This is a genomic window from Streptomyces sp. NPDC045022 (assembly GCF_056432605.1).
The window spans coordinates 373,532-485,215 of sequence record NZ_JBWKIR010000004.1; the positions used below are offsets into that span (position 1 = coordinate 373,532).

At 70.8% G+C, this 111,684-nt stretch carries 104 protein-coding genes, 2 tRNA genes and 4 pseudogenes (1 of these 110 running past the window's edge); 52 read left to right on the plus strand and 58 right to left on the minus strand.

Annotated elements, in window-relative coordinates; all coding sequences use genetic code 11:
- Positions 1-385: the 5' portion of a hypothetical protein gene (locus tag AC07C1_RS10580; protein WP_478938284.1), read on the minus strand. 332 nt of this gene lie to the left of the window's left edge; the window shows 385 of its 717 coding nt (coding positions 1-385); it begins with the start codon at positions 383-385; its stop codon lies beyond the left edge, outside the window.
- A 174-nt stretch (positions 386-559) separates the two neighbouring features.
- Between AC07C1_RS10580 and AC07C1_RS10585 the strand changes: the two genes are divergently transcribed.
- Complete coding sequence (locus AC07C1_RS10585; RefSeq protein ID WP_478938285.1) at positions 560-1,102, plus strand: bacterial proteasome activator family protein; 543 nt, start codon at positions 560-562, stop codon at positions 1,100-1,102.
- A gap of 154 nt (positions 1,103-1,256) precedes the next feature.
- Here the strand turns inward: AC07C1_RS10585 and AC07C1_RS10590 are convergent, their stop codons facing one another.
- Positions 1,257-2,915, minus strand: a complete 1,659-nt coding sequence (locus AC07C1_RS10590) for a protein kinase domain-containing protein (protein ID WP_478938286.1) — start codon at positions 2,913-2,915, stop codon at positions 1,257-1,259.
- A gap of 343 nt (positions 2,916-3,258) precedes the next feature.
- Between AC07C1_RS10590 and AC07C1_RS10595 the strand changes: the two genes are divergently transcribed.
- Positions 3,259-4,890 carry a protein kinase domain-containing protein gene (locus AC07C1_RS10595; RefSeq protein WP_478938288.1) on the plus strand — a complete coding sequence of 544 codons (1,632 nt, stop codon included), beginning with the start codon at positions 3,259-3,261 and terminating at the stop codon, positions 4,888-4,890.
- 63 nt (positions 4,891-4,953) lie between these two features.
- Here AC07C1_RS10595 and AC07C1_RS10600 read toward each other — a convergent pair whose 3' ends face one another.
- Positions 4,954-5,997, minus strand: a complete 1,044-nt coding sequence (locus AC07C1_RS10600) for a phosphotransferase (RefSeq protein WP_478938290.1) — start codon at positions 5,995-5,997, stop codon at positions 4,954-4,956.
- Positions 5,998-6,501: 504 nt separating this feature from the next.
- Here AC07C1_RS10600 and pdhA point away from each other — a divergent pair.
- The 3 genes from pdhA to AC07C1_RS10615 are packed head-to-tail and all read left to right on the plus strand — an operon-like array spanning position 6,502 to position 10,127.
- Positions 6,502-7,743, plus strand: coding sequence for a pyruvate dehydrogenase (acetyl-transferring) E1 component subunit alpha (gene pdhA / locus AC07C1_RS10605; protein ID WP_478938292.1), 1,242 nt, complete (start codon positions 6,502-6,504; stop codon positions 7,741-7,743).
- Position 7,744: 1 nt separating this feature from the next.
- Positions 7,745-8,722 carry an alpha-ketoacid dehydrogenase subunit beta gene (locus AC07C1_RS10610; RefSeq protein WP_478938294.1) on the plus strand — a complete coding sequence of 326 codons (978 nt, stop codon included), beginning with the start codon at positions 7,745-7,747 and terminating at the stop codon, positions 8,720-8,722.
- A gap of 10 nt (positions 8,723-8,732) precedes the next feature.
- Positions 8,733-10,127 carry a dihydrolipoamide acetyltransferase family protein gene (locus AC07C1_RS10615; RefSeq protein ID WP_478938296.1) on the plus strand — a complete coding sequence of 465 codons (1,395 nt, stop codon included), beginning with the start codon at positions 8,733-8,735 and terminating at the stop codon, positions 10,125-10,127.
- A gap of 37 nt (positions 10,128-10,164) precedes the next feature.
- On the opposite strand, the gene AC07C1_RS10620 is transcribed toward AC07C1_RS10615, so the two are convergent.
- From AC07C1_RS10620 to AC07C1_RS10630, 3 genes are all read right to left on the minus strand, one after another.
- Positions 10,165-10,674 (minus strand): hypothetical protein, encoded by a 510-nt coding sequence (locus tag AC07C1_RS10620; RefSeq protein ID WP_478938297.1) that lies wholly within the window; start codon positions 10,672-10,674, stop codon positions 10,165-10,167.
- Positions 10,675-10,697: 23 nt separating this feature from the next.
- Complete coding sequence (locus tag AC07C1_RS10625; protein WP_478938298.1) at positions 10,698-13,025, minus strand: hypothetical protein; 2,328 nt, start codon at positions 13,023-13,025, stop codon at positions 10,698-10,700.
- Between the two features lie 2 nt (positions 13,026-13,027).
- Positions 13,028-13,099 (minus strand) — tRNA-Gln (locus AC07C1_RS10630).
- 343 nt (positions 13,100-13,442) lie between these two features.
- Here AC07C1_RS10630 and AC07C1_RS10635 point away from each other — a divergent pair.
- Positions 13,443-14,195 (plus strand): hypothetical protein, encoded by a 753-nt coding sequence (locus AC07C1_RS10635; RefSeq protein WP_478938300.1) that lies wholly within the window; start codon positions 13,443-13,445, stop codon positions 14,193-14,195.
- A 74-nt stretch (positions 14,196-14,269) separates the two neighbouring features.
- On the opposite strand, the gene AC07C1_RS10640 is transcribed toward AC07C1_RS10635, so the two are convergent.
- On the minus strand, positions 14,270-15,172 hold the full coding sequence (locus AC07C1_RS10640; protein ID WP_478938302.1) for a D-alanyl-D-alanine carboxypeptidase family protein: 903 nt from the start codon (positions 15,170-15,172) through the stop codon (positions 14,270-14,272).
- A 189-nt stretch (positions 15,173-15,361) separates the two neighbouring features.
- Here AC07C1_RS10640 and AC07C1_RS10645 point away from each other — a divergent pair, with 189 nt between their 5' ends.
- Together AC07C1_RS10645 and AC07C1_RS10650 are read left to right on the plus strand one after the other, a co-directional pair.
- Positions 15,362-16,036 carry a GntR family transcriptional regulator gene (locus tag AC07C1_RS10645; RefSeq protein WP_478938303.1) on the plus strand — a complete coding sequence of 225 codons (675 nt, stop codon included), beginning with the start codon at positions 15,362-15,364 and terminating at the stop codon, positions 16,034-16,036.
- On the plus strand, positions 16,033-17,331 hold the full coding sequence (locus tag AC07C1_RS10650; RefSeq protein ID WP_478938305.1) for an MFS transporter: 1,299 nt from the start codon (positions 16,033-16,035) through the stop codon (positions 17,329-17,331). Before AC07C1_RS10645 ends, AC07C1_RS10650 begins: the two co-directional genes overlap by 4 nt.
- Before the next feature lie 178 nt (positions 17,332-17,509).
- On the opposite strand, the gene AC07C1_RS10655 is transcribed toward AC07C1_RS10650, so the two are convergent.
- Both AC07C1_RS10655 and AC07C1_RS10660 read right to left on the minus strand, forming a co-directional pair.
- Positions 17,510-18,262, minus strand: coding sequence for an SAM-dependent methyltransferase (locus AC07C1_RS10655; protein WP_478938306.1), 753 nt, complete (start codon positions 18,260-18,262; stop codon positions 17,510-17,512).
- An 84-nt stretch (positions 18,263-18,346) separates the two neighbouring features.
- Complete coding sequence (locus tag AC07C1_RS10660) at positions 18,347-19,171, minus strand: maleylpyruvate isomerase family mycothiol-dependent enzyme (RefSeq protein ID WP_478938308.1); 825 nt, start codon at positions 19,169-19,171, stop codon at positions 18,347-18,349.
- Positions 19,172-19,394: 223 nt separating this feature from the next.
- Here AC07C1_RS10660 and AC07C1_RS10665 point away from each other — a divergent pair, with 223 nt between their 5' ends.
- Positions 19,395-20,195, plus strand: a complete 801-nt coding sequence (locus AC07C1_RS10665) for a carbon-nitrogen family hydrolase (RefSeq protein WP_478938309.1) — start codon at positions 19,395-19,397, stop codon at positions 20,193-20,195.
- 26 nt (positions 20,196-20,221) lie between these two features.
- Here the strand turns inward: AC07C1_RS10665 and AC07C1_RS10670 are convergent, their stop codons facing one another.
- The gene (locus AC07C1_RS10670; protein WP_478938311.1) at positions 20,222-20,716 is read right to left on the minus strand and encodes an LURP-one-related/scramblase family protein; all 495 of its coding nucleotides are present in this window, start codon (positions 20,714-20,716) and stop codon (positions 20,222-20,224) included.
- Between the two features lie 100 nt (positions 20,717-20,816).
- Positions 20,817-21,827, minus strand: coding sequence for a GlxA family transcriptional regulator (locus tag AC07C1_RS10675; protein ID WP_478938312.1), 1,011 nt, complete (start codon positions 21,825-21,827; stop codon positions 20,817-20,819).
- Positions 21,828-21,878: 51 nt separating this feature from the next.
- Between AC07C1_RS10675 and AC07C1_RS10680 the strand changes: the two genes are divergently transcribed.
- Positions 21,879-22,265, plus strand: coding sequence for a cupin domain-containing protein (locus AC07C1_RS10680; protein ID WP_478938313.1), 387 nt, complete (start codon positions 21,879-21,881; stop codon positions 22,263-22,265).
- Between the two features lie 200 nt (positions 22,266-22,465).
- On the opposite strand, the gene AC07C1_RS10685 is transcribed toward AC07C1_RS10680, so the two are convergent.
- From AC07C1_RS10685 to AC07C1_RS10695, 3 genes are all read right to left on the minus strand, one after another.
- Positions 22,466-22,720 (minus strand): DUF6458 family protein, encoded by a 255-nt coding sequence (locus tag AC07C1_RS10685; protein ID WP_478938314.1) that lies wholly within the window; start codon positions 22,718-22,720, stop codon positions 22,466-22,468.
- A 66-nt stretch (positions 22,721-22,786) separates the two neighbouring features.
- Positions 22,787-24,085, minus strand: a complete 1,299-nt coding sequence (locus tag AC07C1_RS10690) for a M18 family aminopeptidase (RefSeq protein ID WP_478938315.1) — start codon at positions 24,083-24,085, stop codon at positions 22,787-22,789.
- 97 nt (positions 24,086-24,182) lie between these two features.
- On the minus strand, positions 24,183-26,009 hold the full coding sequence (locus tag AC07C1_RS10695; RefSeq protein ID WP_478938317.1) for an acyl-CoA dehydrogenase: 1,827 nt from the start codon (positions 26,007-26,009) through the stop codon (positions 24,183-24,185).
- 174 nt (positions 26,010-26,183) lie between these two features.
- Here AC07C1_RS10695 and AC07C1_RS10700 point away from each other — a divergent pair, with 174 nt between their 5' ends.
- Both AC07C1_RS10700 and AC07C1_RS10705 read left to right on the plus strand, forming a co-directional pair.
- Positions 26,184-26,672 (plus strand): SseB family protein, encoded by a 489-nt coding sequence (locus AC07C1_RS10700; protein WP_478938318.1) that lies wholly within the window; start codon positions 26,184-26,186, stop codon positions 26,670-26,672.
- Between the two features lie 114 nt (positions 26,673-26,786).
- Entirely contained in the window at positions 26,787-27,764 is a 978-nt protein-coding gene (locus tag AC07C1_RS10705) for a pirin family protein (RefSeq protein ID WP_478938320.1), read from the plus strand.
- A gap of 190 nt (positions 27,765-27,954) precedes the next feature.
- Here AC07C1_RS10705 and AC07C1_RS10710 read toward each other — a convergent pair whose 3' ends face one another.
- Entirely contained in the window at positions 27,955-28,542 is a 588-nt protein-coding gene (locus tag AC07C1_RS10710) for a hypothetical protein (RefSeq protein WP_478938321.1), read from the minus strand.
- A gap of 852 nt (positions 28,543-29,394) precedes the next feature.
- Between AC07C1_RS10710 and AC07C1_RS10715 the strand changes: the two genes are divergently transcribed.
- The 3 genes from AC07C1_RS10715 to AC07C1_RS10725 all read left to right on the plus strand — a co-directional run bounded on the left by AC07C1_RS10715 (position 29,395) and on the right by AC07C1_RS10725 (position 32,953).
- A complete protein-coding gene (locus AC07C1_RS10715; protein WP_478938323.1) occupies positions 29,395-30,915 on the plus strand; it encodes an ice-binding family protein in 1,521 nt (506 codons plus the stop codon).
- A 348-nt stretch (positions 30,916-31,263) separates the two neighbouring features.
- Positions 31,264-31,815: a DUF5819 family protein gene (locus tag AC07C1_RS10720; protein ID WP_478938324.1), complete on the plus strand. Its 552-nt coding sequence runs from the start codon at positions 31,264-31,266 to the stop codon at positions 31,813-31,815.
- Entirely contained in the window at positions 31,802-32,953 is a 1,152-nt protein-coding gene (locus AC07C1_RS10725; RefSeq protein ID WP_478938325.1) for an HTTM domain-containing protein, read from the plus strand. Before AC07C1_RS10720 ends, AC07C1_RS10725 begins: the two co-directional genes overlap by 14 nt.
- A gap of 66 nt (positions 32,954-33,019) precedes the next feature.
- On the opposite strand, the pseudogene AC07C1_RS10730 reads toward AC07C1_RS10725, so the two are convergent.
- A pseudogene (locus AC07C1_RS10730) lies at positions 33,020-33,288 on the minus strand (relaxase/mobilization nuclease domain-containing protein); the annotation flags it as partial.
- Between the two features lie 135 nt (positions 33,289-33,423).
- Here AC07C1_RS10730 and AC07C1_RS10735 point away from each other — a divergent pair.
- Positions 33,424-34,548, plus strand: a complete 1,125-nt coding sequence (locus AC07C1_RS10735) for an AI-2E family transporter (RefSeq protein WP_478938326.1) — start codon at positions 33,424-33,426, stop codon at positions 34,546-34,548.
- Here the strand turns inward: AC07C1_RS10735 and AC07C1_RS10740 are convergent.
- The gene (locus tag AC07C1_RS10740; protein WP_478938327.1) at positions 34,440-36,653 is read right to left on the minus strand and encodes a SpoIIE family protein phosphatase; all 2,214 of its coding nucleotides are present in this window, start codon (positions 36,651-36,653) and stop codon (positions 34,440-34,442) included. The genes AC07C1_RS10735 and AC07C1_RS10740 overlap by 109 nt on opposite strands.
- Positions 36,654-36,827: 174 nt before the next feature.
- On the opposite strand from AC07C1_RS10740, the gene aspS reads away from it, so the two are divergent.
- A complete protein-coding gene (gene aspS, locus AC07C1_RS10745; protein ID WP_478938329.1) occupies positions 36,828-38,591 on the plus strand; it encodes an aspartate--tRNA ligase in 1,764 nt (587 codons plus the stop codon).
- A 139-nt stretch (positions 38,592-38,730) separates the two neighbouring features.
- On the opposite strand, the gene AC07C1_RS10750 is transcribed toward aspS, so the two are convergent.
- Positions 38,731-39,426 carry a nucleotidyl transferase AbiEii/AbiGii toxin family protein gene (locus AC07C1_RS10750; protein WP_478938330.1) on the minus strand — a complete coding sequence of 232 codons (696 nt, stop codon included), beginning with the start codon at positions 39,424-39,426 and terminating at the stop codon, positions 38,731-38,733.
- A gap of 110 nt (positions 39,427-39,536) precedes the next feature.
- On the opposite strand from AC07C1_RS10750, the gene AC07C1_RS10755 reads away from it, so the two are divergent.
- Complete coding sequence (locus AC07C1_RS10755; RefSeq protein ID WP_478938332.1) at positions 39,537-39,884, plus strand: DoxX family protein; 348 nt, start codon at positions 39,537-39,539, stop codon at positions 39,882-39,884.
- Positions 39,885-40,055: 171 nt separating this feature from the next.
- Here the strand turns inward: AC07C1_RS10755 and AC07C1_RS10760 are convergent, their stop codons facing one another.
- The 7 genes from AC07C1_RS10760 to AC07C1_RS10790 all read right to left on the minus strand — a co-directional run bounded on the left by AC07C1_RS10760 (position 40,056) and on the right by AC07C1_RS10790 (position 48,615).
- Complete coding sequence (locus tag AC07C1_RS10760; protein ID WP_478938334.1) at positions 40,056-40,178, minus strand: hypothetical protein; 123 nt, start codon at positions 40,176-40,178, stop codon at positions 40,056-40,058.
- 14 nt (positions 40,179-40,192) lie between these two features.
- A complete protein-coding gene (locus tag AC07C1_RS10765; protein WP_478938336.1) occupies positions 40,193-41,110 on the minus strand; it encodes a hypothetical protein in 918 nt (305 codons plus the stop codon).
- Between the two features lie 161 nt (positions 41,111-41,271).
- Positions 41,272-42,888: a methionine--tRNA ligase gene (metG, locus tag AC07C1_RS10770; RefSeq protein WP_478938338.1), complete on the minus strand. Its 1,617-nt coding sequence runs from the start codon at positions 42,886-42,888 to the stop codon at positions 41,272-41,274.
- A gap of 95 nt (positions 42,889-42,983) precedes the next feature.
- Entirely contained in the window at positions 42,984-44,378 is a 1,395-nt protein-coding gene (locus AC07C1_RS10775; RefSeq protein ID WP_478938340.1) for a VWA domain-containing protein, read from the minus strand.
- A 478-nt stretch (positions 44,379-44,856) separates the two neighbouring features.
- The gene (locus tag AC07C1_RS10780; RefSeq protein WP_478938341.1) at positions 44,857-46,800 is read right to left on the minus strand and encodes an FUSC family protein; all 1,944 of its coding nucleotides are present in this window, start codon (positions 46,798-46,800) and stop codon (positions 44,857-44,859) included.
- A 59-nt stretch (positions 46,801-46,859) separates the two neighbouring features.
- The gene (locus AC07C1_RS10785) at positions 46,860-47,816 is read right to left on the minus strand and encodes an endonuclease/exonuclease/phosphatase family protein (RefSeq protein ID WP_478938343.1); all 957 of its coding nucleotides are present in this window, start codon (positions 47,814-47,816) and stop codon (positions 46,860-46,862) included.
- Positions 47,817-47,832: 16 nt separating this feature from the next.
- The gene (locus tag AC07C1_RS10790; RefSeq protein ID WP_478938345.1) at positions 47,833-48,615 is read right to left on the minus strand and encodes an alpha/beta fold hydrolase; all 783 of its coding nucleotides are present in this window, start codon (positions 48,613-48,615) and stop codon (positions 47,833-47,835) included.
- Positions 48,616-48,704: 89 nt separating this feature from the next.
- Here AC07C1_RS10790 and AC07C1_RS10795 point away from each other — a divergent pair, with 89 nt between their 5' ends.
- On the plus strand, positions 48,705-50,051 hold the full coding sequence (locus AC07C1_RS10795) for an aminotransferase-like domain-containing protein (RefSeq protein WP_478938347.1): 1,347 nt from the start codon (positions 48,705-48,707) through the stop codon (positions 50,049-50,051).
- Here AC07C1_RS10795 and AC07C1_RS10800 read toward each other — a convergent pair.
- Entirely contained in the window at positions 49,951-50,874 is a 924-nt protein-coding gene (locus AC07C1_RS10800; protein WP_478938348.1) for a hypothetical protein, read from the minus strand. The two genes, AC07C1_RS10795 and AC07C1_RS10800, sit on opposite strands and share 101 nt — an antisense overlap.
- Before the next feature lie 245 nt (positions 50,875-51,119).
- Positions 51,120-51,608, minus strand: a complete 489-nt coding sequence (locus AC07C1_RS10805; protein WP_478938350.1) for a hypothetical protein — start codon at positions 51,606-51,608, stop codon at positions 51,120-51,122.
- A 160-nt stretch (positions 51,609-51,768) separates the two neighbouring features.
- Between AC07C1_RS10805 and AC07C1_RS10810 the strand changes: the two genes are divergently transcribed.
- The gene (locus tag AC07C1_RS10810; RefSeq protein ID WP_478938419.1) at positions 51,769-52,920 is read left to right on the plus strand and encodes a PP2C family protein-serine/threonine phosphatase; all 1,152 of its coding nucleotides are present in this window, start codon (positions 51,769-51,771) and stop codon (positions 52,918-52,920) included.
- Positions 52,921-53,061: 141 nt separating this feature from the next.
- Positions 53,062-54,138: a hypothetical protein gene (locus tag AC07C1_RS10815; protein ID WP_478938352.1), complete on the plus strand. Its 1,077-nt coding sequence runs from the start codon at positions 53,062-53,064 to the stop codon at positions 54,136-54,138.
- 389 nt (positions 54,139-54,527) lie between these two features.
- Here the strand turns inward: AC07C1_RS10815 and AC07C1_RS10820 are convergent.
- Both AC07C1_RS10820 and AC07C1_RS10825 read right to left on the minus strand, forming a co-directional pair.
- A pseudogene (locus tag AC07C1_RS10820) lies at positions 54,528-54,788 on the minus strand (amidohydrolase); the annotation flags it as partial.
- Between the two features lie 41 nt (positions 54,789-54,829).
- Positions 54,830-55,039 carry a hypothetical protein gene (locus AC07C1_RS10825; protein ID WP_478938353.1) on the minus strand — a complete coding sequence of 70 codons (210 nt, stop codon included), beginning with the start codon at positions 55,037-55,039 and terminating at the stop codon, positions 54,830-54,832.
- 110 nt (positions 55,040-55,149) lie between these two features.
- On the opposite strand from AC07C1_RS10825, the gene AC07C1_RS10830 reads away from it, so the two are divergent.
- Positions 55,150-56,493 carry a helix-turn-helix domain-containing protein gene (locus AC07C1_RS10830; RefSeq protein WP_478938354.1) on the plus strand — a complete coding sequence of 448 codons (1,344 nt, stop codon included), beginning with the start codon at positions 55,150-55,152 and terminating at the stop codon, positions 56,491-56,493.
- A gap of 84 nt (positions 56,494-56,577) precedes the next feature.
- Here the strand turns inward: AC07C1_RS10830 and AC07C1_RS10835 are convergent, their stop codons facing one another.
- On the minus strand, positions 56,578-57,360 hold the full coding sequence (locus AC07C1_RS10835) for a hypothetical protein (RefSeq protein ID WP_478938355.1): 783 nt from the start codon (positions 57,358-57,360) through the stop codon (positions 56,578-56,580).
- A 366-nt stretch (positions 57,361-57,726) separates the two neighbouring features.
- Here AC07C1_RS10835 and thrS point away from each other — a divergent pair, with 366 nt between their 5' ends.
- Entirely contained in the window at positions 57,727-58,962 is a 1,236-nt protein-coding gene (thrS, locus tag AC07C1_RS10840; protein WP_478938356.1) for a threonine--tRNA ligase, read from the plus strand.
- 79 nt (positions 58,963-59,041) lie between these two features.
- A complete protein-coding gene (locus AC07C1_RS10845; RefSeq protein ID WP_478938357.1) occupies positions 59,042-60,010 on the plus strand; it encodes a nucleoside hydrolase in 969 nt (322 codons plus the stop codon).
- A 35-nt stretch (positions 60,011-60,045) separates the two neighbouring features.
- On the opposite strand, the gene AC07C1_RS10850 is transcribed toward AC07C1_RS10845, so the two are convergent.
- Entirely contained in the window at positions 60,046-60,432 is a 387-nt protein-coding gene (locus AC07C1_RS10850) for an LAETG motif-containing sortase-dependent surface protein (RefSeq protein ID WP_478938420.1), read from the minus strand.
- Positions 60,433-60,677: 245 nt separating this feature from the next.
- Here AC07C1_RS10850 and AC07C1_RS10855 point away from each other — a divergent pair, with 245 nt between their 5' ends.
- Complete coding sequence (locus tag AC07C1_RS10855) at positions 60,678-62,324, plus strand: glycoside hydrolase family 13 protein (RefSeq protein ID WP_478938358.1); 1,647 nt, start codon at positions 60,678-60,680, stop codon at positions 62,322-62,324.
- On the opposite strand, the gene AC07C1_RS10860 is transcribed toward AC07C1_RS10855, so the two are convergent.
- Complete coding sequence (locus AC07C1_RS10860) at positions 62,321-63,073, minus strand: DUF4142 domain-containing protein (protein WP_478938421.1); 753 nt, start codon at positions 63,071-63,073, stop codon at positions 62,321-62,323. The genes AC07C1_RS10855 and AC07C1_RS10860 overlap by 4 nt on opposite strands.
- A gap of 264 nt (positions 63,074-63,337) precedes the next feature.
- Between AC07C1_RS10860 and AC07C1_RS10865 the strand changes: the two genes are divergently transcribed.
- The 4 genes from AC07C1_RS10865 (at position 63,338) to AC07C1_RS10880 (ending at position 66,587) form a co-directional block, all read left to right on the plus strand.
- Complete coding sequence (locus tag AC07C1_RS10865) at positions 63,338-64,024, plus strand: DUF6445 family protein (protein ID WP_478938360.1); 687 nt, start codon at positions 63,338-63,340, stop codon at positions 64,022-64,024.
- 27 nt (positions 64,025-64,051) lie between these two features.
- Positions 64,052-64,771, plus strand: coding sequence for a DUF4328 domain-containing protein (locus tag AC07C1_RS10870; protein ID WP_478938361.1), 720 nt, complete (start codon positions 64,052-64,054; stop codon positions 64,769-64,771).
- A gap of 110 nt (positions 64,772-64,881) precedes the next feature.
- Positions 64,882-65,547, plus strand: a complete 666-nt coding sequence (locus AC07C1_RS10875) for an SDR family NAD(P)-dependent oxidoreductase (protein ID WP_478938362.1) — start codon at positions 64,882-64,884, stop codon at positions 65,545-65,547.
- 83 nt (positions 65,548-65,630) lie between these two features.
- Positions 65,631-66,587 (plus strand): MIP/aquaporin family protein, encoded by a 957-nt coding sequence (locus tag AC07C1_RS10880; protein WP_478938363.1) that lies wholly within the window; start codon positions 65,631-65,633, stop codon positions 66,585-66,587.
- A gap of 190 nt (positions 66,588-66,777) precedes the next feature.
- Here AC07C1_RS10880 and AC07C1_RS10885 read toward each other — a convergent pair whose 3' ends face one another.
- Positions 66,778-67,698 (minus strand): SCO2400 family protein, encoded by a 921-nt coding sequence (locus tag AC07C1_RS10885; protein ID WP_478938364.1) that lies wholly within the window; start codon positions 67,696-67,698, stop codon positions 66,778-66,780.
- 295 nt (positions 67,699-67,993) lie between these two features.
- Between AC07C1_RS10885 and AC07C1_RS10890 the strand changes: the two genes are divergently transcribed.
- Positions 67,994-68,770 carry a VOC family protein gene (locus tag AC07C1_RS10890; RefSeq protein WP_478938365.1) on the plus strand — a complete coding sequence of 259 codons (777 nt, stop codon included), beginning with the start codon at positions 67,994-67,996 and terminating at the stop codon, positions 68,768-68,770.
- 65 nt (positions 68,771-68,835) lie between these two features.
- Here AC07C1_RS10890 and AC07C1_RS10895 read toward each other — a convergent pair whose 3' ends face one another.
- From AC07C1_RS10895 to AC07C1_RS10920, 6 genes are all read right to left on the minus strand, one after another.
- Positions 68,836-69,303 carry a DUF5994 family protein gene (locus AC07C1_RS10895; protein ID WP_478938366.1) on the minus strand — a complete coding sequence of 156 codons (468 nt, stop codon included), beginning with the start codon at positions 69,301-69,303 and terminating at the stop codon, positions 68,836-68,838.
- 168 nt (positions 69,304-69,471) lie between these two features.
- Entirely contained in the window at positions 69,472-69,771 is a 300-nt protein-coding gene (locus AC07C1_RS10900; protein WP_478938367.1) for an SCO5918 family protein, read from the minus strand.
- A gap of 20 nt (positions 69,772-69,791) precedes the next feature.
- Complete coding sequence (locus tag AC07C1_RS10905) at positions 69,792-70,127, minus strand: CBS domain-containing protein (RefSeq protein WP_478938422.1); 336 nt, start codon at positions 70,125-70,127, stop codon at positions 69,792-69,794.
- A gap of 178 nt (positions 70,128-70,305) precedes the next feature.
- Complete coding sequence (locus AC07C1_RS10910) at positions 70,306-71,727, minus strand: DEAD/DEAH box helicase (RefSeq protein ID WP_478938368.1); 1,422 nt, start codon at positions 71,725-71,727, stop codon at positions 70,306-70,308.
- Positions 71,728-71,914: 187 nt separating this feature from the next.
- Positions 71,915-72,118 carry a cold-shock protein gene (locus tag AC07C1_RS10915; protein WP_007383480.1) on the minus strand — a complete coding sequence of 68 codons (204 nt, stop codon included), beginning with the start codon at positions 72,116-72,118 and terminating at the stop codon, positions 71,915-71,917.
- A gap of 284 nt (positions 72,119-72,402) precedes the next feature.
- On the minus strand, positions 72,403-72,741 hold the full coding sequence (locus AC07C1_RS10920) for a MerR family transcriptional regulator (protein WP_478938369.1): 339 nt from the start codon (positions 72,739-72,741) through the stop codon (positions 72,403-72,405).
- Between the two features lie 417 nt (positions 72,742-73,158).
- Between AC07C1_RS10920 and AC07C1_RS10925 the strand changes: the two genes are divergently transcribed.
- Positions 73,159-73,641, plus strand: a complete 483-nt coding sequence (locus AC07C1_RS10925) for a DUF5994 family protein (RefSeq protein WP_478938370.1) — start codon at positions 73,159-73,161, stop codon at positions 73,639-73,641.
- Between the two features lie 156 nt (positions 73,642-73,797).
- On the opposite strand, the gene AC07C1_RS10930 is transcribed toward AC07C1_RS10925, so the two are convergent.
- From AC07C1_RS10930 to AC07C1_RS10945, 4 genes are all read right to left on the minus strand, one after another.
- Positions 73,798-74,769, minus strand: a complete 972-nt coding sequence (locus AC07C1_RS10930) for an STAS domain-containing protein (protein WP_478938423.1) — start codon at positions 74,767-74,769, stop codon at positions 73,798-73,800.
- 669 nt (positions 74,770-75,438) lie between these two features.
- A complete protein-coding gene (locus tag AC07C1_RS10935; protein WP_478938371.1) occupies positions 75,439-75,777 on the minus strand; it encodes a MerR family transcriptional regulator in 339 nt (112 codons plus the stop codon).
- A gap of 748 nt (positions 75,778-76,525) precedes the next feature.
- Positions 76,526-78,001: a DEAD/DEAH box helicase gene (locus AC07C1_RS10940; RefSeq protein ID WP_478938372.1), complete on the minus strand. Its 1,476-nt coding sequence runs from the start codon at positions 77,999-78,001 to the stop codon at positions 76,526-76,528.
- A 176-nt stretch (positions 78,002-78,177) separates the two neighbouring features.
- Positions 78,178-78,381, minus strand: a complete 204-nt coding sequence (locus AC07C1_RS10945) for a cold-shock protein (protein WP_030342329.1) — start codon at positions 78,379-78,381, stop codon at positions 78,178-78,180.
- Positions 78,382-78,946: 565 nt separating this feature from the next.
- On the opposite strand from AC07C1_RS10945, the gene AC07C1_RS10950 reads away from it, so the two are divergent.
- The 7 genes from AC07C1_RS10950 to AC07C1_RS10980 all read left to right on the plus strand — a co-directional run bounded on the left by AC07C1_RS10950 (position 78,947) and on the right by AC07C1_RS10980 (position 84,782).
- A complete protein-coding gene (locus AC07C1_RS10950) occupies positions 78,947-79,885 on the plus strand; it encodes an ABC transporter ATP-binding protein (RefSeq protein WP_478938373.1) in 939 nt (312 codons plus the stop codon).
- Positions 79,882-80,733 carry an ABC transporter permease gene (locus tag AC07C1_RS10955; RefSeq protein WP_478938374.1) on the plus strand — a complete coding sequence of 284 codons (852 nt, stop codon included), beginning with the start codon at positions 79,882-79,884 and terminating at the stop codon, positions 80,731-80,733. Before AC07C1_RS10950 ends, AC07C1_RS10955 begins: the two co-directional genes overlap by 4 nt.
- Before the next feature lie 35 nt (positions 80,734-80,768).
- Positions 80,769-82,052 (plus strand): sensor histidine kinase, encoded by a 1,284-nt coding sequence (locus AC07C1_RS10960; protein WP_478938424.1) that lies wholly within the window; start codon positions 80,769-80,771, stop codon positions 82,050-82,052.
- Positions 82,049-82,717 (plus strand): response regulator, encoded by a 669-nt coding sequence (locus tag AC07C1_RS10965; protein WP_478938375.1) that lies wholly within the window; start codon positions 82,049-82,051, stop codon positions 82,715-82,717. Before AC07C1_RS10960 ends, AC07C1_RS10965 begins: the two co-directional genes overlap by 4 nt.
- 81 nt (positions 82,718-82,798) lie before the next feature.
- Entirely contained in the window at positions 82,799-83,626 is an 828-nt protein-coding gene (locus AC07C1_RS10970) for a COG4705 family protein (RefSeq protein WP_478938376.1), read from the plus strand.
- Positions 83,627-83,686: 60 nt separating this feature from the next.
- Positions 83,687-84,247: a hypothetical protein gene (locus tag AC07C1_RS10975; protein ID WP_478938377.1), complete on the plus strand. Its 561-nt coding sequence runs from the start codon at positions 83,687-83,689 to the stop codon at positions 84,245-84,247.
- 31 nt (positions 84,248-84,278) lie between these two features.
- A complete protein-coding gene (locus AC07C1_RS10980) occupies positions 84,279-84,782 on the plus strand; it encodes a hypothetical protein (protein WP_478938378.1) in 504 nt (167 codons plus the stop codon).
- A 515-nt stretch (positions 84,783-85,297) separates the two neighbouring features.
- On the opposite strand, the gene AC07C1_RS10985 is transcribed toward AC07C1_RS10980, so the two are convergent.
- Positions 85,298-85,720, minus strand: coding sequence for a PIN domain-containing protein (locus AC07C1_RS10985; RefSeq protein WP_478938379.1), 423 nt, complete (start codon positions 85,718-85,720; stop codon positions 85,298-85,300).
- A complete protein-coding gene (locus AC07C1_RS10990; RefSeq protein WP_478938380.1) occupies positions 85,717-85,932 on the minus strand; it encodes a type II toxin-antitoxin system VapB family antitoxin in 216 nt (71 codons plus the stop codon). Before AC07C1_RS10990 ends, AC07C1_RS10985 begins: the two co-directional genes overlap by 4 nt.
- A gap of 644 nt (positions 85,933-86,576) precedes the next feature.
- On the opposite strand from AC07C1_RS10990, the gene AC07C1_RS10995 reads away from it, so the two are divergent.
- Entirely contained in the window at positions 86,577-87,284 is a 708-nt protein-coding gene (locus AC07C1_RS10995) for a hypothetical protein (protein ID WP_478938381.1), read from the plus strand.
- A gap of 79 nt (positions 87,285-87,363) precedes the next feature.
- Positions 87,364-90,135, plus strand: coding sequence for a hypothetical protein (locus tag AC07C1_RS11000; protein ID WP_478938382.1), 2,772 nt, complete (start codon positions 87,364-87,366; stop codon positions 90,133-90,135).
- Positions 90,136-90,333: 198 nt separating this feature from the next.
- On the opposite strand, the gene AC07C1_RS11005 is transcribed toward AC07C1_RS11000, so the two are convergent.
- Together AC07C1_RS11005 and AC07C1_RS11010 are read right to left on the minus strand one after the other, a co-directional pair.
- Positions 90,334-90,753 carry a catalase family protein gene (locus AC07C1_RS11005; RefSeq protein WP_478938383.1) on the minus strand — a complete coding sequence of 140 codons (420 nt, stop codon included), beginning with the start codon at positions 90,751-90,753 and terminating at the stop codon, positions 90,334-90,336.
- A complete protein-coding gene (locus tag AC07C1_RS11010) occupies positions 90,750-90,965 on the minus strand; it encodes a TerD family protein (protein WP_478938425.1) in 216 nt (71 codons plus the stop codon). Before AC07C1_RS11010 ends, AC07C1_RS11005 begins: the two co-directional genes overlap by 4 nt.
- A 33-nt stretch (positions 90,966-90,998) precedes the next feature.
- Here AC07C1_RS11010 and AC07C1_RS11015 point away from each other — a divergent pair, with 33 nt between their 5' ends.
- The 3 genes from AC07C1_RS11015 to AC07C1_RS11025 all read left to right on the plus strand — a co-directional run bounded on the left by AC07C1_RS11015 (position 90,999) and on the right by AC07C1_RS11025 (position 92,539).
- On the plus strand, positions 90,999-91,265 hold the full coding sequence (locus tag AC07C1_RS11015) for a ribbon-helix-helix domain-containing protein (protein WP_478938384.1): 267 nt from the start codon (positions 90,999-91,001) through the stop codon (positions 91,263-91,265).
- Positions 91,262-91,705 (plus strand): PIN domain-containing protein, encoded by a 444-nt coding sequence (locus AC07C1_RS11020; RefSeq protein ID WP_478938385.1) that lies wholly within the window; start codon positions 91,262-91,264, stop codon positions 91,703-91,705. The genes AC07C1_RS11015 and AC07C1_RS11020 overlap by 4 nt, the downstream gene beginning before the upstream one ends.
- 339 nt (positions 91,706-92,044) lie before the next feature.
- Entirely contained in the window at positions 92,045-92,539 is a 495-nt protein-coding gene (locus tag AC07C1_RS11025) for a hypothetical protein (protein WP_478938428.1), read from the plus strand.
- 366 nt (positions 92,540-92,905) lie between these two features.
- Here AC07C1_RS11025 and AC07C1_RS11030 read toward each other — a convergent pair.
- From AC07C1_RS11030 to AC07C1_RS11055, 6 genes and pseudogenes are all read right to left on the minus strand, one after another.
- A pseudogene (locus AC07C1_RS11030) lies at positions 92,906-93,400 on the minus strand (hypothetical protein); the annotation flags it as partial.
- 458 nt (positions 93,401-93,858) lie between these two features.
- Positions 93,859-95,049, minus strand: coding sequence for a PIN domain-containing protein (locus AC07C1_RS11035; RefSeq protein ID WP_478938386.1), 1,191 nt, complete (start codon positions 95,047-95,049; stop codon positions 93,859-93,861).
- A 473-nt stretch (positions 95,050-95,522) separates the two neighbouring features.
- Positions 95,523-95,909: a hypothetical protein gene (locus AC07C1_RS11040; RefSeq protein WP_478938387.1), complete on the minus strand. Its 387-nt coding sequence runs from the start codon at positions 95,907-95,909 to the stop codon at positions 95,523-95,525.
- A gap of 251 nt (positions 95,910-96,160) precedes the next feature.
- The gene (locus AC07C1_RS11045) at positions 96,161-96,349 is read right to left on the minus strand and encodes a hypothetical protein (RefSeq protein ID WP_478938388.1); all 189 of its coding nucleotides are present in this window, start codon (positions 96,347-96,349) and stop codon (positions 96,161-96,163) included.
- 376 nt (positions 96,350-96,725) lie between these two features.
- On the minus strand, positions 96,726-98,927 hold the full coding sequence (locus tag AC07C1_RS11050) for an AAA family ATPase (RefSeq protein WP_478938389.1): 2,202 nt from the start codon (positions 98,925-98,927) through the stop codon (positions 96,726-96,728).
- Positions 98,928-99,465: 538 nt separating this feature from the next.
- Positions 99,466-100,563 (minus strand): DUF1152 domain-containing protein, encoded by a 1,098-nt coding sequence (locus AC07C1_RS11055; protein ID WP_478938390.1) that lies wholly within the window; start codon positions 100,561-100,563, stop codon positions 99,466-99,468.
- Between the two features lie 83 nt (positions 100,564-100,646).
- Here AC07C1_RS11055 and AC07C1_RS11060 point away from each other — a divergent pair, with 83 nt between their 5' ends.
- From AC07C1_RS11060 to AC07C1_RS11085, 6 genes and pseudogenes are all read left to right on the plus strand, one after another.
- Positions 100,647-101,387: a GntR family transcriptional regulator gene (locus AC07C1_RS11060; RefSeq protein ID WP_478938391.1), complete on the plus strand. Its 741-nt coding sequence runs from the start codon at positions 100,647-100,649 to the stop codon at positions 101,385-101,387.
- A gap of 100 nt (positions 101,388-101,487) precedes the next feature.
- The gene (locus AC07C1_RS11065) at positions 101,488-101,658 is read left to right on the plus strand and encodes a hypothetical protein (protein WP_478938392.1); all 171 of its coding nucleotides are present in this window, start codon (positions 101,488-101,490) and stop codon (positions 101,656-101,658) included.
- Between the two features lie 5 nt (positions 101,659-101,663).
- On the plus strand, positions 101,664-102,101 hold the full coding sequence (locus AC07C1_RS11070; protein WP_478938393.1) for an ATP-binding protein: 438 nt from the start codon (positions 101,664-101,666) through the stop codon (positions 102,099-102,101).
- 92 nt (positions 102,102-102,193) lie between these two features.
- The gene (locus AC07C1_RS11075) at positions 102,194-102,925 is read left to right on the plus strand and encodes a GntR family transcriptional regulator (protein ID WP_478938394.1); all 732 of its coding nucleotides are present in this window, start codon (positions 102,194-102,196) and stop codon (positions 102,923-102,925) included.
- Between the two features lie 125 nt (positions 102,926-103,050).
- Complete coding sequence (locus AC07C1_RS11080; RefSeq protein WP_393902894.1) at positions 103,051-103,401, plus strand: SCO3933 family regulatory protein; 351 nt, start codon at positions 103,051-103,053, stop codon at positions 103,399-103,401.
- A 5-nt stretch (positions 103,402-103,406) separates the two neighbouring features.
- A pseudogene (locus AC07C1_RS11085) lies at positions 103,407-103,556 on the plus strand (FtsK/SpoIIIE domain-containing protein); the annotation flags it as partial.
- Between the two features lie 61 nt (positions 103,557-103,617).
- Here AC07C1_RS11085 and AC07C1_RS11090 read toward each other — a convergent pair.
- Positions 103,618-103,691: transfer RNA gene (locus AC07C1_RS11090), tRNA-Gly, on the minus strand.
- Positions 103,692-104,245: 554 nt separating this feature from the next.
- On the opposite strand from AC07C1_RS11090, the gene dcd reads away from it, so the two are divergent.
- Entirely contained in the window at positions 104,246-104,821 is a 576-nt protein-coding gene (dcd, locus tag AC07C1_RS11095; protein ID WP_478938395.1) for a dCTP deaminase, read from the plus strand.
- 13 nt (positions 104,822-104,834) lie between these two features.
- The gene (locus AC07C1_RS11100) at positions 104,835-105,332 is read left to right on the plus strand and encodes a phosphoribosyltransferase (RefSeq protein ID WP_478938396.1); all 498 of its coding nucleotides are present in this window, start codon (positions 104,835-104,837) and stop codon (positions 105,330-105,332) included.
- Positions 105,333-105,533: 201 nt separating this feature from the next.
- Here AC07C1_RS11100 and AC07C1_RS11105 read toward each other — a convergent pair whose 3' ends face one another.
- From AC07C1_RS11105 to AC07C1_RS11120, 4 genes are all read right to left on the minus strand, one after another.
- The gene (locus AC07C1_RS11105) at positions 105,534-106,559 is read right to left on the minus strand and encodes a Yip1 family protein (protein ID WP_478938397.1); all 1,026 of its coding nucleotides are present in this window, start codon (positions 106,557-106,559) and stop codon (positions 105,534-105,536) included.
- Positions 106,560-106,590: 31 nt separating this feature from the next.
- Entirely contained in the window at positions 106,591-108,018 is a 1,428-nt protein-coding gene (locus tag AC07C1_RS11110) for a hypothetical protein (protein ID WP_478938398.1), read from the minus strand.
- Between the two features lie 35 nt (positions 108,019-108,053).
- Positions 108,054-109,466 (minus strand): FG-GAP-like repeat-containing protein, encoded by a 1,413-nt coding sequence (locus AC07C1_RS11115; RefSeq protein ID WP_478938399.1) that lies wholly within the window; start codon positions 109,464-109,466, stop codon positions 108,054-108,056.
- 74 nt (positions 109,467-109,540) lie between these two features.
- Complete coding sequence (locus tag AC07C1_RS11120; protein WP_478938400.1) at positions 109,541-111,022, minus strand: FG-GAP and VCBS repeat-containing protein; 1,482 nt, start codon at positions 111,020-111,022, stop codon at positions 109,541-109,543.
- 237 nt (positions 111,023-111,259) lie between these two features.
- Here AC07C1_RS11120 and AC07C1_RS11125 point away from each other — a divergent pair, with 237 nt between their 5' ends.
- Positions 111,260-111,586, plus strand: a complete 327-nt coding sequence (locus AC07C1_RS11125; protein WP_478938401.1) for an antibiotic biosynthesis monooxygenase family protein — start codon at positions 111,260-111,262, stop codon at positions 111,584-111,586.
- The last annotated feature ends 98 nt before the right edge of the window (positions 111,587-111,684 follow it).

The following is a 111,684-nucleotide window of genomic DNA, read 5'->3' on the forward strand; positions in this document are numbered from 1 at the left end:
CACCGGCCCGGCTCCCCGCCCGCGACGGCTCGGAGACGGGGTGGGAGAGGCGGGAGGGGCGGGCCGAGGCGGAGACGGAGTCGGACGGTGTGGGCACGGTCCAGCCACCGGCGGGGGAGCCCTGGTGAGGCCGCCCCTGGTCCGGCCGGACCGCGTGCTCGTGCCCGGGGTGATCCGGTCGCACGTGGTCCGGATGGGCTGAGCCGTCCGGTTGGGCCGGGCCGTCCGGTTGGGCCGGGCCTGCGGACGGTGGCGTCGCGTCGGGCTCGGCGGCGTACGCGAGCGCGGTGCCGTAAGCGGTGGCGGCGCCGTAGACCGGCAGAGTCGCCGTGAGTAGGAGCAGCAGCCGTACACAGCGGAGTGTGAGTCGCAGCCATGAAGTCACTTCGGTGACCTCCCGGAGCCCAGGTGCCGTGACCGATGGATTACGGACGGGAATAAGCCTCACATTCCATGGTGAACAGGGCATATCGGGTTGGGCCGACAGGGCTAAAGGGTGGATCACCCCCACGAGGGGGCACGACGGTGATGAGGTGTAGGCGTGCGAGAGAATGGCGGCATGGAGATGCCGAGGAACGAACGGTCGCCGGAGAAATCCCAGATCCTGGTCGTGGGCCAGGACGGCATGGCTATTGGTGGCGGCGGAGACGAGGACTCCCGCGAGATTCCGGTGACGGAGCAGGTCGAGCAGCCGGCCAAGGTGATGCGGATCGGCAGCATGATCAAGCAGCTCCTGGAGGAGGTGCGCGTCGCTCCCCTGGACGAGGCGAGCCGGGCCCGGCTCAAGGAGATCCACCGCAGCTCGGTGAAGGAGCTGGAGGACGGCCTGGCCCCGGAGCTGGTCGAGGAACTGGAGCGGCTTTCCCTGCCGTTCACCGACGAGGTGACCCCGAGCGACGCGGAACTGCGCATCGCACAGGCGCAGTTGGTGGGCTGGCTGGAGGGGCTCTTCCACGGAATCCAGACGACGCTGTTCGCCCAGCAGATGGCCGCGCGGGCCCAGTTGGAGCAGATGCGCCGCGCGCTCCCGCCGGGCATGACCGGTCAGGAGGGCGGCGACGACCCCCGCGCCGGCGGCCGCTCGGGCGGACCGTACCTGTAAGCGGCCGCGCCCCTGTGAGCGGCCGGCCCCTGTGAGGGGACCGTTCTTGTAAGCCGTCCACCCGACCCTGTAAGCCGTCCACTCGACTTGACCACTGCACGCTTGAGGGCCCGGCGGACGACCGCCGGGCCCTCTCGCATGCGGACGACAGGGGTTACTGGGGCTCGCCCGTCGAGACGCTCAGCTCGATCTTGCCGATGTCCTTGGGGTCGACATCCGTGCCCTCGGAGGGGAACTGGTCGATGACGGTGCCCTCGCCCCAGGTGTTCTCGTTCTCCTTCTTGATGCTCGCGACCCAGCCCGCGGCCTGGAGGCACTCCTTCACGGAGTTGATGTCCTTGTAGCGGAAGTCGGGCAGCTGGATCTTGTCCGGATCGTCGTACGACTCGTCCGGGTCCGTGCACTTGTCCTTGTCGATCCGCCGGGAGGTGTCCGGACCGCGGTAGCCGGTCTTGTGGGAGGCGGACGCCGAGGCGCTCGCGCCGCCGCGGCCGCCCTGGTCGCCACCGCCGTTGTCGCGGAGGGTCAGCGCGACGATCAGGCCGCCGACCACGACGAGCGCCACGGCGACCGAGCCGATGATCACCGGCTTGTTGCTCTTGCCGCCACCGGAGGGCCGCCCGCCCGGCTGGGGCGAGATCGTGTACGGCGGCGGGGTCACGGCGGCCTGCGGTCCGTAGCCCACCGGAGGCGTCTGGTAGCCGCCCTGCTGCGGGTAGCCGTAGGCCGGGGCGGGGGCGGGCGTCGGCGGGCCGTACGGGCTCGGGGTGGGCGCCGGCTGGTACGGCGTCTGCACCGGGCCGCTGGGCGGCGGGGTCGTCTGGCCGACCGGCGGGAACACCGCGGAGCCGACGCCCGAGCCGCTCTGCACCGGTCCGGCGCCCGGCACGATGCTGGGCGCGGCCGGCTGGAGGGAGGCGGCGACGCGCAGGCACTCGGCGCGCATGGACTCGGCGGTCGGGAAACGCTCGTTCGGGTTCTTCTTCAGTGCGCGGGCGACCAGTGCGTCCAGCGCCGGCGGCAGCGCGCGGTTGATCGAGGAGGGAGTCACCGGCTCCTCCTGCACATGCGCGTACGCGATCGCCAGCGGGGAGTCGGCGTTGAACGGCAGCCGCCCGGTGACCAGCTGGAACAGCATGATGCCGACCGAGTACAGGTCGGAGCGGGCGTCCACGCCGCGGCCGAGGGCCTGCTCGGGCGAGAGGTACTGCGGGGTGCCGACGACCATGCCGGTCTGGGTCATCGACGTGACGCCGGACTGCATGGCGCGGGCGATGCCGAAGTCCATGACCTTCACGACTCCGCGCTTGGTCATCATCACGTTGCCCGGCTTGATGTCGCGGTGGACCAGCCCCATCTCGTGGCTGATCTCCAGCGCCGCCAGCACGTCCGCGGTGATCTTCAGCGCCTTGTCGGCGGGCATCGCGCCGTACTGGCGGATGTCCTCCTCCAGGACCGAGCCCAGCGGGCGGCCCTCGATGTACTCCATGACGATGTACGGCGTCGGCATGCCGGTGCCCGCGGCGGAGCCGCTGTCGGCCAGCGCGTCCTCACCGGTGTCGAAGACGGAGACGATGTTGGTGTGCGTGAGCTTGGCCACGGCCTGGGCCTCGCGCCGGAAGCGCTCGCGGAAGGCCTGCTCCCGGCCCAGCTCGGTGTGGAGCGTCTTGATCGCGACCTGGCGGTCCAGCACGGCGTCGTACGCCAGGTGCACCGAGGCCATGCCGCCCTCGCCGAGCAAGTCGCGCAGCTGGTAGCGGCCGCCGGCCAGCGCCTGCCCCGCGTACCGGCCGTGTGCGCCGTCCTGGCTCATCTCTCCGCGTCCCCCACTGGCCGTCCGGCGCCGTCGCCCAGCGAACAGGCCTTGATCGAATGTGTCATTCCCGGCCAAGTCTGCCCGAGGGCACCGACACGTCAAGCTCGGTGCCCGTTCCGTGACCGTCTGCGAAAGAAGCGTCGCGGAAGCGTTACGCCGGACGTACGACCAGCACACAGAATTTGCACGAGAGCGCGTGCTAGAGGTTTCATGGCCGGTCCGTCTCAGGCCGGCCCCGGTACCGGATCCGGACCGGAGGCCACCGTGAAGGCTGTAGCGTGGCCGACGGAGACCGTAACAACACCGCGCGCACCGCGGGCAGAAACGACGGCGAGGACCGATGGCACAGACGCACAGCGCCCAGGGCCCGTCCGACCCCGAGGCGACTGGCGGCGGCATGTCAGAGACGCCGGAGATGTGGGGTAACGGCGGGCTCGTCGGCGACGGCCGGTACCGGCTCACCCACCGGCTCGGCCGGGGCGGCATGGCCGAGGTGTTCGCGGCCGAGGACGTGCGCCTGGGCCGTACGGTCGCGGTCAAGCTGCTCCGCGCCGACCTGGCCGAGGACCCGGTCTCCAAGGCCCGCTTCACCCGCGAGGCCCAGTCGGTCGCCGGCCTCAACCACCACGCGATCGTCGCCGTGTACGACTCCGGCGAGGACTACGTGGGCGGCCAGTCCGTGCCGTACATCGTGATGGAGCTGGTCGAGGGCCGCACCATCCGCGACCTGCTGATGAACGCCGAGGCGCCGGGCCCCGAGCAGGCCCTGATCATCGTCTCCGGGGTACTGGAGGCGCTCGCCTACTCGCACCAGCACGGCATCGTGCACCGCGACATCAAGCCGGCCAACGTCATCATCACGCACAACGGTGCCGTGAAGGTGATGGACTTCGGCATCGCCCGCGCCCTGCACGGCGCGTCGACAACGATGACGCAGACCGGCATGGTCATGGGCACCCCGCAGTACCTCTCCCCGGAGCAGGCGCTCGGCAAGGCCGTCGACCACCGCTCCGACCTGTACGCGACCGGCTGCCTGCTGTACGAACTGCTCGCCCTCAGGCCCCCGTTCACCGGTGAGACCCCCCTGTCGGTGGTCTACCAGCACGTCCAGGACATCCCGACCCCGCCCTCGGAGGTCTCCGACGCCGTACCGCCGGAGCTGGACGGCCTGGTCATGCGCTCCCTCGCCAAGGACCCCGACGACCGGTTCCAGACGGCCGAGGAGATGCGCGGCCTGATCCAGTACGGCCTGCAGATGCTGTACGACCAGGGCGGCCACACCGGCACCTGGAACACGGGCCCGGTGGGGACGCACGACGGCCGGCACACCCCGGTGGGCGGTTTCGCCGGGACGACCGCCATGCAGCACCCCGGCGACTTCGGCGCGGGCACCGCGCAGATCCCGCAGCCGATCCTGCCCACCGGGTACGGGGGCGGCGACGACGGCGGCTTCGAGGGGCACGGCAACAAGGGCGGCGGACGCGGCAAGGTGGTGATCCTCGCCGTCCTCGCGGTCATCGCGATCGCGGCGGGCGTCGCGCTGGCGCTCAAGGGCACCGGCGCCGGCGGCGGCAGCGGCACCGACACCAAGCCGACGACGACGCACTCCAAGAGCACGAAGGGCCACTCGGCCTCCCCGAGCCCGTCCGAGGAGAGGACGGACCAGCCCACCGATCCCTCCACCGACACCGGCTCGGGCTCGGGCACGGGCTCCAACTGGCCGCCGCCGTACACGCCGTCGTACACGCCGTCCCGGTCGGCCAGCTCGGAACCGAGCGACGAGCCGTCCGACCCGCAGACCTCGCAGTCGCAGCCCACGGACCCCGCGGACGGTGGCACGGACACGGGGACGACGGTCGGCGGTACGGACACGGGCACCACGGTCGGCGGTACGGACACGGGGACCACGGACGGTGGCAACACCACCGATGGGACCACCACGGACGGCGGCACGGGCGACACCGCCGGTTGAAGGACACCCACGGCGCCCGGGCCGACGTCCCGCTGACCCGCTGACCCGACCCGGCCGCCCGGATCAGCGCACGAACGCGTCGCACACCGCGTCGTACTCGCGCGTCCACCACACCGCGAGGGCGGAGGCGGCCGGGAACTGGCAGTCCGCGCGCGTGTCGCCGCGCTCGTAGTGCCAGCGCAGCATCCAGAAGTCGTTCAGCCGCTCCCACCACACCCGGTGCACGGCCGCCGCCAGCTCCGAGGGCGGGGCGCCGGCCGCCCGCCGGTACGCGCGCGCGTAGGCCCGCACTTTCGGCAGGTCCAGCGCCCCGGCGGGCCGTACGAAGAAGATCGCGGCGGCGCGTACGGCCTCCTCGGCGCGGGGCTGCACGCCGAGCCGGTCCCAGTCGACGATGGCCGCCGGCGCGTCGTCCTTGTAGAGCAGGTTGAACGGGTGGAAGTCGCCGTGCACCCAGCCCACCGAGGCACCGCGCGGCGGGCGCCGGCCCGCGTGCTGCTCCAGCAGGGCGCGGCGCTCCAGGAGGCGGTGCCGGGCCAGCTCGTCGAAGGCGTCGGCGGGGCGGTGCCGGCGGACGTGGGCGAGCAGGTCGTCGATGAGGGCGAAGGTGTCGGCCGGATCGGCGCTCTCCACGGGATGGGGGCTCGTGGCCGGGCGGGTGCGCCCCTTGGGCGGCATCACACGCTCCAGACAGGCGTGCACGGCGCCCAGGAGCGCCCCCAGGCGCGCGCTCTCCCCGCGCGTGAGCTGGCCGCCGTGGCGGTGCCTGCCGTCGATCCAGGGGTGCAGGGCGTAGGCGTGGCCGCCGACGACGGCGACTGTGCGGCCCTCGCGGTGCGCGAGCGGCACGGCGACCGGGACACCGAGGTCGGCCAGGCGCTGGGTGGCCCGGTGCCGGCGTTCGATGGCGGCCGGGTCGGCGGTGTCGGGGTCGAAGTGGTGCTTGAGGAAGTAGCGGCCGCGGGTGGTGCGGAGCCGGTAGCCGCGGTTGAGCAGGCCCTGGTCGACCGGTTCACAGGTGAGGGCGGTACCGGCGGCGTACAGGCGCAGCAGGGCGCCCAAAGGGGGCGCGTGGGGTACGAGGGGTGGTACACAAGAGCGCGGCACGCGCCAGATGCTAGGGCACGAAAAGCCGCTGTGAGCTGGGGCTTGTCACAGCCAGTCGCCCACGGTCGCTTTCGGTCACACGGCGCATCGTGACGAACTCCGGAGCGACGATCAGGGGCCCGGACACGGAGGGCTCGGCGTCGTCGTGAAGAAATACCCTGACTTTTCCGTCTTCGCGCCGCTGGTCAGTCTCGACACGCAAACTCTTCCCGTGACCTGGGTGAGCGGGATAACGTGCGGTAGCTCCGGCCTCCAGCAAGGCTGTGACCAGCACGCTTACGTGCCGCCTCGATTTACTTGGAAATCCAAGCAAAATCGCAGGTCAGGTGGGGTTTCCCAGAAATGTGGAGCACTGGGTAACGTGATGGTTGCAGGGCGCTCGCCGGGGCACCTGTCACGCCTGTTCCCGGCCGAGTGGCACCCACCCTGTGCCGGTGGTCGAGAACAGGTGAGCCGCACTGGCCTACCGGCAACCCCGGGGGCCGGAACGACGGAGGAGCACACGTGACCGTGGACAGCAGTGCCGCGCGCAAGCCGCGACGCAGCGCCGCAGGCAAAGCCGGCACCACCGGCAGCAAGACCGGCACCACCGGCGACACGACCGGAGCCACCGGCACCAAGCGCACCACCCGCACCACGCGCAGCACCGCGAAGAAGAGCGCGGAGACCGAGCTGGTGCAGCTTCTGACCCCCGAGGGCAAGCGGGTCAAGAACGCCGAGTACGACGCCTACGTCGCCGGCATCACCCCGGAGGAGCTGCGCGGCCTGTACCGCGACATGGTGCTCACCCGCCGCTTCGACGCCGAGGCCACCGCTCTGCAGCGCCAGGGCGAGCTGGGCCTGTGGGCCTCGCTGCTGGGCCAGGAGGCCGCCCAGATCGGCTCCGGCCGGGCCACCCGCGAGGACGACTACGTCTTCCCGACCTACCGCGAGCACGGCGTCGCCTGGTGCCGCGGGGTCGACCCGACCAACCTGCTCGGCATGTTCCGAGGCGTCAACAACGGCGGCTGGGACCCGAACGGCAACAACTTCCACCTCTACACGATCGTCATCGGCTCCCAGACGCTGCACGCCACCGGCTACGCGATGGGCATCGCCAAGGACGGCGCGGACTCGGCGGTCATCGCCTACTTCGGTGACGGCGCCTCCAGCCAGGGTGACGTGGCCGAATCGTTCACCTTCTCGGCGGTCTACAACGCGCCGGTGGTCTTCTTCTGCCAGAACAACCAGTGGGCGATCTCCGAGCCCACCGAGAAGCAGAGCCGCGTACCGCTGTACCAGCGCGCCCAGGGCTTCGGCTTCCCGGGCGTACGGGTGGACGGCAACGACGTGCTGGCCTGTCTGGCGGTCACCAAGTGGGCGCTGGAGCGCGCCCGCAACGGCGAGGGCCCCACCCTGGTCGAGGCGTACACCTACCGCATGGGCGCCCACACCACCTCCGACGACCCCTCCCGCTACCGGGGCGACGAGGAGCGGGCCGCCTGGGAGGCGAAGGACCCGATCCTGCGGCTTCGCCGGTACCTGGAGGCTTCAAACCACACGGACGAGGCATTCTTCGCGGAACTGGAGACCGAGTCCGAGGCGTTGGGCAAACGAGTGCGCGAAGCGGTCCGCGCCATGCCCGACCCGGACCGCTTCGCCATCTTCGAGAACGCGTACGCGGACGGGCACGCGCTCGTCGACGAGGAGCGAGCCCAGTTCGCCGCCTACCAGGCGTCGTTCGCAGATGCTGAAGGGGGTCACTGACATGGCCGAGAAGATGGCGATGGCCAAGGCCATCAACGAGTCGCTGCGCCGTGCCCTGGACGCCGACCCCAAGGTCCTCGTCATGGGCGAGGACGTCGGCAAGCTCGGCGGTGTCTTCCGCGTGACGGACGGCCTGCAGAAGGACTTCGGCGAGGAGCGGGTCATCGACACCCCGCTGGCCGAGTCCGGCATCGTCGGCACCGCGATCGGCCTCGCCCTGCGCGGCTACCGCCCGGTGGTGGAGATCCAGTTCGACGGCTTCGTCTTCCCGGCCTACGACCAGATCGTCACCCAGCTCGCCAAGATGCACGCCCGCTCGCTGGGCAAGGTGAAGATGCCGGTCGTCGTCCGTATCCCCTACGGCGGTGGCATCGGCGCGGTCGAGCACCACTCCGAGTCCCCCGAGGCGCTGTTCGCGCACGTGGCCGGCCTGAAGATCGTCAGCCCGTCCAACGCTTCCGACGCGTACTGGATGATGCAGCAGGCCATCCAGAGCGACGACCCGGTGATCTACTTCGAGCCCAAGCGCCGGTACTGGGACAAGGCCGAGGTCGACCCCGAGGCCATCCCCGCCCCGCTCCACAAGGCCCAGGTCGCCCGCGAGGGCACCGACCTCACCCTGGCCGCCTACGGCCCTATGGTGAAGCTCTGCCAGGAGGTCGCCGCCGCCGCGGCCGAGGAGGGCAAGTCCATCGAGGTCCTGGACCTGCGCACGGTGTCGCCGCTGGACTTCGACGCGATCCAGGCGTCGGTGGAGAAGACCCGCCGGCTGGTCGTGGTGCACGAGGCGCCGGTGTTCTTCGGTTCGGGCGCGGAGATCGCCGCGCGGATCACCGAGCGTTGCTTCTACCACCTGGAGGCTCCGGTGCTCCGGGTCGGCGGCTACCACGCCCCGTATCCACCGGCGCGCCTGGAGGAGGAGTACCTGCCGGACCTGGACCGCGTGCTCGACGCCGTCGACCGCTCGCTGGCGTACTGAGGAGAGGGTCGTGACGACGATGACGGAAGCGTCCGTACGCGAGTTCAAGATGCCGGACGTCGGTGAGGGACTCACCGAGGCCGAGATCCTCAAGTGGTACGTCCAGCCCGGTGACACGGTCACCGACGGCCAGGTGGTGTGCGAGGTCGAGACCGCCAAGGCGGCCGTCGAACTCCCCATCCCCTACGACGGTGTGGTCCGTGAACTGCGCTTCCCGGAAGGCACCACGGTGGACGTGGGCACGGCCATCATCACGGTGGACGTGGCGGGCGGCGCGGCACAGGCACCCGCCGAGCAGCCGACGGCGGAGCCCGAGGAGCCCGCCCAGCCGGCCGAGGAGCCGAAGAAGGAGGCCCGCCAGCCGGTCCTCGTCGGCTACGGCGTGTCCACTTCCTCCACCAAGCGCCGCCCCCGCAAGGGCCCGGAGGTCACCGTCCCGGCACCGGCCCAGGCGATCCAGACGGAGCTGAACGGCCACGCCCCGGTCGCGCAGAAGTCCCGCCCGCTGGCCAAGCCGCCGGTGCGCAAGCTGGCCAAGGACCTCGGCGTCGACCTCGCCAGGATCACCCCGTCCGGCCCGGACGGCGTCATCACCCGCGAGGACGTCCACGCGGCGGCCACGCCCACGGCAGTTTCCGAGCCGGTGGCCCAGACCCCCGCCGCGGCCCGTCCGGCCCCCGCGCCCGCCGTGACCTACGACGGTGCGCGTGAGACGCGTATCCCGGTCAAGGGTGTGCGCAAGGCGACGGCGGCGGCGATGGTCGGTTCGGCGTTCACGGCGCCGCATGTCACGGAGTTCGTGACGGTGGACGTGACCCGCACCCTGAAGCTGGTCGAGGAGCTGAAGCAGGACAAGGAGATGCAGGGCCTGCGGGTGAACCCGCTGCTGCTCATCGCCAAGGCCCTGCTGGTCGCCATCAAGCGCAACCCGGACGTCAACGCGTCCTGGGACGAGGCGAACCAGGAGATCGTGCTCAAGCACTACGTCAACCTGGGCATCGCGGCGGCGACTCCGCGCGGTCTGATCGTGCCGAACATCAAGGACGCCCACGCCAAGACGCTGCCGCAGCTGGCGGAGTCGCTGGGCGAACTGGTGTCGACGGCCCGCGAGGGCAAGACCTCGCCGGCCGCGATGCAGGGCGGCACGGTGACCATCACCAACGTGGGCGTCTTCGGTGTCGACACCGGCACGCCGATCCTCAACCCCGGGGAGTCCGCGATCCTCGCGGTCGGCGCGATCAAGCTCCAGCCGTGGGTCCACAAGGGCAAGGTCAAGCCGCGCCAGGTCACCACGCTCGCGTTGAGCTTCGATCACCGTCTGGTGGACGGAGAGCTGGGCTCGAAGGTGCTGGCGGACGTGGCGGCGATCCTGGAGCAGCCCAAGCGCCTGATCACCTGGGCATGAGCCGAGGGGGCCGCGCACCCGACGCCGGGTGCGCGGCTCAGTCCTCGCCGACCTGGATCAGCACGGCGAAGCGGTGGCCGTCGGTGCCGGCGACGAGGGTGTCGAAGGTGCAGGCTGAGACGCCGGTCCAGGCGCCGTCGAGTTCCGGGTCGCGGTTGGACCACCATCGGGCGCCCGGCCCGAGGAGTTCCACCACGCGCTGGGCGACGGCATCGGCGTCGGCGCGTTCCATGAAGGTGGCACCGGGCCATACGAGGCACTCGGATGCCAGACGGCCCATGAGTTCCGCGGCCCTCCCGGCGGAGCAGGGCTCCAGCGCCGCCTCCACCTGCTGAGCGGAAGCGGGGCCCGCCGGATCGCTCGCGTGCTGCTGCCAGTCCCTTCGGTGCAACCACTGGACGAGCAGGTGCACCTCGGATGCCACGGCGGCCGGAACATCGCTCGCCCCGCCGGTGGCCGGCCGAAGCCGTCCCGAGTGGACGTACACCCGCTGCCGGTGGGTGAGTTCCTTCATCAGCTGGGACAACTCGTCATCGGCCCGCGTCACTTCGCCTCCTCTCCTACGGTTCCTCAGCGCGGCCCTGCCGGTTCCGGGTCTGGGTCCGCGCGGAGCCAGTGGCGGCCGGTGCTCCAGCCGAGCAGGCGGCGGCCGGTGCCCGCGTCGGCCGGGTCGCCGGACATGACCTGGCGAAGCCCGGTGAGGGCGGGGGCGAGCCGTCCGGCCACGTGCCAGGGCTGCCGTGCCATGTCCTCGGTCAGCCGGTCCACGGTGCGCCGCTGCTCGTCCGGCGTGCACAGCGCCAGGTGGAACACCATCTGCCGCCAGGCGTAGGCGGCATCCTTGATGGTGCCGAGCGGTCGCGGGTTGTGGTGGACGCGTGCGGTCAGCCGGCACACCGTGTCGAAGCAGCGCAGGGCCAGCTCGTCCCAGCCGGCGCCGGGGTCGATGCCGATCCGGTGGACCAGGGTGGCCAGATTGTGCGTGGTGAGGATCTGCGCCTGCTCGATCACCGTGCCGTTCGCGGCGACCCAGGAGCCGGACGTCCCCGTCCCCGGTGCCAACTCCGCGGCCCGCCGCCGGCACAGCGCGGCGAACCCGGGCGACGTACGGGCCCCGCCCGGCCGGCGCGACGCCTCTCCCGCCTCGCCGACAGCCAGGTTGCGTACGGCCCGGTAGTCGATGGCGTAATACCGCTCGTACAAGGACCCCCCGCCGAGGAGTTCGGCCGCGACACGCGCGGCGGCGAGGAACTTGGGGGTGAACGCGTCCATGAAGATGTCGGCGGCGAGTTCCTCCACGAGGGGTGCGCCCAGTTCGGCCTGGCGGACGAGCACGGACAGCTCGCGGATCAGCGGGTTGGGCAGGATCGTGCCCGGGAAGGCCCGCACGGCCAGCCCGCCCAGCTGTCGCAGCGCGGCGGCCGCCACCTCGCCCGCCCCGTCGTCGGCCGGGTGGCCGGCGACCGCCCGCACCCACGGCAGCTCCTCCACCCGGACCTGCCGCTGGAGGTTGAGCAGCAGCAGGGAGCGGCGATTGCGGAACGCGCGGTAGTTGGCGGCGGCCAGCGTGCGCAGGGCCGGATCGCGGTGCTGCTCGGCGGTGGTGGCGGCGACGAGCTGGGGGACCAGTTCCGCCAGCACCTCAGCGGAGGGGACGACCCCACGCTCCACGAGCGTGCCGACGGGTGCGCTGAGCGCGGCCTCGACGGGCCGGCGCATGGCGGGCGGGATGCCCGCGCCGACCGGGACACCGGCCCCGCGGGCCTCCTCCTCACTCACCGGCGCGACCACCGGCTCGACCTCGCTCACCCCGCCGTCCTGCGGCAGACCGGACAGGCGCCCCAGCACGACGCGGGCGAGCGCGTGGTGCGAGGGCAACGCGGCCTGGGCGGCCTGCTTCCGCCGCAGTTCCGTGTGCCGCTCGGAGCCGGGCCGCCCGCGCCGCCGGACCATGGAACCGACGGCGTGCCGCAGCATCCCGAGCCGCCGCGGCTCCAGCTCCCGCCCGGCGGCGATCTCCTCCAGCGCGGCGCGCAGGATGCCCAGGTTCTCCTTGGGCTTGCGGTGCTTGGTGCAGTGGGTGTGACGCCGGGCCAGGTCGCGGTAGCGACGCAACAGCCCGGCGGAGCGCTCGTGCCAGGAGTCGTTGGTTCCGGGGATCCGTATGCACCCCTCCTCGTCCGTGACCTCCAGCCAGTGCAGGAGCAGTTCGTCGCCGAAGGGCTGCCAGACGGCGAGGGCCTCGCGCTGGGTCTCGACCCTCGTGCTGGGGCGTCGGCGCGCGAGGGCCGCGGAGGCACCGGCGACGGTGGAGCGGTGCACGGCGTCGGGCCGGGCCGCGGGCCGGCCGGACGGCCGCGGGCTGAACCGCAGCCGGTCCGCGAACGGCGCCAGCTCCTCCACCAGGTCCAGGGCGGCGTCCGTCTCCCCGGCCCGCACCAGCCAGGCCACGGTGAGCAGGGCGGCCTCCTCGGGGACGGTCACCTCGTAGCATCCGCTGTCGAGAAGCCCGTACAGGTGCGCGAGTCCGTCTTCCGACAGGAAGTACCCGAACAGCTCCTGCCGCTCCGTGGATACACCGGCCCGGCGCGCGGTGGCGGTCTCGAAGTCGAGCAGGGGGCCGCCCGCGCTCGGCTCGCCGGTGGCGAAACCGCCCCGGACGATCTCGGGTGTGACCCACGAGGGCAGTCCGGCGACGGGCGTGCGGGAGCCGATCGTCAGCAGACCGTTCGCCATCCCGTCCAGCACGGCACGCCAGCTGCGTCCGCGCTCCTGCGCGCGCCGGCGGGTCTCCGGATCCTGGTGCGTGGCGGCCGTACGGAACGCGGCGGCCAGCCGACCGGCCGCGTATCCCGGGTTCACTTGGGCGAGGTGCTGCTGCTCAGCGTCGTCATTCATAGCCGACGTGGCGGGTTCCGCCCCCGCGCCCTCCGGGACCAGAGCCCGGTGCTCTACTGCTGAGCTACACGTCGATGGGCCGACGCTAGACAGTCAGGGGACGTTCGTACAAACGGGTTTTCGCGCGGCGCGCCGACCACATGTGATTTCCGCCCACACCGTCTTGCCGACGGTCAGCAGCTCCACGGCCCACCTGTCCGCCAGTGCCCCGACGAGGAACAGACCACGCCCGAACTGCAACTGTGGACGGTCCGGCACGAAGGGGCACTTCAGCCCCGCGCTTGGGCCCGGTTCACCGGGCATCTCGCAGACAGGCCCACCGCACCCGCACCCTGACGGGACATCAGGGGAGTGTAGGGGCAGGACCAGGGGGATCACCGATAGTGACCGTCCTGGTGCTCGCGGCACTCTTGGTACATGCCGAAAGCCACTGCTCACCGCCCCGGTTCCCCGCTCCTCCGACGTGCCGCGGTCACCGCTGCCGGCGCCGCTGTCCTCGCGGCCGCCACAGTGGTGAGCGCACAGGGCACGGCGTACTCCGCTCCTGCCGCCGCCACCTCGTCGGCGACCGACTTCAGTGACTGCCCCTCGCTTCCGGACGGCGTCGACCCGGCCCGCTGGAGATGCGAAGTACACACGGCTGCGCCCCGCTTGACGATCGGCAAGGTCACGGTGACGCTCGCGCCGATCACCATGACGCACGCCGAGGGGCCCCTGCCGGACGGCGGCAACGGGCAGGTGTGGGGGGCGATGCACAGTGCGCCGACCGCCGTTCCGGGCGGGCTGACCGGCACGCCCGCCGGTGAGCGCTCGCCGGTCCTGGGGCTGGCGATACAGCCGGAGTACGGCGGCCGGTCCGACTTCTACACCGGGGGGTTCAGCCTGCGCTTCCGGCTCGTCGGCCCGCTGTTGCCGCGCGGCTGCACCGTCGGGGCGAGCGCACCCGTCGACTTCCGGCTGAAGCGCTCGGGCCCGTCCAAGTGGGTCTCCCAGGACCCGCCGGTGATCGAGTTCTCGGCGTACGACGACACCTTCGCCGCCCCGGCCGCCGAACACTGCGGACCGCTCACCAGAGCCCTCGACCGGCGGCTCGGACTGCCGGCCGCCGACGGAAACCTGATGTCCTACGACGCCTCGTACACCTTCAAGACCTACGACCGGCTTCGCTAGGAGCGGCACACCCCTCCCGGACAGCGGTACGGGCCCGCCGCTGTCCGCGACGGGCCCGTGGGTGCCGGCCGGCGTCAGCCGAGCTTGGCGAAGCCGTAGGTGAGGAGCTTCTTCGCGTCCGTCTCGCGCTGGGCGATCGAGGTGGAGGCGAGGACGGTACCAATGACCGTCTTGCCGTTCCGGGTCGCGGCGAAGACCAGGCAGTACTTGGCCTCGGGGCCGGAGCCGGTCTTCACGCCGATGGTGCCGCTGTAGCTGCTGAGGAGCCCGTTGGTGTTCGTCCACGGGTTCATCGTGCGAGTGCTGCCGGTCTTGGTGATCGTCTTCGCGGTGTACGACTTCGTCTTGACGATCGTGCGGAACGTGGAACTCTTCATCGCGCTGCTGGCGATCTTCGTCAGGTCGCGCGGCGTCGAGTAGTTGGAGCCCTGGCCGATGCCGTCGAAGGAGTCGAAGTGCGTGTTCTTCAGACCCAGGTTCTTGGCGGCGGTGTTCATCTTGCCGATGAAGTTGCTCACGCGCGTGGCACGGGTGGATCCGGTGCCGTACTTGTCGGCGAGTGCGTAGGCGGCGTCGCAGCCGGACGGCAGCATCAGGCCGTACAGCAGCTGGCGGACGGTGACCTTGTCGCCGACGATCAGGTGAGCCTGGGAGGCGTTGTTCTTGACGACGTAGTCGCTGTACGCCTTCTGGATCGTCACCTTGGCGTCCAGGTTGAGGTTCGACTGCGCGAGCACGACCTTGGCGGTCATGATCTTGGTGGTGGAACCGGTGGACCGCTTGGTGTCGGCGGCCTTGGTGTACAGCGAGGAACCGTTCGCGTCGTTCATCACGTAGCCGCCCTGGGCCACGATCGAAGGCGCGGTGACGGCCTGCGCGGGCGCCGCGGTGATGGCACCGGTGGCGAGCAGCGCGCCGGAGGTGACGGCGACGGCAGCGGCTCGGCGGATGCGGTTGCCCTTAATGCCGGTAATCAAAGTGAGATACCCCGATTGTCGTGAATGCCCCTGAAGTGCGGCCGAGTTGAGGTGGCGCGAATGTGGGGCCGCAGGTGTGTGACACGTAAGTAGCACACAAGGTTGTGCGGGCGCCGCGTGGGATTTTCGTCACGCCCGCATGGTGGACACCGCTCCCGTATGCGTCCGTGTTGTATCTATCGTGTCGGCATGAACACGGCCGTTCAGCAGACCACGCACCAGACCCTCAAGCAGCCACCCGCCGCCGACCGCGTCTATGCCCACGTCAAGCAGGGCGTTCTCGACCGCCGCTACGAGGGCGGAACCCTCCTCACCGAGGGTGAGCTGGCCGAGGCCGTCGGGGTCTCGCGCACGCCGGTCCGGGAGGCGCTGCTGCGGCTTGAGGCCGAGGGCCTGATCCGGCTCTATCCGAAGAAGGGCGCCCTGGTGCTGCCCGTCTCCGCGCAGGAGATCGCCGACGTGGTGGAGACCCGGCTGCTGGTGGAGGAGCACGCCGCCCGTAAGGCCGTACCCGCCCCGGCGGTCCTGCTGGAGCGGCTGACGGAGCTGCTGGAGCGGCAGAAGGCGCAGGCCGCCGCCGGCGACCTGGCCGGGGCCGCGGTCACCGACCGCTGCTTCCACGCCGAGATCGTGCGCAGCGGCGGCAACGAGATCCTCTCCCGGCTGTACGACCAGCTGCGCGACCGCCAGCTGCGGATGGGCGTCGCCGTGATGCACTCGCACCCGGACCGGATCGCCAAGACGCTCGCCGAGCACGAGGAGATCCTCGAGGCGCTGCGCGCCTCAGACGCGGAGGCGGCCGTCGGGGTCGTCCACCGGCACGTGAGCTGGTTCTCGCACCTCGCGCGGGGTGAGGTCCGGTGACCAACGCCACCCTTCCAGGTGACCCTCCGGGCGGCCGACGCGCGATCGCCGTCTGGTCCATAGGCGTCGCCGTCTACTTCGTCGCGGTCATCTTCCGCACCTCGCTGGGCGTCGCGGGGCTCGACGCGGCCGACCGCTTCCATGTGAACGCCTCCGCGCTGTCGACCTTCTCGATCCTCCAGCTGCTGGTCTACGCCGGCATGCAGATACCCGTCGGCCTGCTGGTCGACCGGCTCGGCACCAAGAAGGTGCTGAGCATCGGCGCCGTGCTGTTCACGGCCGGGCAGCTGGGCTTCGCCTTCTCCCCCTCCTACGGCACCGCGCTCGCCTCCCGCGCCCTGCTGGGCTGCGGCGACGCGATGACCTTCATCAGCGTGCTGCGGCTCGGCACGCGCTGGTTCCCGGCCCGGCGCGGCCCCATGGTCGCGCAGCTCGCGGGCCTGGTCGGCATGGCGGGCAACCTGGTCTCCACCCTGGTGCTCGCCCGGCTGCTGCACGGCATCGGCTGGACGCCGGCGTTCGCGGGCAGCGCGCTCGCGGGCGTGGTCGTCCTGGCCTTGACGCTGCTCTTCCTCAAGGACCACCCCGAAGGGCACGAGCCCCAGCCGTCCCCGCACCGGGGCGCGGTCTATGTGCGCCGGCAGATCGCCGCGGCCTGGCGCGAGCCGGGCACCCGTCTCGGCCTGTGGGTGCACTTCACGACCCAGTTCCCGGCGATGGTGTTCCTGCTGCTGTGGGGCCTGCCGTTCCTGGTCCAGGCGCAGGGACTCAGCCGGGCCACGGCCGGTGAGCTGCTCACCCTGGTCGTCCTGTCGAACATGGTGATCGGGCTCGTCTACGGCCAGATCGTCGCCCGGCACCACGCGGCCCGGCTGCCCCTGGCGCTCGGCACGGTGGGGGCGACGGCGCTGCTGTGGGCGGTGACGCTGACCTACCCCGGCGAACACGCGCCGATGTGGCTGCTGGTGGTGCTGTGCGCGGTGCTCGGCGCGTGCGGACCGGCCTCGATGCTCGGCTTCGACTTCGCCCGGCCGGCCAACCCGCCCGAGCGACAGGGCACCGCGTCCGGCATCACCAACATGGGTGGTTTCGTCGCCTCCATGACGACGTTGTTCGCGATCGGCGTGCTGCTGGACGCCACCGGCGACGACTACACCGTGGCCTTCTCCGCGGTCTTCGTCCTGCAGGCGCTGGGCGTCAGCCAGATCCTCCGGCTGCGGGCCCGGGCTGCCCGCCGCGAGCGGGAGCGGTTGGTGGCGAGCCGCGTGGAGACGGTGCACGTGCCCGCTGCCTGAGCGGGATCCACCGCCCCACGCGCGACTCGCCGTCGGGCGAGGTCCACCGCCCCACCCGCGACTCGCCGTCGGGCGGGGTCCACCGCCCCACGCGCGACTCGCCGTCGGCGGCTCCCCGCCGCCGGCGCGCGGGCCGGGGCGGCCGGCTGCCGGCGCGGCCGGGCGGCCCGGCAGAGTGTCAGCGCGCCACCGGTACCAGGGTGAGGTAGGCGAGCCCCAACACGCCCCGGTAGCTCATCCACTGCGCCCGATGCCGGTCCAGGCGTGCCCGGGTCTCGGCGGCCAGCGGATGCTCCGGGTGCCCGGCGAGCCAGACCTCCGCGTCCGCCTGGTACGCCGACTCGAACTCCTCCCACTCCTCGAGGCCGGCCGTCTCCGTCCACTCCGGCCGGAAGCCGGCCTCGACGGCCAGGTCGAGGAGGGTCGCGAGGTCGTAGTGGTCGGCCGCGGTGGCGCCCGGCCACATGCCGGACAGCTCGGCCTCGGTGGGCGTCCGCTGCCAGAAGCCCTCGCCGAGCAGCACGCGCCCGCCGTCGGTCACCAGCCGGCGCAGCTCGCGCAGGGCCTCGGTGGTGGACGGCTCGGCGGTGCTCAACGCCTGGCTCGCGCCGAGGCACAGCACCACATCGGCGGGCCCGCGCCGCGTCTCCAGGGCGGACTCCTCGACGAACTCGACCCGGTCCGCGAGCCCGCGCGCCTCGGCGGTGCGCCGTGCCCTGGCCAGATCCTCGCCGTTGACGTCGATACCGGTGCCCTTGGCGCCCGGTACGGCGTCCAGGAGGCGGAGCAGCAGCTCGGCCCAGCCGCAGCCGATGTCCAGCACGGTGTGGGGGCGGGTCGCCGCGAGCCGTTGGACCATCCTGTCGGCGCGGGGCTCGGCGAGGGGGCCGTGGAAGGTGAGGCGGCTGAGGCGGGGTGGGGTGTCGGTCATAGCGGGGACGCTAGGCGGTTCTCCCACCCGCCCACCACTGGTTTCCGGTCCGCCCGGAGGCCGGACGGCCTTTCGCCCCGCTCCCTACGGTGTCACCGTGAAGTTGCGCAGGATCGCCGTGGCCAGGTCCTGGTCGCCCTCGGTCTTCACCCGGTCCGCGACCGACTCCGGGGTGACCCGGCCGCAGGCGAGGCGGACGTAGGTCTCCCAGTCGAGGGTGAGGGCGGCGGCGGGGCCGAGGGCCGGGACGGTCTCCAGGGTGCCACGCCCCTGGATGTCGACGCGGATCGTCCGCAGGAACTCGACCGGCCCGTGCACGTCGAACACGATCGCCGAACTGCGGGGCGCGGCCGCGTCCTTCGCGACGACCCTGGGCAGCGCTTCCAGCAGGACGTCCCGGGCGACGTAGGCGCCCGGCGAGTCGAGGTTGCCGGGGCGGCCGAGGGCGGTGCGGAGGTCCTGTTCGTGCACCCATACGTCGAAGGCCCGGATCCGGTAGGCATGTTCGAGGGTGATGTCCTTGCCCAGCGGGCCACGCACCGTGGTGCCGGGGTCGCGGGACTCGTTGCGCAGCTGGCGGTTGCGGCGGATGACCGTGTACTCCAGCTCGGCCGTCATCTCCGGCGCCGTGTGGTGGCGGCGGACGTCGACCTGCATCTCCATGTAGCGCTGGTGCTCGGTGGCGACGTGGAAGAGATCACTGGGCAGGGAGTGGATGGGACGCGGGTCACCGAGCATCTCGCAGTCCATGCCGATCACATGGGACACGATGTCCCGCACCGACCAGCCGGGGCACGGGGTCCGCCGGTTCCACTCGCCGTCGACGAGCGACTGCACCATCTCGGATATCGCTTCGATGGAGTGCGTCCAGGCGTCGGCGTAGGGCTGGAGGGTGGGATGCAGACTCACGGAAACGGGACCCCTCGGCGGTCGGTACACGGGCAGGTTGTGTGGCGGCGTTGCCAGCGGGCGGTGGCTGCACTCGGCGGGTGTCTTGGGTCTCCTCCCGGTTCTCGGCTGCGCTCGAACAGGGAGGACCCCCAAGCTACGCTGCTGTGAGGCACCCCGGCAGTGCTTTCGTGTGACGATCGTAGGCCCGTGTGGACGACTCGAATGCCAGGACGGTGGTAGTGTGCGCGCCTCGCTGATCCAGATCGCCGTGGACGAGGACGAATCGGTCGACTCCCGGCGGCAGCGCGTGGCCGCGCTGGTGCGGGAGCAGGCCGGTGCCGATCTCGTGGTTCTGCCCGAACTGTGGACCACCGGCGCCTTCGCCTACGAGGACTTCGGCCGGGAGGCCGAACCGCTCGAAGGACCGACGTACGAGGCGCTGGCCAAGGCGGCGAGCGACGCGGGCGTGTGGCTGCACGCCGGGTCCATCCCCGAGCGAGACCCGGACGGCCCCCTGTACAACACCTCACTCGTCTTCTCCCCCTCCGGAGACCTGGCCGCGGCCTACCGCAAGATCCACCGCTTCGGCTTCGACAAGGGCGAGGCCGTGCTGATGGGCGCCGGGCGGGACCTGGTCACGGTCCGGCTGCCCGGGACCACCCTCGGCGTGGCCACCTGCTACGACCTCCGTTTCCCCGAACTCTTCCGCGGGCTGGTGGACGCCGGCGCCGAGGTGCTGGTGCTCCCGGCGGGCTGGCCCGAGCGGCGACGCGCGCACTGGACGCTGCTGGCCCAGGCGCGGGCGGTGGAGAACCAGGCGTTCGTGCTCGCCTGTGGAACGGCCGGGACGCACGCGGGAGTTCCGCAGGCGGGTCACTCGATCGTGGTCGATCCGTGGGGCGAGGTGCTCGCGGAGGCCGGTCCCGGCGAGGAGATCCTCACGGTCGATTTCGACCCGGCGAAGGTGGCGGCCACCCGCGAGCAGTTCCCGGCCCTGAAGGACCGGGTGCTCGGCCTGGAGCCACCCCGGCAGCGGGGTTAGGGCCTCTCGTTCGGACCATGCCGGGCTCAGTCCTCCTCCCCCTCCTTCTCCGCCAGGTGGATCACGCACACCGCGACCGCGATGAGCAGCGCCGGATCGGCGTCGTCCCGTACGACGTCGACACCGTAGGTGTCCCGGACGTGCAGCCGGCGCCGGGAGATCACGGCGAGGAGTTCCCCGTCGTACTCGACGGCGAACTCCCGGTCCAGGATCTTGCCGCTGACGTCCAGTTCGGTGCCGTCGACCAGGGAGACCCGGTAGTGGTTGCGCAGCAGGGACAGCCGTTTGCGCTTGATCCTGGCCAGGCCCTCGCCGTCCCGTTCGATCACCATCGTGTCGCGCAGCGCGAACATCTTCTGGTGGATGTCGATCAGGACCCGCCCCTGGGTGTCCTTGAGCTCGAAGGTGTCCCGCAGCCGCATCGCCTTGCCGTCGACGAGGAACACCTTCCGGCCGTGCTCGTCCTCGATCCACCAGTCGTCACCGATGCCGAGGATGCGGTCGCGTACGAGGAATCTCATGCGGATACCGTTCCCCGGCACGGGGCGATCGTCACGGAGCCGGACGGAGGGAGCGGACGAGGTGGCGCTTCCTGACCGGCCCGGCACTCCTGCTCCCGGCTCACCGGCCCACACCTCCCCCTGATTCCAGGACCCCCGTCGGTCCGAAGCGCCGTCGGTAGTCCGATGGGCTCAGCCCCGTCTCCCGCCGCAGCCGCGCCCGCAGATTGGCCGCCGTCCCCAGGCCGCTGCGGGCCGCCACGGTGTCCAGCCGCTCCTCGCCCCGCTCGATCAGCCGGCACGCCAGCGCCACCCGCTCACCGGTGAGCCAGGCCAGCGGAGTCGTACCGAGCTGGGCGCGGAAGCGGCGGTGGAGGGTGGCGGGGGACACCGCCGCGCGGGCCGCCAGGTCCGCGACCGTCAGCGGCTCGCCCAGCCGCTCCTGCGCCCAGGCCAGCAGCGGGCCGAGCGACTCGTCGGGCAGGTCCGGCACCGGCCGTTCCACGAACTGCCGCTGCCCGCCGTCGCGGTGGGCGGCGAACACCAGGCGCCGGGAGACGGCGCTGGCCAGTTCGGCCCCGTGGTCCCGGCGCCAGAGGTGCAGTCCGAGGTCGAGCGCGGCCGCACTGCCCGCGGCGGTGAGGACATCGCCCTCGTCGACGAACAGCACGTCCGGTTCCAGCAGCACCTTCGGATGCAGCTCCCGGAACGCGTCCGCCCACATCCAATGGGTGGTGGCGCGGCGGCCGTCCAGCAATCCGGCCTCGGCGAGCGCGAAGCTGCCGGTGCAGAAGCTGACGACGCGGGCACCACGCGCGTGCGTGCGGCGGATCGCGGCCAGGACGTCGGGCCCGCGCGGCACGACGTTGTCCGGGCGGCCGGGCACGATCAGGGTGTCGGCCCCGTCCACCGCCTCCAGACCGGGCAGAGCGCTCATGGTGAAGAACCCGTGGTTCATCCGCACCTCGGGGGTGGGCGCGCACAGCGTCACGTCGTAGAGGGGCGCGGTCAGGCCCAGTTCCGGCCGGGGCAGCCCGAACAGCTCGGTGGCGACACCGACCTCGAACGGGTTGGTTCCGGCGTCGACGATCACCGCGACCCGGTGCGGGCCTTGAGAGGATCGTTGCGGCATACGCGATTTCTAGCACTCGCACGACGGCGCGCGACACCGCACGATGAGCCCATGGAACCGATCTCCCTGGACAAGGCCCTCGCCTCCTTCACCGAGCGGTGGAGCCCCCGCATCGTCACCACCGTCAACGACTACGACGTCCGCGTGGCCAAGGTGCAGGGCGAGCACCTGTGGCACGCCCACGAGCACACCGACGAGTTCTTCCTGGTGCTCGACGGCGAACTGCACATCGGTCTGCGCGAACCGGCCGGCGAGCGCACGGTCGTCCTTCCCAAGGGCGCGGTGTTCACCGTCCCACGCGGCACCGAGCACAAGCCGTACGCGCCCGTGCCCACCGAGATCCTGGTCTTCGAGCCCACCGGGACCCTCAGCGTCGGCGACCGGCACGACGAGGTGCCCGGCCATGTGGACGCGACCACGGGTCACGCCCTCTCCTGACTCCTCGACCCCGCCCGAGCCGCTGCTCAAGGGCGAGGGAGCGGACACGGGCCTCTCCCGGGAGCCGGAGCCGAACCCGGCCGTGACGCCCGCGCCCACCAGCAGGACGGGGGCGTTCCGGTTCGCCTCACCGAGGGTGCGGCGAACCGACTGCCACTCGTCCTGGCGAGGATGGACCGGCAGTAGGCCGGAGCGTCACGTCAGACGCCGTAGCCGTCCGTGTAGCCCTCGCCGTGGTGGTGATGGTGCGGGGTCTCCTCGACGACCGGTGCCGTCGGCGGGACCACGACCCGCCGGCGTCGCGCGATTCCGCTGAACGTCGCGACGCCGATCAGGCCGACGGCCATCAGGATCAGGCCGACGACCGTGAGGTTGACGCCCTGCATGTCCCAGTCCGTTGCGAACGTGAGGATGGCCCCCACGGCTATGAGGATGATGCATCCACCGAGCCCCATGAGGCTTCGCCTCCCCTTCCGGTTCCGGAATCTCCGGTGCCGTCCGGGTACCCGGCGGGGCCCGGACTAGCCCTCCAGGAATGCCGTCAGCGCGTTCGCCAGCAGGAACGGGTCGTCGGCGCCGCAGAGTTCGCGGACGCTGTGCATCGAGAGGATCGCGACGCCGATGTCGACCGTGCGGATGCCGTGCCGGGCCGCGGTGATCGGTCCGATGGTGGTGCCGCACGGCATGGAGTTGTTGGAGACGAAGGTCTGGAAGGGGACGTCGGCCCGCTCGCAGGCGGCGGCGAACACCGCGCGGCCCGAACCGTCCGTGGCGTAGCGGTTGTTGACGTTGACCTTGAGGATCGGGCCGCCGTTGACCCGCGGGTGGTGCGTCGGGTCGTGCCGCTCGGCGTAGTTGGGGTGGACGGCGTGGCCGGTGTCGGAGGACAGACAGACCGAGCCGGCGAGGGCCCGGGCCCGGGCCTCGAACGAGCCTCCGCGCGCGAACACCGAGCGCTCCAGCACCGTGCCCAGCAGCGGCCCGTCGGCGCCGGTGTCCGACTGCGAGCCGTTCTCCTCGTGGTCGAAGGCGGCCAGCACGGGGATGCGGGTGAGAGCGGCGCCGGAGGCCGCGGCGGCGGCCAGCGCGGCCACGCCCGCATGCACCGAAAGCAGGTTGTCCATGCGCGGACCGGCGACCAGCTCGCGGTCCCGGCCCAGGTACGACGGCGGCTCCACCGGGTGCGCCATCAGGTCCCAGCCGGTCACGGAGCCCGCCTGGAGCCCCGCCTCCTGCTCCAGGAAGGCGATCAGGTCGCCCTCCAGCACGTCGTCGCCGAGGCCCCACACCGGCTGCATGTGCCGCTGCTTGTCGAGCTTGAGCCCCTCGGTGGCGACCGAACGGTCCAGGTGGATGGCGAGCTGGGGCACCCGCAGCAGCGGCCGGTCCACGTTCACGAGCACCGTGGAGCCGTCGCGCAGGGTGAGCCGGCCGGCCAGCCCCAGATCCCGGTCCAGCCAGGAGTTCAGCAGGGGGCCGCCGTAGATCTCCACGGTGACCTGGCGCCAGCCGTGCGCCCCGGTGTCCGGGCGTGGCTTGACCCGCAGGCTCGGGGAGTCGGTGTGCGCGCCGACGATGTGGAACGGTGTGTGCGGTTCGGCGCCCTCGGGGACGTACCAGGCCACGATCGCGCCGCCGCGCAGCACGTACTTTCCGCCGCTCGTGCCGTCCCAGGCGTCCGTCTCGGCGACCTGCCTGAAGCCTGCCTTCTCCAGCCGTTCGGCGGTGTTCGCCACGGCGTGGTACGGCGACGGGCTCGCCGCCAGGAAGGTCATCAGGTCGTCGGTGTGGCCGCGGTCGAAGCGGGCTGCTGCGCTCATGGGGTTCACCTTAACGACGTGCACGGGCCCGCTCCCGGGAAAGGGAAGCGGGCCCGTGCGGGGAATCGGCGGGGGACGTCCGGAACGTCTGGAACGTCTAGAACGCAGCCTCGTCCAGCTCCATCAGGTCCAGCTCGACGGTCCCGGCGACCTTGCGGGCCAGCGTGACGCCGGGCAGGACGTTCGCCGCGAAGAACTTCGCCGCGGCGATCTTGCCGGTGTAGAACGCCTTGTCCTTCGCCGAGGCCGTGGCCAGCTTCTCGGCGGCGATCGCGGCGCCCTTCAGCAGCAGGTAGCCGACGACGACGTCACCGGATGCCATCAGCAGCCGGGTGGTGTTCAGGCCCACCTTGTAGATGTTCTTGGTGTCCTGCTCGGTGGCCGCGAGGTCGGTCAGCATCAGGCCGACGATGGCCTCCAGCTCCACGGCCGCCTTGGCCAGCTGCTCGCGGGCGCCGGCCAGCTCATCGCCACCGGTGCCGAGCGCCAGGAACTTCTTGATGTCCTCGGCGAGCGAGTTCAGCGCGGCACCCTGGTTGCGGACGATCTTCCGGAAGAAGAAGTCCTGGCCCTGGATCGCCGTGGTGCCCTCGTACAGGGTGTCGATCTTGGAGTCCCGGATGTACTGCTCGATCGGGTACTCCTGCAGGAAGCCGGAGCCGCCGAAGGTCTGCAGCGACTGGGCGAGCTGCTCGTAGCCCTTCTCGGAGCCGTAGCCCTTGACGATGGGCAGGAGCAGGTCGTTCAGGGCCTCCAGGGCGGCGGTGTCCTCGCCGGCGGCCTCCTTGACCTGGATCTCGTCCTGGATCGCGGCGGTGTGCAGCACCAGGGCGCGCATGCCCTCCGCGTACGCCTTCTGCGTCATCAGCGAGCGGCGCACGTCGGGGTGGTGGGTGATGGTGACCTTCGGCGCCGCCTTGTCCATGAAGTTCGCCAGGTCCGGGCCCTGGACCCGCTCCTTGGCGTACTCCAGCGCGTTCAGGTAGCCCGTGGACAGCGTGGAGATCGCCTTCGTGCCGACCATCATGCGGGCGAACTCGATGATGCGGAACATCTGGCGGATGCCGTCGTGCTTGTCGCCGATCAGCCAGCCCTTGGCCGGGTGCTGGTCGCCGAAGGTCATCTCGCACGTGTTGGAGGCCTTCAGGCCCATCTTGTGCTCGACGTTGGTGGCGTAGACGCCGTTGCGCTCGCCCAGCTCGCCGGTCTCGAAGTCGAAGAGGTACTTGGGCACGAGGAAGAGGGACAGGCCCTTGGTGCCGGGGCCGGCGCCCTCGGGACGCGCGAGCACGTAGTGGAGGATGTTCTCCGACATGTCGTGCTCACCGGAGGTGATGAAGCGCTTCACGCCCTCGATGTGCCAGGAGCCGTCCTCCTGCTGGACCGCCTTGGTGCGGCCGGCGCCCACGTCCGAGCCGGCGTCCGGCTCGGTGAGCACCATGGTGGAGCCCCACTGCTTCTCGACGGCGACCGAGGCGATGTGCTTCTGGACCTCGTTGCCCTCCTCGAAGAGGATGCCGGCGAACGCCGGGCCCGAGGAGTACATCCACACGGCCGGGTTGGCGCCCAGGATCAGCTCGGCGTAGGCCCAGATCAGGGAGCGGGGCGAGGTGGTGCCGCCGATCTCCTCGGGCAGGCCGAGCCGCCAGTACTCGGAGTCCATGAAGGCCTGGTAGCTCTTCTTGAAGGACGCCGGGACCGGCGCGGTGTTGGTCTCGGGGTCGAAGACCGGCGGGTTGCGGTCGGCGTCGGCGAAGGACTCGGCCAGCTCGTTCTCCGAGAGGCGGGTCATCTCCTCGAGGATGCTCTTGGCGGTGTCGACGTCCATCTCCTCGAACGGGCCGGTGCCGTACACCTTGTCGCGCCCCAGTACTTCGAAGAGGTTGAACTCGATGTCGCGGAGATTCGGCTTGTAGTGCCCCATGGCGACGGCTCCGTAGAGAGATCGGCGAGGCACTGACTCCTCGCACCTAGTTCACGTACCAACAAGTAGCACGATGATGCTACCCGTCGGTAATAAGAAGCAACCCCTGCCGGTACAAGTGTGAGAAGGGTCTACTCCACCACGCCCGGGTCTCTGCTCGGTACCCTTGCGCCCATGTACGGATACGGCCAGCCCATGGACGGTGGAACGGCTCAGCAGCAGTACGCCCCGCCGCAGCAGCAGATGCCGGGCGGTGCCGGCGGATACGGCCAGCAGCCGCCGCTCTACCCCGAGCCGTCCCCGCCCTCCCTCGCGGACGCGGTGCGCGCCTTCACCACGGGCCAGATGGCCGCCGAGGACTTCCAGCAGATCTTCGCCACGTCGAAGGTGTACTGCCCGCGCGGCGACACCCCCGGTTTCCTGGCCCTGCACAACACCCAGCAGCCGGTGATCCCGATGTTCACCTCGCTGAAGGAGCTGCGCCGGTACGCGGGCAAGGAGTCGAAGTACTTCGTCATCACCGGCGCCGAGGTGATCGACCTGCTGCCGACCGGTTACGGCTTCGTCCTGGACATGGAGGGCGAGCACCGGATGGTGTTCGACGCGAAGGCGGTCGAGCAGATGGTCGACTTCGCGATGCGTCGCATGTACGGCGGCGGCTGAGTCCCGCGCCTCGCGCACCCCGAGCCCGGAGGGAATTACCTCCGGGCTTTCCTCGTTACGGTGGCAGGAAGTTCAACGCTCAACTAAAGTGGGCGTACCAAGGAGGTACCGACCATGCCCGCAGTGACTGTCGAGAACCCGTTGACGCTGCCCCGTGTGACCGCACCCGCCGACGCCGTGGCACGCCCCGTGCTCGCCGTCACGACCGCCCCGAGCGGTTTCGAGGGTGAGGGCTTCCCGGTGCGCCGTGCGTTCGCCGGGATCAACTACCGCCACCTCGACCCGTTCATCATGATGGACCAGATGGGCGAGGTGGAGTACGCGCCGGGCGAGCCCAAGGGCACCCCCTGGCACCCGCACCGCGGCTTCGAGACCGTCACCTACATCATCGACGGGATCTTCGACCACCAGGACTCCAACGGCGGTGGCGGCACCATCACCAACGGCGACACCCAGTGGATGACGGCGGGCTCCGGTCTGCTGCACATCGAGGCGCCGCCGGAGGCCCTCGTCGTGTCCGGCGGTCTCTTCCACGGTCTCCAGCTGTGGGTGAATCTCCCGGCCAGGGACAAGATGATGGCGCCGCGCTACCAGGACATCCGAAGCCGTTCCGTCCAGCTGCTCACCTCCCCCGACGGGGGCGCGCTGCTGCGCGTCATCGCCGGTGAGCTGGACGGTCACGAGGGCCCCGGCATCACCCACACGCCGATCACGATGGTCCACGCGACCCTGGCGCCGGGCGCGGAGGTCACCCTGCCCTGGCGGGAGGACTTCAACGGCCTGGCGTACGTGATGGCCGGGCGCGGCTCGGTGGGTGCCGAGCGGCGCCCGATCCACTTGGGGCAGACGGCGGTCTTCGGGGCCGGCGGCTCGCTGACCGTCCGCGCGGACGAGAAGCAGGACTCCCACACCCCGGACCTGGAAGTGGTGCTGCTGGGCGGACAGCCGATCCGTGAGCCGATGGCCCACTACGGCCCGTTCGTCATGAACACCAAGGAGGAACTGATGCAGGCCTTCGAGGACTTCCAGAAGGGCCGCCTGGGGACCATTCCGGCCGTGCACGGGATGTCGGAGGGCGGAATGGTCTCCTAGTAATGGGCCGGGTCGGTGACCCGCAGCGGTGATCGCTGCGTCGCTGACCTGGCCTTCGGCGATCGCAGACCGTGGTCCGTAGCCCCCATTGCCGCGCGTGGCTTTGTCCACGAGAAGGTTCGACAGCACCGCTACGTGGCAGATCGCGGCCGCGCTCCAGGCGGTGAAGCACCCGCCGGCGCAACCCGGGTCAGGCCGGCTCGCCGAGGAAATCCAGCGCCCGGCGATACTGCTCTTCCACCCGCTCCAGCCCCTCCGCCTGCTCCGGGAGAACACGGACGACCTGCTCGTAGAGGGCCACGGCCTCTCTGCCCAGCCGGTTGATCTCCCCCCACGCGCTCGGGCCCTCGGCCTCAGCCAGCAAGGGACACAACCGCGCCTTCACATCCGCCGCCCACATGGCCACCTCCACAGGTGTCGGCCGCTGTGGGCGCAGCGCCGCCTGCCGCGAGGAGCGGCGGACCAGCGCGGCAACCCCCTCCGCGGAGCTGTCCGGCAGAAGCGACTCGTACAAGGCCAATGAGCTACGTGCCGCCCTGACCCCTTCAGCGGGAGTACCGGACGCCGCAAGGAACGCCGCATGGTTGTAGAGCACCGATGCCAGAGCCAGCGTGTGGTCGACTTCTTCCGGCTCAGCTACCCGCAACTGCCGCACCGCCTCCAGCGCCTTACTGCTGCTCGCCAAGGCACGCTCGGGGTAACCGCGTTGCAGGTACCGGATCGCTGCCTGGCTCTCGCGGTCCGCGATCTTTTGCAGCTTTCTTGGACTCGCCGCCATACGCCCCCCTGCTCCCGGACCGGGAAGCCCCCCCGGTCGGTAAGACAACGACCTCTGCGATCACGCGTGGGGGAAGCGTAGGCGGCCAGGGCGGTGACGCGCTACGCTCCCGCGAAGCTCAACGGTTCTGTGTCTCGGGGCCGTTGCGAGGGCCGGTGCGCTTCGGCCCCTGTCTTCGTACCCCTACGACGAGAAGGCGGCCGCCCAGGACCAGAAGCGCCGGGTCCACCACCGCGGTGCGCGGTGATGGCACGGGCGGCAGGCGGGTCACGCTGCGGTGTCGGGTGCGGTGTCGGCCGGCCTGAGGGACTTGCCGGTGCGGTCGTGCCGGCGGTCTTCAGCGCGAGACGCGCCGCCGGGGCTGTGACGGGCTCGGGGTGTGGCAGGGGTCGGTGCAAGGTCGCCGACATGATGCGGACCCGTCTCCGGGCCGCTGGTTCGGCGCCCCGGGTTTCATCTCTCACCGAGAACGACCCGGCGTCGAAGCCGGTGTGCGGAATGCCCTCGGTGTTGTCCCCCTACTCCGCACGCGCCGGGGCGGCTGTGGAGACGACCTGGGTATTCGGGGAAGCGGCTGTCGATACCGGCGGAGCGCGTTCTGGGGATGTGGCGGGTGTTCCTCTTTGTTCCGTTCAGCCCGTCGTCCGACCGGGTGGGAAAGGGACGCCATCCGGCCCACCGGACATTTTATATGTATTACGCGATTCGCTCGATAGGTCGGCAAAACCGCCCAAATGAGTCGTAATCCGGCGAATGTTCCTGACTAATATGCCGGGGGCAGAAAACCGGCGATTCTGCGCGACTGAGAACCGCCGAATACGTCACTTTCCCCTCACAGGAGTTGGCCCTTCGATGACGCTCAATATCCCTGTCGCGCTTCTGCGGCGCACTTTGTCGGTATGGACCGCGGCGGTACTTGCCGTGGTGATCTCCGCTGTCCTAGTCGCCGTGACTTCGACGCAGGCGAGTGCCCTCGTCACGTTTGTGGATCTGGGCAGGGCGGACAGCTTCGCGGTACTGGCCGGTTCGGCGACCACCAACACCGGCCCCTCGGTGATCACTGGAGATGTCGGAGTGTTTCCGGGAACGTCCATCTCCGGCTACGGGCCGCCCGCCGTGGTGAACGGGACCCTGCACTCTGCGGACACTGTGGCTCAGGATGCTCAGACCGACCTGGCCGCGGCGTACGACGCCGCCGCCGGACAGGCCTCCAATGGAGCACTTCCCCCGGACGCCGCTGGCCTGACTCTGGTTCCGGGCGTCTACACCGCCTCCTCCACGCTGGACCTCAACGGCACCCTCACCCTGGATGCGCAGGGGGACCCCAACGCCGTCTGGGTGTTCCAGATCGGTTCGGGTCTCACGACGGGGTCCGGCAGCAGCGTCTCCCTCATCAACGGCGCCTCGCCGTGCAATGTGTTCTGGCAGGTCGGCAGTTCGGCCACTCTCGGCACCAGCACTGCCTTCGTGGGCAACATCCTGGCCATGACCTCGATCACTGCCAACACGAGCGCGAACATCGAGGGGCGGGCGCTGGCCCGTAACGGTGCCGTGACGCTGGACACCAACAGGATCACCCGGCCGGAGTGCGGTACCGGCACTACCGGCACGACCGGCACTACCGGCACGACCGGTACTACCGGAACGGACGGCACTACCGGTACCGGCACTACCGGTACTACCGGAACGGACGGCACTACCGGTACCGGCACTACCGGTACTACCGGAACGGACGGCACTACCGGTACCGGTACTACGGGAACGGCCGGTACTACGGGAACGGCCGGTACTACGGGAACGGCCGGTACTACGGGAACGGCCGGTACTACGGGAACGGCCGGTACTACGGGAACGGCCGGCACTACGGGAACGACCGGCACTACGGGAACGACCGGCACTACGGGAACGACCGGCACTACCGGTACCACCGGCACCAGCGGCACTGTCGGAACGACTGGAACCACCGGAACCAGCGGCACTGTGGGGACCACCGGCACTACCGGCACTAGCGGCACTGTCGGGACGACCGGGACCACCGGCACTACCGGAACCACCGGCAGTACTGGCACTACCGGAGCCACCACCGGAACTACCGGAACTACCGGAACCACCACCGGAACTACCGGAACCACTGGCGCCATCACGGGAACCACCGGAACCACTGGCGCCACCACGGGAACCACCGGAACCACTGGCGCCACCACGGGAACCACCGGAACCACTGGCGCCACCGGAACGACCGGTGGGAACGACCACGGCTGCAAGCCCGACGGACATGGCCACAAGCCCGATGAGCACTACGGCTACGGCGAAAAGCCCGGAAAGCTCGAAAAGCCCGGCAAGGGCGATGACTACGGCTGTGATCGTGCCTAGCGTGCACGGTCCACTCCGACAGGGTGAGTGCTCGGGGGCAGCCGTCCAAGTGCGGGAGTAGGACGGGTGGCGTGCGGCGCGGATCGTCGTCGATTCCGCCGCACGCCGTCGGCGAAAGCTCAGGAGAACCAGGTGAGAGAAGTCGGGACGGAAAGGCCGGATGGAGCCGTGCGGGGTGGCGTTGCATCACCGGATGCCGACGAGTCGGACGCGGCCGGCGCTGGGCCGACCGCGCAGAAGGGGGGCGGGAGACCGCCTGCATTCCAAGCTCCTTCGGAGCCGCCCGTCACACTCAGGGCCGGAGTACGCGTCACCGTGGTCCTGTGTCTGGCGACGGCCCTGGTCCACGTGCTCCTGGTGTTCCTGCAGGTGGCACCACCAAATCCCATCTCCCGGCAGTACAGCCGGCAGATCAACGCCTGGATCTTCCCGTTGTTCGAACAGAACTGGCGACTCTTCGCCCCGGACCCGGAATCGGTCAACCGGAAGATTTCGGCAAGAACCGCGCACACCGCCCCGGACGGCACCGTCCAGGTCAGCGGATGGTTCGACCTGACCGCCGTCGACACCACCGCGGTGAAACACGACCCCTTCCCGAGCCACACAGCACAGAACATGCTGCGCCGGGCTTGGATTTCCTACCTCGAGACGCACGGCGGTGACGACCATTCGCGCTCGCAGCGCGCCCTGATGATCCAGCGATACCTGCGCAACATCGCCGCGGATCGCGTCGCCGCCCATCGCCACGGCACGTTCGACTTCATCCAGTTGCGGGTGATCACCGTGCCCATCGCCGTGCCGCACGCAGCGGGCGGCCCCGGTCCCGGCACGGCCGCACATGGGCCGGCCGACACTCGTTACCTGCCCTGGTGGAAGGTGGCCCGCCATGCGACAGACTGAGCAGACATCGTTCGCGGCGGCCAGGCCGCGGCGCCCGGGACACGGCACCGAGCGGGCGAGCGCACACGCGCCGCAGCCGATGTCGGTCCGTATCGCCGCGCTCCTCGCCCTCCTGCTGGAGCAGCCGATCTCCCTGTACGCCGCGGCGGCTCTGCGCATCGGGTACGGGTTCCTCTACTTCTGCTTCCTGCTGCGCGAGTTCCCCCACCGCGACGAGATCTGGGGTCCCGGCTCACCGTGGACGCCGGCACTGGCCAGGCAACTCTTCGACCAGACCGGCTGGGCCAGCATCCTCACACTGTCCGACAGTCGGGCCTACTTCGAGGTCTGCTACGCGGCAGCCCTCATCACCTGCGCACTGTTCATGCTGGGCTGGCGGACCAGAGCGGTGTCCGTGCTGTTCGCGGTCGTAGTGACGTCGTTCCACGCCAGGGCGATCTACATGGCGGACGGAGGGGACAACCTCATGCTCCTCATGGCCCTCTATCTCGTGTTCACCGCATGTGGCCGGCGATGGTCCCTCGACGCGCGCAGGACCCGGCTCCGAGCGTCCGCCGACAAGACCGCCCGGCTCCCGCTGGACCAGGCATCGGGCGAGTTCCGAGGTCACCTCCGCGAGGCGCGCCTGACAGTGATCACCGTGCTGCACAACTGCGGCATGCTCGTCATCGCCGTCCAGGTCTGCTTCCTCTACGGATCCGCGGGCCTGTACAAGGTGCAGGGCGCCTCCTGGGGCAACGGCACCGCCCTCCACTACGTCCTGAACCTCGACCTGTTCCAGCCCTGGCCCGAGCTCTCCGCCGTGGCGGACGAACACGACCTGCTGATCGCCGTCACCTGCTACCTGACGGTGCTGTTGCAGGTGGCCTTCCCGTTCGTCCTGTTCGGCAGGCTGAAGTACGCCGTATTGACGGTGCTGTTGAGCATGCACGTGGGTATCGCGGTGTTCCTGGGTCTGCCGCTCTTTTCCGGTGCCATGATCGTCGCGGACGCCGTGTTCCTTCCGGACCGTTTCTACCGGTCTCTCGGACCGCTGTTGCGCCGCACCACCCGGCGGACACCCGTCCCGGGGGCGGTAGCTCCGTCCCGCGGAGAGCCGGCACTCGTGCCGCCGCAGCACACACCGCCGAGACAGTGAGGGCCCCGATCCGAGAAGGTCTGGTCAGGGCGCGGGGCCTCTCCACGGGGCCCGCCGGTTCGGTCACGCGGTGATGCGCCAGTCAAGGACCTCGGCGGGGCGCTCGGCACTGTCGGGTTCTCGCCGGGCGCCGACCGTGGCCGGGAGGCGTCGGGGACAGTGGCCGGCGGCCCCGGTGTCGCTCGCCGCGTTCCCCGCCCCACCACCGCCAAGCGTCTCGAGCAGGACCTTCGCGCGGCCCGCCCCCCGGACCACGCCGGCCGCGTCAGGTCCGCCAAGACCGGGTCGGCGGCCTGCTGGTAGCCCGCCGGCAGGTGGCGGAAGGCCCGGTATGCGGGAGGCGTGGGCCGCCTGGGCACGGTCCCCACCGTGCACGGCATGACGGAGAGCGGCCCGCAGGGCTGACGGGAGGTCACCCACCCGGCCCCGCGTGAGAGGACACCCGCCGACGGCCGTGATCCGCTGGACGCGTGCACCTGCTGCCCGACCCCGTCCGCCGGCTCGCCGCCTGGTGTGCCGTGGTGCTGCTCGTCGCCGGGGTGGGGTGGGTCGGGGTGCGGCTGTGCGCGGAGCTGCGCACGGCCGTCATCCCGGTGCTGCTCGCGCTGCTCGGTACCGCGCTGCTCGGGCCGTTGCACCGGCGGCTCGTGCGGGCCGGGGTGCAGCCGTCGGTGGCGGCCGGGCTCACCTGTGTCGCCGTCGTGGCCGTCGTGGGCGGTGCCGTGTACATCGTCGTCGCCGCGCTCATCGACACCGGCGGCGAGATCATCACCTCGCTCCGGGACGCCGCCAAGGCCGTCTCCCGGCACTTCGGGGCCGCCGGTACCAGTCTCGACGACCTCGCCGCCAACTCCCGCGAGCTGCTGGGCAAGTTCGGCGGTACGGCCGCGTCCAACGTCATCAGCGGGGTCAGTGTCGTCGGCGAGAGCATCGCGATGGCCGTGCTGGCGCTGCTGCTCGTCTTCTTCTTCCTGCGCGACTCCCACCGGGCCGTCAAGGGCCTGCGCGCCGTCGCGCCCGGCGGCACCGCCGACACCGTGGAGGCCATCGCCCGGCGCGCCTTCGAGGCGGTCGAGGGCTTCATGCGCGGAACCACCGTCATCGCCCTCATCGACGCCCTCTGCATCACCGTCGGTCTGCTGATCCTCCAGGTGCCCGGCGCCATCGGCCTCGGCGCGCTCGTCTTCGTCGGCGCCTACATCCCGTACCTCGGCGCCTTCATCTCCGGCGCGGTGTCCGTGCTGGTCGCCCTCGCCGACCGGGGTTTCGTCATTGCGCTGTGGGTCCTCGGGGTGGTGCTCGCGGTGCAGGTACTGGAAGGGCACGTGCTGCAGCCGGTCATCCAGAGCCGGACCGTGCAGATGCACCCGGCCGTGGTGCTGCTGGCCATCACCGCCGGCGCCTCCGTCGCGGGCATCCTCGGCATGCTGCTCGCGGTGCCGCTGACCGCGGCCGCCTTCGGGGTCGTACAGGAGCTGAGGACGGGTCACGCGGGGCCGGGAACGTCCGACGCGGCAGCCGGGCCGCCGAACGCGGCTGCGCCGGATCCCCTCGCCAAACCCTCCGACACACCTCCCGACCCGTCCGGCTCGTAGAGCTCGAACCAGATGCTCTTGCCGCTGCCCCGCGGGACCACTCCCCACGCGTCCGCGATGAGCTCGATCAGTATCAGACCGCGGCCGGAGGAGGCCAGCTCGCCGGGGCGGCGCTTGTGGGGCAGGTCGTCGCCCGCGTCGGTGACCTCCACCCGCAGCCGTCGCCCGGCGGCGTCCCCGGTCACCTCGGCGAGCAGCAGCGCGTCGGCGTCGGTGTGCACGAGGACGTTGGTGACCATCTCCGAGACCAGCAGTACCGCCGAGTCGACCTGGTCGGCGGAGAGCCAGTCGTGCAGCAGCTCGCGCAGGTGCTGGCGGGCCTCGGCGATCCGTTCCGGCTCGTCCTGCGCCACCGACAGCAGCGTGCGCCGCACCTTCGGCCGCCCGGTCACGGTGTCGCCGCAACCGCAGCCATCCCCGGGCCGGCACAGCAGCACCAGCGCGATGTCGTCCTCGCGGCGGTCGGCCAGCGGTCCGGTGGTGTGGTGCGAGGACGGCCCGTGCACCGCCTGCACCAGGGCGTCGGCGAGCGTCTCCACATCGCCCTGGTGGTCCTCCAGGACCGTGCGCAGCCGCCGCCAGCCGCTCTCCATGTCGTGCCCGCCGGTCTCGATCAGGCCGTCGGTGCAGAGCATCAGCGTCTCCCCGGGTTCCAGGGCGAACCCGGTCGTCGGATAGTCCGCGTCGGGGTCGACGCCCAGCGGCAGCCCGCCCGCCGTCGGCCGCATCATCACCGTGCCGTCGGCCATCCGGATCGCCGGGTCCGGGTGCCCGGCACGGGCGATCTCCAGCATCCCGGTCGCCGGATCGGCCTCCACGTACACACAGGTCGCGAAGCGGAGGTCGGACAGGTGATCGTCCCGGGAGTCGTCGTGCGTGATGCCGTGCAGGAAGCGGGAGGCACGGGAGAGGACGGCGTCCGGCCGGTGGCCCTCGGAGGCGTAGGCACGCAGGGCGATGCGCAGCTGCCCCATCAACCCCGCCGCGCGGACGTCATGGCCCTGGACGTCCCCGACGACCAGCGCGAAGCGGCCGGAGGGCAGCGGGATCATGTCGTACCAGTCGCCGCCGACCTGCAGTCCGCCACCGGTCGGGATGTAACGGGCGGCCACCCGCATGCCGGGGATCTCCGGGCCCAGCGACGGCAGCATGGAGCGCTGCAGGCCCTCGGTCAGCTCCCGCTCGGACTCCGCGGCACCGGCCCGGGACAGCGCCTGGGCGAGCATCCGGGCCACCGTGGCCAGGACCGCGCGCTCGTCCGGGGTGAACGCCACGGGATAGGTGAAGGCCGCCATCCAGGCACCCATCGGGCGTCCGGCCACCGTCAGCGGCAGAAAGGCCCAGGAATGGCGGCCGAAGGGCCGGACGAGCGGCCAGGTCGCCGGGTAGCGGCTCTCGTACTGCTCCGGTGAGGACAGGTACACCGCGCGTCCGGTGCGCACCACCTCGGCCGCCGGGTAGTCGGCGGCCAGTGGCATGTCGGCGAAGGGCCGGATGCCGTCGGGCTGGTGACCGTGGTGGCCGATGATCGTCAGCCAGTCCCCCTCCACCCCGAACACCACGAACCCGTCCGGGGAGAAGCCCGGCATCGACAGGCCGCCCGCCACCCGCAGCACCTCCGCCGTGGACCGGGCCTCGGCCAGGGCCCTCCCCGCGTCCAGCAGGAACGCCTCGCGGGAGCGCCGCCAGTCCCCGGTGACCGCGTTGCGTGCCGCCGCCGTGCCCGGGACGGGCTCGGTGACCTCCTGCAGCGTGCCGATCAGCTCGTAGGACCTGCGGTCCGGGTCGAAGGACGGCTTCGAACGGCTGCGGACGACCCGTATCACCTGGCCCCGCTCGTCCATGATCCGGATCCGCACCTCGGCGAGCGTGCCCTCGTCGACCGCCAGCGGCACGACACCGGTGATCTCGTTCCAGTCCTCCGGGTGGAGACGGGCGCGGGTCTGGGACTCGGTGAGGGTGGTCGGCTCCGCGGGCAGCCCGAGCAGCCGCGCCGCCTCCGCGTCGACGGTGACCAGTCCGGTGGCCGTGTCCCAGTGCCACAGACCGGTCGCGAGGGCGGCGAGGACGTCACCGACAAACGGCAGGGACTCGCCTGTACGCATTGCCCTACTTTAAGAAGATCCGATCGATACCTGCCACCGTGGGGCGGGCGGGCCGTAATGGTGGGGAGCCGATCACGGGGTGCCCGGTACCCTTGATGGGTCCGGGCCCCAGTGCCCGTTCCCGCCGAGGAGAGCACCTTCGGCAACACCACGAACGAAGGACGATGAACGACGATGCATCGGTACAGGTCCCACACCTGCGGCCAGCTCCGCGCCTCTGACGTCGGCACCGACGTCCGGCTGAGTGGCTGGCTGCACAATCGGCGCGACCTGGGCGGCATCCTCTTCATCGATCTGCGCGACCACTACGGCATCACGCAGTTGGTCGCCCGTCCCGGCACGCCCTCCTACGAGGCCCTGGACAAGATCTCCAAGGAATCCACGGTCCGCGTCGACGGCCGGGTTGTTTCACGTGGAACCGAGAACGTGAACCCGGACCTGCCCACCGGCGAGATCGAGGTCGAGGTCGCCGAGGTCGAGCTGCTCGGCGCGGCCGCCCCGCTGCCCTTCACGATCAACACCGAGGACGGGGTCAACGAGGAGCGGCGCCTGGAGTACCGCTTCCTGGACCTGCGCCGCGAGCGGATGCACCGCAACATCATGCTGCGTACGGCCGTGATCTCGGCCATGCGCCACAAGATGTCGGCGATGGGCTTCAACGAGATGGCGACGCCGATCCTGTCCGCCACCTCCCCCGAGGGCGCCCGCGACTACGTGGTCCCCTCCCGGGTGCACCCGGGCAAGTTCTACGCGCTGCCGCAGGCCCCGCAGCAGTTCAAGCAGCTGCTGATGATCTCCGGCTTCGACCGCTACTTCCAGATCGCGCCCTGCTTCCGCGACGAGGACGCCCGCGCGGACCGTTCGCCGGGCGAGTTCTACCAGCTCGACGTCGAGATGAGCTTCGTCGAGCAGGAGGACGTCTTCCAGCCGATCGAGAAGCTGATGACCGAACTCTTCGAGGAGTTCGGCGGCGGCCGGCACGTCACCTCTCCCTTCCCCCGCATCCCGTTCCGCGAGGCGATGCTGAAGTACGGCTCCGACAAGCCGGACCTGCGCGCCAAGCTGGAGCTGGTGGACATCACCGATGTCTTCGAGGGCTCGGAGTTCAAGGCGTTCGCGGGCAAGCACGTGCGCGCGCTGCCGGTGCCGGATGTCTCCGCCCAGCCCCGAAAGTTCTTCGACCAGCTCGGTGAGTACGCCGTCGAGCAGGGCGCCAAGGGCCTGGCCTGGGTGCGCGTGGCCGAGGACGGCTCGCTGACCGGCCCGATCGCGAAGTTCCTGACCGAGGCGAACGTCGCCGAGCTGACCAAGCGTCTCTCGCTGGCCGCCGGGCACGCCGTCTTCTTCGGCGCGGGCGAGTACGACGAGGTCTCGAAGATCATGGGCGCGGTCCGGGTGGAGGCCGCCAAGCGGGCCGGCCACTTCGAGGACGGCGTCTTCCGGTTCTGCTGGATCGTCGACTTCCCGATGTACGAGAAGGACGAGGAGACCGGCGGGATCGACTTCTCGCACAACCCGTTCTCGATGCCGCAGGGCGGCCTGGAGGCCCTGGAGACCCAGGACCCGCTGGACATCCTCGGCTGGCAGTACGACATCGTCTGCAACGGCGTCGAGCTGTCCTCCGGCGCGATCCGGAACCACGAGCCGGAGATCATGCTCAAGGCCTTCGAGATCGCCGGCTACGACCGTGAGACCGTCGAGGAGAAGTTCGCGGGCATGCTCCGCGCGTTCCGCTTCGGCGCCCCGCCGCACGGTGGCATCGCCCCCGGCGTGGACCGGATCGTGATGCTCCTCGCGGACGAGCCCAACATCCGCGAGACCATCTCCTTCCCGCTCAACGGCAACGCCCAGGACCTGATGATGGGCGCCCCGACCGAGCTGGACGAGTCCCGCCTGCGGGAGCTGCACCTGGACATCCGCAAGCCGCAGCCGAAGTAGGCCGCGAGCGACGCAGAGGGCTCGGAACCGGTGCCGGTTCCGAGCCCTTCCGCTTGCCGTTCGCGCCCCCGGGGTCAGGACAGGGTCTCGTAGCCGCCCCAGCCCGTGGCGATCTTCGCGAGGGCGCCGAAGGTGAGGCTCACTCGTCGGCGTCGGGATCGGGCTCCTCGTCCGGGGAGGCGCCGTCCTCCAGCAGCCGTTCGGCGATGTCGTCGGACCAGTGCTGGGCCCAGGCGCGCAGCGCCGTGATCTGCGGCTCGTCGAGCCCGTAGCGCAGGAACTCCCGGTCGGCGTAGAAGTCCGTGCCGGTCAGCCGGGACTGGAGGGTGGGCAGGTCGAAGGGGTCGTGGGCGTGCCGGCGGCCCAGTTCCTCCAGGCCGGGCAGGGAGAAGTGGGCGGCGGCGGCCCGGGCGTCGATGAGGTCGACGGCGGCGCCCCGGTCGTACAGCGCGCGGATCTTCGTGCCGACGGCGTCCTCGAGGGAGAGGGCCGGGCCGTAATCGGTGAGTTCCGGCGGCTGCCAGAAGGCCTCTTTGTGCAGCGCGAGGGCGCAGGGTTCGCCGCTCGGCGGGTCCGTGACGGTCAACTGCGCGGTGCGTACGCCGACGGGTCCGACGCGCACCTGCCGGCCCCGCGCCTCCAGTGTCGCGCTGACGGCACCGGCGATCCGGTCCATCGCCTCGGAACTCTCCGTGGCGAAGTCGAGGTCGGCGTGCGGGCGCCGCAGCAGTCCGTGCGCCTGAAGGGCGTATCCACCGGCGAGCACCAGCCCGTACGGGCCGCCCGCCGTGACGACGTCCGCGAGGAGCCGCCGGTGAGGTTCGGGGAGGTTCACGACACCCGTACCTTGCCAGAAAAAATCTCCCGTTTCCTGTCACACGGCGGCGCGCAGCGGGTTCAGAGGGGTGTCCGCAGCTCGACCGAGCCGTCACACAGGAGCCCGTCATGCGTATCGCCACCATCGTCGTCACCCTGCTCGCCGCCCTCATGGCCGGGTTCTCCGGGACCGTGCTGCTCATGCGGGTGGAGTGGATCGTGAAGGCACTCGACGACTACTCGGTCCCCCGGGCGTGGTGGACCTGGCTGGGGCTGGCCGAGGCCGCCGGGGCCATCGGACTGCTGGTCGGGCTGTTCGTGCCGGTGATCGGGGTGCTGGCCGGGGCCGGCCTGGTGCTCTACTTCGCCGGGGCCGCCGTCACGGTGGCGCGGGCCCGGTGGTACGCGCACATCCCGTACCCGCTGGTCTACGCCGTCCCGGTGGTCGGGGCGCTCGTGCTCGGTCACGCGGCCTGAGGGAAATCTCCCCGGCCCGGCCGGCAACCTCCCCGCGTGCGGCGGCGGCCACTGCTCACGCCGGAGGCCTGGGCGCACTTCGTGGCGTACACGTCGGACAGCTGAACGGCCCGGGGGGCAGCTCACTCCCGGGCCGCTCGACACACCCGAAGCAGCCTTACGCACCGCTCGTCAGGTCGGGGTGAACAGTAAGTCGGCAGGTACGCGCTCCAGCGGTACGCCCAAGCTCACGTTCAGCAAGTTGAACCGGAGCAGGTCGAGTAGTTCCGGTGAAGCGTCCAGATCGTCGATCATGATCGCGCCGTGGGTCAGGCTTCGGCCCGGTCCGCGGTGTTCCCCGCGTCCTCGGCGAAGAGGTCGTCGACGCTCTTCACGTGGGGCGTCCGGTCCAGCCAGCGGTTGAGGAGGTCGAGGTCGGTGCAGCCCGCGATGCGGCCCCGGGCATCCTTGGGGACGGAGATGCCCCGTGCTTCGAGGAAGCGAAGGATGGCCTTGGCCTCACCCCTGGCTTCGCCCTTGGCCTGGCCTTCCAGGTAGGTCTCCTCCAGCAGGGTGCCCCGGCCGGGGAAGAAGTTGGTGAAACTCATCAGCTTTCTCCATGTCTGTCGGGCCGGAGTGTCCCCCAGGCCGATCTCCAGTAGGCCGCTGAAGTACAGGGCGGTCTGCGGGTCTGTCTCCTGCAGGGCGCCGAACAGGGCCTCCAGTATGGCTGTGGACTCCGGATTCTTGCTATGCGTGATGGCGGAGAACGTCGCCATCGCCAGGTTCCGCGCGGCCGTACGCCGGTCGGTGATCACCGGTACGTTGTCCGGGCTCAGGACCAGGGGATGGGTGCTGTGGGTGGTCCAGCCGCGCACCTCGCAGGTGAACGGCCCGGTCGCCCACCGGGCGGTGGGTCGGTCGGTGCAGGTGACGAGGAGCAGCACCGGAAGGCAGAACTTCTCGTGGAGATACGCCACGTAGTACGACCAGCTCGTCACCTTGCGGTTGTCGCGCCGACCCTGCGTCTCGATGGCGAGCAGGAAGGGGTCCCCGTCGGACGGTTCGACACGCAGGACGGTGTCCACACGTCTCTCCAGAGGCTGAATCTCCGTCACGTCGGCGCTGAGGACCGACACCGACGCCTTCGCGGACATCGGGACGCCGAGGAGGCCGAAGACAGGGGTGAGGAGCTCCGGCCTGTCCTGGAAGATCCGGTGAGATGCCTCGTGGGTGGATGTGACCATGCGGTCAACGTAGGTGGATCAAGAGCCGGGGTGTTCTGCGGAGGGAGTGGTTCACTCGTTCGGGTAACGAGGAAACGTTCACGCCTCCTCGATCGGCGCTCGCGAGCGCGCAGAGGCCCGGAAACGCGGTGTTTCCGGGCCTCTGTTGTTGCGGAGGTGGGTCAGGCGGTCGGCTTCTCCTCCAGGCGGGGGAAGAGGACCGCGCCCTTGGTGACGGTGGAGCCCGCCGGGAGCTTGCCCCACTCGCCGGACTCCTGGACCCGCTGGGCGGCCAGGGCGCCGAGGGAGGCCTCCGCGCCCAGGGAGTCCCAGAGCTTCTGGGAGGTGTCCGGCATGACCGGGTTCAGCAACACGGCCACCGCGCGGAGGGCCTCCGCGGCGGTGTAGAGGATGGTCGCGAGGCGGGCCTGGCCCTCCTCGGAGGTGTCCTTGGCGACCTTCCACGGCTCCTGCTCGGTGAGGTAACCGTTGACCTGCTTGACGAAGTCGAAGACGGCCAGGATGCCGCCCTGGAAGTCCAGCTCGTCGCCGATCTTCCGGTCGGCTTCCGCCACGGCCTTGGCGAGCCCCTCGTGGACTGCCTTCTCCGCCTCGCCGACGGCCGTCGCCTCGGGCAGCGCGCCACCGAAGTACTTGCCGACCATGGCGGCCACGCGGGAGGCGAGGTTGCCGTAGTCGTTGGCCAGCTCGCTCGTGTAGCGGGCGGAGAAGTCCTCCCAGGAGAACGAGCCGTCCTGGCCGAAGGCGATCGCGCGCAGGAAGTACCAGCGGTACGCGTCCACGCCGAAGTGGGTCGTCAGGTCCTGCGGCTTGATGCCGGTCAGGTTCGACTTGGACATCTTCTCGCCGCCGACCATCAGCCAGCCGTTGGCGGCGATCCTGCCGGGCAGCGGGAGCCCCTGCGCCATCAGCATCGCCGGCCAGATCACCGCGTGGAAGCGCAGGATGTCCTTGCCGACCAGGTGGACGTCGGCCGGGAAGGTGGCCTCGAACTTCTCCTGGTTCTCGTTGTAGCCGACCGCCGTGGCGTAGTTCAGCAGCGCGTCGACCCACACGTAGATCACGTGCTTGGCGTCCCAGGGGATCGGAATGCCCCAGTCGAACGTCGAGCGGGAGATGGACAGGTCCTGCAGGCCCTGGCGGACGAAGTTCACGACCTCGTTGCGCGCGGACTCGGGCTGGATGAAGTCCGGGTTGGACTCGTAGTGGGCCAGGAGCTTGTCGGTGTACTCGCTCAGCTTGAAGAAGTAGTTCTCCTCGCTGAGGATCTCCACCGGCTTCTTGTGAATCGGGCACAGCTTCTGACCTGCGAAGTCACCCTCGCCGTCGAGCAGCTCGCCGGGGAGCTTGTACTCCTCGCAGCCGACGCAGTACGGGCCCTCGTAGCCGCCCTTGTAGATCTCGCCCTTGTCGTACAGGTCCTGCACGAACTCCTGGACGCGGTCGGTGTGCCGCTTCTGCGTGGTGCGGATGAAGTCGTCGTTCGCGATCTCCAGATGCTCCCAGAGGGGCTTCCAGGCCTCGGTGACGAGCTTGTCGGCCCACTCCTGAGGGGTGACCCCGTTGGCCTCGGCCGTGCGCATGATCTTCTGACCGTGCTCGTCCGTGCCGGTGAGGTACCACACCTTCTCGCCGCGCTGACGGTGCCAGCGGGTGAGCACGTCGCCTGCGACGGTCGTATAGGCGTGGCCCAGGTGAGGAGCGTCGTTGACGTAGTAGATGGGGGTCGAGACGTAGTACGCCTTCGCCCCCTGCTTCTCGGATCCAGTGGCCGCCATAAGTCGAAATCCTACTGGCCCGCCGAAGATCGACTCACACGTGTTTCGGGGGGTGGACGGGACGTACGGGTGTCCACCCCCCTGACTGGGCGGGCCTACGGGCGCCAGTTCGCCAGTACGCCCTCGTACAGCTCCGTGTCCGTCAGCTCGCGGGGGGTGGGGCCCGCGTGGAAGAAGGACGTGTTGCCGGTCTTCAGCTTGCGGAGGTAGTCGAAGGCCTTGTTGTCGTGCTCACCGAAGGCGACGAAGGAGAAGAAGAGGGCGGGGTGCGACTCGGCTGCCGCCGTGAGGGCCTGGGTGGCGGGGGTCTTCGCGTCCGGGGCGCCGTCGGTCTGGAAGATCACGAGGGCGGGCGGTGCGGTGGCCGGGTCCGGGTGGTGCTTCTCGTAATGGGTGACCACGGCTTCCACGGCGGTGTGGTAGCTGGTACGGCCCATGCGGCCGAGGCCGGCGTGGACGTCGTCGATCTTGGTCTCGTGGTCCGGGGTGAGGGTGAGGTCCGTGGTGCCGTCCACCTCCGTGGAGAAGAAGACGACGTGGACCGTGGACTCCGGGTCCAGGTGGGCGGCGAGGGCGAGGGTCTGGTCGGCGAGGGCCTGCGCGGAACCGTCCTTGTAGTACGGGCGCATGCTCGCCGAGCGGTCGAGCACGAGGTAGAGCTTTGCCCGGGTGCCGGTGAGGTCGGTCTTCTTCAGGGCGGCTGTGGCGGCCTTGTAGGCGGTGGTGAGGGAGGGGGTGCGGGACTTGACCTTGGTGAGGGGGGTGGCGGGCTTGTGCGGGACCGTCGCCTCGGCTTCGCCTTCGGCGTCCGTGTTCCCACCCGCACCACCCGTGCGGGTCTCGTCGTCGGCCGCGGGTGGCCCCTGCGGGGTGTCCTCGCCGTCGGCGGCTTGCGGCTGGGTCGTCGCCTCGGCGGGCTCGTCGGCCGTCGCCGGTTCCGCCTCGGCTTCGCCTTCGGCGTCCGTGTTCCCACCCGCACCACCCGTGCTGCTCTCGTCGTCGGCCGCGGGTGGCCCCTGCGGGGTGTCCTCGCCGTCGGCGGCTTGCGGCTCGGCCGTCGCCTCGGCCGGTACGGCGGACTCGTCGGCCGCCGCCGCCTCGGGCTCCGTTTCCGGCTCTGCCTCTGCCTCTGCCTTCGCCTGGGGTTCTGCCGCAGCCGCCGCTTCAGCCTGAGGCTCCGCCGTAGCCTCCGCCTTGGGCTCGGCTTCAGGCTGGGGCTCCGCCTCCGCCTTGGGTTCTGCCTCTGCCTTCGCTTCAGGCTCCGCCTTGGGCTCCGCCTCCGCCTTGGGCTCTGCCTCTGCCTTCGCTTCAGGGGCGGCCGGGGGCTTCGCCTCTGTCTCGGGCTTTGGCTGTGCCTCGGGCTTCTGCTCGGTCTTCGCTGCGGGCTTCTGCTCCGGCTGGGGGCGTTCCCCGGTCTCCCCCTCAGTCGGCTCCGACGGGTGGGGGACCTTCACGCTGTCGAAGGCCGCTGCCACGAGGTCGTGTTCCACGGGGGCCGCCTGGCGGGGCTCGGGGATCTCGGGGGTGCGGGGCTCGGCGGCCTCGGGAGTCGTGGCGCGGGGCTCGGAGGCGCCGGTGTGCTCCGCGGACGGGGTTTCCGGGGCCCGGGTTTCAGGCGTCCGGGTCTCCGGCGTCCGGGTCTCCGGCGTCCGGGCTTCCGGCGTCCGGGCTTCCGGCGTCCGAGGTTCCGGGGTCCGAGCTTCCGAGGTTCGGGTTTCCGAGGCCCGAGCTTCCCGGGGCCGGGATTCTCCAGTGCCGGATTCCGCTGTGGTGGATTCCGTGGACGGTTCCGGGGTGGAGGACTGCGTGGGGAGTCGGTCCGCACCCTCCGCCTCGGTGGCTCGTGCCTTGCGTGAGCGGCCGAATGCGTTTCGCAGGAGAGTGAGAATGCCCATGTGCGCAACCCTTCGTGAGTTGATGCCCGTTTCAATCCCTGGCCAGGACGGACACGTAAGGTTAGCGAAGCGCTCAGTGGGGGGATGCGATCGACCGGGCCGCCGCCACTTCCTGGCGCAGGGGCTCCAGGACGCTGCCCGCGGGACCGGTGAGGTCCGTGCGCACGGCGAGCAGCGTTTCCGCGTTGCGGACGCCCTCCGCCAGCTCCCGGAGTTGCAGGGTGACCTGGGCGATCTCGGCCGTGGACGGAGGGGCGGCCCCGTGCCGGACACGGACGCGGGCCGCCGTCGTGGCGTCCACGATGCGTTCGACGGCGACGACCAGCGGCCACCAGGCGGCGGCACGCCGACCGGTCGGCGGGGGTTCGGTCAGGGCCCGCTGGAACTCGGTGCGGATGACGGAGAGGTCGCGGTAGAGGCGGCGGCGCATGCGGGCCCGGGCGGCCGGGTCGGCGTCCGTGCCGAACGCCGCTTCCACGTAGGCCGCCGTGTCCGCGACCGCGTCGGCGAGGCGGTCGCCGACGCGGGTGTGCCAGCTCTCCGGCCACAGGAGGTAACCGGCGATCAGGGCGATCGCGCAACCGAGGAGCGAGTCGGTCAGCCTGGGGAGCAGCAGTGCCGTTCCCTGGTGGTTGAGGATGTCGGAGAGCAGGAGGATCACCGGGGTGATGGCTGCCGTCTGGTAGCCGTAGCCCCGCGGGGTCAGCGCGGGGATGAGGGGGGCCAGCACGAGCATGGCCAGGACGTCCCACCAGCCCAGGGGCACCTCCGCGAGAACCACCGCCGCGATCACCAGGCCGGCCACCGTGCCGAGGGCGCGCAGCAGGGCGCGGGAGAAGACCGAGCCGAAGTCGGGCTTGAGGACGAAGGTGATGGTCAGGGCCACCCAGTAGGAGCGCGGTACCGGGATCAGGGAGACGAGGGCCTGGGCGATGCCGATGCAGACCGCCAGGCGCAGGCCGTAGCGCCAGGAGTTGGCGGAGAGGGTCACGCTGCGGGCCGCTCGGGCCGAGCGGATGCCGAGGTCGGCGGGGCGGCCGAGGCGGTCGTCGATGCCCCGCGGGTCCACGTCGGGGGCCGTGACGACCTCGGCCACGTGGCGCAGGGCGTGGTCCACCGCGCGGGCCGTCTCCGTGGTGGGCAGGGGGAGGTCCAGGGCTGCCGGGCCGGTGTGGCCCGTCTCGACAGCCTGCGCGAGTCGGTGGACGGACTCCGGGATCCGCGGGGGGAGGGGACGGCCCGCCAGGTGGGCCGCGGGGGCCGCCTCGACCACCGGGGTGATCGCGTTCAACTGGGCCAGCAGACGGGTCAGTTCGGGGCTGCGGCCGTGGTGGCGGGCGCGCCGGGCCAGGATCAGGTCGTAGGACTGGTTCAGGGACTGGGTGACGGCGCGGCGGGCCTCGTCGTACTCCTCGGTGCGGTCCGTGCCGGAGACGGAGAGGAGGGCCGCGGCCGTGCGGTACGTGGCGGCGACCGCCGCGCGTTCGGGGACCTTCGAGCGCAACGGCCAGGCCAGCAGGGCGAGCAGGAGGACGAGGAGGCCGCCGCCGGTCATCAGGGCCGGGGCCACCCACCAGGGGGACGGGAGCGGGAGGCCCGCGCCCACCACGCAGTTCAGGAGCAGGAGCAGGCCCGAGACCGACGCCACGGCGCCGATCGTCGAGATCATGCCGGACAGCAACGCGACCCCGGTGACCGCGGCGACCGCGTACCAGCCGTGCCCGTACACCAGCGCGCCCAGCGTCACGCCGACCGCGCCGAACAGCTGCGGGACCGCGATGTTGAGGATGCGCATGCGGTAGGCGTCCGCGGTGTCGCCGATGACGCCGGACAGGGCGCCCATGGAGGCGAGCGCACCGTAGGCCGGGCGGCCGGCCGCGAGGCCGATCGCCAGCGGGAGGGTCATGGCGACGGCGGCGCGGGCGACGGCGGCCCAGTTGACGGGTGCCTGCTGGGGTTGGAGGTTCCGGACCAGCCAGTCGGGAGGGGTGAGGCCGATGGGGAACTCTCGGGACATGCGCCCATTATGGGGCTTCGGTGCGGTCGGTCCGGTGGCGTGGGGGTGGCCGGTTCGGCTCATTCGCGCTGGTGGAGCGCGAGATCGACGACGAGGGCGCGATGGTCGGTGCCCGTCAGGCGCAGGAAGTGGGCGCCGGTCGCGGTGAAGTCCGGTGAGACCAGGACATGGTCGATCTGGGCGCCGATGACGGAGGCGGTGCGCGAGGGCCAGCTGGGGGCGCGGTCGTGGCCGGCGAGGCGGGCCGCGTCGGTCAGGCCGGTGTCCAGGATGCGGCGGAAGGCCGCGTGGTCCTGGGAGGCGTTGAAGTCGCCCGCGAGGACGGTGGGGGTGTCCTCGCCGGACGCCGCGAAGACCCGGAGCCTGCCGAGTTCGCGGCGCCACGGGCCGAGCCGGCCCGGCAGCGGGGGCATGGGGTGGGCGAGCTGGAGGCGTACGGCGTGGCCGCGCACGTCGGCGACGGCGCCGGGCATGCCCATGGTGCCGGCGACGCCCTCGGCCGGCTCGAGCGGGAAGCGGCTGAGGATCAGGGAGCCGTGGGAGCCGGCCGCGCGTACCGCCTGCCGGTGGGGGTAGGTGTCCGCGAAGTCGGCTTCCAGGGTGGACTGGCAGGTGTACTCGCACTCCTCCACGAACACCACGTCCGGATGCCGGTCGCGGATGACCGGCACCAGGGCGGGGGTGCCGCGCCCGAACTCGACGTTCGAGGTGAGCACGCGGACGGCGGCGAGGGGCGGACCACCGGGCTCGCTGATGGTGCCGTACGGCTCGAGGTACCAGGCGAGCAGGCCCAGGACGGCGACGCCCCACACCAGGCCCGTCCACCACCGGGCCAGCGGTGCGCAGAGCAGGGCGAAGCCGGTCGGCAGGAGCAGCCAGGGCAGGAAGGCGAGGAGTTGGGGTACGGGGGTGATGCCGTCGGTGTCGGCCACCCGGCAGCCGACAACCACGCTCACGCCGGCCAGCGGCAGTCCGGCACACCAGGTGCCGAGCCTGCGTCCGCGGCGTTGGGTCACGGGAGCGAGCCTACGATCACCCGTCCAGCCGCGCCAGGAATCCGGCCAGCGCCCGGTTGAACTCCTCCGGCCGCTCCAGGTTGGGCAGGTGGGCGGCGCCCTCGATGACGTGCAGCCGGGAGTCGGGCAGGGCCGCGTGCATCGCCTCGGCGCCGGAGACGGGTGTGTAGGTGTCGTCGGCGCCGACCACGACCAGGGTGGGCACCCGCACCCTGGTCAACAGGTCCCGGTAGTCGGGGCGTTCGGCCCGGCCGCGCAGGGCGGCCGCGGCGCCCTCGGGGGAGGTGGCCGTCATCATGCGGTGGACGTGGGCCTTGACGTCGGGGCGCGCGTAGGGGGCGACCATCTTGTCCAGTACCTCGTCGGCGTAGCCCCGCATGCCTTCGGCGAGCAGCCGGTCGGCCGTCGCTTTGCGGCCCCGCCTGCCCTCGGGGGTCTCCGCGTCCGGGAAGGTGTCGGCGAGGACCAGGCCGCGGAACCGGTCGCCGAAGCGGTCGTAGCACTCCATGGCGATCTGGCCGCCCATGGACAGGCCGGCGAGGACGAAGGCGTCCACCTCCAGGAATTCCAGCAGGCCGGCGATGTCCTGGGCGTGCCGGGAGAGCGGGACCGTGCCGGGGGTCACCGGGGAGGCGCCGTAGCCGCGCAGGTCGGGGACGATCACCCGGCGGCCGGCGGAGAACTCCGTCAGCTGGGGGTCCCACATCGTGCGGTCGAAGGGGTGGCCGTGGACGAGGACGAGGGGAACCCGGGTCGACATGCCGGGGCCTTTGTCCTCGTATGCGAGGAAGGGAGGCATGTGATCGACCCTAGGCGGGCCAACTCCTCGGTGCAATAAAATCTTTGCCCTCGGTGCAATCGTGGGCACCGGCAGGGACAGGGGGACAGGTGGACGACTACCGGCGCATCGCCGACCGGATCGCCGACGACATCAGCGGCGGACGACTACGGCCGGGCCAACGGCTGCCGCCGCAGCGGGCGTTCGCCCGACGGCACGGGATCGCGCCCTCGACGGCCGGGCGGGTGTACACCGAACTCGTCCGCCGGGGGCTGGTGGTGGGCGAGGTCGGGCGCGGCACGTTCGTGCGGGCCACCGAGCCGGACGGGCAGCCGGGGCACGCCCTGGCCGAGGCGGCCGGTGCCGCAGCCGTGAACCTGGAACTCAACTACCCCAGCGCCGAAGGCCAGTCGGAGCTGCTGGCCCTGGCCCTCGCGCCGCTGCTGCGGCCGGACGCGCTGGGGCAGGCGCTGCGGCCGGCCGCGGCCGCCGGCACCCCGGCCGCCCGGGAGGCGGTGGCCTCCCTGCTGGCCCAGGGGGGTCTGCGGTCCGGCGCCGCGCGGGTCCTGTTCACCGGCAACGCCCGGCAGGCGATCGCCGCCACCCTGGCTTCGCTGGTGCGGCCCGGTGGCCGGGTGGGCGTGGAGCCGCTGACGTATCCGCTGGTCAAGGAGATCGCCGGCCGCCTGGGCAGCGTCCTGGTCCCGATCGCGACGGACGAGGAGGGGCCGCTGCCCGAATCCGTCACCGCCGCCCACCGCACCGCCCCCCTGTCCGCCCTCTACCTCCAGCCGACCCTGCACAACCCCACGTCGCGGACGACGAGCGCCGGGCGGCTCGCGCACCTGGCCGATACCGTCCACAGGCTGGGGATACCGGTGGTCGAGGACCGGATCTGGTCCTTTCTGCACCCGGGCGGCACACCCCCGCTGGCCGCGCTCGCGCCGGGGCTCGTCCACCTCGTCGACGGGCTGTCCAAGAGGGTCGCGCCGGGGCTGACGGTCGGCTTCGCCGTCGTACCGGAGGGGCGTACCGAGGCGGTGGCGCGGGCCATCCGGTCCGGCGGGTGGAGCGCGGGCGCCTTCGCGCTGGAGGCGGCCGTGCGGTGGATCGTGGACGGAACGGTGGACCGGCTGGTGACGGCCAAGCGGCAGGACGCGCGGCACCGGCAGCGGCTGGTCGCCGAGGAGCTGGCCGGGTTCGCCGTACGGTCCCACCCGGCGGCCTACTTCGCCTGGTGGGAGCTGCCCGCGCCGTGGCGGGCGGACACCTTCACGGCCGCCGCGCGGGCGCACGGGATCGCGGTCACGCCGGGCACCGCCTTCTCGGTCGGCGCCGGTCGCGCGCCGGACGCGGTCAGGCTTGGGCTCGCGTCGGCGCCTGAGCCGGAGCTGAAGCGGGCGCTGGCGACTCTCGCCGGCGTCGCGCGGGGCGGGCCAGCCGCAGATGCCGGGTGAGCCAGGCGGTGAGGGCGACGGCGAGGCCGAGGCCGAGCAGCAGCCAGGCTGCCGTGCGCAGGGTGCCGGTGAGGGCGTCGTAGACGGCGCCCACGGCCGGGCGGGGCACGTCGGCGGGCAGGTCGGCGAGGGTCAGACCGCGGCCGATGGTGAGGGCCAGGACGAGCAGGGCGCCGCCGAGAGCCGTACCCAGCCCGGTCGCGGCGACGGCCCGGCGGCGGTGGACGGCCAGACCGATGCCGGCGACGGCGAAGACGACCGCCGTCACCGGCAGCCAGAAACCGGCGACCTCGAGCACGTTGAACCCCTTTCGCAGGGCGACCAGCTCGCCCGCCGGCAGCACGGCGACCGCGGTGTGCTCCACCGGGATGCGCTGCGCGAGCGGCACATGGTCGAGGGTGAGCTGGCGCTTGACCTGGGCGGTGACGGGGGCGAAGTCGACGGTGACGTCGCGCTCGTCGTCCTCGCGCAGCGCGCGCAGGACCGCGTCGTGCGTGACCCGGTTGCCGGTGTCCCAGGCCAGCCGGAACGCCTCGGTATGGGTGAAGGACCGCACCGCGTCGTGCACGAACGGACGGACGGAACCGCGCAGCGGGCGCACGTCCAGATGCTGGTCCACCGCGCGCATGATCCCGTCACCGACCGTGTCCGCGACGGCCTCCCGCACGTCCGGGTCGGCGGCGAGCGGGGCCATCGTGGTGACGTACCGGCCCGTGTCGGCGAGCCCGTACGCCGCCCAGGCCGCCAGCGCGCCGAACGGCACGAGCAGGCAGGACAGGATGATCAGTACGGCCGACAGGGCGCTCCTGAGGCGTGGAAACACGCTTCCAGGCAAGGGCTCCGGGGGCCGTGGCGCGAGCGGGAGGACTGCATCCGGGCGGAAATCCGGGCCGAACGGGTGGCATCCGGCGCCGCCCCGCGTGGGGGCCGGGTAGTCCACCCCTCCGGTGGAGGGTTCCCCCGGACGGGTGTTTCCTGGTGCTGGGGAGGCTGGTGGGGAGGGAGCACAGGGGAGTGCGTGGGCCCCCGGCCGGAGTCCGGCCGGGGGCCCACGCGCGTGCGGCGCGTTCAGCGGATGCGGTGCCCCGCCGGGTCCTCGTGCGTGTAGTAGCGGTAGAACAGCACCACGAAAGTGGGCACGGCGACCGCGAGACCCAGGCCCATGGACGCCACCACCGCGTGACCGCGGCCGCTCAGGCTGTACAGGAAACCCACCGCGATGCCCGTGAAGGCCGCCCACAGCACCGCGCGCACCTCGCGCTTCTGACGCACCGCGAACGACTCCAGGCCCCGGTACACGGCGAAGAACACGATGCCGGTCACCACACCGAACAGCAGGTTCCAGCCGGTGATGGGACCTCCGTTGCGCGTGTTCGCGGCGGCCCAGTACCCGTAGACCAGACCGAGCACCACGGGCAGCGCCCACCTGGCCATCGCGTGGGTCCGGGCGTCGAACACGTCGGGCGGACGGGCGCGCACATCGGTCGCCCGGGCCTCCGCCGCGGGCGTGCGGCCGGGTCGGGGCGTGCCGCCGGGCGCGGGTGCCGCTTGAGCCATGACAGCTCTCCTCTCTCCTCGCCCCCGCTCTCCAGCGCACACCTGGGAGCAGGGCCCGGCAAGTCGGCCAGGAGGGTGACGGATGCGGATGCGTGCCGTTCCCTCCCGTGTTTCCCTGGAGAACGCCGGAGAACATGAAGGGCTGCCCGCCGTGACGGAGATGGAGTACGCGCGGCGGCGCCGGCTGCTGCGGGTACACGGCCGGAGCGTCGCCTGGGTGGTGCCCCTGCTGCTGCTCGTCGGCATCGCGCTCGTCGACTTCAGCACTCCCGAGCGCTTCCGGATCATCTCCTGGATCGTCCTGGTCCCGGGCATCGCCGCCGCGATCTGCGGGGTGTGGACGACGGCCGCCTTCAGCCTGCTGTCGGTGGTGACGTACGTCGCAGTCGACAGCGCCTGGCCCGAGCAGTACAAGGCCGGCTTCGCCGACTTCGTCCTGGTGGCCGTAGGTGGTCTGCTGGCCGTGCTGGCCGCCGTCGTGCGGGTGCGCCGGGAACGGCAGACGCTGCACATCCGGGACATCGCCGAGACCACCCGCCGTACCGTGCTGCGCCCGCTGCCGCCGCGCTGGGCCGGCCTGGAACACGCGGGGGTCTATCTGGCCGCCGACGTCGACGCCCGGGTCGGCGGCGACTTCTACGACATCCAGCCCGGCCCGCACGGCACCCGCGTCCTCGTCGGCGATGTGCAGGGCAAGGGCCTCGGCGCGGTGGAGGCCGCCGCCGCGCTGCTCGGCACCTTCCGCGAGGCCGGGTACCACGAGCCGGACCTCGCGACCGTCGCCGAACGCCTGGAGACCCGGATGCTCCGGCACCGATCCCACAGAATCGCGCTCGGCCGGGACGACGGTGACCGCTTCGCCACCGCCGTGCTGATCGGCTTCCCCGAGGACGCCACGGACACGATCGAGATCGTCAACTTCGGCCACGAACCCCCGCTCGCCGTCGGCCCGCACGGGGCCCGCGAGCTGCCCAGCGGCGACGGGCTCCCGCTCGGCCTCGCCGAACTGGCGGGCGGCCTGCCGTCCGTGCACCGCGTGCCGCTCGCCGCCGACGAGACCCTGCTGCTGGTCACCGACGGGGTGACCGAGGCCCGCGACGAGCCCGGCGCCTTCTATCCACTGGCCCGCGAGGTCGACCGCGCGGTCATCGCCGACCCGAGCCGCGCCGATCCCCGGCGGCTGGTCCGCCGGGTCCGCGACGGCGTGTTGCGGCACAGCGGCGGCCGGCTGGGGGACGACACCACGGTGTTCGCCGTGCGCCGGCCGCGGGAGGCGGGCGAAGCCCCCGAACGGGGACGTTTGCAGACCTGAGGCGCGGGTTTGCAGCAGCAGCGGCTACGGTGCTGGCTGGAGAGCGGATCTACAGAGCCCACGGATCCACCGGGCCCACGGTTACAGGGTCTACGGATCCACAGGGTCTACGGATCCACAGGGTCTACAGGGGGAGGACCGATGCCCGGAACCGTGCTGCTGATCGCGGCCTCGCCGCTGGGCCGTGGGCGCCTGGTGGACGCGGCCGGTGTGCTGCCGGTGCTGGCCGCCGTCGCCCCGGCCGTGCTGTCCGGCACCGACACGGCCAACGTGGTGGAGCTGGCCGACCCGCTGGAGCCGCAGGCCGTCCTCACCCGGCTGCGCGCCGCCGCGGCCGCTCCCGGCCCGCTGACCGTGTATCTCACCGGCCAGCTCCACCTGGACCGCCGCCAGCGGCAGCCGCATCTGGCGCTGGCCCGCACCACCGCGGCCACCGTCCGCTACACCGCGCTGCCCTGGCAGTGGATCCGCGAGGAGCTGCGGTTGCGTTCCGCCGCGCAGACCGCGCTCGTGGTCGACCTGCACGCGGACGCGGAGGCCTGGCGGTACGCCGCCGAACGCGGGCTCGACCCCGGCCCCACCACCGCCGTTTACGGTCGCATCGCCCCCGCGCGGCCGGCCGGCCGGCGGGGCCTGGCCGAGCCGTCGTACATGAAGGCGGTGGCGACGCTGCTGCGGAGCGGACACCGGCCGCCGTTGGAGGTGGTGCACCAGCAGGTGCTGGCCCGGATCGCGAAGGAAGCCACGGGAAACCTGCTGCTGGCCAGCCCCGGCGGCTTCGCCCCCGGACCCACGGCCGTCGATCCGCACGCCGCCATCAGCGCCGCCGTGCAGGCCGGGCGGCACGGCGAGGCCGACACGATCGCCGCCCGGTACGAGCTGGCCGCCGTACAGGCGCACGGACCCGCCTCCGAGGACGCCCTGCACTGGACGGAGGTCCGGGCGGATCTCGCGATGTTCGCGGGGGACGCGGTGCGCAGCTGCCGGGCCTGGCTGGGGCTCGCCGGGGTGCGGCTGGCCGCGGGGCAGGCCGTGGACGCGCCCGCCGTGGAGGCGGCCGTGGACCGCGCCCACCACCAGTGGGGCCGCATCGAGGACACGGCGCGGGCCCGTGAACTGGGGCCCGCCCTCGCGGAGTTGAGACTCAGGGTGCCGGGGCGCCACAGCGGCGCGCTGGAGAACGTCCAGCGGCAGCTGCGGCAGCTCCAGGCCCAGTAGGCCGCACCGGGTGAAGGCGAAGTACTTCCAGGCCCACTAGTGCCGCGGCAGGCAACGTTCGCCCCGTCGCGGCGCCCGGCACGCACTCTCGCCGCACCGGCCGAAAGCCCAAGTACATCCAGTACGAGGACTTCCGGCCGGCACGCCGAGAGCACGCACCGGACGCCGCTCCTTGACGGGCAAACGTTGCCTGCCGCGGCACTAGGTCATGTCACGGACAACAGCGCGAGAGTTCCGGAGACCAGCGTGCGGACACCCGGGGCAACCGTGGACGGATCGGGTGCGAAGTGCGGGCTGTGGTTGCTCGGCACGGCCTGGAACTTCTCGGTAAGGGTGTCACCGGGGGCCTGCTCCCACACCTCGGCCGGGGTGGTCGTCACGAACCAGTCCGGCAGCGCGTCCATGTCGGCCCGCAGCAGCACGGTCGGCCCGTCCCCGTTGCGCAGCCGGCCCACGACCCCGGTGCCGCCGACGCCCTCGGCGGTCTCGAACCCGGCGTCGCGCAGCCGGCCGGCGAGCTTCCCGGCGGTGCGGTGCTCGCGCAGGGACAGCTCGGGATGGCGGTGCAGATCGCGGTAGTAGTCCTCCAGGTCCGGCACCGGGAGGTCGGCCGTCAGATCGAGAGCGGTGCGGGCCGCGGTCGAGGTCACGGGAGGCAGCGTAGGCGCCCGCGGCCGGCCGGGGGGAGCCCTCAGCGGCCGACGTGCTGGACGGCCGCGGCCGCGGGTGCCCTGTCCGCCGCGCGAGCCGGGCCGGCGTTCGCCACGAGGATCAGGGCCGCCGCGGCGATCATGGCCGCGGCGACGGCCCGGGCGGTGCAGGTGCCGCCGCCCACCCGGAGCCGGGAAGGCGCCAGTTCGGGAGTGCGGCGTCCGTAGGGTGCGGATGTACGTCCGGGCACGGCGACCTCGCAACACGACAGCGGCGTATTAAGCAGGCTTAATCCGCCGTTTAACCTAGGGGCTGCGCGAGCCGAACGGCAAGAGGTATCAGGGGAGTTGGGGGCAGAGTATGCGGGAACGGGACGATCCCGAGGTCATCGGGCGGCGCGTGCAGCGCTTGCGCACCCAGCGCGGCCTGACCCAGCGGCAGCTGGCCGAGCCCGCGTACACACCGGCCTACGTCTCCACGCTGGAGGCGGGCCGGGTACGGGCCTCCGACGAGGCGCTCCGGCACATCGCGGGCCGGCTCGGGGTGGCCTTCGAGGAACTGGCCGTGGGCCGGCCCGCCCACCTCGCCACCGGCCTGCGGCTGCGTCTCACCGAGGCACAGCGCGTCCTCGCCGACGGCAGGGCGGAGGAGGCCGCCGCGCAGTACACCGCGCTGCTCGCCGAGGCGGAGACGCACGGACTCGGCTGCGAGCAGGCCACCGCGCTCCTCGGCCTCGGTGAATGCGCCCTGGAGACAGGTGAGTTGACAAGCGCGCGCGAGTGCTTCGAACGGGCCGAGGAACGCCTGGCCGGCGAGTCGCTGCCGGTGCGCGTGCCCGCGGTGCGCGGCCGGGCCGTCTCCCACTACCTCGCCGGTGAACTCCGGTACGCGGTCTACCTGCTGGAATCCACCCTCGACGAACTCAACCGCGGTGGCCTGCACGATCCCGACGCCCTCCTGCTGCTCTACGCCAGCGTCATCGGCCCGTACCTGGACATGGGCGCCCATGCCCGCGCCGCCCAGGCGGCCGAGTTCGCCCTCGCGCTCGCCCCGCGGGCCGGCGACCCCGCGCTGATCGCCCGGATGCACCGCTCGGTCGCCCGCACCCTGCTCGCCGAGGGCCGGGGCGCCGAGGCCGACGCCTCCCTCGCCAAGGCGGCCGAGCTGTACCGCCAGCTCCAGCTGCGCACCGAGCTGGCCAACTGCCACTGGATGCGCGGTTACGTCCACGCCCAGAACGGCGAGCTGGAGCGTGCGGAGGGCGAACTGCGCCAGGCGCACGCCATGCTCTCGCAGACCCGGGCCGCCCTCTACCGCAGCCAGGCCACGGTCGAACTGGCCGACGTGCTGCACCGCCGGGGACGGTCCGCCGAGGCCGCCGAACTGCTGGAGGGCGTCCTCGGGGACTTCTCCTGCGAACGCGGCGCCGTCCACGCGGCCGCGGCCCACCGGCTCCTCGGCATCATCGCCGAGGACACCCGGGACACCGAGGCCGCCGAGGAGCACTACGTCCGTGCGCTCAGCCTCCTGGAACGCGCGGGCGCCGCCGGCGACCTGGCCGACCTGTGCCGTCTCCTGGGCGACCTGCTGCGCCGCACGGGCCGCGTCGAAGCGGCCCTGGACGCCTACCGCACGGGCCTCGGCCACCGCAGCACCCCGGGCACCACGACCCTGGGTCCGGCCCCTGCCCAGCCACCGCTGTGACCTGGGGCCCGCCCCACCGTTCCCGTTCGCGGACCGGGCGGCGGCCGGCCGACCCTGACGCGAAACCCTGAGCCGCCGTGCGCGTCAGACCTGGGCCCGGCCCTGCTTGCGGATGTCCGTCAGGCGCAGCGCGCCGATCTGGACGGCGGCCTGGGTCGCGTCGTTCGGCACGTCGCCGAGACCGCCGTTGGTGAGGGCGAAGGAGTCCTCGCCGACCCGGACGGCGGCCAGGTCCATCGTGAGCAGGGAGTCGTCCCCGTCCGGCGTCGTGGTGGCGATGCTGACGCGCAGGCCCTGGCGCGCGTCCCCGACCTCGGGCAACGGGGCGTCGGCGACCCGCACGTCCTCCTGGAGCCCGTTCTCGGTGGTGGCCGTGAACCGGGCGCACCGCGCGGGCAGCGTCCGCAGCCAGGCCAGCGCGGCGTCGACGTCCGCCGGCCGGCGCGCGCCGACCTGGTAGCGCAGCTGGGCGTCGGTGTCGGCGTCGTCCAGGCCGACGGCGGCACGGGCGGGACCGCCGAGGAGTTCGTCGCTGTAGAGGGCGTCCAGCAGCCGCTGGCACTCCCCGGCCGTGGTGGCCGCCTTCAGCAGTCCGTCGCGCCAGGTCGCCGCACCGCGCGTCGCCGTCCAGGGGGCGCCCAGGTCGGACTCGGTGAGGAGCGCGGCCTGCGCCTGGTCGTCGCTGAGCGAGGAACCGTCGGCCCGCGCGGAGGCCTTGGGCGTCGGACTCGGCCGGTCGATGGTCGGGAGGGGGTGCGGCGCGGCCGCCGGGTGCCGCAGACCGAGGGCCGCGCAGCTGCCGACGGCGAGCAGGCCGACGGCGATCAGGGAGAGACGGAGGCCACGGGGGCGTATCGCGGGGGTCATGGGGGGTGCCTCCTGGGCTGCGTACCGGTCGGGGCCGGTGGGGGCCGGTGGGGGTGCCTGCTCTCACGGCACCACCGCCCCGTCCGCCTCACCAGCGCTCCGGGCCGTCCGGGTGAGCCACTGCGGAAAACGCGCGCTCGCCGGAGCCCGTGCGGGCACGTGGAAAACGCGTGGTCCGCCTCCGCACCCCCTGTTACTCTCCCGTCCATGAAGCGCGCCCAGCAGTGCCCGTCGAGCACGACGACGCCGGAGACCGTCCCGGCGCGCTGACACCTGACCAGCATCGAAGCCCCGGGGCGAGTGCCCCGGGGCTTCGGCGTATCCGCACCCGGTTCCTCGCCCCGCCCCACCCACGGAGGAACCGCGATGAACGACCGGCTGCCCGACCACCGCCGCCTCGGCCGCGAACTCGGCCTGTTCGACACCGACCCGCTGATGGGCGCCGGCCTGCCGTACTGGCTGCCCGACGGGGCGGTCGTCCGGCACACCTTGGAGGAGTACGTCCGGGAGGCGGAACGCGCCGCCGGATACCGGCACGTGTACTCGCCCGCGCTGGGCAAGCGGGAGCTGTACGAGGTCTCCGGGCACTGGGACCACTACCGCGACGACATGTACCCGCCGATGCGGCTGGGCGCCGAGGAGTCCGAGGAGGCCGTCCTGCGCCCCAGCCTCTGCCCCCACCACGCCCTGATCTACCGTTCCCGCTCCCACAGCTACCGCGAACTGCCCCTGCGCATCGCCGAGCTGGGAACCATGTACCGCGCCGAACGGTCAGGCGTCCTCGGCGGCCTGACCCGTGTACGCGCCATCCAGCTCAACGACGCGCACATCTTCTGCACTCTCGACCAGGCGGTGGAGGAGGCCCGCGCGGCCCTGGAGCTGATCGCCCGCGCGTACGCCGACCTCGGCATCGAGGCCGTGCGCCACCGCCTCTCCCTGCCCGGCGAGGGCGGCAAGTACGTGGCCGGCCCCGGGCTGTGGAGCCGGGCGACCGCCCTGCTGAAGGAGGTCCTCGCCGAGTCCGGGGTGGCGTACGAGGAGGCGGAGGGCGAGGCCGCCTTCTACGGCCCCAAGATCGACGTGCAGATCGCGGACCCGGCGGGCCGCGAGTCCACCCTGTCCACCGTGCAGATCGACTTCCACCAGCCCGACCGCTTCGACCTGCACTACATCGGCGCCGACGGCGCCAGGCACCGCCCGGTGATGGTGCACCGCAGCATCATCGGCAGCGTGGAGCGGGCCGTGGCCCATCTGGTCGAGGCGCACGGCGGCGCGTTCCCCGCCTGGCTGGCACCCGTGCAGCTGGTGGTGCTGCCGGTGGCCGAGGAGCAGGCGGAACAGGCGGCGGCGCTGGTGCGGCAGGCACTCGCGCTGGGCCTGCGCGCCGAACTCGCCGGCCCCGAACAGGGCAGCCTCGGCGCGCGCGTCCGCGGGGCGCGCCTGGTGCCGTACCAGGCGGTGATCGGCGCCCGCGAGGCCGAGGCGGGCCTGGCGGCCGTACGGCTCCGGGACGGCCGCCGCCCCGGCGAACTCCCCGTGTCCGGCCTGCTGCGCAGGATCGCCGACCGGGTGACCGCGCGCGGCACCACCCTGTGGGAGTGACCGCCGGCCCGACGCGGGACCGGTACCGGTCACCGCGCTCCGGCCTGATCTAAGGTCGGCACGACGTAAGGAGTCCGCCGTGACCGGTCAGCCCATCCCCGTGATCATCGACTGCGACACCGGCGTCGACGACGCCCTGGCCCTGCTGCTGGCCGTACGCCACCCGGGCCTGGACCTGCGGGCGGTGACCTGCGTGGCCGGGAACACGGACGTCGACGGGGTGGTCCGCAACACCCTCACCGTGCTGGAGCAGGCGGGCGCCCCCGACATCCCGGTGGCGCGGGGTGCCGAGCGCCCGCTGATCGAACCCGCCCGCTCGGCCCGGCATGTGCACGGCGTCGACGGCATGGGTGACCTGGGCCTGCCCGCGCCGACCCGGGCCCCGGCCGCCGAGGACGCCGTGACGCTGCTGCGCCGCGAGATCCTTGCCTCCCCACGTCCGGTGACGCTGATCCCGACCGCACCGCTGACCAACATCGCCCTGCTGCTGCGCACCCACCCCGAGGTGACCCGCAACATCGAGCGGATCGTGTTCATGGGCGGCGCGGTGACCACCGGGAACGCCACGCCGGTCGCCGAGTTCAACGTCTGGCACGACCCGGAGGCGGCGGCGATCCTGCTGACGGCCGGGGTGCCGATCACGATGTACGGCCTCGATGTCTTCATGCAGGTCGTCGTCCCCGGTCCCGAGGTGCACCGGCTGCGCGCGAGCACCGAGCCCGGCACCCGCCTGGCCGGGGAACTCCTCGCCCACCGGCCGACCACCCAGGGCGGCGAACCCGAGGCGGAGGAGGCGGGCGGCCTCGGGGACGCGGGCGCGGTGTGCGCGGTCGCCGACCCGCAGGGCGTCACCACGCGCCTCCTCCCGGTCGAGGTCTCCCTCGCCCCCGGTCCGACCCGTGGCCAGACCATCGTCGACCGCCGCCCCCGGCCCGGCGAGTCCGAGATCCACGAGGGCCGCCGCGAACAGGCCCTCGTGGATGTGGCGTTGCAGGTGGACGTGGACCGCTACGTCAAGCTCTACCTGGAGACGGTGGAGCGCCCCTAGACCTCACGAGTCGTGGGGGGCGCCCCCGGGGTCGTTCAGCCCCGGCCGGTGACCCGGCGACGACGCGTGGCGACCACCAGCGCACCGCCTCCGACCAGCAGCACGGCCGCCCCACCGGCGATCAGCGTCGAGTCGCCGCCGCCACCGGTCTCGGCGAGGTCACCGTCCCCGCCGTCCGCCGACGGCTTCAGGTTCTGGTCGTCGACCTTCACCGAGTCGTAGAAGTCGGTGCCGTTCAGCGAGAACTGGCAGCGGTCGGTGCCGGTCTCGGTGCCGGCGCCCGTGCCGGGCGCGTAGTGACCGCCCGCCTTCCAGCCGTCGCCGCCGGGCGCGCCGCCGTGGGCCCACGCGACGGATGCGGCGGCGACGGAGGCGGCGCACAGGGCGAGCGACGCGCTATGGACATGGTCATCCCGTCGCAGAAGCTCGAGAGAGCTGGAGGAAGTCAGCAGGAACACTGGGCCCATCGGTCCTGTGCGCCACGGTGTGAGGACATGGCGATCGGCCCAGTTCAGGCCTGTCAACCTGCGGCAATGCGCGGTCGGTTCGAGCCGCCACCACAACTTCATCACACAGGGAGTGATCCCCTCCGCAATGTTCGAATGTTCCCTATCCGGGCAATGTGGACAGATTCTCTACTGTCGTCCTTCCCCCGAAGGGATCCCCTATGGCAGACCTCTCGTCCAGGAACCCCGACTGGTGGCGGCAGGCCGTCATCTACCAGGTCTATCCGCGCAGCTTCGCCGACGCCGACGGCGACGGCCTCGGCGACCTCAGGGGCGTCGCCCAGCGCCTGAACCACCTCGCCGCGCTCGGTGTCGACGCCCTGTGGCTGAGCCCCTTCTACCCCTCCGAGCTGGCCGACGGCGGCTACGACGTCGCCGACCACCGGAACGTCGACCCGCGCCTCGGCACGCTCGACGACTTCGCCGCGCTGGTCGGCGAGGCCCACCGGCTCGGCCTGAAGCTCATCGTCGACCTCGTCCCCAACCACACCTCGCACCTGCACCCCTGGTTCCAGGAGGCCCTGCGGGCCGCCCCCGGCTCCGCCGCCCGCGACCGCTACGTCTTCCGCCCCGGCCGGGGCGCGCACGGCGAACTCCCGCCCACCGACTGGCAGTCCGTCTTCGGCGGCAGCGCCTGGCAGCGGACGCCCGACGGCGAGTGGTACCTGCACCTCTTCGCCCCCGAACAGCCCGACCTCAACTGGGACAACGAGGAGGTCCGCGCCGACTTCCGCACCACCCTGCGCTTCTGGTCCGACCGGGGCGTCGACGGCTTCCGCATCGATGTCGCCCACGCTCTGGCCAAGGACCTCACCGAGCCGCTGCGGGACATCGGTGACATCGGTGCCACCGGTGAGGAGGCGCTGCTGCGCGTCCCGCCGGGCAGCCACCCGTACTGGGACCGCGACGAGGTCCACGAGATCTACCGCGACTGGCGCAAGATCTTCGACGCCTACAGCCCGCCGCGCACCGCCGTCGCCGAGGCCTGGGTCCCCGGTGCCCGCCGCGCCCGGTACGCCCGCCCGGACGAACTCGGCCAGGCCTTCAACTTCGAGTACCTGGAAGCCCGGTGGGACGCGGCGGAACTCCGCCAGGTCATCACCGACGAACTGGCCACGGCCCATGCCGCCGGCGCCTCCGCGACCTGGGTGCTCTCCAACCACGACGTCGTACGCCACGCCTCGCGCCTCATGCTCCCGCCCGGTACCGACCCGGAGGCCTGGCTGCTGTCGGGCGGCAACGCACCCGCGATCGACATGGCGGCCGGTCTGCGCCGGGCCCGGGCCGCGACCCTGTTGATGCTGGCGCTGCCCGGATCGTCGTACCTCTACCAGGGCGAGGAACTGGGCCTGCACGAGGTCGCCGACCTGCCCACCGAGGTCCTCCAGGACCCCATCTGGGCGCAGACCGGGCATGTCCGCAAGGGCCGCGACGGCTGCCGGGTGCCACTGCCGTGGACGTCCACCGGCCCCTCGTACGGCTTCGGGCCCGGCGGCGCCTGGCTGCCGCAGCCGCCGTCGTTCGCGTCCTGCGCCGTCGAGGCGCAGGCCGGCACGGAGGGCTCCACCCTGGAGCTGTACCGCACCGCCCTGCGCCTGCGCCGCAAGCTGCTGGAGGGGGAGACGCTGACCTGGACCCCGGACGCCCCCGCCGGGGTCCTCGACTTCACCCGCGGCGAGGCCTGGCGCTGTGTCACCAACCTGACCGGTGAGCCGGTGCCGCTCCCACCGGGCGAGGTCCTGCTGACCAGCACACCCCTCCCCGACACAAGGGCCCTGCCCCCCGACACCACCGCCTGGCTCGCCTAGCCCACGGTCGGGGCGGCGTTGGGGCTGGGGGTGGTGCCGCCACCCGTGCCGCCGCCGGTGACAGCGTTCAGGTCCAGCGGGGTGGACGTGGCGGTCGGCGGCGGGGTGAGCACCACCTCCGGCTGGCCCGCGGCGGGGGGCGGGGGTGTCAGGTCGGACGAGGGCAGCTTCGGCGGGGTGGTCTGGTTGAAGATGGTCTGGTCAAAGTCGACCAGACCGGTCTTCTCCATCACCGTGATGTGGTCCAGGACCGTGTCGTTGGCCTGGTCCGCGAGGGCCCGCACCAGCGAGTTCTTGGTCGTCGAGCGGATCTTCGCGATGGTGTTGAAGATCGAGCCGTGCGTCATCCGCAGGATGTTGGCGAAGTCGGTGTCGAACTGCTTGCCGCTCTCCCCCTGCAGCTGGCTGACGAAGCCCTGCTGCTGCGGACTCGCCACATCGGGCAGCGTGACGTTCAGCATGGGGGCGATCTTGCGGCAGGAGGCGTCCAGCGCGGCGTGCCCGTCGATCAGGTGCTCGCTGGCCGTCTTGACCCCCTTGCTGCTGCCCTTCTGCAGCCCGATCTGACCGAGCGGGTACTCCCACAGGCCGGCCGCCCGCACCTTGACCACGAAGTCCCGGTCGCCCTCGGTGAGCGGCCCCCACTGCGTCTGGGCGATGATCCGTGTCTGCGAGCTGGAGACGGTGCTCAGGCCGAGCATGCTCGGGTAGGCGAGTGCCGCGAGGGTCAGGGCCATCGCACCGCCCACGAAGAGAGTTCCCGTCGCGTTCCGCGAAAAGCGCACCGTGCCTCCTGCCCGGTCAGGGATGCCGCCCGCAGTGACGGCGCGGGCGGTTGGGACACACAGCAGTACGCACGGGAGGCCCGTTCGTCTCGATCGCGCGGGTAAAAACTGCTCAACCCGATTCAGCGGACCGCGCTTGCCGTCTCTTGGTGCCCATGGCGCACGGTTGAGGAAAGGTTGACCCTTCTCCGGGAGAAGCCGGACCGAGCGCGGTCCTAGATTCATCGCATGCCCCTACAGCCGGTCGCCGGACCGCCCGCCGCGCTTCCCGTCCTGCCCTACCGCAAGCCCACCAAGGGCCGCGACTACTGGGTGCTGGACGACGTCCTGCCCGACGTGGACGCCGTACGGGAGCGGTGCCTGGCCAAGGACGACTGGGTCGAGGGCCACCCGTACACCTCCGAGAGCTGGCCGGGCCTGCGGGCCATGCCCGGCCTGGAGCCCGGTGAACTCGCCCGCGTCGAGCGGCTGGTCAGGAAGTCGACCGGCGCGAAGGAGCTGTGGGTGCGGCAGGCGCCCGGCGGCGGCACCCTGAACCACAACTGCGTCCAGGTCGTCGGCGAGGGCGAGAGCGAGCCCCGCCCGCACACCGACTCCCGCGCGCTGTGCCGGTACGCGGCCGTGCTGTACCTCAACCCGCACGTGCCCAAGGACTGCGGCACCAGCTTCTACCGCCAGTCCCTGCCGGGCGGCCGACTCGGCGGCAACGTCGTCCAGGCCCCGCACAACAACCTCGTCGAGGCCCTCGGCACCCGCTTCGTGGCCCCCGACGCCTTCGAGGAGGACGTCCGCGTCCCGCACAAGTACAACCGCCTGCTCCTCTACAACGCCAACCTCGTGCACAGCGCGACCGGTTACACCGGCAGGACGCTCCAGGACAAGCGCATGACGGCGGTCTTCTTCTGGATGGCCTGACCGGGCCCGGTGCGTGAGGATGGCTCGGTGACCGAACAGACAGACCAGACCACTGCCCGTCCCCTCGGGCTTCGGCCCGTTCAGCCGTGGGGGCGGTCGGCTGTCGCAGGACTGCTGCTCGCCGGGGCCGCCTGGGCGGTGCGAGGCGTGTGGGAGATCCGGCTGGCCATGGCCGGGGAGCCGTCCGCGGGGCCGCCGGATCAGGGGAACGGGGTGCATCGGCCGCTCAACGCGCTGGAGGACTCCTACCACTTCGTCACTGCGCTGGGGGGCGGTGCCGCCTTCCTCTGCGCGGTGCTCTTCGTGTCCTGGTTGTGGCGCCTGCGGGACAACGCCCGTGCCCTGTCGGGGCAGGCACCCCGATACAGCGGGATCTGGGTGTATCTCGGATGGCTCGTGCCCATCGTGAATCTGTGGGTCCCCCGCGGCATCGTCGTCGATGCTTTCGAGGCCACCGCGCCGGGGCGCAGGATCCCCGTCTCCCTCAACGTGTGGTGGGCGCTGTGGCTGGTCGGCATGCTCAGCGGGGTCGGGCTCCTCTACGAGGACTCCACCGACGAGATCATCGCCCGCGCGTACCACGAGCTGTGGCCGCTGCTCGCGAGTGACGCGGCCGTGATCGGGGCCGCCGTCGCGGGCGCGTTCGCCGTCCGGGCCGTCACCGGTGTGCAGGCGGAGCGGATGCGGGCCGGGCTGGGGCCGGTGCGCGCGGCCGGCGATCCGGTGGGCGCCGGACCGCTGTCGTAGCCGGCGGGACACCACCCGAGCGGGGCACACGGGGCGGTGGCGGTGGTGGGCCGGCACGGGGTGGTCCGGACGGGTGTGGGGCCGGCCCGCGTGCGGTACGGATGCTGGGCATGAGCAGTATCGCGATCGTGGGGGCCGGGCCCGGGCTGGGAGCCGCCGTCGCGCGTCGGTTCGGGCGCGAGGGGTACGACGTCGCCCTGGTCGCCCGGGACCGGCAGCGGCTGGACGTCATCGTCGACGGGCTCGCCGGTGAGGGGATCACCGCTCATGGGTTCGCCGCCGACGTGCGCCGGCCGGAGGAGCTGGCCGTGGCCCTGGACGCCGCCGCGAGCGAGCTGGGGACCGTCGAGGTGCTGCAGTACAGCCCCGTTCCGCACCGGGACTTCATGCGGCCCGTGCTGGACACCGGGCACCGGGATCTCATCGGGCCGATCGAGTTCTCCGTGTACGGGCCGGTCGCCGCTGTGCGGCAGGTGCTGCCGGGGATGCGGCGGCTGGGGCGCGGGACCATCCTGTTCGTCAACGGGGGGACCGCCGCCGTACCGCGTCCCGAGCGGGCCGGGACCTCGATCGCCTTCGCCGCGGAGAGCGCCTACGGGCATCTGCTGCACGAGCGGCTGGCGGCGGAGGGCATCCATGTGGCGCAGCTCGTGATTCCGGGGGCGATCGTGGCCGGGCACGCGCGGAAGGATCCCGCTGTGCTCGCGGAGACCCTGTGGGGCATGCACCGGGACCGGCACGGGTTCCGGCACTACGCCGACGACCTCGACAGCTGACGGAACCCTGTCATCCTGCGTGCAGGGACTTTGTGCGCCAATATGGTGATGTTGGCCGCATTGCTCTCTTCAAGGGGGCCTCAATGGCTGTCGAAATCCCCCCGCTCGTCACAGCGTCCCGGCTCAGGAGCCGGGGAGGGCTGCTGGGCGAGTGCCTCGCGGAGTTCCTCGGGACCTTCGTGCTGATCTCCTTCGGCTGCGGCGTGGTCGCCATGGCGGTCGCCGCGCTGCCCGGCTCGGGCCGGGCCGCGACCACCACCACGATCTTCCTCGCGGCCGGGGACTGGCTGCTGATCACCTGGGGCTGGGCCATGGCCGTCATGCTCGGCGTCTACGTCGCCGGCGGCGTCAGCGGCGCCCACCTGAACCCGGCCGTGACCCTGGCGATGGCCGTGCGCCGCGGGTTCTCCTGGGCCAAGGTCCTGCCGTACTGGTTCTCGCAGGTCGTCGGCGCCCTCACCGGGGCGGCCCTGGTCTACCTCGTCTACCGCAGCGCGATCAACGCCTTCGACGCGGCCCTGCCGGGTCCGAAGGTGAACGGGCACACCAACGCCACCTTCTCGATCTTCGCGACCTTCCCGGCGCCGTACTTCCACGGCGGCATCTGGGGGCCGCTGATCGACCAGATCGTCGGTACGGCCTTCCTGCTCATGCTGATCGCCGCCGTCATCGATCTGCGCAACCAGGCCGTGAAGGCCAACCTCGGTCCGCTGATCGTGGGCTTCGTCGTCGCCGCCATCGGCATGTCCTACGGCGCCAACGCGGGCTACGCCATCAACCCGGCGCGTGACTTCGGGCCGCGCCTGTTCACGTATGCGGCCGGCTGGGACAGCCTGGCCTTCCCGGGGAGCGTGGCCGGCGCGTTCAGCGCGTACTGGTGGATCCCGATCGTCGGCCCGCTGATCGGCGGCACGCTCGGCATCCTGATCTACGACCTGTTCATCGGCGACGTCCTGCACGTGCGCGCCGAGATGGCCGAGCTGCCCGAGCCGGGCCGGTCCCGGCCGGTGAAGACGGTCGAAGAGGGCGACGAGTACTGAACACCTCCGGCTTCGGCCCCGCCCGGCGGACCGAAGCCGCGATCTCCTCAGCGGCTTGGCCCGCCGGCATGCAGACCCTGAACATCGCCCCGATGACGGGCCGGTCCGCCGGGACGGCGGCTGGCGCACACGTACCTCGGTCCCGGCAGCACTTCCCGGGCGAGCGGCAGGTGACGACGCGGCCGGCCTGTCAGCCGAGGCACACCACGACCAGGCAGAGCTGCGTGGACGGGGTCGACGCGGGCGCCGGGGCGGTCCCGGACGTGCCGGAACCCGTGCCGGAACCGGTGCCGGTGTCCGTGCCCCCGTCGGTGGCGTCGGCGGGCGCCGGTTTCGGTGCCGTACCGGTGCGGTCGGGCGCCGCGTCGGCGGCGGCCGGGGCGGTGGTCCGCGGCTGCGGGGTGCCCGGTACGACGTGACGGGGCGGCGCGGCGGCGGCCGCACGGGCGACCGGCGCCGTACGGGGGACGGTCGGCAGGGACTGCCGCCGCGGCACGCTCGCGGCCGGTGAGTGCGCCGTGGGGCTGGTGGTGTGTGCCGCCCGCTGCGGGGTGGACGGCGTCGACACCGGCTCCGGGCGGGAGGGCTCGGCCGGCTGCTCCTCGGCCACGTCCATGCTCCTGTGGTCGGGCGCGGTGGCCGCCTGCGCCCGGTCCGCGGAGTTCCGGTCCATCGTGGCGATGGTCAGGCCGCCTCCGACGATCGCGACGGCGGTCGCCACCGCGGCCCGTCGCCGGCTCTTCTTCCAGCGGGCCAGCTGACGGCGCCGCGCCGCCCGCCCCCGCGGCGCGGGAGGCACGTCCGCGACCTCGGCGGCCGGGCCGGCGTGCGCGTCCTCGGCCGCGGGCCCGCGTTCCACGACCTCGGCACCCGGGCCGGGGTACGGGTCCCCGGTCCCGCGCCCGTGCTCGGTGAACTCGGCGGCCGGGCCGGCGTACGGTGCCTCCGCCGTCCACCCCCGGGACGCGAGGCCCGTCCTCGCCGGGCCCACGCCCCCGGCCGAGCCGCCGGAGTTGACGGTGGGCGGGGCGATGTCCGGGGCGTACGCGCCGCATCCGGGACACACCAGTGCGCCGTTGAGGTGCCGACGGCACGAGGAGCAGTAGTCCATGCGCGGTCTTCCTGAGTTGACTGCGCCGTCGGCCCGCCTGGGCCACGGCCTGGTCACGCTCGCACAGGGGATCGAGCGATCAGCCACGCTAACGAGCCTTTCGAAAGGCTGTGTGCAGCCCGTGTGGCACTCCTGCACAGATTCGAGGACCCCACGTGTAACCGGTCACATGCGCAGGCCCTCTCTTCCCCGGCCGGGTGAACCCGCCGGGGCGTTCGGGCCGACGCACCGTGTCCCGCCCCGCCGGTCGGCATAGTGGCGGGCGGCTCCGCCCCGGACCAGCAGGAGGAAACGCATGCTCGGCACAGAATTCCGCACCGGATCGCCCATCTGGATCGACCTCGGCAGCCCCGACACGGACACGGCCGTCGCCTTCTACGGCGCCGTCTTCGGGTGGCGGTTCGCGTCCGCCGGTCCCGAGGCGGGTGGCTACGGCTACTTCCAGAAGGAGGGCAGGACGGTGGCCGCTCTCGGGCCGCTGACCGAGGAGGGTGCCACGTCCGCCTGGATGACGTACTTCCGGACCGACGACGTCCGGGCCACCGCCCGTGCGGTGGTGGCCGCCGGCGGCACGGTGCGCGCCGAACCCGCGACCATGGGCGAGGTCTCCATGGCCCAGTTCACCGACCCGCAGGGCGCGAAGTTCGCCGCGCTGCAGTCCCGACAAGGCCTGGAGGCGGCGTCCGAGGACAACACGCTGGTCTGGGTCGAGCTGCACGTCGGCGACCCGGAGGCGGCGATCGGCTTCTACCGCGGGCTGTTCGGCTGGCGCACCGAGGAGATGCGGGCGCCGGGCATGACGTACCAGGTGCTCAGCATCGAGGACGGCGACCGGCAGGAGGGATCCTTCGGCGGTGTGGCCGCGCTGCAGGCCGGTCAGGAGGACGCGCGCTGGGTGCCGTACTTCGCCGTGGCCGACCCGGACGCCGTCGTCGCCGCCGTGGAGGGCAACGGCGGAACGGTGCTCATGCCGGCGGCGAACGTGCCCGACGTCGGCCGCATCGCCTGGCTGGCCGACCCGGCGCAAGCGGTGTTCGCCGTACTCAGGCCGGATCCGCGCCAGGCAGCCTGAGAGCGGCCGGGCGGACCTCCCGGCGGATGTGGGGGAGCGTCAGGTCCCCACCCCGGCCCGGCAGCTCACCGCTCCCAGTTGGCCTCGGCGAGCGCCAGCATGTGCGGGGCCGTCAGGGCGTTCCACGGATCGGCGGCGGTGGTCAGCAACCAGCGCGCCGCGTCGGCGGGTTCACCGGGCGGGACGACCAGCAGCTCCCGGCGCCCCCGCGGGCCGCAGTCCAGGGTGATGGTGTGGGCCTCGGTGTCGACGACCGAGAGGGACACTGCGATGAGGTGGCCGGGCGCCGGCACCGTGGGCGGGGCGTCGGGCCAGGCGGCGGTGTCCACGGTGACACGGGTGACCGCGCCGAGGCCGAGCGCGCCGACCAGGGCCGGCAGTTCCAGTTCCAGAGCGTCGCAGCGGGGCCACCAGGCGCCGCCCAGCGGGCCGTGGCCGGCGTCGGGGGTGAGCGTCAACCGGGGGAGGGGCATGCGGTAGGTGGGTGCCCCGGCCGGGGAGACGTGCTCGGCGGGCCTTCCGTTGGTGTCCATACGATGCGATCCCGTCCCGGACGGCTTCCGGCCGCCCATGTCTGCCATGCACCGGGAACGGCACCGCCGAGGTCGCGCCGCGCGACATGCGCTCGGTGCCGTCCACCGTACGTCCGCCCGGAGCACGAGGTGAGAGCGGGCGAGAGCGACCACGACAGGTCCGCGGCCCTAACCCAGCGAGGTGTCGGCCCAGGGAAGCGACGAGGGCTCGCGGTAACCCTCGGGGCGGACGGGCGCAGCCTCGTGGCAGGTGAAGCCCAGCCGGGTCAGTGCCCTGCTCACCTCGGCCGCGGTGAAGTCGCGACGGTCCTGCCTGGTGATGATCTGCCCGACCTGCTTGACCGGGTAGATCCGGCGGTTGACGGTCACGCAGACGCCGGCGGCGGGCTCGGGCCGGATGCCCTCCAGCGACTGCTCGACCTCGGCCTTGGTCAGGTCGAAGGGGAAACGGGCGATGACACAGCGCATGCTGCCTCCACGGGGAGCGGTCAGGGTGTGACGGTGAGAACGCCCAGGGCGAAGCCCTGCTCGTCGACCACGGGGGAGACGTCCAGCGTGCGGCCCCGCATGGCGGCCTCCGCGTCGAGCAGAGCCCACGCGGACGAGGTGAACGGTCCCCGGTCGAGCGGTATGTCCCGCAGTCGGGCCCGGTCGCTGTACGAGGAGCAGGCGCGATGAGCGGTCAGCTGAGCCCTGGTGACCAGCCCGGAGCAGCGGCCGTCGTCGTCCTGCAGGAGCAGGTGGGTGGCGCGGGCGCCGATGAGCACGGACAGTGCCACGTCGACGGTCATGTGGTCGTCGATCTGGAGTCCGGGAGCGTCCATGGCGTCGCGCGCCGTGAGGCCGGTGCCGTCGGCCGCGAAGGGCTGAGCGGGGGCACAGGGCCGGGTGGGGGAAGAGGGGTGGGCGGGGGCAGGGGGCAAGAGTGTCTCCTCTTGTGGATTCAGGGGCCCGCCTTCTTCGGCGGGGCGGACGCCGGCCACCGCCGAAGGATGCGCGTGGTTACCGGTTCCTGGCGGGGGCCGGACGCCGGGAGCGCCTCGCCCGCCCGCCCTGGCCGCGCCCGGCGGACGCGGTGCGCTGCGGGCGTTCGGCGGCCGGTGCGGCGAGGGTGACGGGCACTCCGGAGGGCGTCCGGGCACCGGTGATACGGCTCAACTCGGGCTCGCCCGGGCCGACATGCGTGGTCTGGGCGGTGATGCCGGCATCGGCCATGAGGCGGTTCACCGTACGCCGCTGGTGCGGCAGGACGAGCGTGACGACGGTGCCGGACTCGCCGGCGCGGGCGGTACGGCCGCCGCGGTGCAGGTAGTCCTTGTGGTCGCCGGGCGGGTCGACGTTCACGACGAGGTCGACGTTGTCGACGTGCAGACCGCGGGCGGCGACGTTCGTGGCCACCAGCACCGTGACGTGCCCGTCCTTGAACTGGCCGAGGGTGCGCGTGCGCTGCGGCTGGGACTTGCCGCCGTGCAGGGCCGAGGCGCGTACGCCGACCGACAGCAGGTGCCTGGCCAGCCGTTCCGCCGCGTGCTTGGTGTCCAGGAACATGATCACGCGGCCGTCGCGGGCGGCGATCTGGGTCGCGGTGGTGTGCTTGTCGTCGTCGTGGACGTGCAGCAGGTGGTGTTCCATGGTGGTGACCGCGCCCGCCGACGGGTCCACCGAGTGCACGACGGGGTCGTGCAGGTAACGGCGTACCAGCAGGTCGATGTTGCGGTCGAGCGTGGCGGAGAACAACAGCCGCTGGCCGTCGGGGCGCACCTGGTCGAGCAGCGCGGTCACCTGCGGCAGGAAGCCCATGTCGGTCATCTGGTCGGCCTCGTCCAGGACGGTGACGGCCACGCGGTCCAGCAGGCAGCCGCCGCGGTCGATGATGTCCTTGAGCCGGCCGGGGGTCGCGACGACGACCTCGGCACCGGCGCGCAGTGCGGCCGTCTGACGGCCGATCGACATGCCGCCGACCACCGTGGTCAGTCGCAGGCGCATCGCCCGCGCGTAGGGGGTGAGCGCTTCGGTGACCTGCTGGGCGAGTTCCCGGGTGGGTACGAGGACCAGGGCGAGGGGCTGCCGGGCTTCGGCCCGCTGTCCCTCCAGGCGGGCCAGCAGGGGCAGGCCGAAGGCGAGCGTCTTGCCCGAACCCGTACGTCCGCGGCCCAGGACGTCCCGGCCGGCCAGCGAGTTCGGGAGGGTCGCCGCCTGGATCGGGAAGGGTACGGTCACGCCCTCGGCGTGCAGCGCGGTGCGCAGCGGCGCGGGCAGATCGAGGTCGGCGAACGTCTCCGCCGCCGGCAGTGCCTCCGTCAGAGTGACGGGAGGGGTGAACTCGCCGAGGGGGGCGCGCCTTCGCTGCGGGCTCGTCCCTTGGGGGCTCGTCCGCGAACGGAAACGGGCGGAGCTGTTGCCGGTGCGACCGGTGCGGTTCATCGGAACCTTCCTCGATGCGTGCGGCACGTATCGAGGAATTCCTTTCGGCGGTGCGGAACCGCAACAGAATTCGCAAGAATGAGCCGAAGGGAAAACCGAAAAGGCAGGGAGGCGAAAGGTTGGGATAAACGGACTGGGGCCCGCGCCCCAAGAGCGCGGGCCCCAGCCTCGTAGAAACGCGTCAGCGTCAGGCAGGAACGATGTTCTCGGCCTGCGGGCCCTTCTGGCCCTGCGTGACGTCGAAGGTCACCTTCTGGCCTTCCTGAAGCTCGCGGAAGCCGGAGGTGGCGATGTTCGAGTAGTGCGCGAAGACGTCAGCGCCGCCGCCGTCCTGCTCGATGAAGCCGAAGCCCTTTTCCGCGTTGAACCACTTCACGGTGCCAGATGCCATATTGAATCTCCCTAGGGGCAGTGCTGGGATCCGCACTGTGCAGACCCCGAGTCGCCGCGATGATCACCCCTCCGGGAGACCCGGAAAGACCCGGAAGATTTCACGGCGAAACACAGGAAATCTCCGGCAATCAAAACTGCAACTGTTATCAGGGTAACACGGGAGGGCCCGGATCGCCCAAGGTTTCCGTCGTCCTGAGCCGGTGTGGGTGACGAACCTTTTGGTGTCCCGTAGGTAATTCTGCAACGGCGGTGACAGATATTCGCTCGCGCGGACCGTTCCGCTCAGCGGTTGCCGTCGGCGCCGGGCTCGCCCAGCCTGCGGTACTCCTCGTTCAGGCGCAGGGCCTCTTCCAGCTGGTCCTCGAGGATGATGATGCGGCACGCCGCCTCGACGGGGGTGCCCTGGTCGACGAGTTCGCGGGCGCGGGCGGCGAGGCGCAGCTGGTAGCGGGAGTAGCGGCGGTGGCCGCCCTCGGAGCGCAGCGGACTGATCAGCTTCGCCCCGCCGAGGGCTCGCAGGAAGGCGGGTGTCGTGCCGAGGAGGTCGGCGGCGCGGCCCATGGTGTAGGCGGGGTAGTCGTCGTCGTCGAGATTGCCGGCGGGTGAGTTCTCGGCTGGCATGGCACCTTCGTTTCGGGGACACGGGTGGCGTGTGGCGCCCCGGTGGTCCCAACCCTAACGTCGGTCCGCGCGAATATGTGGTGCAGATCCGGCAGATTTCCCGCTTTCGAGAAGGTCGTAATCCGAAACGGTCATGGCCGGAGCACCGAGTGGGCCGGCCGTGCGGAAGTGACCGACGGCACGTCGTGGGTGTCCGGCTGATTGCGTCGGCGGGGGATGGGTTACTCGTCGCCCAAGGGTTGAGAACGCAGCCCTGACCGGGCTCTCCGGGCGCACGTCCGGAGGGCCCACGCCGTGCCCCGCGCACCGCGTCGGCCGGCGCGGGACACGCCCCCGCCCCCGGCGCCACGGGGAGTAGCGTGGTGGGCGCGAGCGGAACCCGTGTTTCGCGCCGGTCACCGAAGACGGGTGGTTCTCATGACCAGCTCCGATACCTCCCCGGACTCCGGACGGCTGCCCAGCGGCGTCCACGCGGGAGTGCGGCCCGGATGCGCACTGCTTCGGCTGGAGACGACGGAATCGCGTGAAGGCGTCCTCGACGGTGCCTGGTGGCCACGGTCGCGTGACATCGGTGTCGAGCTTCCCGCACTGCTGAGTGCCCTCGTAGAGCACCTCGGGCCGGTGACGCGCGTCGGGCTGGACGCCGGGGCCTGGGAAGGGCTGCCCACGCGGGTCGTCATCGACGACCGGGTGGTGCACGTCGACTCCTTCGCGGTGGCCGACGACACCGTCCTGATCACCCGTGGGGACCATGACCTGTTCTCGCTGCTGGTGATCCCGCCCCGGACGGCACCCGAGGCCGCCTTCGCCGCGATGGCCCAGGCCGTCCGCGCCGACAACATCATCGGGGCGGAACAGATCCTCATCGACACCGGAAGCGGGTCCGTTCCGTCGGACTGACGGGCCGGCCCCCGGCCGGCGGTGCGGTCAGCCGCGCCACTCCCCCGGGAGGAGGGTGGCGTCGTCCCACGAGGTGCCGGACCGGTGGCCGTACCGGCCGGGACGGCGAAGCCGCTCGGCCTCCTGCGCGGCGGACGCCCGGTACAGACGTCCCGGTCACCGGCTCGCGGGGCGCGGCCCTCCCCTCCGGAGGACCAGCACACAGGGAACGACGGAGCCGGGCAGCCCGACGATCTCTCCGATGTTCTGCCAGCCCCAGGATTCGAAGGCGGCCTGTCCGAACCGGTCGGCCGAATGGAGCAGGGCGACGCCCAGCGCGGCGCGCTGTTCGGTGAGAAGGCGCTGTTGCAGACGGTGGGCGATGTCGCGGTGCTGCGTGTGCGGATGGGCTATGACCTGGGTGACGACGACGAACCGTGCGCAGGTGGTGAGCCGCTGGACGGACTCCTGCAGCCGGTCGCCGAATCCCCGCAGGCCCGGGCCGTCAGGGCCGACGGGGAACCCGAAGGCGCAGCCGACCAGCACGGTGGTCTCGGCGACCAGCAAGGCGAAGCCGGGGTGCTGGACAGTGGTGGCCAGGCGGCGCAGGAAGTGCTCCCGGTCCTGGTACGCCTCGCTGGGGGTGCCCGCGACCGACGCCATGGCCAGGTCGGCGATGTCCTCCAGCATCCCCTCGGACTGCCACCGGTTCAGCCGGCGCAGCCGGATCCCGTCTTTGAGTACGGGGCCGGCGGCGGGCGCGGCGCAGGACGGGTCCGGGAAGAGCGGGGCCCGAAGGTCATGGGGCAGGGTGGGCGGCACGGGATCGGCGGGGGCCGCGAGGAGCAGGGGCGTGCATCCCGTGACGGCGAGGAGCCGGGTGATCTGCGCACCCGGGTGGTGCAGCCGAAGGGAGGCGTGGACCCGGCCGGCGCGCTGTGACGCCGACAGGAAGATGCCCAGGCCCCTGGCATCGCAGGAACCGACCGTGCTCAGGTCGACATCGATGACGGCGACGCCGTCCCGCAGACACTGCTCCAGTGCGGCCCGCAGCAGGGGCCCCGTTGCCGGTCCGATCTCACCGGCGAGCGTGACGAGCGCCCGCTCCCCTCGGTTCCGCCGGTGGATGTCCAGCCGGGAAAGGGCCATCACGCCTCCCCTCCGTGGAGCCGCGGACCGGTACGGACATGAGGGGCCAGCGGTGCTGAGCCCGCGGGGAGTTGCTTCGACCGCGGCGGACATGATGCCGACCCGTCTCCGCGCCGATTGCTGGGGCGGCCCGGGGTTCGTCTCTCGCCGAGGACGACCCGGCGCTGCGGCCGGAGTGCGAAATGCCCTCGGTACTTCCACCGTACGACGCCTGCGCCCCTCATCGACCTGCCGCGTCCGCACAACCGCGCGGCGAGGCATCCCGCCGGCCCCGGCGACGCCCACGGCGCTCGGCGTCCCTCCGGACGGGCGCGGCGCGCCCCGAACCGGCGCGGGCGCTCCGCTACACCGGCCCTGCCGCCGTGGGCGGCCGGGCAGCGCGGCCGGGTGCGCCCCCGGCGCCGGTCCGGCGCCGAGGCGACGGGGTCCCACCGCACCCCATGATCGGCTTCCGTGCGAGGCGGGAGTGTCGGGGAAACCCATGTGTCCGGGCCGACGGAGGTGCCGCGCGTGCCGCAGCTAGCCGAGGGCGCGGCGGGGGAAAGATGCGGGTCAGAGGGCCGGCGGGGAGCGGTTCCTCGCGCTCCGCGCGTCGGCGAGAACGCGCCGGGCGCGGGTGCTCGATCAGCGTGGGGCGGGTACGGGCCGGACCGGTGCGCGGCCGAGCGATCAGCTGGGACCGCTCGCCGCTTGCCTGGCGGCACGGCGGTACTCGGCGTTGATGCGCTGAGCTTCCTCGAGCTGGTCCTCAAGAATGACGATGCGGCAGGCAGCCTCGATCGGGGTTCCCCTGTCGACCAGCTCGCGGGCGCGGGCGGCGATCCGCAGCTGGTAGCGGGAGTACCGGCGATGCCCGCCCTCCGAGCGGAGCGGAGTGATCAGGCGGGCTTCGCCGATGGCTCGGAGGAAGGCCGGAGTGGTGCCGAGCATCTCGGCGGCCCGGCCCATCGTGTATGCGGGGTAGTCGTCGTCGTCCAGACGATCGCTGAGGGGAATATCTGCTGTCATGTCACCTCGTTGTGCAACCTGCAACGCGTCGGGGGGCCCTGGTGCCGTAAGCACCAGGGCCCCGAGGAAATTCAACACCATCTGTCGGCCCTACTGCTGAGCCGACCTTCTGTTTCCGCTACCCGGCCGACGTACGGCGGGTAGCGGGGATCGCGGCTGCGTGACCGGGGACCACCATCCAATCCGGGGTCTTGCGGTACCCGGGCCGAGCACTCTCGGGCCGGGCGATCCTGATGGCGTCTGCTCCTCCGTTCTTGCTCGAACCAACCACTTGCACTGAACCGGTACTGCGGTACTTCGGGTACTGCTCGGTGATGCTGTTGGCGGCCCCTGAACCTCTGGGCCGCCCAGTGCGGCTCTCAGCCCCGTCACCGTTCTGCGAACACCTTGGCTTCGGGACTCCAGAGCCGCACTGGCCTGCGAACTCCATGTACGGCTACCCGCCAGTTCGTGTCTGCCGGGTCCTGCTTGACTGTGTCGACGGGAAAAAGCGTAACCACCACAGAGGCGAATGTCTACTCTGGCAAGAGTAGATTTCACCTGCCTGGTGGTGAAGGAATCCTGTGAGCTGCGACAACGGCTGCGGCAACCCGGCGCAGCGGGCCGCCAGCACCCTGCGAGCGGACGACAAAACGGCTGTGAGGGCCCTGCCGACGCGCGTCGGCAGGGCCCTCACAGCCGTCTCGATGGCGGTCTCCGCCTGGTTCAGGCGGGCCTGCGGGCTGACCGGGGTGAGGCGGGACAGACCCTAGGCGGCCGAGTCGAAGGCGCGCTGCCGCTGTGTCCTGCGGCGCGCCGCCTCGCCGGCGGGCCGGCCCTGGCCGGCGCGGCCCCGGCGGCCCCGCGACGAGGAGGACTCGCGGCGGGGACGTTCCGCGGCCGGCGCGGCGATGACGACCGGGACACCGGACGGAGCCTGGGCCCCGGTGATGCGGTTCAGTTCCGTTTCACCCGGACGTACCTGGGTGATCCGCGGGCTGATGTTGGCCGAAGCCATCAGCCGGGTCATGCCGCGGCGCTGGCCGGGGGTCACCAGCGTGACGACGCTGCCGGACTCGCCGGCGCGGGCGGTACGGCCGCCACGGTGCAGGTAGTCCTTGTGGTCGCCGGGCGGATCCACGTTGACGACCAGGTCGAGGTGGTCGACGTGGATCCCGCGCGCCGCGACGTTGGTCGCCACCAGTACCGTCACATGCCCGTTCTTGAACTGGGTGAGGGTCCGCGTGCGCTGCGGCTGGGACTTGCCGCCGTGCAGGGCCGCGGCACGGACGCCGCTGCTGAGCAGGTGCTGGGTCAGCCGGTCCACCGCGTGCTTGGTGTCCAGGAACATGATCACTCGGCCGTCTCGCGCCGCGATCTCGGTGGTCGTCCGGTGCTTGTCCGCGTCGTGCACGTGGAGTACGTGGTGCTCCATCGTGGTGACCGCACCGGCCGACGGGTCGACGGAGTGGACCACCGGGTCGCTCAGGTAACGGCGGACCAGCAGGTCGACGTTGCGGTCCAGGGTGGCCGAGAAGAGCATGCGCTGCCCGTCGGGACGCACCTTGTCGAGCAGGGCGGTGACCTGCGGCATGAAGCCCATGTCGGCCATCTGGTCGGCTTCGTCGAGGACCGTGATGCCGACGTCGTCCAGTCGGCAGTCGCCCCGGTCGATGAGGTCCCTGAGCCGCCCGGGCGTCGCGACGACCACCTCCGCGCCGGCGCGCAGCGCACTGGCCTGCCGGCCGACGGACGTCCCGCCGACGACGGTGGCCAGCCGCAGGTTCACGGAGCGGGCGTACGGAGTGAGCGCGTCGGTGACCTGCTGGGCGAGCTCACGGGTGGGGACGAGGATGAGGGCAAGGGGCTGCCGTGGCTCGGCACGCTGTCCCGCCGTACGGGCCAGCACGGCGAGGCCGAAGGCGAGGGTCTTGCCCGACCCGGTGCGGCCACGGCCGAGCACGTCCCGACCGGCCAGGGAGTTCGGCAGGGTCGCCGCCTGGATCGGGAACGGTTCGGTCACGCCCTCGCGGCCCAGCGCGGCCAGCAGCCGCGCCGGCAGATCGAGATCGGCGAACGCCTCGACGGCGGGCAGCGCCGGCGTGATCGTCTTCGGCAACGCGAACTCGCCCTGCACGGACTGTCGCTTTCCGTAACCCTCGGAACGGCGCGGAGCGCCGGAGCGGCCGGCGGCCGAGCCGCCGCGAAAGCGATCATGTGTGCGGGGCGTGCGTGTGCGATTCATGCGGAACCTTCCTTGATGCGGCGCGTACAAGGAATTCCCGCAGCAAATGAGCGGCGCAGAGAATCGCGAGAACGAGCCAAAAGATGATGTGGGCCATGCCCAGAAATGCGGCGAGCTGGGGCCCGCACCCCAAGGTGCGGGTCCCAGCTGCGAAGTACTACGCGTGGTGCCGGATGTCAGGCGGGGACGATGTTCTCGGCCGTCGGGCCCTTCTGTCCCTGCGCGATGTCGAACGACACCTTCTGGCCTTCCAGCAGCTCGCGGAAGCCCTGGGCGGCGATGTTCGAGTAGTGGGCGAAGACGTCGGGGCCGCCGCCGTCCTGCTCGATGAAGCCGAAGCCCTTTTCGGCGTTGAACCACTTCACGGTGCCAGTAGCCATTTCATTTCTCCTTCGGAGGCGGTGTCGGGAATTCGCCCTGTGCGGATTCCTGTTGTCGCCGTGATGATTACCCCGTCGGAAAATGAACCTTCTGGCAACCACACCTGCAACTGACGTCGACAGTAGCACGGTGCGATCGGCCCTGCGTGGTCGCCAATTCCGATCCCGTCGGCAGTCGAGGGAATACTCGCCGTGCGCCACACCTATTTCTCATGTCGCGGACACAGATATTGCTACCCGCGGGCGCGTGTTCCTGCCGCGCCTTTCCGCCGCAGCGCCATGACCTCCGGCGATGGGGCAGGCACCGCCACCCTCTGCGCCGGCGGATCGGACACGGTGAACGCACCGGACCCCCTGCGCGACGAAGGTCACATCACCCGTGCTTCGACGAGTGCCCCCTCGCCGCCGTCCCGACCGGCGAGGCCGCCGCAGCCGTAGTACCCCGGTACCACCCGTCCGGCGGCGTTCGGTTCCCCGGTACCACCGGATCCGGAGATCGCGGTCTTAGCGTGAGGGAGGAGGCGTCGGGCGTGCCGGGCGCCGGAGCCCGAAAGCGAGGACGCGAATGATCGAGGCACAGCAGCTCACCAAGAGGTACGGGGAGAAAACCGCCGTCGACGGTCTGGACTTCACCGTGAGGCCGGGCACGGTGACCGGATTCCTCGGACCCAACGGAGCCGGCAAGTCCACGACGATGCGCATGATCGTCGGCTTGGACGCGCCGACGCGCGGCTCCGTCACGGTGAACGGCCACCGCTACGCCCGGCACCAGGCGCCGCTGCGGGAGGTCGGGGCGCTCCTGGAGGCGAAGTCCATCCACCCGGGCCGCTCGGCCTACAACCACCTCCGCGCGCTCGCGCTGACCCACGGCATCCCGCGCCGCCGGGTCGACGAGGTCGTCGAACTCGCCGGTCTCGGCAGCGTCGCGAAGAAGCGGGCCGGTGCCTTCTCCCTCGGCATGGGACAGCGGCTCGGTATCGCGGCGGCCCTGCTCGGCGATCCGCGGACCGTGATGCTGGACGAGCCCGTCAACGGGCTCGACCCCGAGGGCGTCCGCTGGATCCGGAACCTGCTCACCTCCCTCGCGGCCGAGGGGCGCACGGTGTTCGTCTCCTCGCATCTGATGAGCGAGGTGGCGCTGGTCGCGGACCACCTGATCATCGTCGGACGGGGACGGCTGCTGGCCGACACGAACGTGCAGGACCTGGTACGTGCGGCGGGAGGCGACACCGTGCACGTCGCGACGCAGGACCCCGCCCGGCTGCGGGACGTGCTCGCCGGGCCGGGCGTGGAGATCACCGGCCGCGTCGGCACGGAGCAACTACAGGTCACCGGGGTGTCCGCCCGCCAGATCGGGCTGAAGGCAGCCGAGCACGGGATTCCCCTGTTCGAGTTGACCACGAAGGAGGTGTCGCTGGAGGAGGCATTCATGGAACTGACCAGGGACGCCGTGGAGTACCACGGCTCCGCGACCGGCACCGACACCTCCGGGAGCGCGGCATGAGCACCCTCACGGCCACACCCGAGAGCCCCGAGTCCGCCCCGGCGGCTCCGGCTCGACCCGACCACCGGGTGACCGGACGGCGCGTACTGGCCTCCGAGTGGGCCAAGCTCTGGTCCCTGCGTTCCACCTGGATCACCCTCGGCCTCGGCCTGCTGTTCCTCGTGGCCTTCGGCGTCATCGCGGCGAGCCACTACCGGTCCGGGATCGGCTCCGGCCGGCCCCTGGAGCGCGACCTCGCGTCCGGGACGGCGGTGAGCCTGTCCCTCTTCGGCACGAACTTCGCCCAGCTCGCACTCGGCGTGCTCGGCGTGCTGGTCACGGCGGGCGAGTACTCCACCGGCGCCATCCGCTCCACCCTCGCGGCCGTACCGCGCCGGCTGCCCGTGCTGTGGTCCAAGGCGGCGGTGTACGGCCTGATCGCCCTGGTGGTCGGTGTCGTCGGCGCGTTCGCCGCCTTCCTCGTCGGCAGCCGGATCGTGTCCGGCACGCCCGCCGCCATGGGCCTCGGTCACGCCGGCGTCGTACGCAGCCTGCTGGGCGCCGGGCTCTATCTCGGCCTGGTCGGCGTGATCGGCACCGCCCTCGGAGCGCTGCTGCGGTCCGTCGCCGGCGGTATCTCGGTGCTGGTCGCCGCCCTCATGCTGGTGCCCGGACTGGTCTCCCTGCTGCCCGCCTCGTGGCAGGGCGACATCACCCCCTACCTGCCGAGCCACGCGGGCGAGTCGATCTTCGCGCTGACCCATGACTCCACCACCCTGTCGCCCTCCGCCGGGCTCCTGGTCTTCCTCGGCTGGACGGCATCGGCGCTGGCAGCGGCGGCCTACCGGCTGCTGCGCAGCGACGTCTGAGCGGCGACGCCCCGCATCATGGTCCGGTGACCTCCGTGACCACCGATGATCTCGGCGGAATGGGGCCGCTGGTCGCCCGGCTCGGCCGGGCCGGCCGGCGGCTGCGGCACGCCGACCGGGCCCGTCCGTGGGTGCTGGACACCGCCGTGGTGGTCCTGGTGGTCCTCATGTTCTGCCTGCCGGATCTGCTGCACGGCAGCCATGGGGACGGCGACGGCCCGCGCCGCTTCCGCCTGGCGGTCACCCGGTTGCCCACGCCCGGCATGCTGGTCCTGCAGGGCGGGCTGGTGCTGCCGCTGCTGTGGCGGCGGCGGGCGCCCGCGGTGGCCTTCGGCGCCGTCACGGCCGTGTTCGTCGCCCAGTGGTCCCTGGGCGCCGCGCTCCGTGCGGACGTCGCCCTCTTCGTCGCCCTGTACAGCCTGGCCCTGCACGGGCGGCTGCGGCAGCTGCCGTGGGCCTGTGCGGTCATGGCGGGTGCGCTGGGCCTGGTCGCGGCGCGGGTCTCGGCGGTGGTGCCGGTCGGGGACGCGCTCTTCTTCCTGCTCAGCACGGCGACCGCGGCCCTCGCGCTCGGCCTGGTGATCCGCATCCGGCGGGCTCAGCTGGCCGGGCTGCGGGAGCGCGCGGCCCGGCTGGAGACCGAACGCGATCAGCGGGGCAGGCTCGCCGTCGCGGCCGAACGGGCGCGGGTGGCCCGCGAGATGCACGACATCGTCGGCCACAACCTGTCCGTCATCATCACCCTCGCCGACGCGGGTGCCTACGCCACTGCCGTTGCCCCGGAACGCGGCCGGGAGGCCCTGCGCCTCATCGGCGACAGCGGTCGTCAGGCGCTGGGCGAACTGCGCCGGGTGCTCGGCGTGCTGCGCGAGGCGGACGGCACGCGGGGCGACGCCGAGCTGAGCCCGCAGCCCTCTCTCGCGGACATCGACGCGTTGTGCGCGGGGGTGCGCGCCGCCGGCCTCGATGTCGTCTACCGGACGGCCGGTGACGTCGACGCTCTCGACAGCGGGGTGCAGCTGACGGTCTACCGCATCGTGCAGGAGGCCCTGACCAACACCCTGAAACACGTCGGCGCCGGCGCGCGTGCGAACCTGGCGATCGCCGTGGAGGACACGCGGCTGACCGTCACCGTCCAGGACTCCGGCCCGCCCGCCCCGGCCGGCCGCCCCCGCACGGCGAACGAGGAAGGGCACGGCCTGGTGGGCATGCGGGAGCGGGCGGCGCTCTACGGCGGGTACGTCAGCGCGGGCCCCGCGGGCACCGGCTGGACGGTACGGGCCGACCTCGACCTCACCCCCCAGGACGGTGCCCGGTGACCACCGTGCTCGTCGTGGACGACCAGCCGCTCCAGCGGTACGGCTTCCGCATGCTTCTCGACTCGGTGCCCGGGACGGAGGTGATCGGGGAGGCGGCCCACGGAGCCGAAGCCGTGCGCAAGGCCGCCGAACTGCGCCCGGACGTCGTCCTCATGGACGTCCGCATGCCGGGCATGGACGGCATCGAGGCCACGCGCCGCATCGTCGCCGCCGGCGACCGCTCCCGCGTCCTCGTCCTGACCACCTTCGACCTCGACGAGTACGCTCATGCGGCCCTGCGCGCCGGAGCCAGCGGATTCCTTCTCAAGGACGCCCGCCCCGAGGAACTCCTCGCCGGCATCCGCGCCGTGGCCGTCGGCGACGCGGTGATCGCACCCGCGCTCACCCGCCGCCTGCTGCACGAATTCGCCCGTCTCGTGCCGGCCGGCGGCGACGGCTCCGCCGAGGATCCGCGCCTGAGCGCCCTCACCGACCGCGAACGCGAGATCCTCGTCGCCATCGGCAAGGGCTGGACCAACGGCGAGATCGCCACGCGTTTCGTGCTGTCGGAGTCCACGGTGAAGACGCATGTCGGCCGCGTCCTGTCCAAGATCGGGGCCCGCGACCGCATCCAGGCGGTGATCTTCGCCTACGACCACGGCCTGGCCCGGCCGCACCCGGACTGACCGGCGGCCCGGCCACGGTGGCGGCGGGTCCGCGGCCGCCGGTCAGGATGCGTTCAGGTGTTCAGTGGCACGGTCGCTTCCATGACCTATGAGACGGAGACATCCGCGATCCCGGCCGGTGAGCCTGTTGCCCCGGCGGGGCACCGCCCGCGCTGGAACAAGGTGCCCGAGGTCACCCTCTACTTCTGGATCATCAAGGTGCTGTGCACCACGGTGGGCGAGACCGCGGCCGACCTGCTGAACGAGAAGGCCGGCCTCGGCCTGACCGGAGTGTCCGTGCTGATGAGCGCGCTGCTGGCCGTGGTGCTGGTGGCGCAGTTCCGCACGAGTGCCTACCGGGCCGGCGTGTACTGGCTCGCCGTCGCGCTGATCAGCGTCGTCGGCACGCTGGTCAGCGACAACCTCACCGACAACGTGGGGGTGCCGCTGGAGACCAGTACGGCGGTGTTCGCGATCGTCCTCGCGGTCGTGTTCGTCGTCTGGTACCGGCGCGAGCGGACGCTGTCGATCCACGACATCGACACCACCGGCCGCGAGGCCTTCTACTGGCTGGCGGTGCTGTTCACCTTCGCTCTGGGCACCGCCGCCGGTGACCTGGTCTCCGAGCGCATGGGTCTCGGCTACTGGCTGGCCGCCGTGCTGTTCGCGGCGGCCATCGCCGCGGTGGCCGTCGCGCACTTCGCCCTGGGCCTGGACGTGGTGTGGAGCTTCTGGATCGCCTACATCCTCACGCGCCCACTCGGCGCGTCGATCGGCGACTATCTCTCCCAGCCGACGGGTGACGGCGGCCTGGGCCTGGGCACCGTGCTGACCAGCGCGCTGTTCCTGGCGGTCATCCTCGGTCTGGTCGTGTACCTGGGCGTGACGCGCAAGGACGTCACCGGCAACCAATCACGAAGAAAGGGGTAAAAGCCCCAAAATGGGGCACTCTTGGAGTGCACATCACTACTCCGTGGGGAGCGTGTACCCATGTCAACGGGAACGCTTCTGGCAATCATCATCCCTCTCGTGGTGGTGATCGCTCTGGCCGCCGTGGCGGCCTCGATGCTGATGCGGCGCCGTCGCCTCCGTGAGCGCTTCGGGCCGGAGTACGACCGGACGGTCGAGGGAGCCGACAGCCGGCTCGCCGGCGAGCGTGAGCTGAGGGCTCGCGAGCGGCGCCACGACTCACTGGAGATCAAGCCGCTGCCCCCCGGATCCCGGGACCGCTACACGCGGGAGTGGACCAGCGTCCAGCAGGAGTTCGTCGACCGGCCGGAGGACGCGGTGCACGACGCCGACCGGCTGGTGACCTCCCTCATGCACGAGCGCGGCTATCCGACCGAAGGGTTCGGCCAGCAGTTGAAGGACCTGTCGGTGGAACACGGCGCCACGCTGGAGCACTACCGGGCCGCACACGAGGTGGAGTCGCTCTCCACGCGCAGGCGGGCCACGACCGAGCAGTTGCGGGGCGCCATGGTGCACTACCGCGCCCTGTTCGACGAGCTGCTCTCCGACGGCGGCGGCCGGTCGCAGCCCTCCCCGTCCTGACACCGATCACCATGCCGCATGGAGGAACGCCATGCACAGCAACGAGGAAACGAACCGTACGGCCGGCCTGTCCACCGACGACCTCGCCCAGCCGGCCGGCACCGGGCCGGAGTCGACGTCAGCCGGAGCCCCCACCTATCCAGGTGAGAGCACCGAGCCGGCGCAGGCCGAGCAGCCGGGCGGCGAGTCCGCCACCGACGCGACCGGTACCGACGTCCCGAGCGAAGCCGGAACGTCAGGGGGTTCCGGCACCTCGGAGGACGAAGCCCCGCAGCTGCTGACCGACGACGAGGAACACGGCTTCCGCGACCGCTGGCAGGACATCCAGAACAGGTTCGTCGACGACCCCCGTGAGGCCGTGCACCAGGCCGACGCCCTGGTCGCGGACGTCATGCAGACCCTGGCCTCCACCTTCGCGCAGCACAAGAAGGACCTGGAGGCCCAGTGGGGCCAGGGCGAGCAGGTCGACACGGAGGAACTGCGCGGGGCCCTGCGCCGCTACCGTTCCTTCTTCAACCGGCTGCTGAGCACGTAAAGGAGCCCTCCCGGAGACGGCACTGTCCCCCGCTGGGAACTTCCCCGGCAAGCAGGGGTGAGAGCACATTGGGGCTGCTCCCATACGGGGGATGGGGCATCGCGCACGGCATCCGAGGACTCGCCATCCCGGGCCGCGCGATCACGTGTGTCTCATGAATGACGGTCGGCTCGCTTGTGCAGGGACCGTAAAACGCGTGGGTGCCTGGGCTTCCAGGGCGCCCTGACCACCAGCAACTCCGGGCAGGAAGTCCGTGGCCTCCTCGTCGCCTGGCGCAGCAACGGCTACTCCTGCGTCCGAGAACGGTTCCAGCGAGCCGTCGACGAAGGCGACCTGCCCCCGAGACCGATCCGGGGCTGCTGGCCCGCTACCTCACCACCTTCGCCTACGGCATCGCCGTACAAGCCGCGAGCGGTGCCGGCCGCGGCGAACTCCAGGAAATGGCCGACGCCGCCCTGCGCTACCGGCCACTCCTCCAAGACGTCCCACGGGACAGTCGTCCCTCGGCCGTTGGTTCACTTGCCGGGTTCCGGCCCGTACCACTGGAGCGCCTGTCCTGTGACGGCGGCGATGCGTTCGAAGTCCCGGTCGCGGTGCAGGAGGGTCAGCCCTAGCAGTTCGGCCGTGGCGGCCACCACGAGATCCACGGCTCCGGCACTGCGGTGCTGTCCGCGCTGGGTGAGGACCTCCTGGACCTGCCAGGCGCGGCCGTAGGCACGGTCGTCGACCGGCACCCAGCCGAAGAGCAGGCGCAGGTCCTCGATGCCCTGTGCACGGTCGGCGGCGGAACGGGCGCTGTAGAAGAATTCCAGCTCGGTGATGGGGCACGTGGCGATGAGTCCGGCTGCCGCCGCCTGGTCCCAGCCGTACTGCTCGGCGTCGCCGCGCAGCAGGCGGGCGAGGGCGCTCGTGTCGATCAGGAATTGCGCGGCGTTCACCGACGGTAGTTCCCCTTGTCGTCAAGGAGATCGAGATCGAAGGCGCCCTCGGCCGCCGCCGCCCGCAGGCGGGTGAGCGCCAGAGCACGCCGCCGGTTCTCCAGCACCTCGCGCAGCGCGGTGTTCACCGTCTCCTTCTTGGTGCTGGTGCCCAGGGCCTTGGCCACGTCGGCGACCAGTTGATCGTCGAGGTCGATCACCGTGCGAGTCATCGAATACACCTCCGTGGATATAAAACTTGTCATCAAGTATATACGCCGCTGTCGCGACTGCTCCTGTTCTCGGGTGTCTCGGTGCCGGTGCGCCTGTGGCTGCCGCGGCACCCGGCCGGTGCGGGGACCACGTCCTTTTCCTGGATGACGACGTCAGCCCCGCCATCGACGCTTACCTGGCTGCTCGTCAGGCTGGTCCCCACGCTCCTGGCCGCGGTCGCGAAAGAGTCCGCCGCCCAGTCCCTTGCGCTCACGTCCGAGCGCGTCGACTCACCGTGCTCCCGCGCACCAACGTCTGCTTTCCCGCGACCCGGTGACACGCCTCCCGACACGCACGGCGGAGATCTCATGCACCGCAGCAACCCGGCCGCCTCGCCATCGCCGATCCCGGCATGCCTGCCGGCCGGTCGCGACTTCGGGCCGGGGAACTGGAGCTGACCAGTTCCTCACACGCCTCCTGCAGTCTGACGATCATGGCTTCATCAACTCGTCGCCCTTCCGTACGCCGGTGCCTTCGTGCCTCGGCCGGCAATCGACAAGCGACCACCTCTACAACCCGCGGTGGCAGTCGTCCCGGGATACCCGCCGCCACCCTGGCCCTGCTCGTCACGCTCACCGGATGTGGCGGAACGGGGACGGGCGTCATGACGGCCGACGACGGCCGGTCGGCGGCCGTGGGTGCGCATGACGGACCGGCCACCGTGTCCGCCACCCCCGGCACGACCCAGGCCAGACCCGGGCAGGCGTCCTCCAAGAGCACCGGCCCCACGCGGCTGCCGGGCCTGGGGCCCCGGACGCTGGCCCGGATCCCCGGCAACGCACGCCAGGTCGTCCTGGTCACCGGCCGGGGCAAGAACTCCTCGACCTCGCGGGTGGTGCTGTACCGGCGCACCGGCGCGGGCTGGGAGCCGGGAGCCACCTGGCCGGCTCACAACGCTCTCAAAGGCTGGACGGACGACCACCACGTCGGCGATCTCCGCTCACCCATCGGCGTGTTCCCCCTCACCGACGCCGGCGGACTGCTGCCCGACCCCGGCACCAGGCTGACGTACGACCACGGGCGCGGATTCACCATCAACGGCACCGGCTACGAAGGCGAGCCGCTCGCGGGCTCTTTCGACTACGTCGTGGCGATCAACTACAACCACAAGCCCGGCACCTCCCCCCTCGACTGGACCCGTCCGCTCGGCGCGGACAAGGGCGGAGGCATCTGGCTGCACGTCGACCACGGTGGCCCCACGCACGCCTGCGTGAGTGTGGCGAAGCGGCACATGAAGGAGCTGCTGCGCGCCCTCGACCCCGCCCAGCACCCGGTGATCGTCATGGGCGACGCCGCCTCCCTCGAACGCTGACGGGAGCAGTGGGAGGCGAAGAGGAAGAGCGCCCCGGAAACGCCGCGGCGCCCGTCAAGTACCGAGCAGGAGTGGCACATTGATACGTAGCCGGCGCATGCTGGTCGCCGCCGCGGCGGTATTCGCGACAGCGTTGGGGGCGCCAGGGCCGGCCGCCGCCCAGCAGACCGGCGATCCCCGACTGCCCCCATCGCAGACCGGCCTCGACGGACACCTCCCGGCCGACTGGCAGATCACCGGTGAGGACTCCGGGAAACCGCAGCTGATCTGGCACTCGGCCGAACCGGTGCCCCTGACCGACGCCGGCGTCGAGTTCTACGCCGGGGACCGATTCCTCGGCCGACCGGTGGCCGCGAAGGACCGGCGCACGTTCCGGCTCGGCCTCCGTGGTGCGCGGCTGGGCCGGGGGACGGATCTCCAAGCGCGGGCGGGGGGACACCGTCTGGACGAGGCAGGCGTCGCTGCGGGTACGCGGACCCGACGCACCGCACCCGCGGCGAAGCAGCCCGCCGCGTTGCCGGCCAACGCCGTCGACCCCGGCAAAGCGGGCCGGTTCAGGACGGTCACCGGCGAATACACCTTGCCCTCGGTGCGGTTGCCCGGACTGTCCACCCCTGTGGAGATGCGGGCGGTCGTGGTGGCACCGACCGGGGCCTCGGGCCGCCGGCCGCTGGCGCTCTTCCTGCACGGCCGCCACGACACCTGCTACACGGCCGACGGCGACCGCTCGGGCGTATGGCCGTGCCCGGCCGGTTCGAAACCGGTGCCGAGCTACCGGGGTTATCTGCGCGACCAGGAACTGCTGGCCTCCCAGGGGTACGTGACGGTGTCCGTGTCCGCCAACGGCATCAACGCGCAGGACGCTTTGGAGGACGGTGGGGCCCAGGCCCGTTCCTCCCTCGTACGGCTGCACCTCGCCCACTGGGCGGACTGGGCGGCCGACCGGGCCTCGGCACCGGCGATCGTGCGCAGCGCGCCGACAGCCGACCTGTCCCGGGTGCTGCTGGTCGGCCACTCGCGCGGCGGGGAGGGAGTCAACCAGACCGCCACGGACAGCATCACCCCGCCGCCCGCCGAGCAGGACGGCTACCACGGCGTGGTGCGCTGGCGCATCCGCGGCACCGTCCTCGTCGGTCCCACCGCCTTCGGGCAGAACCCGGCCCCCGACGTGCCCTCGACGACCATCCTGCCGGGCTGCGACGGCGACGTCGCCGACCTGGAGGGTGAGACGTACGTGGACGGCACACGCGGAGTCAGCCGGGGTGCGGCCCTGCACAGCGCGGTCTACATGGTCGGCGCCAACCACAACTTCTTCAACAGCGAGTGGACACCGGGGCAGGCGAAGGCTCCGGCCGAGGACGACTTCGCGGACGACGGCCGGACGGACCCCGTGTGCTCGCCGGGCCGCGCCACCCGGTTGACGGCAGTACAGCAACAGGCCGCGGGCGCCACGTACATCGCCGCGGCGGCCCGTCTGTTCGTCGGAGGCGACGATCGCGTACGACCGCTGCTGGACGGCTCGAACCTGCGGGCGCCGTCCGCGGACCCCGCTCGAATACTCACCCACGCCGTCGGCGCGAACCGCGGCGCCGCCTTCCTGCCGGACGCCCCGGTCACCGTGCGCGGCGGACGGCTGTGCTCGGCGGTGGATTCCGACCCGGCGGCCGCCTGCCTGACCTCTGACGGGACCGGGACTTCGCCGCACTTCGCGGAATGGGAGCCGGGGCCTGAACCGGGCCGTCACGCGGTGGCCCTGAGCTGGTCGGCGCCGGGTTCCGCGGTACGGGTGCGTTCCGCGAAGCCGGTCTCCCTCTCCGGCGCGAAGGCGCTGGCTCTGCGGATGATCGTGCCGCCGGGCACCACCGGGACCCAGCTGGACGTGTCGGTCACCGACGCTTCGGGTCGCCGGGCTTCCCTGGGCCGGATCCGTCCCGTCGGGCTGCCGGGGAGCGACCGGACCGCGTCGTACTGGGCACAGGAGATCCGCGTGCCGCTGACCGCCGCAACCCGGGCCGGGCTGGATCTGAGGAGGGTCGAAAGCCTGGAACTGACCCCGCACAACCGTTCCGGACGGGCCTGGCTGATGGACGCCTGGGGCTGGCGCCCCGGCACACCGGCCGTCCGTCCGGCCGCACTCCCCCGTGTCGACATCGGCCGGCTGAAGGTCGATGAAGGGGACTCCGGAACCCGGACCTACCAGGTCCCCGTGCGGGTCTCCGGCCAGGGCAGCGGTCAGGTCCGGCTGTTCGTCGAGGACGACGTCGCCGGACAGGCCACGGCGCGGGTGGTGACGGTGCGGCCGGGCAGCCACGTCATCGACCTGCCGGTGGAGGTGAAGGGCAACACCCGCTACTCGTACGAGGTTTCCCACGACGTCTCGGTGAAAGCGGTGCACCACGCGGTGGTGGGCTCCTACCACGGCGGTGTGACCGTGCAGAACGACGACCCGATGCCCGAGGTGAGCGTGACACCGGTCGCGGACCGTGTCACCGAGGGGCGGAGCCTGACCTGGCGGGTGTCCCTGTCCGAGGCCGCCGACACGGAGATGTTCGTCCCCTTCAGCGTCCTGCCGGCGGACGGCGGCGCGGAGCTGTCCAGCACGGATGTGGATCCGCAGTGGCTGATGGAGAACTACGGTGAGTCGCCGCTCCCGGAGCGCCCTCTGTCCAAGGTGGCGGGATTTTCGCTGCTGTCCACCGTCCCCGCTGGTCAGCTCAGCGCTGACGTGGCCATACCCACCGTCACGGACGAGGTGACCGAACCGGAGGAGGCGGTGCGGATCCAGCTGTTCGGCTTCGAGGAGCCGCCGGTCGGCCCGATCCTCACCGGCAGGGTCGAGGACGGCTCCTGAGGGACACCGCCGAGGTGACCGAAGCGGTGGCGGCGCTTGGGTCACCCGTGGCCGGTTGTCGGGCTGACCTGCCGCGGGTCGTGACGGCCGGCTGGTCGGCCGTCGACTTGTCGCCCGGTCTTCCCTCTGGTTCCCCGCGCCGGCTGGCACGGATCCGGCACACGCCGGCGCCCCCTCAAGGTCGTGTCGCCACCTCGTTCATCGGGGCGGGCGGAGTACCTCGTCGGCGCTGCGCGGCTCCGTACGTGGCTGCTGGTTGAGCTTGTGGCGCGCGATGGAGGAGTGCCTGTAGACCTCTTGGCGGGCCCGCATGATGTCGCCCAGCGGGGCGTGCTCGGCGGTGACCCGCCAGGGGGTGAAGGACAGTGCGTCCATCTTCTCCAGATTTTCCGGGCTGGAGATGTCCTGCTGCGGCAGTCGCAGCTTGGCCACGGTGACGGACGGCGAGAGCTGTTCGGGCCACTCCACGGTGGTGTCCTCCTCCGGCATCCGCTCCAGGTCGGTGCAGAGCTGCACCTGGATGTCGAAGGCGTAGGGCCGCTCCTGCAACTCGGCTTGCAGGGCCGGTCGGAAGACCTCCGCCGCCGAGGCCGGGTCGATGGTGCGCCGGACTGTCATTCGACGTCGACTCCGTAGGCGCGGGCGAGGCTGTCGAGGCCGTCTGCCCATCCCTGACCGCGGGCCTGTAGCTTCCATGCGGGTAGGCCGTCGACGGTGTACCGATACAACTCGGCGACGACCATGGCCGGGTTTACGGAGGGCTGAAAAGCCCATGGACCCGGCCTATGAGGCGCGCTCGGCCGACCCTCGGCAACGGGAAAGGGGCAGATACATCATTCCGGTACATGGACTATGCTTGGTACATGCCCATGAAGCGCACGAACGTCTACGCGGACCCCGAGGACCTGGTGATCATCAAGGAGGCCGCCAAGCGCCGAGGTATAAGCGAGGCCGAGATCATCCGCCAGGGCATCCACCTTGCAGCCATGGCGAACCGGGTCTGGGACGAGCCGCTGTTCTCGCGCACGTTTGAAGGGCAGGGGCGCACGCTGTCCAAGTCGGAGGTCCGCGACACGGTCGCCGAGGCCGCCCGGCGTGAGACCGGCTCGGGCTCCGGATCCGCCGCGTGATCATTGTCCTCGCCGATACGTCCGGCCTTCTGGCGGCCCTGGACTCGGCTCATCCGGAACACCAGGCGGCGAACGAGGCCATCATGGCGGCCGGCCTGCTGGTCATGTCCCCGCTCCTGCTGGCCGAACTGGATCACGTGGCGACGCGTGAACTCGGCAGGGAGGCTGCCGTCAGCGCGGTCGACGACCTGCGGCGCTGGATGAGCCGGGGTCGTGTCGTCCTGCCGGAGATCACGGAGGACCACCTGGGCGCCGCCCAGTCCGTCCGTGTCCGCTACCGCACGCTGGACCTCGACCTCGCCGACGCGGTGAACGTGGCACTTGCCGCCGATTACGACACGGACGCGATTCTCACCCTCGACCGACGAGACTTCCGGGCCGTACGCCCGTTGGGCCGTTACAAGGCGTTCAGGGTGCTTCCCGACGACCTCCCGCTCTGACGCAGGGCCCTCGGCCGCCAAGTGCCTGGCCTGGCCGTGGCCACCGCCAAGGACGGGGCTGGCCGGAGATCTCGGACCACACATAATCCACGTCCTCGCGCATGCCTTCGTCGACCAGTGCGGCGACCTCGTCCCACGTCGGGACGAATTTCCTCAGCGCCTTGGGCGGGCGTGGGGCAACGAGTTCGGTGCCCAGCCCCAGGTTCTGGGCTTCCCGCTGCGCGGTGTTCCACAGCACCGACAGCTGCTGCCGGAGCCGCTGGCTTCCGGTGAACAGCACGGCTGAGGTCGCCGGTACGGGATAGTCGGCGCCTTCCCAGCTGGGGTCCTCCCCGGAGAATGCGTATCCACGGCGCCGACGGCCGCCATGCGCCGGTGTACTTCATTCGCGTCGAGGCCTGTCGTGGCTGCCACCACCGGTACGTCCCAGGGGTGGACGGCGGGTCGCCAGTGGTGCTTGTCCTCTTGGAGGTACAGAAGCTTCAGCTCGGCGTCCGTGCAGACGTGGTCGCGGTGATACTCCGGGACGGCGCGCAGCGGTTCGCCGACGAACGGCGCGTACCGGGTGCACGCCTCGGCCAGCTTGCCCAGTGGCTCATGGAAACTCGCGGAGGCCCGGGCGATGCCGGAGAGATCCTCGGGCGGGTGCGGGTAGTAGATATCGTTGGCGGCCCGTCGCTTGGGTGGCAGGGCGCGCCCCCAGATGCTGATGGAGAGGCCGTCCAGCCGATCCGGCTTGCTGCCCAGGAGCCCTTTCATCACGTACCAGTCGATGAATTCCGGTTTCCATTCCAGGTCGCCGTCACCGACGACGGCCGGCCCGCCAGCCGTTGATGGGCGATGCGCAGGCCTCGCGTCGCGCGGAGCACCTCCGCCACGGTGGTGTCCTGTTCGTGGGCCACCAGAACCGCGGTACGCCAGTCGCCCTCGACCTTCGCAGCGATGTCCGACCAGCCCGGCTGTGGAACGGGGTGGCCGGAGAGGACAGCGGAACCGCTTCGTTCCGGGTGCGGTACTCGGGGCCGAGGACGGCCAGCCGCCAGGGCCGGACCGTCTCGGAGAGCTTTTCCTCCTCGCGCCTCCCGCGTCGGTCGTCCAAGGAGGCGTCCAGCTTGAACCAGCCAACCTCGTCGAGGTTCGCCTGCCGACCGAGGCTGTCCGACGCGAGCAACTGAGTTCGGGCTCGCCCTCGTACGGCAGCCGCTGGTCTTCCGCGGGGGTCCCGACGGCGAGGCCCGTGGCGACCGTGCGCAGCGCTGTGGAGAGTGCTTCCGCCCGGCCGCCGAGCGGCTCGCTCGCCATCGGCTGTGCCACGTCGAGGAGGCGGGCCACGAAGCCGTCGGCCAGTACCGCGGGCACGGCCTCCTCGTCGGTCGAGAAGCGTTCCTCGATCCAGCGGTGGACCAGCCACAGCGTGACGGCGTGGCGGTCGTCCGCAGGGTCCGCCAGCCATGGGTACCAGTCCGTGAGCTTCTCGGTGATCTGGGGGTAGTGCTCGGTGATCTGCTCGTAGTGCCGTCGCCGGTCGTCGGCCTCGGCACGGCGCCGCACGAGGTGTGGACGGAACTCGGCGGCCTGGCTCAATCGCTCGGCCCAGGCCGTCTCGTGCAGCAGGACGCCTGTCCCGATGGACCGCGCGCCCCAACGAGGAGACCACCGGCAGTCAATGGTGCGGTTGTGGTGCGCATCGCCCACTGGTCTGGACAACAAACAACCCCCGGGTCTCCGACCTGGGGGTTTCGCATGGAGCGGGTGACGAGAATCGAACTCGCGCTCTCAGCTTGGGAAGCTGAGGTCATCAGGGCTCGCTGCGGGGCTGACCTGCTGCGGAAGGGCGCCGCCGACTGGCGGCACGTCCGTTGCTTCCCCAGTGTTCCCCGTGGTTCCCCGCACGATCTGGCACGCCTGTGGCATGACCGCTTCCTTGTGGGCGGGCACCCCTGGGTACCAGGCGCTTAGAAGATGCGGGCATGCCCTGGTGGTGCGGGCCGATGGCACCCGGCGCCAACCATGCCGGGCTGCCCAGTGCCGCTGCTGTCCGCCGTCGTTGCCGTCAGCGTTGCCGTCACTGCCGTCGGCCCACCAGTCGATCGTTCGGGGGGCGCCTTCCCAGGCGCACGGATGGAGGATCGGAGAGTAGTGGAGACGGATGATCAACCGCCGGGAGGGGCGTCGCAATCGGCCTTGAGGTTGTTGTCGGGCAACATGCCGCTTCGGAGTACGGCTCCCTCATAAGACCGAGGCCCGCGGTAGGGGTGGAGGTCAGGGCGTGAGTATCCCTGTCCCCAGGTGAATCTCTCCGCCATAGTGAGGTCGACCTCCGGCACAGTGAGAGTGCTGAGGATCTCGGTGCCCAGCGGCTGAGGCCATTCGGCACGCAGCACCGTAAGCCTCGGGTTTTGCGTGTCGGGGGTGAACAGCATAGATGCAGTCACTTGGCAGCCAGCCCCGACCGGGCCGGTATCGGTGTTGATGATGCCGGTGAGATACCAGTGGACCTTTGCTGCGTACCACTCTTGATCGCCGATGTGGAATTTTTGTGGGGCTTCGACGTAACCGACCACCGTTTCTTGCGTCGCCCAGCCGTAAGCGGGGACTGCCCACCATTCACCTGACGGCATGAGCGCGGTGCACGTGAAGCGGCCGTCTGTCGGGAGGTATCCGCCTGCCTGGAGTGCTGCTTCAGCCTGCTTCGAGGTTTCCGGGGTGGCGAGGAGTTCTGCCACGCGATCCTCGTTGGTTTCCGTGGGCTTCGCGAATTCGGAAACTGCCTGGTCGAGATTGGTCCAGTGGACGAACCTGTCTTCTATCCCGTGGAGGTCGCCCTTCATGGAGGCCGGGTAGTCGGTGCCGTCACCGAAGTCCTTGGTGTTGGCGCTGGCGAAGTAGACAGTCTCCGATGGGTTTTGCCGGGCGTACTGAACGGCAGAGAGCCAGATCACGGCGTCTCGGGAACCGGTTTTTTCACCCTTTGAAGTTTTGCAAGGAGGCAGAGAGTTCGCCTCACGGAAGAGCGCCTGGCGCATGACGTCTTCACTCACGGGGATCGTTTCAAAGATGTCGCCCCACTTCCCTCGCCAGTAGTCCCGGACGTCGTCCGGATCGCATGGCGGTAGTTCAACTGTGTAACCTCCTGGAGTGACCTGCTGCAGGGACTTAAGGGCTTGCGCTGCAGCGTCGTACTTTTCCAAGTATTTGATCGCCTGCTGCGCGGCTAGTTCCTCCATCACCATCCAAGGCACTCCGACGCGCTGAGTGCCGGTTGCGCGGAGGGCGAGCAGGAGATCAGCGCTACTGCTGTCCGGCGCGAAGGTTCGGAGGATGCTTGTATCGAGAATGATCAACGGCCGGCTCCCGTCGCGCTACTGAAGTGATGTCCAAGGATTCCAGGCGGCTACGGTGTGAGCACCCGATTTGAAAGAGAGCTGCCCGTGGCAGCGTTTGACGCGGAACCCCGGCGGCTCGGGTTGCGCGACACCTGCCGTACGGACGCTGTGGCGGCGTAGCCGCCGGCGCCCCTGATCGTCACTCCGGGCTACCTCGGATAACGGAGCACGGCGCGGCTTACCGTGGGCGACTATCAGCACGGTGCTGGGCGTTGTCGCCGCCATCGTCGGGCTGTTCTTCAACGGCATCGCCACGTACTCAACGCTGCCGTCACTGCCGTGGGCCGCAGCGTGTGCGAGCACCGCTTTAGGAGTTCGGTCCGCGGCGTGCCCCGTGCCCCATGGCCAACAGGATGGGCTCCATCGCTGAATGTGCCTGGCCGCTGCCGTCCGCTGCCGTTGATGTCAGATGTGGATGTCAGCTAGCCCCGCTACCAACCTCCGCCGAACAGGGGCTGCAAGGTGGACGCTACCCCTGACGTCACCGCGAGGATGCCACCAAGGCTTGCCAGCGTGGTGGTCGCGTTCTGGAACAGCTCTTGCCTGAGCCGCGCCCATCGAGCACTCCGGAAGAGCATCTTGAGCTTCTGCCACTTGTGCTGGCGGAGGTGGCAACCCATGAGGACTCCGTGACTGTTGTTGCGGCATGTGCCGCCACGTCCCTCGGCTCCGCACCAGACAGGCATGTTGAAGAAGAAGTAGAAGGCGCTGGCCCCAGACAGGACCAGGAGCACGACCGGCCCGAAGTCGAAGGTCAACCAGCCCGCGACCAGCACCGCGAAGACAACCCAACCCCAGTACTTCCCGAATCCCCTCATGCGCGTTCATGATTCGGTGCCACTAGCACTGAAGGGGCGGCGCAGCGGGGGCGCACGGCAGCAAGCTAGTGCGTCGAGTGAACACCGCCACGCGGATGGCCTCGGTAGCCGGTCTACTGATCACGGGCCTCGCCCACCAGCGAGGCTGACGACGCCCACGGCTCTGACCAGTTCAGACGCCGTGGGCTTCTGTCGTTGTCGGTTAGCGTCGGCTGACGTCGAACGGCCCCAGGACGGCCCGCAGCCCGGGTTTACAGAGGCCCGCCCTTGCCCAACGAGTGGCCCAGCGTCCTGATCACGCGGCCCAGCCGCTCGTTGGCCTCGTCAGGTAGAGCCGGTATGGGCGCGCCGGCAGCAAGGTGCCCGCCCACCAGCCACAGCACCTCGTACAGGTCTTCGGCGCTGGCACGGTCCAGGCGGAGAACAACGTCATCGGTCATGGCGGCAAGCTATCCAAGCGGCCATGCATGTTGACCAGGCGCTTCGAAGATGCGGGCAAGCGCTGGTGGGCTAGGTCGGCGGTTCAACGCCAATGCCGTGTTGGGCCGTCGAGTACCGCTGGCATCCGCCGTCGTTGCCGTCAGCGCTGCCGTCACTGCCGTCGGACGTGTGTACACATGCGTGTCACCCCAACAGTGACACCACAACGGCCATCCGGACGGTGCGGCGCCCTACCGGCCGCGCTTCATTCATCGACAACTGATCATCGCGGCCGTGACCTGCGGCTGCATACTCGATCAGCGCTCGTCGACGTTGGTCATTATTGAGCTGCACCCTTCCCCCAGACGGCCCGGGAGGGTCTTATGCTCGGTGGGCTTACCCACTCATTTCCCCCAAGAAATCATCAACATTTACGTGAAGTTCGAGCTGCGTAGCGTTAGGCAGGCTCGACTTACTGAAAAACCGCTCACCTAGAAGCGAACTGTTCGCCACGATAGCGCGCATCGAGCGTACCCCATGATTGAATTTGGGGACACCCAAGAAAGCGTTCAAAACATCCTTGTCGATAGCCTCTTCCCCGCTTCGGCCTTCCCGCAGCAAGATACTGTCCTTTTCCAGGATGGACCTGAGCAATATGGCCCTTCTAATAACCCAAAGAGGATCACTGTCGCGCTTATCGATCCCCTGCAGCTCCATAGTTCCGCGAACCCTGCTCAAAAAATCAGGCCCCTTAGCCGCTTTGAAATCCTTCTTGGCCTGGGAATCTACATCGCCTTCTTCTGATGGCTGGAATTCTTCCAAGCTCGACGCGACCCCGCCAGCGAAAACGAAGACCGACCGACCTATCGGATGGACCGATTTACCTTCTTGGAAGGTGCCATCTTGCATTGGTGATAGGAAGTACCTGAGCCAGCCCAGGGGGCGCTCGAAATGGCTGTCAAATTCATCCCAAAGAACGACCGGGACCTTTCCTTGCAATCTGACATCGCGCAGTAGATGAAATGAATCGATCAGTTCCGAAGGGTTTCTGAATTGCGATAGGTTGAATTCCTCAAACGTGAATTCCTTATCTTGAGCCTTAATCGAGCCGATAACCTGCCTTACCGCCGTTGACTTGCCAGAGCCAGGCTGGCCAAACATTGCGATGGACAGAGGGACTGGCACTCTCGCATCTTTCCTGTGCCAATGGCGACGTATGCGCGTACCTGTCCTTTCTGCGTATTCCTTGACCAAAGATCTCACTGATTGGAAACTCTCGATTTCTCGCCTATCCACCGTTATCACGTCCCCGTATTTCAGGTACGGAATGCTTGTGTCTGCCAGGGCTTTCTCTGCTCCATAGTAAATTATTTTCCTTGCAGTCTCTTCCAAGTCGAGCCCGCTGACGAACATCTGCAGCGAGTCGATATCGCGACTCGCGGCTTGCGCCTCCGCGATATTCTTATCGTTGACTAGTTCGCTTTCCTCGATCTCCAGCGCAGTCTTTATTGCTGAGGTTGGGAAATCTGGCATGGCAGACTCCACCTGGCCGGCGGCGACCTCTTCTATCACGGGGCCGAATCCATTTCGATAGACCTCCTGCATGGCTTTAAGGCCCCGCCGCACTGCACGCCTTATGATAAGTTCAGCATTTACTGGTGAGTCCCCAAGCGACGCCGCACCGTTCTTCAGGACCTCTAGAGCAATAGCGGTACAAAGTGTGGAGGTGTATCCCCACATTCGTCCGTTAAGCCAGAAGTCTGGTGCCCCTTCTACCTTCACGGGATTGTAGAAAATGGAACAGTGGCCACCGGCCTGCTTATCTCGGTCGAACAAGAATACGCCCGCAGGGCCAAAGGATACGACCACGAAACGGTACTGGTTGAGCCGCTCATTTGACTCGAATATTTTGAAGCAATCGCTCGCAGCTCGCTCCCACGCCGTGCCCCTCGTTATTTTCAGGCCGGATACGCGCCGAAGATCGTCTGCCGTTGTAACAAGTATGACCTTGTGGCGCAGCTCGTGGAGTACGTCTCGTAGGTGGTCCTTCCGGCCGAGCATCCCGTCGCCGCCAATTTTGAGGATCAACCACGGAAGATTCTCCATGTTGTCCTTGATTGCCTTCGGCAACTCGTGATCTACGTAAAACTTAAGTCCTGCGTCCGCGATCACCACTAGGTCCGCGCTGTCTGGCTCGCCTTTCCCGTAACACTTCGTGTGCTCTTTGGTGTCATGTTCCCTGCACAGCCTCCTGCGGCTTATTCCTTGATCGTCGGAAATACGCCAACGGAAGTTTGCTAGGTTGCTAAAATCCTCAACCTTCTCGGTTTCAGGGAATGGTGCCAATGTGGCGTGGTAATGGCTTATCTTTGTGTCGAACCAGTCGATGTGGCCCCAGGAAGAAGTGGGGGACCAAACGGAGACGTTATCGTCCGAAACTTCATCTATAAGCGTCGTGAGGAGACGGGTGCCACCCGGAATTTCGCGCTGTCGGACTTCCCCCTGCCGATCCTGCCATTTCGGGCCTGTCGTGCGGCGGGGCTCGCCTTCATCTTGTTGTGCGACAACCCAGTCAGCGAGTGCGTCGCCATGAACCACGACTATTTGACGAGGAGTGGAAGCGCTCATAATTTGCCTGCACTCAGTGCTAGTTCAACTTCTTGACTGATTCGGTTAGTTCAGCTCTCGCCCTCCTGACTTCCATCATGGCGCAGCACGTGAAGGGTCGCAAAGTGGCAAGGGGGGCGCCAAGTCGTTGACTGGGCAACAGATTAGGATTGGATGACAACGAGTCCTCCGGAGTGCCATACGAGGTCGGAGGAGCGGCTTTGGGCTGGAGCTGCTTTGGGGCGAGTGATCATGGCCCCGTAAGCTTGCGGCGCGTCGGGCAGTCTGTGGACCTGCCCGGTAAAGCACGACGTTGGGGCCATGATCTTAGAGGCTCGCCCCAAAGTGGCTGCCTAAAGCCGTGGAGCCGACCGCCCCAGCCATAGAGGGTTTCTCCCTACGACGTGCCCGCAGCCGCCGAGCGCGCCGCCGAGCGCGGCCAGCCGGGGCGAAGACAGGAGGCAGGCCGCGCCGCAGAGGCGGCGCGCGCCCGCGCCGTGCGCGGGCCTTGAACCCGTAAAGAAGGTTGTTACTCAGCTCGGTTGGCCATGCGCCACAAGGGTGCCTCGTACTGCTCCGGACGGTTGCTGATCAGCAGTTCACGCAGGTTCTCGCGCTGGGTACCGCTGTAGTTGAGGGCTTCGGTGATGCGGCGGAACGTCGTGTGGGTCACTCCGCGGCCAGTGGCTTCCGCCTCGAACACTCCTAGTTGGGCCAGGACGGTGTCCGGGTTCAGGTCCGTCGGCGGCTGGTCCTTCAGCCATGTGGCCTTATTGCGTTCGTAGTCGATTTCCGAGAAGCCGCAGACATCGCGGCTGTGGGCCTCGACCTCGTCGAGTGTCTCGGTCGTCATGATGGCGCGGGCGAGCTGGTTGCGGCTGACGGCGTCGTCCAGGTCGACTTCGTGGACTGTCGGGCTCTCGTCCGTGAGGTGGACGGGCAGGCCGGCGTCTCGTATCTCGCAGGTTCCGCGGACGCCTCGGGCGGTGGCTGCGAGCATCCCGGTTGCCTCGGAAGGGTGCCAGTCCAGGACCGTGCCGAGTCTGTCCACATCTGCCGCGGTGAAGGTGTGGACGAGGGGGCCGAGCAGGTCGCGGAAGTCGTCCGGGGGAAGCTCGCCGTCCAGACCGGGGCCGGCGACCAGGAGTCGGACGGGGGCGTTGACCTGGCAGCACGCCGCGAGGGTGAGCGCGTCGGCCAGGGGGCTTTTCAGCGTGGGCTCGTCGCCCCGGGCCAGGATGTCGCCGCCCACGTCCAGGAGATCGATCGACGTGGGGGACAAGTGGCTGATGAGTTCTTCGAGTTGGCGGGTGACGCCTTCCACGCCGTGGTGTGGGTCGAGCAGAGCGAAGGTGTGCGGGAGCTCTGCCGCGAGCCTGGGGAGGGTCGAGCCTGCCGGAGCGACGGGGCGGGTCCCCGCCGATACCTGCCGCACAGCGGGAGTCATCGGAAGTAGGCCGGTGAAGTTGTCCGCTCCCCGAGGCCCCGGTACCGGGTCGATCAACAGGCGGTCCCACGCGTACGTGAGGATCACCGCCCGGTCCTCTTCGCCGTAGAGACCCGCGTCAAGCATCGCGGCGGCGACCGTGTCGCCTCCGCCTCCCGCTGCGACGATCAACCGCGTCATGCGTTCAGCCTACGGGTTCCGGGGTTGACCACTCACCCTATAGTGGCCAGAGGCTATAGCCACTTGTCGACCCAGGAGGGGACATGCCGCAGATCGAGGAGACTCAGCCGAAGTATCTCCAGATCGCTCATTACATCCGTGACCAGATCCTGCGTGGTGATCTGCGGCCGGGGGACGAGGTTCCTTCGGAGCGGCAGTTGGCGGCCGACTGGTCCGTTTCCCGGCCGACGGCCGCCCGGTCCCTGGAGGCGCTGAGTCATCAGGGCCTGGTCGAGAAGCGTCAGGGTTCGGGTACCTACGTGCGCAGCCTCGAAGTGAACCGGCGTGCAAGGGAGTTGTACGGGCGGGCTCGGCAGACCGGCAAGATCTACACCGCCGGTGAGTACGCGGTGATCACGTCGGCCGGCTGGCTGGATGCGCCGGACCATGTGGCCGAAGCGCTGGGGTTGGCCAAGGACCGCCGGGCCGTCCACCGGCGTCGCGTCACGAACAACCAGGACGGGCCGATCAACCTGTCCACCTCGTGGTTCGCGCCGGATGTCGGCCAGCGGGCGCCCAAGCTCCTGGATGCCGAGCGCATCCAGGAGGGGACTCTGATGTACGTCGAGAACATGACCGGTCGACAGGGGAGTTACGCCGAGGACCGCATGTGTGCGCGGCAGGCCACGGATGAGGAAGCGGAGGAACTCCGCCTCGCCCCGGCGTCGGCGGTGCTGATCGTCCACCACGTCGTCTATGACCTCCAGGACCGGCCGCTCGAGTTCGCCGAAGCCACCTATCCGCCGCACCGCTGGGCCTTCGAGCAGGGTTACCCGCTGACCTGAAGTGAGCGGTGGTTCTGCTGAACCGCTTGCACGCTCAGAGTGGCTAATGCCACTATCCACAAAGTGGCTAAGGCCACTTGAGGAGAGGGGGCATGGCGTGATGAGTCAGCGGCCGGACGAGGGGGCGCTCAGCAACTGCCGAGGGTGCCGGGGGCGCGGATGGAAGCGCGTCGGCTCCCGTACGGCTCTGGCGCTCTCGGCGGCCAACGACCGCACCCGTGCCACATCGAAGCGGCGCTGCCTCGACTGCGACGGCAGCGGCAAGGAGTGAGCGCGATGACCTACACGATCGACCGCTATCCCTGCGAGGACTCGCCGCGATTGGGAGCAATGAGCTTGCACCCGACTGCGGAGTCTGTACCGCGGGCCCGGCGCTGGTTCCGGAAGTTCATCGCCCCCTATAACCCGGCCTGTTCGGTCGACGACTGCACGCTGATGATTTCGGAACTGGTCACCACCGCGATCCTCTACGGGCGGTCGGACGAGGGATGGGTCGTACGCGTGGAGTGGTTCCGGGAGGGAACCTCACTCCGTGTGGAGGTGCACAACCCCGGATTCCCGGCGAGCGTGCGTCTTCGTCGGCCGGACGCCAATGACGCGCACGGGCGCGGGCTGCTCCTCGTCGACTCCATCGCCGAGTCGTGGCACTCCGGGCCCAGTCGCTTCGGTGGAACGGTGGTCTCCTTCGTGGTGGCCGATGCCTGGCCTTCCTGAGGGAGGGGTGCCCTGCTTCTACTGCCACAGTAGGAATGTCGCTAGTCTGGTTGACCGGTTGACTTGGCCAATCTTGACAGGCGGCGGCGTTCATGGCGTATGAAGTGGAGGCACCCAAGTACGTGCGCCTCGCGCAGACGATCCAACGTCGCATCGAGGACGGGACGTACGCGCCTGGCACGCGGGTCCCCAGCGAGAACCAGCTCGTGCAGTCGTTCGGGATGTCCCGCCCCACGGTCGTGCGGGCCTTGGAGTTGCTGAAGCGGGACGGCTGGCTGGAGTCTCGGCAGGGCTACGGGACGATCGTGCGCGGGCGTCCCGCGGTCGTCGAAGAGAAGGATCGGCGCGGGCTCGAAGCTCTGGCGCGCGATGAGTCGCGGACCCCTGGGCGCCTGGTCGACGTCGGTCAAGTGGCCGTGCCGGCGCGCGTGGCCTCGGCTCTGGGGCTGCCCAAGGGGGCCAAGGTGCTCAGGCGCCGGTTCGTGGTGGAAGAGGACGGCGAACCGGTCGAGCTGACCTCGTCGTACTTCCCTGCCGACCTTGTCGACGGAACCGACCTGGCTGACGAGGGCGCGCTGACGTCCGGCGTGCGCGAGCACTTGGAGGCGCGCAAGAAGGTCCGCTTCGACCACGTGACGGAGCGGGTGTCCGCGCGTTTGGCCGATGCCGCTGAAGCCGAGTTGCTTGGGGGGCTGCCTGATGATGTCCCTGTCCTGAGCGTCCTCGTGATCGCCTGCGACGCCTCCGGGCGGGCGCTGCAAGTCTCTGACGTGCTTCTTCCTGCCGACCGGCAGGAACTGGAAGACACCTACCGCCTGAACTGAGCCGCCTGACGGCGCCTCAAACACTTGCGAATCAAGCTTGACAAGTCAACCTGGCATCCTTAGGTCGAACTTGCTAAGTCAACTTGTCAGGTGACGAGTTGATCGACTCAGAAGGAGAAACCTCTGTGCGTGTGATCCGCGTTGACGCCTCGACCGCCACGATCCTGCTCACCGAAGCGCCGGCGCCGAAGGTGCGCGACCGGCAGACCGGCGAGATCGCCAAGGACGCCGTGAGCGGTGAGGCGCTGATGACCATCGGCGTCGTCTACATCGACGAAGGAGAGTCGTCGCTGATCCAGGTCACCATCCCCGAGAGCGGTGTGACGGACGGCCTGGCCGTCGGTGCCCCGGTCTCCCTCCCCGGCCTCGTCGCCCGGCCCTGGCAGAGCGTGTTCAACGGGCGGGAGCGGCACGGCATCGCCTACCGTGCCACGGCCGTCATGCCCGGCGCGTTCCAGATGGCTCAGGCGGGCTGATCGACGTGACCGACCTGGTGACGATGGCCGAGCTGGGCGGACCGCTCGCCGTGATAGGCGGCGCGGCCTACGCCCGGCACGCCCACCCGGCGGCGTACTGGTCCACGGTCGGGCTGCCGCTCTCGGCGGCCCGGCTGCTGGCCTCGTACGCCTCACGCGGCGAGTGATCGCTGAGCACAGCAAAAAGGCCCGGGTCGATGACCTGGGCCTTCTTCGTGGAGCGGGTGACGAGAATCGAACTCGCGCTCTCAGCTTGGGAAGCTGATGTTCTACCATTAAACTACACCCGCGTAAGTCGGATTCGGTGGCCCCGAGGGGTCGGTGTTCCGACGCTCGCTCACTGTACATCATCGCGGACCCCTGGTGCTTCGGCTCCGGGGTACTGAGCCCGTTTCAGGGGAGGGATCCGGCTGCGGGCGGGCGGAGTTGGGGATTACGGTGGAGAGGTGGGGGAGGGTCCCGGTGCGGCCGGAGTGCCGCCTGGAGAGTCGTTTCTTTGATCCCGTAATGTGGCTTTTGTCGTCAGGCCAGAGAGCCCGGCGAGGCTCTTGGGGAAGGGACATAAGGGACTTGATGGAACGCACCGTCGTCCGCTGCGCGGACGGGCACGTCTTCAGCACCACTTCGTTCCCGATGCAGCAGGCCGGCCGGCTCGGCCCGGGCCGGCTCGTGAGGTGTCCACGGTGTGCCCGGCTCCGCAGCGCCGTGCCGGTCACGCTGGAGAAGCGGTAGCAGCGGCAGCGGCGGGACACACGGTAAGCGGGCGGTGACTCCCGCGGTAACCCCGGGCGCGCGGAGTCGTCACGATTGTCACGGCTCCGCGCGCCTTGCGTATCCTCGCTACGTGCTTCTCTCAGACAAGGACATCCGGGCCGAGATCGACGCCGGCCGGGTACGGATCGATCCCTACGACGAATCCATGGTGCAGCCGTCGAGCATCGACGTGCGGCTGGACCGGTATTTCCGGGTGTTCGAGAACCACCGGTACCCGCACATCGACCCCTCGGTCGAGCAGGCGGATCTGACGCGGCTCGTGGAGCCCGACGGTGACGAGCCGTTCATTCTTCATCCGGGGGAGTTCGTGCTCGCCTCGACGTATGAAGTGATCACGTTGCCCGACGATCTCGCCTCCCGGCTCGAGGGCAAGAGTTCGCTCGGCCGGCTGGGACTCGTCACGCACTCCACCGCCGGGTTCATCGACCCGGGCTTCAGCGGCCACGTGACCCTGGAGCTGTCCAACCTCGCCACCCTCCCCATCAAGCTGTGGCCGGGGATGAAGATCGGCCAGCTGTGCATGTTCCGGCTGACCTCGCCCACCGAGTTCCCCTACGGCAGCGAGCGCTACGGCTCCCGGTACCAGGGGCAGCGCGGGCCGACCGCCTCACGGTCCTTCGTCAATTTCCATCGGACCCAGGTGTGAGGGCGGCCACGACATGAGTGACGTGCGGGAGAACCTGACGTACGAGGGCTTCGGCCGCTCCGTCCGCGAGCTGGCGCAGACCATCGCGGACGACGGGTACGAGCCGGACATCGTGCTCAGCATCGCCCGCGGCGGGGTGTTCGTCGCGGGCGGGCTCGCCTACGCCCTGGACTGCAAGAACATCCATCTGGTCAACGTCGAGTTCTACACGGGCGTCGGGACGACCCTGGAGATGCCCGTCATGCTGGCGCCCGTCCCCAACGTCATCGACTTCTCCGACAAGAAGGTGCTCATCACCGACGACGTCGCGGACACCGGCAAGACGCTCAAGCTCGTGCGCGACTTCTGCCTCGACACCGTCGCCGAGGTGCGCTCCGCGGTGATCTACGAGAAGTCCCACTCGCTCGTGAAGTGCGAGTACGTCTGGAAGCGCACCGACGAGTGGATCAACTTCCCGTGGAGTGTCGAGCCGCCCGTGGTGAAGCGGGCGGGGCAGGTCCTCGACGCCTAGCCAAAACGCGTACGCCTAGCCAAAACGCGTACGCCTAGCCAAAACGCGTACGCCTAGCCAAAGCGCGTACGCCTAGCCAAAACGCGTACGCCTAGCCAAAGCGCGTACGCCTAGCCCCAGCGCGTACGCCCAGCTCCACAGCGCATACGAAAGGGCCCCCGCGCGGGGGCCCTTTTCTGCTCGGGACGTCTGCCCGAGGGGCTAGAAGGTGCCCAGCTTCACGATCGACAGCAGGGCGATCAGCTGGAGCGCCGACGCGCCCAGCGCCTTCGGCCAGGGCAGGTCGTGGGAGCGGGAGACCATCAGGGTCAGCAGGGCGCCCGCGCCGAGCCAGGTGGCCCAGCCGAGCAGCTGGACGAAGCCGGCGTCGCCGCCGAAGAACATCGCGACGATCAGGCGGGGCGCGTCCGTGAGCGCCGTGATCAGCATGGACAGGCCCACGGTCGGCTGCCAGGCGCCGTCACCACCGAGCTGGCGGGCCAGGGTGTGGGTGACCACGCCCAGGACGAACAGGCCCAGCACCATCACGACCGCCGTCACCAGCACGATCGGGACCGCGTTGGAGAGTGTGGCGTTGATCGCGTCCGCACGGGCGCCGTCGAAGCCGAAGACGGCGAGCAGGCCGTAGAGGAAGGTGACGACGAGGGCGGGGGCCCACATCGTGTAGTCCCGCATGCGCAGGAAGGTCTCGTTCGGGGACAGGACGATCCCCCTCAGCAGGTCCTTCCAGTGCAGCGGCGGGCCCGTCGGGGCCGCGGGTGCGGCGGCCGTGCCGGCCTGGTAGGTCGCGCCCTGGGTGTAGCCGGCGGCCTCGTCGACCGAGAACGCCTGGGTGTGGCCCGGCTGGTTCGCCGCGTACGGGTCCTGCGCGCCGTGCCCTGCCGGGTAGCCGCCGTCACCGAAGTACTCCGGTCCGTCGTCGGCCGGCCCCGGGTGCCCGTACGGCTGCCCCGCCTGTGCGTACGGCGGCTGCGGCGCCGACGGGTAGCCGTACGAGGGGCCCGCGGGCTGCCCGTACGACGGTCCCTGGCGTCCGTACGACGGTCCCCCGGGCCGCCCGTGCCCGTACGGCGGTTGCTGCGGCGCCTGCTGTCCTTGGGGGGTGCGGTTGTCCCGGCCCCCGCGTCCGATCCTGAATCCAGCCACGTCATCGAACGTACCTGGTCCCGGACACCGACGTGCCGGACCCGGGCGTCCGGGTCCGGCTTTGCTGCCGACCTGTGACATCCCCTAAGGGGTCGTCAGGGTAGGCGGCGCGTCAGTTGCCGAGGACCGATCCGTACAGCGGGGCGCCCGCGGTGGAGACGCCGGTGGCCGACGGGCCGAAGGAGAGCGAACCGGCCGTGGTGGGTCCACCGGCCGCGCCGCGCAGCGACCAGACCGCGCCGTCGCCCGCGTTCTCGCCGGGGCCCGCCACGGTCAGCTCGGCGCGGTGGTCGCCGGAGTGGTCGGCGAGCAGCACCCGTGCGCCGAAGCGGTCGCCCTTCTCGGCGGTGCCGGGAACACCCGCGGTGTTCTGGGTGTACGACACCGCGCCCTTGGTGGTCAGCCCGGAGGCGGTGCCGTAGAGGACGGTCACCGATCCGGCGCCGGTGTCCTCGCCGGGGGCGCCGATCGCCAGGTCCCTGAACCCGTCCCCGTTGACGTCGCCCAGGAAGACGCTGCCGCCGAACGCGTCGCCGGTCTCGGCCGCGCCCGGCACTCCCGGGGTGTCCTGGCCGAGGACCAGCGGGGCGCGGGAGGTGTCCTTGCCGCCCGGTCCGCCGTAGACCACGGTGACCTTGCCGCCCTTGGCTCCGGCCGGGTCGGCGGAGACCTCGCCCGGGTTGCCGACCGCGATGTCGGCGTACCCGTCCTTGTCGATGTCGCCGATCGCCGAGACCGTACCGGCGGGCAGGTCCTGCAGCCAGTCGGCGTAGTTGCCGATGGACGGGTCCGTGATCAGATGGGTGACGGCGGCGCCCGTGCGGGGCTGCCGGCCGTGCACCACCAGGCTGGTGGACCAGGCGGGGGAGACGCGGCCGGCGGACAGGGACGTGACGCCGTACGAGGGCGAGTAGGAGTCGGGGAAGCCGGAGCCGGAGCCGCCCTGGAAGGACCCGGTCCTGGTGACCGGGCCGTTGACGAAGGACAGGCCGACCGAGCCGGTGGAACCGATCGCGACGTCCGTGTCACCGTCGCCGTCGAGGTCGCCCACGGCCAGCGCCTGGCCGTAGCGGTCCACCTCGTCGTGCCAGTAGTCGACGACCGTCCGGGCCCCGGACAGTCCGCTCCTGCCGCCCCAGACGACGACCACCGTGCCGTCGTTGGTGTCGCCGTCGACGTCCTCGCCGGGCGCGCCGATCAGGAGGTCGGCGTAACCGTCCTTGTTCAGGTCGGCCGAGGCGACGGCGCTGCCGAAGGCGTCGCCCGCCTCGGCGGCACCGGGAATCCCGGCCGTGTTCTGGGTGATCAGTGTGCGGGTGGCCGTCTTCGGCCCGGTGGAACTGCCGTAGACGACCGAGACGGCGCCCGCCTTGGACTGGCCCCCGACGGTCGCGCCGGGCGCGCCGATCGCGAGGTCGGCGCGGCCGTCGCCGTTGAAGTCGTACGGGGCGGCGGCCGTGGCCGCGTGGGCGGCGGCCACGGTCAGGGCGAGCGGCGCGAGGGCCCCGGCGAGGGCGACGGCGAGGACGCGGGTGCGCATGGAGTTCGCTTGCGGAGGCCGGAATCGTGGGTACGTCACTGGGCGATGGCCCAGGCGAAGTCCCCGATGCCCTTCACGGACACGTCACGGGCGCTGATGAACTTCGCGTAGTCGGCGGTCAGGCCGGAGGCGGTACCGCGCAGGATCGTGACGGCGCCGTAGCCGTTCTCCCCACCCGCGCCCGTGACCAGGTCGGCCTTGCCGTTCTTGTTGATGTCGATCAACCGGACCGACTGCCCGAACTGGTCCGCGGTCTCCGAGCCGCCGGGCACACCCTCCGTGTCCTGGGTCCAGGTCTTCGCCGCCTTGGTGGTCAGGCCCGAGGCGGAGCCGAACAGGATGGTCACCGAACCGGCCGCGGTGGCCTTGCCGAGGTCCTCACCGGGCGCGCCGACCGCGACGTCGGCGTAGCCGTCACCGTTGATGTCACCGGTGCTGATCGACGAGCCGAACATGTCGTCGGTCTCGGCGGTGCCGGGCGCGCCCGCGGTGTCCTGGTGGATCACGGTCGGGGTCTGGGCGGGGTCGGGGCCGTTCGGGCCGCCGTACCAGACGGAGATCTGGCCGCCCTTGTGGCCGGACTTCTTGGACGTGCCGGGGTCCGTGGGGTCGCCGAGGACGACGTCGCCGTAACCGTCGCCGTTGACGTCGCCGATCGAGCCGGGCAGGCCGTCGGCGTTCGGCAGCTCCTTCATGACCTGCTTGGAACCGTCCCAGGTGAAGTAGTCGATCTCCCCGCCCTCGTCGCCGTCCACGAGGAACGGGTAGACGCGCTCGGCGGCGCCGTCGTGGTTGAGGTCGCCCGCGAACACGGTGGTCGTGGTGCCCAGCTCGCCGACGCGGAGGTTGCTCGCCGGGGTGCCGCTGCGGGTGAAGGGACCCCGGTACAGGCGGGTCTGGGTCCGGCCGGTGAGGGTGACGTCGAGCTTGGCGTCGCCGTCGAAGTCGGCGACGGCGATGCCGGTGGCGAAGTTGTCATACTCGGCGAGGGTCGAGGGCTGGGGCAGCAGGGCGCCGCCGGACAGGCCGGACGTGCCGCCCCACAGGATGGTGGCGCTGCCCACGGCGTCCCGGTCGCCGATGCTCTCGCTCGGGGCGCCCACGACGAGGTCGGAGTAGCCGTCGCCGTCCAGGTCGCCGGCGGCCAGGCTCTCGCCGAAGAGGTCCCCCTGCTCGGCGGTGCCGGGGACACCGGTGGAGTTCTGGGTGATCAGGGTGCGACTGGTGGCCGAGACGCCCGAGGACGAGCCGTAGAGCACGACGACCGCGCCGGCCTGCTGCACGGTGCCGACCTGGTGGCTGGCGGCGCTCAGGGCGATGTCCAGGTAGCCGTCGCCGTTGAAGTCGCCGGTCAGATGGGAGGGCGCGGCGGTGGCCGGGGTAACGGGAAGTGCGGTGAGCAGGCCGGTGGTCAGGGTGGTGGCCAGCAGGAGTACGCGCTTGCGCAAGGCGGGGCTCCGGGGTGGGAGAGGCCGGCCCGCACGGCAGCGGGCCCGGCCACGGATGGGAGAGACGAGGTGGGTCAGTCGGCGAAGAGGGCGCCGACCTGGGGCGTGCCCGAGGTGGAGACGCCGAGGGAACCGGCGGACACGAAGCGGGCACCGGACGTGGTGATCTTCGTTCCGCTGGACGGCAGGTAGGTGAGGGCGCCGTCGCCGCCGTCCTCGTTCGCGCCGATCACCAGGTCGGCCTTGCCGTCGCCGGTGACGTCGTCGAGCTTGATGTCGATGCCGAAGAGGTCGTTCTTCTCGTTGCCGCCGGGGACACCGGTGGTGTTCTGGTTGAAGGACTGGGTGCCGGAGGCGGTGTTCACCCCGGATGCCGAGCCGTACAGGACGGTGACCGCGCCGGTGTCGGTGACGCCGTCGATGTCCTCCAGCGGGGCGCTGACCACGAGGTCCTGGTAACCGTCGCCGTTGATGTCGCCGAGGTCGAGGTCCCAGCCGAAGGAGTCGCCCTTCTCCGAGGTGCCGGGGACGCTGCCGGTGTTCTGGTTGATGCCGGTGGTGGCCGCCGGACCGGAGGCGGAGCCGTAGGTGACGTTCACCCGGCCGCCGTTGGAGGAGTCCGGGACGGGGGTGCCGTCCTCGGTGGTGCTGTCCCAGCCGGCGCCGCTGACGATGTCGCCGAAACCGTCGCCGTTGATGTCGCCGATCGCGGTGATGATGCCGGGCTTGAGGGCCTGGGCGGAGGAGCCGCTCAGACCGCTCGCGGTGCCGGGCAGCCAGTAGTTGGTGTTCCAGCCGTACTGGGTGGTGGTCTCGTAGCCGTCGACCACGAGGTCGGTGCGGCCGTCGCCGTTGACGTCACCGGCGGTCAGGCTCATCGGGCCGAACGGGTAGTCGTTGCTGCCGGACAGGATGGGCGGCTTGACGGTGGTGCGGCTGCCCGCGGTGCCCGAGCCGCTGATTCCGCCCTTGTAGAGGTAGAGGGTGGCGGCGGAGCTGCCGACGACCAGGTCCGTCTTGCCGTCGCCGTCGAAGTCGCCGGCGGCGAGGTCCTTGCCCCAGTAGTCGTGGGAGGAGACGGCCGGGTCGACCAGGTGGGCGGACTTGCCGGTCAGGCCGCTCCGGGAGCCCCAGAGGATGACGAGGTCGCCGCCGTTGGTGTCGGTGCCGACCTTCTCGTACGGGGAGCCGACGGCGAGGTCGTCGTAGCCGTCGGCGTTGAAGTCGCCGTAGGCCGTCTCCCGGCCGAAGCCGTCGCCGGCCTCGGCGGTGCCGGGGACGCCCGTGGTGTCCTGGCTGATGACGGTGCGCTTGGCGGCCGAGACGCCGGTGGCCGTGCCGTACAGCACGACGACCTGGCCGGCGTCCGCGTGACCGCTGACGGAGGCGCCGGGCGCCGAGGTGGCGACGTCGCCGATGCCGTCGCCGTTGAAGTCGGCCTTCGCGACCTTGACCGAGTCGGCGGCGGTCGCGGGCGAGGCGACGAAGGTGAGCAGACTGCCCGTCAGCGCGGCCGCGGTGGCCGTCGCGAGGGCAAGTCGGCGGTGCTTGTGCATGCGGGTTCTCCTGCGGCATGCGGGGGATGCGTGGCGGGCATCCACAGTCGATGGGGCGCGGACTTCCCGTGTTCGACGCGGCGTTTCCCGCGGTTCACAGGCGGCCCAGCGATCAAGAGACCTACGTGGGAACGTAAAGGTTGTACGTGAGTTCGGTAATTTCCTGCGGCTGTTGGGGCCGGCGCCGACACGGGGCCGTTGGGGCTGACGGGGCGTGCGGTGGGTGAGGATGGTGCCATGAGCGTAGTGAAGATCAACGTGCTGACCGTTCCCGCCGAGCAGCGGGAGGTGCTGGAGAAGCGGTTCGCTTCGCGGGCCCACGCCGTGGAGAACTCCGACGGCTTCGAGTGGTTCGAGCTGCTGCGGCCCGTCGAGGGCACCGACACGTACCTCGTGTACACGCGCTGGCGTGACGAGGAGTCGTTCCAGGCGTGGATGGAGGGGCCGATGAAGTCCGCGCACCAGGGGGGCGGCGAGGGCGGCGAGCGGCCCCGGCCGGCCGCGTCCGGTTCCACGCTGTGGTCTTTCGAGGTGGTGCAGCAGGCGGGGCCGAAGGGGGCCTAGCCGCAATGCCAGTGACTTAGCTGTCCTGCTCTCGTTGGTTGTGGTGTGGCGAGGGTGGGGCAGGTCAAGTCGCCTGCGGGTGAGCGGTTGTCGGACCG

Bases quoted from the DNA above. Each gene is read 5' to 3' on its own strand.
- AC07C1_RS10740 (WP_478938327.1), bottom strand. From the start codon at position 36,653: ATGCGTACAGGCGAGTCCCTGCCGTTTGTCGGTGACGTCCTCGCCGCC.
- AC07C1_RS11045 (WP_478938388.1), bottom strand. From the start codon at position 96,349: ATGACCGATGACGTTGTTCTCCGCCTGGACCGTGCCAGCGCCGAAGAC.
- AC07C1_RS10880 (WP_478938363.1), top strand. From the start codon at position 65,631: ATGGCTGTCGAAATCCCCCCGCTCGTCACAGCGTCCCGGCTCAGGAGC.
- AC07C1_RS10700 (WP_478938318.1), top strand. From the start codon at position 26,184: ATGTACGGATACGGCCAGCCCATGGACGGTGGAACGGCTCAGCAGCAG.
- AC07C1_RS10905 (WP_478938422.1), bottom strand. From the start codon at position 70,127: ATGGACGCTCCCGGACTCCAGATCGACGACCACATGACCGTCGACGTG.
- AC07C1_RS10590 (WP_478938286.1), bottom strand. From the start codon at position 2,915: ATGAGCCAGGACGGCGCACACGGCCGGTACGCGGGGCAGGCGCTGGCC.
- AC07C1_RS11110 (WP_478938398.1), bottom strand. From the start codon at position 108,018: ATGCGCACCCGCGTCCTCGCCGTCGCCCTCGCCGGGGCCCTCGCGCCG.
- thrS (WP_478938356.1), top strand. From the start codon at position 57,727: ATGAACGACCGGCTGCCCGACCACCGCCGCCTCGGCCGCGAACTCGGC.
- AC07C1_RS10925 (WP_478938370.1), top strand. From the start codon at position 73,159: ATGACCAGCTCCGATACCTCCCCGGACTCCGGACGGCTGCCCAGCGGC.
- AC07C1_RS11125 (WP_478938401.1), top strand. From the start codon at position 111,260: ATGAGCGTAGTGAAGATCAACGTGCTGACCGTTCCCGCCGAGCAGCGG.
- AC07C1_RS10760 (WP_478938334.1), bottom strand. From the start codon at position 40,178: ATGATCGACGATCTGGACGCTTCACCGGAACTACTCGACCTGCTCCGG.
- AC07C1_RS10815 (WP_478938352.1), top strand. From the start codon at position 53,062: ATGCCCGGAACCGTGCTGCTGATCGCGGCCTCGCCGCTGGGCCGTGGG.
- aspS (WP_478938329.1), top strand. From the start codon at position 36,828: ATGCATCGGTACAGGTCCCACACCTGCGGCCAGCTCCGCGCCTCTGAC.
- AC07C1_RS10805 (WP_478938350.1), bottom strand. From the start codon at position 51,608: ATGGCTCAAGCGGCACCCGCGCCCGGCGGCACGCCCCGACCCGGCCGC.
- AC07C1_RS10970 (WP_478938376.1), top strand. From the start codon at position 82,799: ATGACCTATGAGACGGAGACATCCGCGATCCCGGCCGGTGAGCCTGTT.
- AC07C1_RS10865 (WP_478938360.1), top strand. From the start codon at position 63,338: ATGCCCCTACAGCCGGTCGCCGGACCGCCCGCCGCGCTTCCCGTCCTG.
- AC07C1_RS10930 (WP_478938423.1), bottom strand. From the start codon at position 74,769: ATGGCCCTTTCCCGGCTGGACATCCACCGGCGGAACCGAGGGGAGCGG.
- AC07C1_RS11060 (WP_478938391.1), top strand. From the start codon at position 100,647: ATGCCGCAGATCGAGGAGACTCAGCCGAAGTATCTCCAGATCGCTCAT.
- AC07C1_RS11070 (WP_478938393.1), top strand. From the start codon at position 101,664: ATGACCTACACGATCGACCGCTATCCCTGCGAGGACTCGCCGCGATTG.
- AC07C1_RS10980 (WP_478938378.1), top strand. From the start codon at position 84,279: ATGCACAGCAACGAGGAAACGAACCGTACGGCCGGCCTGTCCACCGAC.
- AC07C1_RS10690 (WP_478938315.1), bottom strand. From the start codon at position 24,085: ATGAGCGCAGCAGCCCGCTTCGACCGCGGCCACACCGACGACCTGATG.
- AC07C1_RS10685 (WP_478938314.1), bottom strand. From the start codon at position 22,720: ATGGGGCTCGGTGGATGCATCATCCTCATAGCCGTGGGGGCCATCCTC.
- AC07C1_RS10900 (WP_478938367.1), bottom strand. From the start codon at position 69,771: ATGCGCTGTGTCATCGCCCGTTTCCCCTTCGACCTGACCAAGGCCGAG.
- AC07C1_RS10890 (WP_478938365.1), top strand. From the start codon at position 67,994: ATGCTCGGCACAGAATTCCGCACCGGATCGCCCATCTGGATCGACCTC.
- AC07C1_RS10610 (WP_478938294.1), top strand. From the start codon at position 7,745: ATGGCCGAGAAGATGGCGATGGCCAAGGCCATCAACGAGTCGCTGCGC.
- AC07C1_RS11120 (WP_478938400.1), bottom strand. From the start codon at position 111,022: ATGCACAAGCACCGCCGACTTGCCCTCGCGACGGCCACCGCGGCCGCG.
- AC07C1_RS10955 (WP_478938374.1), top strand. From the start codon at position 79,882: ATGAGCACCCTCACGGCCACACCCGAGAGCCCCGAGTCCGCCCCGGCG.
- AC07C1_RS10695 (WP_478938317.1), bottom strand. From the start codon at position 26,009: ATGGGGCACTACAAGCCGAATCTCCGCGACATCGAGTTCAACCTCTTC.
- AC07C1_RS10725 (WP_478938325.1), top strand. From the start codon at position 31,802: ATGCGACAGACTGAGCAGACATCGTTCGCGGCGGCCAGGCCGCGGCGC.
- AC07C1_RS11025 (WP_478938428.1), top strand. From the start codon at position 92,045: ATGCGTATCCACGGCGCCGACGGCCGCCATGCGCCGGTGTACTTCATT.
- AC07C1_RS10995 (WP_478938381.1), top strand. From the start codon at position 86,577: ATGACGGCCGACGACGGCCGGTCGGCGGCCGTGGGTGCGCATGACGGA.
- AC07C1_RS10595 (WP_478938288.1), top strand. From the start codon at position 3,259: ATGGCACAGACGCACAGCGCCCAGGGCCCGTCCGACCCCGAGGCGACT.
- AC07C1_RS10680 (WP_478938313.1), top strand. From the start codon at position 21,879: ATGGAACCGATCTCCCTGGACAAGGCCCTCGCCTCCTTCACCGAGCGG.
- AC07C1_RS10830 (WP_478938354.1), top strand. From the start codon at position 55,150: ATGCGGGAACGGGACGATCCCGAGGTCATCGGGCGGCGCGTGCAGCGC.
- AC07C1_RS11075 (WP_478938394.1), top strand. From the start codon at position 102,194: ATGGCGTATGAAGTGGAGGCACCCAAGTACGTGCGCCTCGCGCAGACG.
- AC07C1_RS10885 (WP_478938364.1), bottom strand. From the start codon at position 67,698: ATGGACTACTGCTCCTCGTGCCGTCGGCACCTCAACGGCGCACTGGTG.
- AC07C1_RS11015 (WP_478938384.1), top strand. From the start codon at position 90,999: ATGCCCATGAAGCGCACGAACGTCTACGCGGACCCCGAGGACCTGGTG.
- metG (WP_478938338.1), bottom strand. From the start codon at position 42,888: ATGGCGGCCACTGGATCCGAGAAGCAGGGGGCGAAGGCGTACTACGTC.
- AC07C1_RS10645 (WP_478938303.1), top strand. From the start codon at position 15,362: ATGAACACGGCCGTTCAGCAGACCACGCACCAGACCCTCAAGCAGCCA.
- AC07C1_RS10635 (WP_478938300.1), top strand. From the start codon at position 13,443: ATGCCGAAAGCCACTGCTCACCGCCCCGGTTCCCCGCTCCTCCGACGT.
- AC07C1_RS10950 (WP_478938373.1), top strand. From the start codon at position 78,947: ATGATCGAGGCACAGCAGCTCACCAAGAGGTACGGGGAGAAAACCGCC.
- AC07C1_RS10835 (WP_478938355.1), bottom strand. From the start codon at position 57,360: ATGACCCCCGCGATACGCCCCCGTGGCCTCCGTCTCTCCCTGATCGCC.
- AC07C1_RS11005 (WP_478938383.1), bottom strand. From the start codon at position 90,753: ATGACAGTCCGGCGCACCATCGACCCGGCCTCGGCGGCGGAGGTCTTC.
- AC07C1_RS10675 (WP_478938312.1), bottom strand. From the start codon at position 21,827: ATGCCGCAACGATCCTCTCAAGGCCCGCACCGGGTCGCGGTGATCGTC.
- AC07C1_RS10945 (WP_030342329.1), bottom strand. From the start codon at position 78,381: ATGGCTACTGGCACCGTGAAGTGGTTCAACGCCGAAAAGGGCTTCGGC.
- AC07C1_RS11055 (WP_478938390.1), bottom strand. From the start codon at position 100,563: ATGACGCGGTTGATCGTCGCAGCGGGAGGCGGAGGCGACACGGTCGCC.
- AC07C1_RS10765 (WP_478938336.1), bottom strand. From the start codon at position 41,110: ATGGTCACATCCACCCACGAGGCATCTCACCGGATCTTCCAGGACAGG.
- AC07C1_RS10705 (WP_478938320.1), top strand. From the start codon at position 26,787: ATGCCCGCAGTGACTGTCGAGAACCCGTTGACGCTGCCCCGTGTGACC.
- AC07C1_RS10875 (WP_478938362.1), top strand. From the start codon at position 64,882: ATGAGCAGTATCGCGATCGTGGGGGCCGGGCCCGGGCTGGGAGCCGCC.
- AC07C1_RS10920 (WP_478938369.1), bottom strand. From the start codon at position 72,741: ATGCCAGCCGAGAACTCACCCGCCGGCAATCTCGACGACGACGACTAC.
- AC07C1_RS11040 (WP_478938387.1), bottom strand. From the start codon at position 95,909: ATGAGGGGATTCGGGAAGTACTGGGGTTGGGTTGTCTTCGCGGTGCTG.
- AC07C1_RS10715 (WP_478938323.1), top strand. From the start codon at position 29,395: ATGACGCTCAATATCCCTGTCGCGCTTCTGCGGCGCACTTTGTCGGTA.
- AC07C1_RS11100 (WP_478938396.1), top strand. From the start codon at position 104,835: ATGAGTGACGTGCGGGAGAACCTGACGTACGAGGGCTTCGGCCGCTCC.
- AC07C1_RS10935 (WP_478938371.1), bottom strand. From the start codon at position 75,777: ATGACAGCAGATATTCCCCTCAGCGATCGTCTGGACGACGACGACTAC.
- AC07C1_RS10910 (WP_478938368.1), bottom strand. From the start codon at position 71,727: ATGAACCGCACCGGTCGCACCGGCAACAGCTCCGCCCGTTTCCGTTCG.
- AC07C1_RS10895 (WP_478938366.1), bottom strand. From the start codon at position 69,303: ATGGACACCAACGGAAGGCCCGCCGAGCACGTCTCCCCGGCCGGGGCA.
- AC07C1_RS10755 (WP_478938332.1), top strand. From the start codon at position 39,537: ATGCGTATCGCCACCATCGTCGTCACCCTGCTCGCCGCCCTCATGGCC.
- AC07C1_RS10710 (WP_478938321.1), bottom strand. From the start codon at position 28,542: ATGGCGGCGAGTCCAAGAAAGCTGCAAAAGATCGCGGACCGCGAGAGC.
- AC07C1_RS10975 (WP_478938377.1), top strand. From the start codon at position 83,687: ATGTCAACGGGAACGCTTCTGGCAATCATCATCCCTCTCGTGGTGGTG.
- AC07C1_RS10790 (WP_478938345.1), bottom strand. From the start codon at position 48,615: ATGCCTCCCTTCCTCGCATACGAGGACAAAGGCCCCGGCATGTCGACC.
- AC07C1_RS10585 (WP_478938285.1), top strand. From the start codon at position 560: ATGGAGATGCCGAGGAACGAACGGTCGCCGGAGAAATCCCAGATCCTG.
- AC07C1_RS10990 (WP_478938380.1), bottom strand. From the start codon at position 85,932: ATGACTCGCACGGTGATCGACCTCGACGATCAACTGGTCGCCGACGTG.
- AC07C1_RS10625 (WP_478938298.1), bottom strand. From the start codon at position 13,025: ATGAATGACGACGCTGAGCAGCAGCACCTCGCCCAAGTGAACCCGGGA.
- AC07C1_RS11105 (WP_478938397.1), bottom strand. From the start codon at position 106,559: ATGTCACAGGTCGGCAGCAAAGCCGGACCCGGACGCCCGGGTCCGGCA.
- AC07C1_RS10915 (WP_007383480.1), bottom strand. From the start codon at position 72,118: ATGGCATCTGGCACCGTGAAGTGGTTCAACGCGGAAAAGGGCTTCGGC.
- AC07C1_RS10855 (WP_478938358.1), top strand. From the start codon at position 60,678: ATGGCAGACCTCTCGTCCAGGAACCCCGACTGGTGGCGGCAGGCCGTC.
- AC07C1_RS10940 (WP_478938372.1), bottom strand. From the start codon at position 78,001: ATGAATCGCACACGCACGCCCCGCACACATGATCGCTTTCGCGGCGGC.
- AC07C1_RS10655 (WP_478938306.1), bottom strand. From the start codon at position 18,262: ATGACCGACACCCCACCCCGCCTCAGCCGCCTCACCTTCCACGGCCCC.
- AC07C1_RS10670 (WP_478938311.1), bottom strand. From the start codon at position 20,716: ATGAGATTCCTCGTACGCGACCGCATCCTCGGCATCGGTGACGACTGG.
- AC07C1_RS10810 (WP_478938419.1), top strand. From the start codon at position 51,769: ATGGAGTACGCGCGGCGGCGCCGGCTGCTGCGGGTACACGGCCGGAGC.
- AC07C1_RS10780 (WP_478938341.1), bottom strand. From the start codon at position 46,800: ATGTCCCGAGAGTTCCCCATCGGCCTCACCCCTCCCGACTGGCTGGTC.
- AC07C1_RS11065 (WP_478938392.1), top strand. From the start codon at position 101,488: ATGAGTCAGCGGCCGGACGAGGGGGCGCTCAGCAACTGCCGAGGGTGC.